116 protein-coding genes and 2 tRNA genes (2 of these 118 only partly in view) are annotated in these 111,697 nt (G+C 65.8%); 61 read left to right on the top strand and 57 right to left on the bottom strand.

The annotated features are described in order from the left end of the window. A protein-coding gene (locus BM337_RS01140; protein ID WP_089813095.1) for a beta-ketoacyl-ACP reductase crosses the window boundary here: on the top strand, positions 1-478 show its 3' portion. The gene continues 263 nt to the left of window position 1, outside the view; the window shows 478 of its 741 coding nt (coding positions 264-741); the start codon falls outside the window, past its left edge; the stop codon is at positions 476-478. A 297-nt stretch (positions 479-775) separates the two neighbouring features. Here the strand turns inward: BM337_RS01140 and BM337_RS01135 are convergent, their stop codons facing one another. Next, complete coding sequence (locus BM337_RS01135) at positions 776-1,627, bottom strand: hypothetical protein (RefSeq protein WP_089813093.1); 852 nt, start codon at positions 1,625-1,627, stop codon at positions 776-778. Between the two features lie 129 nt (positions 1,628-1,756). Here BM337_RS01135 and BM337_RS01130 point away from each other — a divergent pair, with 129 nt between their 5' ends. Continuing rightward, complete coding sequence (locus tag BM337_RS01130) at positions 1,757-2,206, top strand: TIGR00725 family protein (RefSeq protein WP_089813091.1); 450 nt, start codon at positions 1,757-1,759, stop codon at positions 2,204-2,206. A 10-nt stretch (positions 2,207-2,216) separates the two neighbouring features. Here BM337_RS01130 and BM337_RS01125 read toward each other — a convergent pair whose 3' ends face one another. From BM337_RS01125 to BM337_RS01115, 3 genes are all read right to left on the bottom strand, one after another. Further along, positions 2,217-3,731, bottom strand: coding sequence for a glutamate-cysteine ligase family protein (locus tag BM337_RS01125; protein WP_089813089.1), 1,515 nt, complete (start codon positions 3,729-3,731; stop codon positions 2,217-2,219). A gap of 40 nt (positions 3,732-3,771) precedes the next feature. Beyond that, positions 3,772-4,152, bottom strand: coding sequence for a universal stress protein (locus tag BM337_RS01120; protein WP_089813087.1), 381 nt, complete (start codon positions 4,150-4,152; stop codon positions 3,772-3,774). Between the two features lie 299 nt (positions 4,153-4,451). Beyond that, a complete protein-coding gene (locus BM337_RS01115) occupies positions 4,452-5,672 on the bottom strand; it encodes a PQQ-binding-like beta-propeller repeat protein (protein WP_089813085.1) in 1,221 nt (406 codons plus the stop codon). A gap of 221 nt (positions 5,673-5,893) precedes the next feature. On the opposite strand from BM337_RS01115, the gene BM337_RS01110 reads away from it, so the two are divergent. Further along, positions 5,894-6,631 carry a ribonuclease H-like domain-containing protein gene (locus BM337_RS01110; RefSeq protein WP_089813083.1) on the top strand — a complete coding sequence of 246 codons (738 nt, stop codon included), beginning with the start codon at positions 5,894-5,896 and terminating at the stop codon, positions 6,629-6,631. A gap of 271 nt (positions 6,632-6,902) precedes the next feature. On the opposite strand, the gene BM337_RS01105 is transcribed toward BM337_RS01110, so the two are convergent. Next, positions 6,903-7,541 (bottom strand): rhomboid family intramembrane serine protease, encoded by a 639-nt coding sequence (locus tag BM337_RS01105; protein WP_089813081.1) that lies wholly within the window; start codon positions 7,539-7,541, stop codon positions 6,903-6,905. Positions 7,542-7,660: 119 nt separating this feature from the next. Between BM337_RS01105 and BM337_RS01100 the strand changes: the two genes are divergently transcribed. Continuing rightward, positions 7,661-8,083: a GIY-YIG nuclease family protein gene (locus BM337_RS01100; RefSeq protein WP_089813079.1), complete on the top strand. Its 423-nt coding sequence runs from the start codon at positions 7,661-7,663 to the stop codon at positions 8,081-8,083. Positions 8,084-8,086: 3 nt separating this feature from the next. Here the strand turns inward: BM337_RS01100 and BM337_RS01095 are convergent, their stop codons facing one another. From BM337_RS01095 to BM337_RS01075, 5 genes are all read right to left on the bottom strand, one after another. Continuing rightward, positions 8,087-8,524: an acyl-CoA thioesterase gene (locus BM337_RS01095; protein WP_089813077.1), complete on the bottom strand. Its 438-nt coding sequence runs from the start codon at positions 8,522-8,524 to the stop codon at positions 8,087-8,089. A gap of 45 nt (positions 8,525-8,569) precedes the next feature. After that, positions 8,570-8,848, bottom strand: a complete 279-nt coding sequence (locus tag BM337_RS01090; RefSeq protein ID WP_089813076.1) for a flagellar basal body-associated FliL family protein — start codon at positions 8,846-8,848, stop codon at positions 8,570-8,572. A gap of 91 nt (positions 8,849-8,939) precedes the next feature. After that, positions 8,940-11,627 carry a leucine--tRNA ligase gene (gene leuS / locus BM337_RS01085; protein WP_089813074.1) on the bottom strand — a complete coding sequence of 896 codons (2,688 nt, stop codon included), beginning with the start codon at positions 11,625-11,627 and terminating at the stop codon, positions 8,940-8,942. 570 nt (positions 11,628-12,197) lie between these two features. Next, positions 12,198-12,878, bottom strand: coding sequence for a DUF7344 domain-containing protein (locus BM337_RS01080; RefSeq protein ID WP_089813072.1), 681 nt, complete (start codon positions 12,876-12,878; stop codon positions 12,198-12,200). Positions 12,879-13,257: 379 nt separating this feature from the next. After that, entirely contained in the window at positions 13,258-13,800 is a 543-nt protein-coding gene (locus BM337_RS01075) for a helix-hairpin-helix domain-containing protein (RefSeq protein ID WP_143117606.1), read from the bottom strand. A 257-nt stretch (positions 13,801-14,057) separates the two neighbouring features. On the opposite strand from BM337_RS01075, the gene BM337_RS01070 reads away from it, so the two are divergent. After that, complete coding sequence (locus BM337_RS01070; protein WP_089813069.1) at positions 14,058-14,510, top strand: DUF6653 family protein; 453 nt, start codon at positions 14,058-14,060, stop codon at positions 14,508-14,510. A 28-nt stretch (positions 14,511-14,538) separates the two neighbouring features. Here the strand turns inward: BM337_RS01070 and BM337_RS01065 are convergent, their stop codons facing one another. Then, on the bottom strand, positions 14,539-15,450 hold the full coding sequence (locus BM337_RS01065; RefSeq protein ID WP_089813067.1) for an NmrA/HSCARG family protein: 912 nt from the start codon (positions 15,448-15,450) through the stop codon (positions 14,539-14,541). A 216-nt stretch (positions 15,451-15,666) separates the two neighbouring features. Here BM337_RS01065 and BM337_RS01060 point away from each other — a divergent pair, with 216 nt between their 5' ends. After that, positions 15,667-16,860: a mandelate racemase/muconate lactonizing enzyme family protein gene (locus BM337_RS01060; protein ID WP_089813065.1), complete on the top strand. Its 1,194-nt coding sequence runs from the start codon at positions 15,667-15,669 to the stop codon at positions 16,858-16,860. 280 nt (positions 16,861-17,140) lie between these two features. On the opposite strand, the gene BM337_RS01055 is transcribed toward BM337_RS01060, so the two are convergent. After that, positions 17,141-17,473, bottom strand: a complete 333-nt coding sequence (locus BM337_RS01055) for a DUF7344 domain-containing protein (protein WP_089813063.1) — start codon at positions 17,471-17,473, stop codon at positions 17,141-17,143. Between the two features lie 202 nt (positions 17,474-17,675). On the opposite strand from BM337_RS01055, the gene BM337_RS01050 reads away from it, so the two are divergent. Next, positions 17,676-18,881, top strand: a complete 1,206-nt coding sequence (locus tag BM337_RS01050; protein ID WP_089813061.1) for an inorganic phosphate transporter — start codon at positions 17,676-17,678, stop codon at positions 18,879-18,881. A 45-nt stretch (positions 18,882-18,926) separates the two neighbouring features. Here BM337_RS01050 and BM337_RS01045 read toward each other — a convergent pair whose 3' ends face one another. After that, positions 18,927-19,355: a universal stress protein gene (locus tag BM337_RS01045; protein WP_089813059.1), complete on the bottom strand. Its 429-nt coding sequence runs from the start codon at positions 19,353-19,355 to the stop codon at positions 18,927-18,929. Between the two features lie 241 nt (positions 19,356-19,596). Beyond that, positions 19,597-19,669 (bottom strand) — tRNA-Gln (locus tag BM337_RS01040). A gap of 126 nt (positions 19,670-19,795) precedes the next feature. On the opposite strand from BM337_RS01040, the gene BM337_RS01035 reads away from it, so the two are divergent. The 4 genes from BM337_RS01035 to BM337_RS01020 all read left to right on the top strand — a co-directional run bounded on the left by BM337_RS01035 (position 19,796) and on the right by BM337_RS01020 (position 22,141). Then, entirely contained in the window at positions 19,796-20,401 is a 606-nt protein-coding gene (locus BM337_RS01035) for an IMP cyclohydrolase (protein WP_089815479.1), read from the top strand. 100 nt (positions 20,402-20,501) lie between these two features. Further along, on the top strand, positions 20,502-20,684 hold the full coding sequence (locus BM337_RS01030) for a hypothetical protein (RefSeq protein ID WP_089813057.1): 183 nt from the start codon (positions 20,502-20,504) through the stop codon (positions 20,682-20,684). Between the two features lie 259 nt (positions 20,685-20,943). Continuing rightward, positions 20,944-21,603: a metallophosphoesterase family protein gene (locus BM337_RS01025; protein ID WP_089813055.1), complete on the top strand. Its 660-nt coding sequence runs from the start codon at positions 20,944-20,946 to the stop codon at positions 21,601-21,603. A gap of 55 nt (positions 21,604-21,658) precedes the next feature. Then, positions 21,659-22,141: a hypothetical protein gene (locus BM337_RS01020; RefSeq protein WP_089813053.1), complete on the top strand. Its 483-nt coding sequence runs from the start codon at positions 21,659-21,661 to the stop codon at positions 22,139-22,141. A gap of 29 nt (positions 22,142-22,170) precedes the next feature. Here BM337_RS01020 and BM337_RS01015 read toward each other — a convergent pair whose 3' ends face one another. After that, the gene (locus BM337_RS01015; RefSeq protein WP_089813051.1) at positions 22,171-23,349 is read right to left on the bottom strand and encodes an aspartate kinase; all 1,179 of its coding nucleotides are present in this window, start codon (positions 23,347-23,349) and stop codon (positions 22,171-22,173) included. Between the two features lie 230 nt (positions 23,350-23,579). Here BM337_RS01015 and BM337_RS01010 point away from each other — a divergent pair, with 230 nt between their 5' ends. From BM337_RS01010 to BM337_RS00990, 5 genes are all read left to right on the top strand, one after another. Continuing rightward, on the top strand, positions 23,580-23,993 hold the full coding sequence (locus tag BM337_RS01010) for a hypothetical protein (protein ID WP_089813049.1): 414 nt from the start codon (positions 23,580-23,582) through the stop codon (positions 23,991-23,993). 154 nt (positions 23,994-24,147) lie between these two features. After that, a complete protein-coding gene (locus BM337_RS01005) occupies positions 24,148-24,570 on the top strand; it encodes a DUF2178 domain-containing protein (protein WP_089813047.1) in 423 nt (140 codons plus the stop codon). Beyond that, entirely contained in the window at positions 24,567-24,785 is a 219-nt protein-coding gene (locus BM337_RS01000; RefSeq protein ID WP_089813045.1) for a helix-turn-helix transcriptional regulator, read from the top strand. Before BM337_RS01005 ends, BM337_RS01000 begins: the two co-directional genes overlap by 4 nt. A gap of 6 nt (positions 24,786-24,791) precedes the next feature. After that, positions 24,792-25,523: a CPBP family intramembrane glutamic endopeptidase gene (locus BM337_RS00995; RefSeq protein ID WP_089813043.1), complete on the top strand. Its 732-nt coding sequence runs from the start codon at positions 24,792-24,794 to the stop codon at positions 25,521-25,523. 44 nt (positions 25,524-25,567) lie between these two features. Beyond that, positions 25,568-26,245 carry a DNA methyltransferase gene (locus BM337_RS00990; RefSeq protein WP_089813041.1) on the top strand — a complete coding sequence of 226 codons (678 nt, stop codon included), beginning with the start codon at positions 25,568-25,570 and terminating at the stop codon, positions 26,243-26,245. Between the two features lie 35 nt (positions 26,246-26,280). On the opposite strand, the gene BM337_RS00985 is transcribed toward BM337_RS00990, so the two are convergent. The 3 genes from BM337_RS00985 to BM337_RS00975 form a co-directional block, all read right to left on the bottom strand. Then, entirely contained in the window at positions 26,281-27,291 is a 1,011-nt protein-coding gene (locus BM337_RS00985; protein WP_089813039.1) for a WD40/YVTN/BNR-like repeat-containing protein, read from the bottom strand. A 204-nt stretch (positions 27,292-27,495) separates the two neighbouring features. Then, complete coding sequence (locus BM337_RS00980; RefSeq protein WP_089813036.1) at positions 27,496-31,089, bottom strand: DNA polymerase II large subunit; 3,594 nt, start codon at positions 31,087-31,089, stop codon at positions 27,496-27,498. After that, entirely contained in the window at positions 31,090-31,512 is a 423-nt protein-coding gene (locus BM337_RS00975) for a PPC domain-containing DNA-binding protein (protein ID WP_089813034.1), read from the bottom strand. A gap of 160 nt (positions 31,513-31,672) precedes the next feature. On the opposite strand from BM337_RS00975, the gene BM337_RS00970 reads away from it, so the two are divergent. Next, positions 31,673-32,023: a hypothetical protein gene (locus tag BM337_RS00970; RefSeq protein WP_089813032.1), complete on the top strand. Its 351-nt coding sequence runs from the start codon at positions 31,673-31,675 to the stop codon at positions 32,021-32,023. 45 nt (positions 32,024-32,068) lie between these two features. On the opposite strand, the gene BM337_RS00965 is transcribed toward BM337_RS00970, so the two are convergent. Next, the gene (locus BM337_RS00965) at positions 32,069-32,578 is read right to left on the bottom strand and encodes a 2'-5' RNA ligase family protein (protein WP_089813030.1); all 510 of its coding nucleotides are present in this window, start codon (positions 32,576-32,578) and stop codon (positions 32,069-32,071) included. Between the two features lie 88 nt (positions 32,579-32,666). After that, positions 32,667-32,837 carry a DUF7554 family protein gene (locus tag BM337_RS20865; RefSeq protein WP_177227101.1) on the bottom strand — a complete coding sequence of 57 codons (171 nt, stop codon included), beginning with the start codon at positions 32,835-32,837 and terminating at the stop codon, positions 32,667-32,669. 333 nt (positions 32,838-33,170) lie between these two features. On the opposite strand from BM337_RS20865, the gene BM337_RS00960 reads away from it, so the two are divergent. From BM337_RS00960 to BM337_RS00880, 17 genes are all read left to right on the top strand, one after another. Continuing rightward, the gene (locus BM337_RS00960; RefSeq protein ID WP_089813027.1) at positions 33,171-34,502 is read left to right on the top strand and encodes an argininosuccinate synthase; all 1,332 of its coding nucleotides are present in this window, start codon (positions 33,171-33,173) and stop codon (positions 34,500-34,502) included. 4 nt (positions 34,503-34,506) lie between these two features. After that, positions 34,507-36,000, top strand: a complete 1,494-nt coding sequence (gene argH / locus BM337_RS00955) for an argininosuccinate lyase (RefSeq protein WP_089813025.1) — start codon at positions 34,507-34,509, stop codon at positions 35,998-36,000. A 190-nt stretch (positions 36,001-36,190) separates the two neighbouring features. Then, a complete protein-coding gene (lysW, locus tag BM337_RS00950; protein ID WP_089813023.1) occupies positions 36,191-36,355 on the top strand; it encodes a lysine biosynthesis protein LysW in 165 nt (54 codons plus the stop codon). 36 nt (positions 36,356-36,391) lie between these two features. Continuing rightward, positions 36,392-37,288: a lysine biosynthesis protein LysX gene (lysX, locus tag BM337_RS00945; protein WP_089813020.1), complete on the top strand. Its 897-nt coding sequence runs from the start codon at positions 36,392-36,394 to the stop codon at positions 37,286-37,288. Then, entirely contained in the window at positions 37,285-38,322 is a 1,038-nt protein-coding gene (gene argC / locus BM337_RS00940) for an N-acetyl-gamma-glutamyl-phosphate reductase (protein ID WP_089813019.1), read from the top strand. Before lysX ends, argC begins: the two co-directional genes overlap by 4 nt. Before the next feature lie 18 nt (positions 38,323-38,340). After that, complete coding sequence (locus BM337_RS00935; protein ID WP_089813017.1) at positions 38,341-39,189, top strand: acetylglutamate/acetylaminoadipate kinase; 849 nt, start codon at positions 38,341-38,343, stop codon at positions 39,187-39,189. Further along, on the top strand, positions 39,186-40,313 hold the full coding sequence (locus tag BM337_RS00930) for an aspartate aminotransferase family protein (RefSeq protein WP_089813015.1): 1,128 nt from the start codon (positions 39,186-39,188) through the stop codon (positions 40,311-40,313). The genes BM337_RS00935 and BM337_RS00930 overlap by 4 nt, the downstream gene beginning before the upstream one ends. Then, a complete protein-coding gene (locus tag BM337_RS00925; protein WP_089813013.1) occupies positions 40,310-41,386 on the top strand; it encodes a [LysW]-lysine hydrolase in 1,077 nt (358 codons plus the stop codon). The genes BM337_RS00930 and BM337_RS00925 overlap by 4 nt, the downstream gene beginning before the upstream one ends. A 2-nt stretch (positions 41,387-41,388) precedes the next feature. Further along, entirely contained in the window at positions 41,389-42,276 is an 888-nt protein-coding gene (gene argF / locus BM337_RS00920) for an ornithine carbamoyltransferase (RefSeq protein WP_089813011.1), read from the top strand. A 328-nt stretch (positions 42,277-42,604) separates the two neighbouring features. Next, positions 42,605-43,570, top strand: coding sequence for a hypothetical protein (locus BM337_RS00915; protein WP_218155500.1), 966 nt, complete (start codon positions 42,605-42,607; stop codon positions 43,568-43,570). A 170-nt stretch (positions 43,571-43,740) separates the two neighbouring features. Continuing rightward, on the top strand, positions 43,741-44,016 hold the full coding sequence (locus BM337_RS00910; protein ID WP_089813009.1) for a hypothetical protein: 276 nt from the start codon (positions 43,741-43,743) through the stop codon (positions 44,014-44,016). A gap of 158 nt (positions 44,017-44,174) precedes the next feature. Beyond that, positions 44,175-44,552, top strand: coding sequence for a helix-turn-helix domain-containing protein (locus BM337_RS00905; RefSeq protein ID WP_089813007.1), 378 nt, complete (start codon positions 44,175-44,177; stop codon positions 44,550-44,552). 48 nt (positions 44,553-44,600) lie between these two features. Next, positions 44,601-45,590 carry a CapA family protein gene (locus tag BM337_RS00900; RefSeq protein ID WP_089813005.1) on the top strand — a complete coding sequence of 330 codons (990 nt, stop codon included), beginning with the start codon at positions 44,601-44,603 and terminating at the stop codon, positions 45,588-45,590. A gap of 51 nt (positions 45,591-45,641) precedes the next feature. Then, the gene (locus BM337_RS00895) at positions 45,642-46,142 is read left to right on the top strand and encodes a hypothetical protein (protein ID WP_089813003.1); all 501 of its coding nucleotides are present in this window, start codon (positions 45,642-45,644) and stop codon (positions 46,140-46,142) included. Positions 46,143-46,181: 39 nt separating this feature from the next. Next, positions 46,182-47,438, top strand: a complete 1,257-nt coding sequence (thrC, locus tag BM337_RS00890) for a threonine synthase (protein WP_089813001.1) — start codon at positions 46,182-46,184, stop codon at positions 47,436-47,438. 92 nt (positions 47,439-47,530) lie between these two features. Further along, on the top strand, positions 47,531-47,947 hold the full coding sequence (locus BM337_RS00885; RefSeq protein WP_089813000.1) for a hypothetical protein: 417 nt from the start codon (positions 47,531-47,533) through the stop codon (positions 47,945-47,947). Positions 47,948-48,400: 453 nt separating this feature from the next. Then, entirely contained in the window at positions 48,401-48,670 is a 270-nt protein-coding gene (locus BM337_RS00880) for a hypothetical protein (RefSeq protein WP_089812998.1), read from the top strand. Positions 48,671-48,718: 48 nt separating this feature from the next. Here BM337_RS00880 and BM337_RS20860 read toward each other — a convergent pair whose 3' ends face one another. The 3 genes from BM337_RS20860 to BM337_RS20855 all read right to left on the bottom strand — a co-directional run bounded on the left by BM337_RS20860 (position 48,719) and on the right by BM337_RS20855 (position 51,170). Beyond that, complete coding sequence (locus BM337_RS20860) at positions 48,719-48,880, bottom strand: hypothetical protein (protein WP_177227088.1); 162 nt, start codon at positions 48,878-48,880, stop codon at positions 48,719-48,721. 75 nt (positions 48,881-48,955) lie between these two features. Beyond that, positions 48,956-50,542 (bottom strand): phosphoglycerate dehydrogenase, encoded by a 1,587-nt coding sequence (gene serA, locus BM337_RS00875; RefSeq protein ID WP_089812996.1) that lies wholly within the window; start codon positions 50,540-50,542, stop codon positions 48,956-48,958. A 460-nt stretch (positions 50,543-51,002) separates the two neighbouring features. Further along, complete coding sequence (locus tag BM337_RS20855) at positions 51,003-51,170, bottom strand: DUF7556 family protein (protein WP_177227100.1); 168 nt, start codon at positions 51,168-51,170, stop codon at positions 51,003-51,005. Between the two features lie 466 nt (positions 51,171-51,636). Between BM337_RS20855 and BM337_RS00870 the strand changes: the two genes are divergently transcribed. From BM337_RS00870 to BM337_RS00860, 3 genes are read left to right on the top strand one after another with little or no spacing between them, the layout of a single operon-like run. Then, entirely contained in the window at positions 51,637-52,482 is an 846-nt protein-coding gene (locus BM337_RS00870) for a CBS domain-containing protein (protein WP_089812994.1), read from the top strand. Then, a complete protein-coding gene (gene glyS / locus BM337_RS00865; protein WP_089812992.1) occupies positions 52,479-54,275 on the top strand; it encodes a glycine--tRNA ligase in 1,797 nt (598 codons plus the stop codon). The genes BM337_RS00870 and glyS overlap by 4 nt, the downstream gene beginning before the upstream one ends. Before the next feature lie 4 nt (positions 54,276-54,279). Further along, positions 54,280-54,858 (top strand): diacylglycerol/polyprenol kinase family protein, encoded by a 579-nt coding sequence (locus BM337_RS00860; RefSeq protein ID WP_089812991.1) that lies wholly within the window; start codon positions 54,280-54,282, stop codon positions 54,856-54,858. An 11-nt stretch (positions 54,859-54,869) separates the two neighbouring features. Here BM337_RS00860 and BM337_RS00855 read toward each other — a convergent pair whose 3' ends face one another. Beyond that, positions 54,870-56,072 (bottom strand): cation:proton antiporter, encoded by a 1,203-nt coding sequence (locus BM337_RS00855; protein WP_089812988.1) that lies wholly within the window; start codon positions 56,070-56,072, stop codon positions 54,870-54,872. After that, positions 56,072-56,551: a cation:proton antiporter regulatory subunit gene (locus tag BM337_RS00850; protein ID WP_089812986.1), complete on the bottom strand. Its 480-nt coding sequence runs from the start codon at positions 56,549-56,551 to the stop codon at positions 56,072-56,074. The genes BM337_RS00855 and BM337_RS00850 overlap by 1 nt, the downstream gene beginning before the upstream one ends. A gap of 99 nt (positions 56,552-56,650) precedes the next feature. Here BM337_RS00850 and BM337_RS20850 point away from each other — a divergent pair, with 99 nt between their 5' ends. The 3 genes from BM337_RS20850 (at position 56,651) to BM337_RS00840 (ending at position 60,830) form a co-directional block, all read left to right on the top strand. Further along, positions 56,651-56,788 (top strand): hypothetical protein, encoded by a 138-nt coding sequence (locus BM337_RS20850; protein WP_177227099.1) that lies wholly within the window; start codon positions 56,651-56,653, stop codon positions 56,786-56,788. Positions 56,789-57,581: 793 nt separating this feature from the next. Next, positions 57,582-60,209: a DEAD/DEAH box helicase gene (locus tag BM337_RS00845; protein WP_089812982.1), complete on the top strand. Its 2,628-nt coding sequence runs from the start codon at positions 57,582-57,584 to the stop codon at positions 60,207-60,209. 84 nt (positions 60,210-60,293) lie between these two features. Next, a complete protein-coding gene (locus BM337_RS00840) occupies positions 60,294-60,830 on the top strand; it encodes a peroxiredoxin family protein (protein ID WP_177227098.1) in 537 nt (178 codons plus the stop codon). A gap of 67 nt (positions 60,831-60,897) precedes the next feature. Here the strand turns inward: BM337_RS00840 and BM337_RS00835 are convergent, their stop codons facing one another. Continuing rightward, positions 60,898-61,704 carry an Sjogren's syndrome/scleroderma autoantigen 1 family protein gene (locus BM337_RS00835; RefSeq protein ID WP_089812978.1) on the bottom strand — a complete coding sequence of 269 codons (807 nt, stop codon included), beginning with the start codon at positions 61,702-61,704 and terminating at the stop codon, positions 60,898-60,900. Positions 61,705-61,779: 75 nt separating this feature from the next. On the opposite strand from BM337_RS00835, the gene BM337_RS00830 reads away from it, so the two are divergent. After that, a complete protein-coding gene (locus BM337_RS00830) occupies positions 61,780-62,025 on the top strand; it encodes a hypothetical protein (RefSeq protein ID WP_089812976.1) in 246 nt (81 codons plus the stop codon). 108 nt (positions 62,026-62,133) lie between these two features. Continuing rightward, on the top strand, positions 62,134-63,051 hold the full coding sequence (mdh, locus tag BM337_RS00825) for a malate dehydrogenase (protein WP_089812974.1): 918 nt from the start codon (positions 62,134-62,136) through the stop codon (positions 63,049-63,051). A gap of 51 nt (positions 63,052-63,102) precedes the next feature. Here the strand turns inward: mdh and BM337_RS00820 are convergent, their stop codons facing one another. From BM337_RS00820 to BM337_RS00800, 5 genes are all read right to left on the bottom strand, one after another. After that, entirely contained in the window at positions 63,103-63,555 is a 453-nt protein-coding gene (locus BM337_RS00820) for a hypothetical protein (RefSeq protein ID WP_089812972.1), read from the bottom strand. Between the two features lie 307 nt (positions 63,556-63,862). Continuing rightward, a complete protein-coding gene (locus BM337_RS00815) occupies positions 63,863-64,279 on the bottom strand; it encodes a hypothetical protein (RefSeq protein ID WP_089812970.1) in 417 nt (138 codons plus the stop codon). A gap of 76 nt (positions 64,280-64,355) precedes the next feature. Next, positions 64,356-65,120, bottom strand: a complete 765-nt coding sequence (locus BM337_RS00810; RefSeq protein ID WP_089812968.1) for an OapC/ArvC family zinc-ribbon domain-containing protein — start codon at positions 65,118-65,120, stop codon at positions 64,356-64,358. Beyond that, a complete protein-coding gene (locus BM337_RS00805; protein ID WP_089812966.1) occupies positions 65,120-65,503 on the bottom strand; it encodes a DUF2073 domain-containing protein in 384 nt (127 codons plus the stop codon). The genes BM337_RS00810 and BM337_RS00805 overlap by 1 nt, the downstream gene beginning before the upstream one ends. 3 nt (positions 65,504-65,506) lie before the next feature. Further along, complete coding sequence (locus BM337_RS00800; RefSeq protein ID WP_089812963.1) at positions 65,507-66,151, bottom strand: GTP-binding protein; 645 nt, start codon at positions 66,149-66,151, stop codon at positions 65,507-65,509. Between the two features lie 1,198 nt (positions 66,152-67,349). Here BM337_RS00800 and BM337_RS00795 point away from each other — a divergent pair. Further along, positions 67,350-68,930 carry a Cdc6/Cdc18 family protein gene (locus tag BM337_RS00795; RefSeq protein ID WP_089812961.1) on the top strand — a complete coding sequence of 527 codons (1,581 nt, stop codon included), beginning with the start codon at positions 67,350-67,352 and terminating at the stop codon, positions 68,928-68,930. Between the two features lie 172 nt (positions 68,931-69,102). On the opposite strand, the gene BM337_RS00790 is transcribed toward BM337_RS00795, so the two are convergent. Together BM337_RS00790 and BM337_RS00785 are read right to left on the bottom strand one after the other, a co-directional pair. Continuing rightward, complete coding sequence (locus BM337_RS00790) at positions 69,103-69,759, bottom strand: S24/S26 family peptidase (RefSeq protein ID WP_089812959.1); 657 nt, start codon at positions 69,757-69,759, stop codon at positions 69,103-69,105. A gap of 118 nt (positions 69,760-69,877) precedes the next feature. Further along, positions 69,878-70,549, bottom strand: a complete 672-nt coding sequence (locus tag BM337_RS00785) for a S26 family signal peptidase (protein ID WP_089812957.1) — start codon at positions 70,547-70,549, stop codon at positions 69,878-69,880. 93 nt (positions 70,550-70,642) lie between these two features. Here BM337_RS00785 and BM337_RS00780 point away from each other — a divergent pair, with 93 nt between their 5' ends. From BM337_RS00780 to BM337_RS00770, 3 genes are all read left to right on the top strand, one after another. Next, positions 70,643-72,283 (top strand): DNA-directed DNA polymerase II small subunit, encoded by a 1,641-nt coding sequence (locus BM337_RS00780; RefSeq protein WP_089812956.1) that lies wholly within the window; start codon positions 70,643-70,645, stop codon positions 72,281-72,283. A 126-nt stretch (positions 72,284-72,409) separates the two neighbouring features. Beyond that, positions 72,410-73,705: an O-acetylhomoserine aminocarboxypropyltransferase/cysteine synthase family protein gene (locus BM337_RS00775; protein WP_089812954.1), complete on the top strand. Its 1,296-nt coding sequence runs from the start codon at positions 72,410-72,412 to the stop codon at positions 73,703-73,705. A gap of 99 nt (positions 73,706-73,804) precedes the next feature. After that, a complete protein-coding gene (locus BM337_RS00770) occupies positions 73,805-74,143 on the top strand; it encodes a hypothetical protein (RefSeq protein WP_089812952.1) in 339 nt (112 codons plus the stop codon). A gap of 36 nt (positions 74,144-74,179) precedes the next feature. On the opposite strand, the gene serB is transcribed toward BM337_RS00770, so the two are convergent. The 4 genes from serB to BM337_RS00745 form a co-directional block, all read right to left on the bottom strand. After that, a complete protein-coding gene (serB, locus tag BM337_RS00765) occupies positions 74,180-74,812 on the bottom strand; it encodes a phosphoserine phosphatase SerB (RefSeq protein ID WP_089812950.1) in 633 nt (210 codons plus the stop codon). Between the two features lie 299 nt (positions 74,813-75,111). Beyond that, the gene (locus tag BM337_RS00755) at positions 75,112-76,527 is read right to left on the bottom strand and encodes an erythromycin esterase family protein (protein ID WP_089812946.1); all 1,416 of its coding nucleotides are present in this window, start codon (positions 76,525-76,527) and stop codon (positions 75,112-75,114) included. Positions 76,528-76,734: 207 nt separating this feature from the next. Beyond that, a complete protein-coding gene (locus BM337_RS00750; protein WP_089812945.1) occupies positions 76,735-78,915 on the bottom strand; it encodes an ATP-dependent DNA helicase in 2,181 nt (726 codons plus the stop codon). Positions 78,916-78,989: 74 nt separating this feature from the next. Further along, positions 78,990-79,964, bottom strand: coding sequence for a cation diffusion facilitator family transporter (locus BM337_RS00745; RefSeq protein WP_089812943.1), 975 nt, complete (start codon positions 79,962-79,964; stop codon positions 78,990-78,992). A 67-nt stretch (positions 79,965-80,031) separates the two neighbouring features. Here BM337_RS00745 and BM337_RS00740 point away from each other — a divergent pair, with 67 nt between their 5' ends. Next, a complete protein-coding gene (locus tag BM337_RS00740) occupies positions 80,032-80,541 on the top strand; it encodes a metallophosphoesterase (protein WP_089812941.1) in 510 nt (169 codons plus the stop codon). A 233-nt stretch (positions 80,542-80,774) separates the two neighbouring features. Here BM337_RS00740 and BM337_RS00735 read toward each other — a convergent pair whose 3' ends face one another. Next, entirely contained in the window at positions 80,775-81,464 is a 690-nt protein-coding gene (locus tag BM337_RS00735) for an ArsR/SmtB family transcription factor (protein WP_089812939.1), read from the bottom strand. Positions 81,465-81,655: 191 nt separating this feature from the next. On the opposite strand from BM337_RS00735, the gene BM337_RS21690 reads away from it, so the two are divergent. From BM337_RS21690 to BM337_RS00715, 5 genes are all read left to right on the top strand, one after another. Then, entirely contained in the window at positions 81,656-81,778 is a 123-nt protein-coding gene (locus BM337_RS21690) for a DUF7859 family protein (protein WP_281244858.1), read from the top strand. A 38-nt stretch (positions 81,779-81,816) separates the two neighbouring features. Beyond that, on the top strand, positions 81,817-82,905 hold the full coding sequence (locus BM337_RS00730) for an aminopeptidase (RefSeq protein ID WP_089812937.1): 1,089 nt from the start codon (positions 81,817-81,819) through the stop codon (positions 82,903-82,905). Positions 82,906-83,040: 135 nt separating this feature from the next. Further along, complete coding sequence (locus tag BM337_RS00725) at positions 83,041-83,355, top strand: DUF7577 domain-containing protein (protein ID WP_089812935.1); 315 nt, start codon at positions 83,041-83,043, stop codon at positions 83,353-83,355. A 791-nt stretch (positions 83,356-84,146) separates the two neighbouring features. Beyond that, complete coding sequence (locus BM337_RS00720) at positions 84,147-85,340, top strand: MFS transporter (protein ID WP_089812933.1); 1,194 nt, start codon at positions 84,147-84,149, stop codon at positions 85,338-85,340. A gap of 202 nt (positions 85,341-85,542) precedes the next feature. Next, positions 85,543-85,911 (top strand): hypothetical protein, encoded by a 369-nt coding sequence (locus BM337_RS00715; protein ID WP_089812931.1) that lies wholly within the window; start codon positions 85,543-85,545, stop codon positions 85,909-85,911. Positions 85,912-86,021: 110 nt separating this feature from the next. On the opposite strand, the gene BM337_RS00710 is transcribed toward BM337_RS00715, so the two are convergent. The 3 genes from BM337_RS00710 to BM337_RS00700 form a co-directional block, all read right to left on the bottom strand. Further along, the gene (locus BM337_RS00710; RefSeq protein ID WP_143117605.1) at positions 86,022-87,026 is read right to left on the bottom strand and encodes a hypothetical protein; all 1,005 of its coding nucleotides are present in this window, start codon (positions 87,024-87,026) and stop codon (positions 86,022-86,024) included. A gap of 213 nt (positions 87,027-87,239) precedes the next feature. Further along, the gene (locus BM337_RS00705) at positions 87,240-87,440 is read right to left on the bottom strand and encodes a hypothetical protein (protein WP_143117604.1); all 201 of its coding nucleotides are present in this window, start codon (positions 87,438-87,440) and stop codon (positions 87,240-87,242) included. A gap of 310 nt (positions 87,441-87,750) precedes the next feature. Beyond that, positions 87,751-88,800, bottom strand: coding sequence for a tyrosine-type recombinase/integrase (locus BM337_RS00700; RefSeq protein ID WP_089812925.1), 1,050 nt, complete (start codon positions 88,798-88,800; stop codon positions 87,751-87,753). Between the two features lie 687 nt (positions 88,801-89,487). Here BM337_RS00700 and BM337_RS21800 point away from each other — a divergent pair. The 4 genes from BM337_RS21800 to BM337_RS20350 all read left to right on the top strand — a co-directional run bounded on the left by BM337_RS21800 (position 89,488) and on the right by BM337_RS20350 (position 92,004). Beyond that, positions 89,488-89,664, top strand: a complete 177-nt coding sequence (locus BM337_RS21800) for a phage repressor protein (RefSeq protein WP_342713938.1) — start codon at positions 89,488-89,490, stop codon at positions 89,662-89,664. A gap of 48 nt (positions 89,665-89,712) precedes the next feature. Beyond that, positions 89,713-89,970: a hypothetical protein gene (locus BM337_RS00690; protein ID WP_245778576.1), complete on the top strand. Its 258-nt coding sequence runs from the start codon at positions 89,713-89,715 to the stop codon at positions 89,968-89,970. Positions 89,971-90,625: 655 nt separating this feature from the next. Next, on the top strand, positions 90,626-91,282 hold the full coding sequence (locus BM337_RS20355; RefSeq protein ID WP_143117603.1) for a hypothetical protein: 657 nt from the start codon (positions 90,626-90,628) through the stop codon (positions 91,280-91,282). After that, positions 91,282-92,004, top strand: a complete 723-nt coding sequence (locus BM337_RS20350; RefSeq protein WP_143117602.1) for a hypothetical protein — start codon at positions 91,282-91,284, stop codon at positions 92,002-92,004. Before BM337_RS20355 ends, BM337_RS20350 begins: the two co-directional genes overlap by 1 nt. 545 nt (positions 92,005-92,549) lie before the next feature. Here BM337_RS20350 and BM337_RS00680 read toward each other — a convergent pair. The 15 genes from BM337_RS00680 to BM337_RS00615 all read right to left on the bottom strand — a co-directional run bounded on the left by BM337_RS00680 (position 92,550) and on the right by BM337_RS00615 (position 106,163). Then, entirely contained in the window at positions 92,550-93,494 is a 945-nt protein-coding gene (locus BM337_RS00680; protein WP_089812917.1) for a hypothetical protein, read from the bottom strand. After that, the gene (locus BM337_RS00675; RefSeq protein ID WP_089812915.1) at positions 93,487-94,329 is read right to left on the bottom strand and encodes a hypothetical protein; all 843 of its coding nucleotides are present in this window, start codon (positions 94,327-94,329) and stop codon (positions 93,487-93,489) included. The genes BM337_RS00680 and BM337_RS00675 overlap by 8 nt, the downstream gene beginning before the upstream one ends. Further along, positions 94,319-94,867 (bottom strand): DUF8063 family protein, encoded by a 549-nt coding sequence (locus tag BM337_RS00670; RefSeq protein WP_089812913.1) that lies wholly within the window; start codon positions 94,865-94,867, stop codon positions 94,319-94,321. The genes BM337_RS00675 and BM337_RS00670 overlap by 11 nt, the downstream gene beginning before the upstream one ends. Positions 94,868-94,870: 3 nt before the next feature. Further along, a complete protein-coding gene (locus tag BM337_RS00665; protein WP_143117601.1) occupies positions 94,871-96,376 on the bottom strand; it encodes an Env/VP5 family phage fusion protein in 1,506 nt (501 codons plus the stop codon). Then, a complete protein-coding gene (locus BM337_RS00660; RefSeq protein ID WP_089812909.1) occupies positions 96,373-96,600 on the bottom strand; it encodes a hypothetical protein in 228 nt (75 codons plus the stop codon). The genes BM337_RS00665 and BM337_RS00660 overlap by 4 nt, the downstream gene beginning before the upstream one ends. A 2-nt stretch (positions 96,601-96,602) precedes the next feature. Beyond that, a complete protein-coding gene (locus tag BM337_RS00655) occupies positions 96,603-96,986 on the bottom strand; it encodes a DUF8023 family protein (RefSeq protein ID WP_089812907.1) in 384 nt (127 codons plus the stop codon). Further along, positions 96,986-97,354 carry a hypothetical protein gene (locus tag BM337_RS00650; protein WP_089812905.1) on the bottom strand — a complete coding sequence of 123 codons (369 nt, stop codon included), beginning with the start codon at positions 97,352-97,354 and terminating at the stop codon, positions 96,986-96,988. Before BM337_RS00650 ends, BM337_RS00655 begins: the two co-directional genes overlap by 1 nt. Positions 97,355-97,452: 98 nt before the next feature. Then, positions 97,453-97,782, bottom strand: a complete 330-nt coding sequence (locus BM337_RS20345; protein WP_143117600.1) for a hypothetical protein — start codon at positions 97,780-97,782, stop codon at positions 97,453-97,455. Positions 97,783-97,890: 108 nt separating this feature from the next. After that, positions 97,891-100,050 carry a hypothetical protein gene (locus BM337_RS00645; RefSeq protein ID WP_143117599.1) on the bottom strand — a complete coding sequence of 720 codons (2,160 nt, stop codon included), beginning with the start codon at positions 100,048-100,050 and terminating at the stop codon, positions 97,891-97,893. Between the two features lie 440 nt (positions 100,051-100,490). Continuing rightward, positions 100,491-100,637, bottom strand: a complete 147-nt coding sequence (locus BM337_RS20845) for a hypothetical protein (protein ID WP_177227097.1) — start codon at positions 100,635-100,637, stop codon at positions 100,491-100,493. 188 nt (positions 100,638-100,825) lie between these two features. Beyond that, positions 100,826-100,900: transfer RNA gene (locus BM337_RS00635), tRNA-Arg, on the bottom strand. Positions 100,901-100,966: 66 nt separating this feature from the next. Then, positions 100,967-102,025: an alpha/beta hydrolase gene (locus BM337_RS00630; protein WP_089812900.1), complete on the bottom strand. Its 1,059-nt coding sequence runs from the start codon at positions 102,023-102,025 to the stop codon at positions 100,967-100,969. A gap of 84 nt (positions 102,026-102,109) precedes the next feature. Next, complete coding sequence (locus BM337_RS00625) at positions 102,110-102,409, bottom strand: hypothetical protein (protein ID WP_089812898.1); 300 nt, start codon at positions 102,407-102,409, stop codon at positions 102,110-102,112. Positions 102,410-103,161: 752 nt separating this feature from the next. Continuing rightward, positions 103,162-104,232 carry a DUF373 family protein gene (locus BM337_RS00620; RefSeq protein ID WP_089812896.1) on the bottom strand — a complete coding sequence of 357 codons (1,071 nt, stop codon included), beginning with the start codon at positions 104,230-104,232 and terminating at the stop codon, positions 103,162-103,164. Positions 104,233-104,354: 122 nt separating this feature from the next. Continuing rightward, a complete protein-coding gene (locus BM337_RS00615; protein ID WP_245778575.1) occupies positions 104,355-106,163 on the bottom strand; it encodes a vWA domain-containing protein in 1,809 nt (602 codons plus the stop codon). A 171-nt stretch (positions 106,164-106,334) separates the two neighbouring features. Here BM337_RS00615 and BM337_RS00610 point away from each other — a divergent pair, with 171 nt between their 5' ends. Then, the gene (locus tag BM337_RS00610) at positions 106,335-107,369 is read left to right on the top strand and encodes a radical SAM protein (RefSeq protein WP_089812894.1); all 1,035 of its coding nucleotides are present in this window, start codon (positions 106,335-106,337) and stop codon (positions 107,367-107,369) included. Between the two features lie 67 nt (positions 107,370-107,436). Here the strand turns inward: BM337_RS00610 and BM337_RS00605 are convergent, their stop codons facing one another. Next, the gene (locus BM337_RS00605; protein ID WP_177227096.1) at positions 107,437-108,654 is read right to left on the bottom strand and encodes an LGFP repeat-containing protein; all 1,218 of its coding nucleotides are present in this window, start codon (positions 108,652-108,654) and stop codon (positions 107,437-107,439) included. A 762-nt stretch (positions 108,655-109,416) separates the two neighbouring features. Between BM337_RS00605 and BM337_RS00600 the strand changes: the two genes are divergently transcribed. From BM337_RS00600 to BM337_RS00580, 4 genes are all read left to right on the top strand, one after another. After that, entirely contained in the window at positions 109,417-109,596 is a 180-nt protein-coding gene (locus tag BM337_RS00600) for a hypothetical protein (protein ID WP_089812890.1), read from the top strand. A 524-nt stretch (positions 109,597-110,120) separates the two neighbouring features. After that, the gene (locus tag BM337_RS00590) at positions 110,121-110,567 is read left to right on the top strand and encodes a hypothetical protein (protein ID WP_089812886.1); all 447 of its coding nucleotides are present in this window, start codon (positions 110,121-110,123) and stop codon (positions 110,565-110,567) included. 118 nt (positions 110,568-110,685) lie between these two features. Continuing rightward, the gene (locus tag BM337_RS00585) at positions 110,686-111,528 is read left to right on the top strand and encodes a hypothetical protein (protein ID WP_089812884.1); all 843 of its coding nucleotides are present in this window, start codon (positions 110,686-110,688) and stop codon (positions 111,526-111,528) included. A 100-nt stretch (positions 111,529-111,628) separates the two neighbouring features. Then, positions 111,629-111,697, top strand: the 5' portion of a protein-coding gene (locus tag BM337_RS00580) for a TRAM domain-containing protein (protein ID WP_089812882.1). Its footprint extends 402 nt past the window's final position; the window shows 69 of its 471 coding nt (coding positions 1-69); the start codon lies at positions 111,629-111,631; the stop codon falls past the right edge of the window.

Genomic DNA, 111,697 nt, shown 5'->3' with positions numbered 1-111,697 from the left:
CAACGCCGGCATCACCGTCGACAAGAAGTTCGACAACATGACCAAGGAGGACTGGGACGCCGTCATCGACGTCAATTTGGGGGGCGTGTTCAACGTCACCCACTGCTTCTGGGACGACATCAAACGCTCCGAGACGGGCCGGCTGATCAACGTCTCCTCCGTCGTCGGCCAGCAGGGCAACTACGGCCAGGCCAACTACGCCACCACGAAATCGGGGCTATTCGGCTTCACCCGGACGCTCGCGCTGGAACTCGCGAGCACCGGGTCGACCGCAAACTGCGTCGCCCCCGGGTTCGTCGCGACGGATATGCTGGAGGAAGTGCCCAAGCGCGTCCAGGAGAAGATCCTCCGCCGCATTCCCCTCGATCGGTTCGCCACCATCGACGACATCGCGCCGGTGATCCGCTTTATGGCCAGCGAAGATTCGAGTTACATGACTGGTCAGATCATCGGGGTGAATGGGGGGATGGAGTGGTAGGCTGGTCGCGAACAAAGTGAGCGACCAGCTTACGTGCGAACGGCGAACGGAGTGAGCCGTGAGTAGGGTGGTTCCGAGCGAAGCGAGGAACCACCTCGATTGCGAGCGGGAGCGACCGCAGGGAGCGACACGCGAGCAGGCTGGGGCCGAGCGCAGCGAGGGCCCAGCTTACGTGCGAACGGCGAACGCAGTGAGCCGTGAGGTCGGTCGGGCCGTTCACTCCGTTCGCGCCCCGACGGATTGCGAACGGGGAGCGGAGCAACCCGTGAGGCAGGCAGAGTCTGACCTGAGACCGTTCTACAGCGCGTATCCGTAGTATCGGTCGTCGTCCGACGCTTCGAACATGGCGACGTAGGGCTCGCCGTCGTCCGCCGTCGGGCACTCGTCGGTCCGCTCGACGGGGAACCGCTCGCCGGTCAGGTTCGCGCCGTCGATGCGGAGCGTCGCGGGGTAGGTCTTCGACCCGAAGCCGAGGACGTGCTCGTTGTAGCCGTCGTCGACGTAGAGGTTCACGTGGACCTCACGTTCGGGTTCGCCCTGGGGCGACGGCGGGGCGTAGGCGCTCCAGTTGCCGGCCGGACAGGCCTCGTAGCGGGGTACCTCGACGCGTTCGGGGAGCGGCGTCGGGTTCGTGGCGGTGACCGAGCCGAGTTCGATCGGCTGGCGGTCGGCGCCGTCGACCTCGACCGTCGCGTCGTGCTGGAGTTCGTACGCGAGCCCGCCGGTGACGACGTCGACGGTGAGGACGACGACCGCGAGGGCGACGAGGGCGCCGAACGCGTAGGTCGCCAGCCGGCCGGAGACGAAGTGGCTCTCGTCGTCGAGGCGGCTCCGGAGCCCGAAGAGGAGGCCGGCCAGAACCAGCAACCCGAGGACGGTCGGTTCGGTGTCGACCTCGAAGGTCCCCGTCAGGTCGAAGAACAGCGCGAGGACGGACGTGACGACGACGGCGTAGCCGAGCAGGATCAGCTGGTAGTCGTCGCTCCGCTGGGTGATGGCGAACACGCCGCCGAGGAAGGCCGCGACCAGCGCCACTTTCGTGACCGGGGAGTACTCGAAGTCCATGCTCGTGACGAACATGAGGACGGCGATGGTCGCGACGAGGGCCGCCGCGCCGTTGAACAGCGTCTCGGAGTCGATGTCGACCATACTGGTCACTCCCCGACCGGCGTAAAAAAGCCGCGGGTGGGTGAAACGGCTGTTTGACCGTGGCGAGCCGCAGCGAGGGGCGCCGCGGCCGGCGGTGGATTCACGGCGGCGTCGTACGCACTGGCAGGCATGCGCGTTGCAGTCATCGGCGGCGGCACCTGTACGGACGAGGAGGACGATCTGGCCCGCGAGGTCGGTGAACTGCTCGGCCGGCGCGACCACACCGTGGTCTGCGGCGGCCTCGGCGGCGTGATGGAGGGGGTCTGCGAGGGCGCGAAGCGAGAGGGTGGCGAGACGATCGGTATCCTCCCGACGGAGCGCCGGGCTGACGCAAACGAGTTCGTCGACACCGCCGTCGCGACCGGCCTGGGCCACGGCCGGAACCACCTCGTCGTGCTCAACGGCGACGCGGTGATCGCCGTCGACGGCGGCCCGGGGACGCTCTCGGAGATCGGCTTCGCCGGCGTCTACGACCGCCCGATAGCGGGGCTCGGGACCCACCGGATCGACGGCGTCGACTACATCCGGGAGGTCGAGAATCCCACCGAGGCCGTCGACTACGTGGAATCGGAGGAGTGAGAGAACGGGATCACAGCCAGTCGACGAAACTGCCCTCCAGCAGGGTCCCCTTCTGGCGGTCGACGTAGCGCGATTGCATCCCCCAGATGGCCTCGGCAAGGGGGACGTTCTCGTCGACGGCCTCGCGGACCTGGTCGTGTTTCCAGCGGGCGGGGGTCAGCCGGCGGTCGACGCGCTCGCGGAGCGGGCGGACGTAGGAGTGAGCCGCCTCCGTCGAGAGGCCGCGCTGTTCCAGGCCCTCACGGGCGATCTCGAACAGTTCGCCGTAGAGCTGGTCGGTGTCGGTGGTGTGGGTCCCGTCGACGGTGATCCACTCCATGTCGGCCCGGAGGCCGTCGTCGGCGGCGGCGTAGAAGTTTGCCTTCGCGGTCTCCCAGTCCAGGCCCTGGATGGGGTGTTCGACGCGGGGGAGCGCCTCCATCAGGCCGCCGAAGACGGCCTGGAAGGCGACGGCGTCGGAGAGCGTGGGCTGGCCGGGCAGCGGCCGGAACTCGATGCGGGCGTTGGCGGCCGAGCGGGAGGCGCCGTCGAAGACGGGGCGGATCCACCGCCAGTACGAACCGTGTTTGTGCCGGAAGTGGGCGAAGGCGTCGTCGAAGCGGTCGCCCTCGGGGACGTCCATCGGGACGATGGTGTGGTCCTCCAGGACGTCGTCGATGGCATCCTCCACGGTGTCGAAGTCGGGCGGGAAGCGGACCTTGTCCTCGTAGGCGTCGGTACTCGAATTCAGGACCGTCTCGAAGACGCCGATGCGGTTCTCCATGCGGGCGTCGGCGACGATTTCGGGGTCGGGCGCGTCGTCGTACAGGTCCGGCGGGAAGAAGGGCGCGTTGACCCCCAGGGCGAGCAGTGGGCCGGCGATCCTGAGCGCGTAGCTGAAGTACTCCGGGAGGTCCGGTGCGTGGGGGATCTGGTAGTGGGGCTGGATGGAGGTGATGAGGCTCTCGGGCATGACGGTGTCGCAGGAAAGCGAGACGTGCGGGGCGTCGAGGCGCATGCCCGCCGGGTACTCCGCGTTGGCCATCACGTGGTAGCGGACGGCGTCGGACATGTTGGTCGCCAGCCGGACGCCCTGTTCCTCGACGGAGCCCGAGAGGTAGCTCCGGGCGGTCTCGCCCGTCGGCGGCACCGTCCACATGCCGTCGCTGACGAGCCGGATCCCCTGGTGGCCCGTCCGCTCCTGGGCCGGCGCGAGGTTGGCCCTGAGTTCGGCAACCTGCGCGGACAGGCCGTAGGAGTTCAGCGGCTGGGGACTGGTCTGCATCTCGGCGTTGTGCAGCCCCAGTTCCTTCTCGAAACCGATCAGGCCCAGCAGTTCGCGGGGCATCCGCCGGAGCGCGCCGGTCTGGTCGTCGACGCCGTACAGTTCCAGCTCTAGCCCGACGATGGCCTGGGTGTTGTCGAAGGTGCCGGCCCGGACCTCCTCCTTGAGCCGGTCGGCCTCCGCGGCCGCCCGCGCCTGGAACTCCTCGGGGTCGACCTCCAGGGCCGCAGCCACCTGACTCGCCAGTTCCGAGGCAGACATGTCCGCGGCTTGGCGTCCGTCCGTGTTAAGCGCGGGGGAGTCAGGAGAGCGCGGGAGTCGGTACCACGACGACGGGTCGGGCCAGTTCGGCCAGCAACGCCTGCGCCGTCGACCCGACGCCCGCGACCCCTGCCTCGCCGCCGTTTGCCCCGATAATCACCTCTTCGGGGTCGTGTTCGTCGACGGCAGCGAGCAGTTCGTCGACGACCTCGCCCGTCCGGGACTCGACGGTCGGCGTCGACGCAGCCAGTCGAGCGCGTGCGACGTTGGCCGCGTCGGCCACGTCCCGGCCCGAAGCGTCCGGTCCGGTCACGCCGACGACCACCACTTCGTCTGCCCCCGGATCGAGACGGTCTTCGAGGTAGTCCACCGCGGCCGCGGTCACGTGGACCGAGTTCGTCGCCACCAGAAAACGCGTCATGCGCGGGTGTGGATCCCGGAGCCGCAAACCAGTTTTGGCGATTCTCCACCGGAAAGGAAGGGGTCTGGCCGGCGGTCCACGCTTCACATCTGCCCGCCTCGTCGGCAGTCTAGATGGCATCACGCCGGAACGGACGTCGCGTCGCGCACTTCGTACCGGCGGCGAGCAAAAAAACGTACAGTCCTGTCAGAGATGTCGGAAAACGCCGAGATACCCTCAGAGAAGCGGGTTTAACGAGATATTATTCAGCTAACGCCGTATTATGCCCGGAATCGGCCGCTGAAAACACCGCTGTCGGGTTACTCCGTGACGAGGACAGTCAACGCCTCGCCCCCGAACAGCAACGCACCGCCGGTAACGGCGGGTGACTGGACCGGGAACGGCGACTCCGGTTCGAACTCCCAGCGGGTTTCGCCGTCGGCCGAGTCGAGCGCGTAGACGGCGACCTGCCGGCTTTCGGGGTCGGAGACGGCGGCGTAGACAGTCTGACCGCCACCGACGACCGAGACGTCACCGAGACGGTCGGACCGCCACTCGGTCGACCCGTCCGCCGTCGAGAGCGCCGCGACGTGCTCCTCGTCCACGGGGACGTACAGGCGGTCGGGGCCGACCGCCGGCGCGCCGGAGGGGTCGACGGACCCGTCGGACGGCGACCCGCTCGCGTGCCATCGTTCGGATCCGTCGGCGAGGTCGATCGCGACGACGCCGTGTCTGGTGGTCGCGTACACGCTGCCGTCTGCGATAGACGGACGTCCCGCGTCGGGGACGTCGAGGCGCCACGCCTCGGAACCATCGGCCTGATCCACTGCGACGACGCCGTCGTCGTCCGCCGTGACCACGAGATCGTCCGCGACAGTCGGGACGAGCGTGCGGTCGGCGGCCGTGCCGTCCGCCAGATCCGTTCGCCACGCGACGGCCCCGCCGTCGTCGATAGCGACGAGCGAGTCGTCCGCCACCACGAACGTCCGGCCGTCGGCGACTGTCGGCCAGGTGACCGTGACGGGGTCGAACTCGTGGTCCCACTCGACGGTCCCGTCGGCGGCGTCGACCGCCGCCAGCGTGGGCGGGACCGGGACGCACTCGGGCGACTGCTGGGACCCGCCGACGACGTAGACCGTGTCGTCAGCGAGGGTCACGCCGGCCGCCGATCCCGGCGTGACGTCCGTCTCCCAGACCGTCGTCTCCTGGTCCAGGTCGAACGCGGCCAGGCTCGGTCGCGCCCGGTTCCGGACGAAGTAGGCCACGCCGTCCGCGACGGCCAGGTTGCTGTCGATAGACGGTCCCGACTCCGCGAAGCGACGCGACGCCGGCGCCTCGACCGGCCCCGCCGCCGACGTGAATCCGGCCCTCGCGGCGGTGCCGCGATACGTCGGCCAGTCCGACGTCGCGTCGGCCAGCGACCACTCGACCCCCGTCGTCGATTCGGCAGCCCCCGCGCCAGGTCCGACACCGAGCCCGAGTAACACGGTACCCCCCAGTCCAGCGTTGCGAAGGAACGAACGCCTTGTTTTCCTCTTCATCTTCGGAAAAATAATCTAACGATGGAAAGATTATTAATCGGGTCGTAAATTCCACTAGCCACCTGCTATCCGCCCGTTCGAAAGCGGGAAAAACGGCGGCGTCGCTCCAGCCGGCGGACGACGCGGCGTGGATGTGGGATCCAGGTCGCGTTGGGGCAGACCCGCCGACTGCGGACGGCCGATCCACGAGTTTAACTGCGACCACGACCCCACCTAGTGTCGTGCGGGTCGAGAATTCGTTCATCGGGGTCGACGGCGTCGGCGAGAAGACCGAGCGCGGGCTGTGGGAGGCGGGCGTCACTCACTGGGACGACTTCCACCCCGAACCGGTCGGACCGAAGACGGGCGAGCGCATCGAGGCGTTCATCGACGAGGGGCGGTCCCACCTCGACGACGAGAACGTCGCATTCTTCGACGAGCGATTCCCGTCCGGGGAGCGCTGGCGCCTCTACGAGTCGTTCGCCGACCAGGCGTGTTTCTTCGACATCGAGACCACCGGCCTCGAACCCCAGTGGTGCGACGTCACCACGGTGAGTCTCCACCAGAACGGCGAGACGACGACGCTGGTCCGGGGCGACGACCTGTCCGCCGAGTCGCTCCGCGCGGCCTTCGCCGACGCGGGCCTGCTGGTCTCCTTCAACGGGAAACGCTTCGACGTCCCCTTCCTCGAGGCCTGCTACGACGTCGACCTCGGTATCCCCCACCTCGACCTGATGTACACCTGTAAACAGATCGGTCTCTCCGGCGGTCTCAAGCCCATCGAGCAGGCCATCGGCATCGAGCGCGACCGGCCCGACATCTCCGGCGAGGACGCCGTCCGGCTCTGGCGCGAACACGAGCGCGGGCAGGACGGCTCGCTGGAGACGCTGATCTCCTACAACCGCGAGGACACGAAGAACCTGGAGACCCTCGCCGAGGAGGTTACTGGGCGGTTGCACGAGGACGTTTTTGTGGAGTAGGGCGGGGCGCGAACGGAGTGAGCGGCCCGCCGTAATTGCGAGCAGGGAGCGGAGCGACCCGCGAGCAGTAGGCTGGCGCGGCCGAAGGCCGGGCCAGCTAAAGGACGAACGGCGCCAGCCCACCCCACCACCCCTTCGTTTCATGTGGAGAATCGCCCGATAGAGCGCTTGCTCCGCGGGAACCAGCCGCGAAACCGGGAGACGGGAGAGGGGCCGGTTCGTTTCGAGTGGAAGTGAAGGGGTGTGAGCGGCGTTTCGGGTCCCGACCCGGTCAGGCGACCCCTGGCGCGGGGTGGTTCGACCGGCGCCGGAGGACGTGCAGCCGACCCGCGAGCAGCCCGAGTAACAGTCCAGTGAAGTGGGCGACGAGGGCGACCTGCTGGCTCGCCGTCGCGACGGTGATAGCCGCGGCGACGACGGCGAACAGGGCGAGCTGGGCCCGTGAGCTCACCTCGAAATCGCCGACGACGCGGTCGGTGAGTCGGTTGCTCGTCAGCAGGTAGCCGAAGAGGGCGAAGATGGCGCCGCTGGCGCCGAGGACGTTCACCTGGGCGACGATGCCGGGGAGCATCGACCCGACGACCGCGGCGAACCACACCTCGGCGAGGCCGGCGAGTGCGCCCGTGAGGAGGAAGAAGGCGTGGAAGCGCACCGGCGTCGTCTCCCGTTCGAGCGGGAAGCCGACGAGGACGAGCGCCACGGCGTTGGCGGCGAGGTGGGAGATGCCGCCGTGGGCGTAGACGCTGGTGATCACCGTCCAGGGCTCGACGGCGACGGGCGTCGAGAGGGCGAACAGGGAACGGGACGCGAGCGGACCGGCGACGACTCCGAGGAGCGACTGGACGGCGAACACGACGACGAACACCCCGAGGAGGGTGAGCGTCGGGCTCTCCAGCAGGCGGCGGCGCATACGGACACTATGTAGTGCAGCATACATGAAACGTGGGGACCGGGTCGGGAACAGCGGCCTCCGTCACGGACGGAGCCGGAACGCATAGACTGGCCGCGAGCGAAGGTTGGACAGAACCGATGGCGGCCGGAACGTACACGCTCGTCGTCGAACGAACCGCGAGCGACGCCGTCGAGGTCGGTGCGCTCGGCGCCGTCTCCCTTCCCGTGGGCTGGTACGCCTACGTCGGGAGCGCGTTCGGCCCGGGCGGGTTCAGTCGGGTCGACCGCCACCGCGAGGTGGCCAGCGGCGAGCGCGACGTCCGGCACTGGCACGTCGACTACCTGCTCGGCGACCCGGCCACGCGACTGGACGCCGCGGTGAAGACGGCAGACGTCGACGCGGAGTGTGCCATCGCCGCCCGGATCGACGGCGAGCGGGTGGCCGCCTTCGGGGCCTCGGACTGTGGCTGTGAATCGCACCTCGTCTACCGCGAGAAACGGGACCTGCTCGTCGAGTCCGTCGAGCGTGCCCACCGTGACGCGCGCGAGCAACGAGATTGAGGACTACTGAGAGCCCTCCAGGGCTTCGGCACGGAGGCGCTCTCCCGCCTCGGTTTCGACGGTGAGTTCCTCGGGGACCGGCGTCGGTTTCCCGTCCCGGATGGCGACGAAGACGAAGTGCGAGTCGGTCGTGGACTCGGTCTCACCGGTGTGGGGGTTCTCCCGGGCGGCGCGGACGCGGACGTTCACGCTCGTCCGGCCGGCGTCGTAGACGTACGCCTCGACGAGGGCGGTGTCGCCGACGGGGATCGGTCGCTTGAACTCCAGGCCGTCCGTGGCCGCGGTGACGCAGGCCTCGCCGGCGAAGCGCATCGCCGACATCGCGCCGATCTCGTCCATCCACTTCATCACGATTCCGCCGTGGGCCGACTCGTAGTTGTTGGCGTGGTTGGGCTGGACGCGGTGGCGGTTGACGATGTGGGTGTCCTCGAGCGCGGGCATGTGCGAGGTTGGGGAGAGACGCGAAAAAAGGCAGCGGCTGGCCGGTCAGGGCTCGGTGCGCTCGACTTCGACGCCGGGTTCCTCGTAGGCCATCTCGATCTCCTCGTCGTCGTCGCCGCCGGAACGGAATCGCTGGACTGCGACGGCGACACCGGCGAGCACGAGCGCGACGAGGAACAGTTTCCCCTTGGAGCCCCCGGACTGGTCCGAATCGTCGTCCGCTTCGACGTCGACGTGCTCGACGTCGGTTTCGCCGGTACGATCGCTGCTGAACACTTCGTTGGGCAGGTTGACCTCGAAGAACGTGACGTTGTCGAATGCCATGGTAGCGATATGGGTCGCAAGCCACTTATAACCACAGTGACAGCTGCTGGCACCCGTCCGGTCACGGGGTTTTCCGGGAGCGATGGGCCCGTCAGCTGATGTGGATCGCGGGCTTGTTCGGTCGGGCCTTCGGCGCGAGGTCGTCGCCGTCCGCGGCGCGGCGGACCTCGACGGCGGCGTCGAACTCCTCCGCGAACAGCCAGGCGGCCTCCTCGATGATCCGGTGTTCCCGCTCGGCGTCGAGCACCGGTTCGAGGCCGGCCTGCTCCGCGGCGAGCCAGTTCGCGAAGTCGGCCGCCGCGTCGCCGTGCTGCTGGATCGAATCCTCCTCCATGATCGTCCCGACGATGGCGTCGTCGGGGTCGGCGGCGCGCGCGATCTCGTAGGCGTCGTACTTCCAGGGCTGGGCGACGACGAGTTCGATCCGGTCGGGGTCGGTGATGTCGACGACGTCGGTGATGTCGCGGACGTCGGCCAGCGTCGTCCGGACCAGGTCGCGTTCCAGGGCGTACTCGTCCACCTCCTGCAGGGGAGTGGGCCAGTCGGCCGCGGCGATCAGTCCATCACCGTCGAGTTTCGTCCACAGCTCCTCGGCGAGGTAGGGAGCGATCGGAGCGATCAGCTTCGCGAGCGTCCGCAGACCGCGACTGTAGGCGAAGCGGTAGGGCTCGTCGTAGGAACGGTAGCGACGGAGCAGGCGAGCGAACGACTGGAGTTCGCCGACGACCTGGTGGAAACGGAATCGCTCGTACTCGTCGGTGACGGCGGCGACGGTGCGGTCGATTTCGCGTTCGAGGTAGGCGTCGTGGGGCGCTTTCTCGGTCCGTCCCCTCGCACCGTCGGCGTACTCCGCGACCATCCCGTAGATCTCCTGCTGGAAGTCGTAGGCCGACCGCACGTCCTTGACCGTCCACTCGAAGTCCTGCTGGGGGTGGGCCGCCGAGAGGACGAACAGTCGCGTCGTCTCGGCGCCGTACTCGTGGGGCGCGACGGCGTTGCCCTTCGACTTGGACATCTTCTCGCCGCCGTGGAGCACCGTCCCCTGGTTGATGAGCCGGTCGACGGGTTCCCGGCGGTCGAGGAGACCCGCGTCGGCCAGCGCCCGGGCGAAAAAGCGGATGTACAGCAGGTGGAGCACGGCGTGTTCCTCGCCGCCGACGTAGACGTCGACGGGGAGCCACTCGTCGGCTTTCCCCTGGTCGAAGGGAGCCGAATCGAGGTGTGGACTCAGATACCGGAGGTAGTACCACGAGGAGTCGACGAAGGTGTCCATCGTGTCCGTCTCGCGCTCGGCCGGGCCGCCGCAGTCGGGGCAGTCGACCCGCTTCCACTCCTCGACCGCCTCGAGCGGGTTCCCGGTCGTCTGGACGAACTCGGGGAGTTCGACCGGGAGGTCGTCCTCCGGGACCAGCACAGGCCCGCACTCCTCGCAGTGGACCACCGGAATCGGCGTCCCCCAGTAGCGCTGCCGGGAGATGAGCCAGTCCCGGAGGCGGTAGGTCGTCGCTTCCTCGAACGCGTCCTCGTCGAGAAGTCGCTCGGTCGCAGCGGCGCTGGCCAGGCCGTCGTAGTCGCCGCTGTCGGTCAGCATCCCTTCCCCCGTGAACGGCTCGTCGGGACGTGCCGTTTCGGCCTCGCTCCCGACAGGTTCGACCACCTGCTCGATGGGCAGGTCGTGGGCCGTCGCGAAGGCGTGGTCGCGCTGGTTGTGGGCCGGCACGCCCATGACCGCGCCCGTCCCCACGTCGTCGAGGACGTAGTCGGCGACGTAGACGGGGAGTTCCTCGCCCGTGAGTGGGTGGACGGCGACAGCGTCGGTCTCGATACCGGAGGTGTCGTCGGTGGCGCCCTCCGCACCGTCCGGCCCGTTTCGCACCCGGTCTACGTATTCAGCGACGGCAGAATCGTCACTCGCGAGTTCGTCGGCCAGTTCGTGGCCCGGGGAGACCGCCAGGTACGTCGCGCCGAAGACGGTGTCCGGCCGGGTGGTGAACACGTCGACCGCGCCGTGGCCGGCAATCTCGAAGGAAATTTCGGCGCCCTCCCGTCGGCCGATCCAGTTGCGCTGGCTGTCCCGGACGCCCTCGGGCCAGCCGCCGAGGTCGTCGAGGCCGTCGACGAGTTCGTCGGCGTAGTCCGTGATCGCGAAGAACCACTGGTCGAGTTCGCGCCGTTCGACGGGCGTCTCGCAACGCCAGCACGTTCCCTCGACGTGCGCGTGGGATTCGCCGCCGCTGCCGCCGTGGCTGCCGTCTTCGCCGTCGGTCACGACCTGCGCGTCGGCCAGCACCGTCTCGCAGTCGGGACACCAGTTCACGGCGGCGCCCTCGTACTCGACCAGTCCCTCGTCGTACAGTTGCCCGAACAGCCACTGGTTCCAGCGGTAGTACTCGGGGTCGCAGGTGGTGATCTCCCGGGACCAGTCGTAGCCGAAGCCCATCGTCTCCAGTTCCTCGCGCATCCGCTCGATACAGCTCCGGGTCCAGGACTCGGGGTCGGTGTCGCGCTCGTAGGCGGCGTTCTCCGCCGGCAGGCCGAAGGCGTCCCACCCCATCGGGTGGAGGACGTCGTCGCCCTGCATCCGGCGGTAGCGGGCGTAGGCGTCCGTGATGGCGTAGTTGCGGACGTGGCCCATGTGGAGCGCCCCCGACGTGTAGGGGAACATCCCCAGGACGTACGTCGGATCCGCGGCCTCCTCGTCGAGTTCGTACACCCCCTCCCGTTCCCAGACGTGTTGCCAGTACTCCCGGACCTGTGCGTGGTTGTAGCGATCCGTCATCGGAAATTCGTCGTTGGTGAGGGTGGGAGTGCTGGATACAAGATTGTTCGGGGGAAGGACGGGGCGCGAACGCAGTGAGCGGCCCGTCTTACTGCGAGCGGGAGCGAACGAAGTGAGCGACACGCGAGCAGGATGGTTCCGAGCGGAGCGAGGAACCATCTCACGAGCGAACGGGGAACGGAGTGACCCGTGAGCAGCGGCAGGCGCCGAGCGGAGCGAGGGGCCTGCGTATTGCGAGCGGGAGCGAACGAAGTGAGCGACACGCGAGCAGGATGGTTCCGAGCGGAGCGAGGAACCATCTCACGAGCGAACGGGGAACGGAGTGACCCGTGAGCAGCGGCAGGCGCCGAGCGGAGCGAGGGGCCTGCGTATTGCGAGCGGGAGCGAACGAAGTGAGCGACACGCGAGCAGGACGTCGCCGAGCGAAGCGATGGGACGTCAAACAAGCGAGCGGCGAGCAACGCGAGCCGTGAGCAGCGGCAGGCGCCGGCCGAAGCGAAGACTCTGTGAGCAGAGAGTCGAGAAGGCGGATCAGGGCGCTCCGTCTCGGAAAGTCTAGTCGGCCCTGAGTTACTGTGAGACGAGCGCCGTCGGTGCGGCGCCCTGGCTGGCGTCGAGCGTCAGCGACTCCTCGTCCAGGTCCGGGTGGTCGGCGTACCGGACCGTCTCGAGGCCGTCGTCGACGACGAGTCCGGCGTCGCGGAGTTTCGGCAGGTGAACGTGGTACAGCGACGCGAGCACCTCGTCGACGTCGTTCGCCGAGAGCGACGACGTCGGGGCGTCCCGCTCGCGGGCGAGGGTCCGCCGTGCGAGGTTCCGGCGGCCGATGGCGCCGCCGTGGTCGACGACGATGGAGAGGGCTGTCCGGCGGCGGTCGTGGGCCAGACACTCCAGGACGTCGTCCCACTCCGCCTCGGGCGCCGCCAGGACGCGACGGACCTGCGGACTATCGAGCGCGGGGTGGTCGGCGGCCGCGACGGTGTCGGCGTCGCGGTCCCACTCGACGAGGCCGGTCGCGTCGAGTTTCGGCAGTTCGTGGTGGACGAGGGCGACGTGTTCGCGTCGGTCGTCGGTCACGTCGGTCGACGCGGCGTCCCGGTCGTCGGCGACGCGCTTCGCGAGGACCCCGACGGAGACGGGGCCTGGTTCGTCGACGAGTGCGGCGAGTGCGATCCGGCGGCGTGCGGAGGCCAGGGCGACGAGGACCGGATTCGTCCGGTTCGAACGTGCGTGAACGCTCTCTGATTCCATACTCCACTGAACGGCGCTTTCGGGGTTAAGGGGTCCTCCTAATTCTTTATCGTCGTACGTATGCCGCGACCAGTCGGTAGGAATCCAGAGAGGACTGGTATCCAGATTGGAGTAACCTGGTACCGGCCCGGCGTAACCGCGGCGTATTCCCGGAGGATGAATCGCTTCACCGGAAAGGGCGAGACATTCGCGAGCGGCGAATCTGGTCGCGTCGGCACCAGGAGTGCGTTCCGTCGCCCGGGCGGAGAATCGGCGGAGGCGGCACCGCTCGACCGTCGCGCCGAGAACGGAACGGGCGATCGAACACCGTAACCGGGGGTTACTCGACGTCCGTCTGCAGGTCACGAAAAAACGGTGGATTACCGCCGTCGGTGGTACCTCAGTCGACGAACTCGCGTATCGCGGTCAGGTTCGCCGGACCGACGCCGGCCACGCCGAGCAGGGCGTCGTCCGAGGCCGTCCTGACGTCCGCTTCGGTGACGAACCCCCGGGACCGGAGCTTCGCCGCCGTCGAGGGACCGATGCCGTCGACGGCTTCGAAGGGGACCTCCGGGGAGACCGGTTCGTCGTCGTCGGGATTTTCGACCCGACCGAGTGCCTCGCGAAGGGCGTCGGCCTTGTGCTCGGCTTTACGGCCGTCCTGGCGCTCGTACTCGGCGAGCAGGTCCTGCAACCGTTCGAACGGCCCGCCGGCGACGTCGGGGTCCGCCGCCGGACGCCGGCGGTAGCGGGCGTCGAGCTCGGCGACGAACGCCTCGCGTGGAACGAGCGTCGAGTGGGCCGTCTCGTCCCGGACGAGCACCACGCGGTCGTCGGCGTAGACGACCTTCCGGAGGTCGCCGGTGCGCTGGTCCGCGAAGACGAGGCCGATGTCGAAGTCAGTTCTGTTGGATTTCGGGTGGGCGAACTGCGTCTGTGTCATTGTCGGACGGGGAGCGGGTGCCGTGTTCGTTTTCCGCGACCGGCACGTCGTCCCTCGGTTCGACGGAGTCTCCGGGCGCTATAGAGGGCGTCGCTTACGCAGGCTATTTGGATTCGACGGGTACGTATCTGGTTCGTACTGGCGGGCAGGTGAGCGGTTCGGTCATCGTGCAGGGCGACGTCGCAATCCCCGTCGGAGAGAAAGCGAGAGACGCCGCGTCGCGCAGGTTTTTGACCTCTGCGCGCACAGGTACGGGTATGACGAGGACTGCCGAGGGCGACCTGCGGGACTGCCTCGAAGACGCGTTCTGGTCGCGACACTCGAATCCGAAGAGCGGCTGGTCGCGGACGCTCACTGGACCGCTGCTCCTCCTCGCGCTCTACCGGCGGAGCTGGCGGCTGTTCGTCTTCGCCGTGGCGTTCACGGCCCTCAATCCGGTACTGTTCGGCCGCCCCGACCCGGAGGCCGAGAGCTGGATGAAACGCGCCGTGGAGGCCGAGCGGTGGTGGCTCGCGGAGGGGAACGCGACGATGAACCTCGGCTGGCCCAACGTGCTCAACGTCGCCAACGTGCCGACGTTTTGCTACGCGCTGCTGGCCGCCTACAGGCGACAGCCGGTCCGGGCGACGGTCGCGCTGGCGGCCTCGATGGGGCTGAAGTTCGGCTGGATCGAACTGATCGCGCGCCAGTACGACGAATCGCAGGCCTAGTGCGGTCGAGTGGGAGTGGGCGCGGCGCTTACTGCATCGCCTTGACCCAGCCGGGCACCGACGCCATCCCCTGCTTGTCCGCCCAGCCGTTCTCGCGGAGGTACGTCTCCAGGTCGGTGAAGGCGAAGCCGAAACGGTCCTCGAGGGCGTCGACGTCCGCGTCGTAGCCGACCTCGTTGAACCACTCGCACATGACGGTGAACTCCTCGCCGAAGGAGTCGTAGGCGTCCTCGATGGGGACGTGGACCGCCTCGACGTCGACGCCGGTGACCTCGGAGAGCACGTCGGCCGTCTCGTCCAGTGTCAGCTCGTCGCCGGCGAGTTCGAATCGCTCGCCCACGAACTCGTCGGGGTTCGCGAAGGCGACTGCGGCGGCGTGACCGAGGTCGTCGACGCCGACCATCTGCAGGGAGACGCCCTCGGCGAGCGGGAGCGCGACCTGACCGTCCTCGACGACGTCCTCCGCGAACGCCTCGAAGTTCTCGAAGAAGAAGACGGGCTGGAGCACCGTCATCGGGAAGTCCAGGTCCTGGGCGTACTGCTCGATGTCCCAGGCCGAGTCGAAGTGTGGGACGCCGGTGTCGCGCTCGTGGCTCCCGACGCCGCTGAAGACGAACTGGTCGACGCCCTCCTCGGCGGCGACGTCGGCGAGGTTCTGTCCCTGCTGGACCTGAGCGTCGTACCCCTGGGTCCAGAAGTTGGTGACGGCGAACACCGCGTCCGCGTCGGCGACGTGGGCCCGGAAGGAGTCCGGGTCGTCGAGGTCGCCCTCGACCATCGTCACGCCGCGATCTTCGAGCGCCGCGGCGGCGTCGCTGCCCGCGTCCCTGGTCAAACCGCGGACGTCGAAGGACTGCTCGGCCGCGAGCAGGTGGTCGACGACCGCACCGCCCTGGTTCCCCGTCGCACCGGTGACGAGAATTCGCTGGGTGTCTGTCATCGACTGCTACTCCGGCGCCCCCGTATGTGTCTTTTCTGCTACACGATTGTGACCACGTGACGTCGATGTCACCGGTCCCCGGTCCGCAGTCACCGACGGCCGAGAATATCGCGGGTTTAGGCACCAGCTAGACCACGGTTCGGCGCCGTCGGTGTTCCTGCGATCGATCCGGCAGTAGCCATGGGCTTCATTAGCGTACCCCGAAAACCCGAAGTCATGGAAGACGTCGAGATCACGGACGTGCAGGCGACGCAAGTCGACGCTGACTGGTCGTGGACGTTCGTCCGCGTGTATACGGACGCAGGCGTGACGGGCACGGGCGAGGCCTACTGGGGCGGCGGCGTCGGCGACATCGTCGAGGGCGAGTGCCGCGACCGCCTGCTCGGCGAGGACCCGCGCGACATCGGGCCGCTGGTCCACGAACTGTTCGAGTACACCTCGGCGACCGGGTCGCTCGCGGGGACGACGGTGTCGGCCATCGCCGGCATCGACGTCGCGCTCCACGACCTGGCGGGCAAGCTCGAAGACCAGCCGGCCTACCAGCTACTCGGCGGGAAGTTCCGCGACGCGCCGCGGGTGTACGTCGACTGCCACGCCGGTGCTCACCTCGGCGGCGCCCACGACCCGGCCGACCGGGACGCCCACGACGTCGACATCTACGCGCCCGAGAGCTACGCCGACGCCGCCGAGGTGGTCGTCGACGAAGGGTTCGACGCGATCAAGTTCGACCTCGACGCGAGCAAACGCTACGAGAAGGACCGGCACAACCGCCACCTCAACGCCGAGGCCATCGACTACAAGGCGAGCGTCGTCGAGGCCGTCACCGAGCGCGTCGGCCACGACGCCGACGTCGCCTTCGACTGCCACTGGAACTACGCCGGCGAGAGCGCGACCAAGCTCGCCCACGCCGTCGAGGAGTACGACGTCTGGTGGCTCGAGGACGTCGTCCCGCCGGAGAACCTCGACGTCCAGCGCGAGGTCACCAGGGCGTCGGAGACGTCCATCTGTGCCGGCGAGAACCTCTACCGCACCCACGGCGTCCGCCAGCTCATCGAGGAGCAGGCCGTCGACATCCTCCAGCCCGACATGCCCAAGTTCGGCGGGATGTTCGAGACGGCGCGGACGGCGTGGAGCGCCTCGGACTACTACATCCCCGTCGCGCTCCACAACGTCTCCTCGCCGCTCGGGACGGTCGCCGGCGCCCACGTCGGCGCCGCCATCCCGAACTTCCTCGCCCTGGAGTGGCACGGCCGCGACGACCCGGACTGGCCCGAGTTCGTCGAGGAGGACTCGGTCATCGAGGACGGCGCCGTCCCACTGTCCGACGACCCCGGCCTCGGCGTGACGCTGGATCTGGACACCGTCGCCGAGTTCGTGGCCGACGGCGAGACGCTGCTGGACGAGGCGTAGGCTGGTCGCTCTGCGAGCGACCTGCTAGATAACGAACGGTGAACGCAGTGAACCGTGAGTAGGGTGGTTCCGAGCGGAGTGAGGAACCACCGATATGCGAGCGGCGTCAGCCGCGAGCAGTAGGCTGGCGCAGCCGAAGCCCGGGCCGGCTTTTCGTCGAGCGTGGAGGAACGACCCGCGAGACGGCGAGCCTGTGATTGGCCCGGCCAGAAGATGGGGAGCGCTGCGAACAGCGGAGAAAGCAGAGACTGCGTAGCGTGACGATCGAGAGTGGCCGCGTTCAGTTCGGCCCACGAATGGCCGCCAGGATCGAGCGTTCGGCGGCGGCGTCGTCGAGTTCGGCCACGCGTGCCTCGGCGTCGTAGGTGATCACGTCGGCCTCGGCGAGCCGTGGAAGGTGGTTGTGGACGAGCGCCGTGCGAACGTCACTGGCCGCCGCGGAGTCGTCGCTGTCGGTTATCAGGGTGACGAGGTCCTCGAGCGTCGCCGGTTCGCCCCACTCCATGACCTCGATGATCGCTCGTCGATAGCGGTGGGCGAGCGCGTCGAACACCTCGTCCAGATCCTCGGCCGAATGCGAACGGGCGACGACAGTGGTGTTGTCAGCGGTCATCGATCCCCACCTGTCGAAGTACGTCGGACATAGTAAACTAAAGGAACAACCGTGTAAAAACAACGCGGCCTAATTGGATAGGTAAGGCCGGGCAGGCGACGTCGGTGGGTGCGTCACTACTTTCCACGTTCGGGGCGACGGTACCGACGATGATCGAAATCAGGTGCCGCGTTCCCGGACCCCGGGGACGGAGCCACTGACCGTGGTAGACGCCATCTTCTGGGGCCTCGTGGCCCTCGCGACGATCACCGGCCTGGTCACGGCGTGGACCCTCGGTGCCAACAGTAACTCGCCGCCGTTCGCACCCGCCATCGGCGCCAACGCCATCTCGACGATGCGGGCGGCGTTCCTCATCGGCATCCTCGCAGCGCTCGGCGCGCTCACCCAGGGCGGCGCCATCTCCGAGACCGTCGGCGCCGGCCTGATCGACGGCGTCGCCATCACCTCGCTCGCCGCGACGGCGGGGCTGTTGACCGCGACGCTGTTCATGGGGTTCGGCGTCTACACCGGCTATCCCGTGCCGGCGGCGTTCGCGACGACGGGGGCGATGGTCGGCGTCGGCCTCTCGCTCGGCGGCGACCCCGTCTTCGACACCTATCGGCGAATCGCGACGTTCTGGGTCCTCGTCCCGCCCGTCTCCGGTGGCCTCGCGTACCTGACGGCGACCGTTCTCCGGCGCGACGACATCCCGGAGACGGTGGGCGTCCCGCTGCTGGCCGCCCTCGTCGGCGGCATCGTCGCCAACGTCCAGCTCGGCGTCATCCCGTCCCCGCCCGGCCAGGCACAGAACTCCATCGCCGGTTTCGTCGCCGGCTTCGTCGAGACGCCGGCCGTCGTCGGCCTCGACGTCGCTGTCGTTTTCGTCACCCTCCTCGCCGCCGCCGTGAGCTTCCAGTTCATCCGCCGTCGGACCCAGCAGTCCGTCGACCAGGGCGTCCGGACCTTCCTCGTCGTCCTCGGGAGCGTCGTCGCCTTCTCCAGCGGCGGGAGCCAGGTCGGGCTGGCGACCGGCCCGCTGGAGAACCTCTACACCGCCGAACTGGGCCTCCCGGGAATCGTGCTCCTCGCGCTGGGTGCGACGGGCATCCTCGGCGGCGCATGGATGGGCGCCCCGCGGCTCCTGCAGGCTACCTCCCGCGAGTACGCCCAGCTCGGCATCCGGCGGTCCATCGCCGCGCTCGTGCCGGGGTTCGTCATCGCGCAGGCGGCGATCTCGCTCGGCATCCCCATCTCGTTCAACAACATCATCATCTCCGGCGTCATCGGTGGCGGTCTCGCCGGCGGGTCGGCCGGCGTCTCGCGCCGGAAGATCGGCGTCACGCTGGCGTTCTGGCTGATCACGCTCGTCAGTTCGATCCTCGTCGGCTTCGGCCTCTACCGCGCGCTTGCCTTCGTCCTGGGTGGATGACGAAATCGACCCGGCGTGGCCGACAGGCCGGCCGGGGAAGGGACGTCACCGGACCACGGTGACCGTCACTGGCGTCTCGCCGACCACCTTCGTCGCCACGGTCCCGAGCAACCGCCGGGCCACGGCGTTTCGCTCGCCCCCGTGGCCCCCCATGACGACCTGGTCGACGTCGGTGACCGCGACGTGGTCGACGATGGTCTCGGCGGGCGCCCCCGTCTCGACCACGACGTCGACCGTCCGCCCTCGTGGGTCGTCGTCAGCGAGGCGCTCGACGATGGATTCGGCGCGATCACGGGCCTCGTCCAGTCTGTCCCCCTCCGGGGACAGTGCACCGCTCTCGCTCATCGACGCGTCGACCGGACTGACGACGTTGAGGACGGTCACCGGGCAGTCGAACACGTCGAACGCGTACTCGAGGGCGTCCTCTGCCAGCGGCGACCCGTCCAGCGGGACGAGGACGTGCGAGGGTGTCATGACTGTCCGTCCGGCGCGTAGACCCAAAAGACGGGTGGTGGTCCTCGTCGACTGGGGCGTGGCGATCGGCTTCGTTCGTCCCAGATGAGCTCGTCCTGGATCCGAACCGGAGGAAGACGTGCTCACTCGCGCCGCTCGTTGCGCGCGACTTCCAGGGTTCGAATCCACTCGGACGTATTCGTCGCTCACGCTGAGAGCCGAGCACACGCTACGCGGTGCTCGGCGGTCGTTCGCGACAGAATAGTCCATCCTGGATTCGAACCAGGGTCGAAGCCCCCAGAAGGCTTCAGGATTGGCCACTACCCTAATGGACTGCGTGCAATGTCGTGTAAACCGTAGGGCATTGTAAGCGTTGCGCGATGGAATTTGTCGTGGTACTGGATAGCAACCCCCTCGAAGACATCGACATCTACTTTCCGGCGACGGCCGCAGGCAGTGACATGTACGTCGGACGATTCGTCGTCGTCAGTCCCGAAGTCGGCGCGTACCGCGTCTCCTCGCGCTCGTTCCCCAACCGCAAGGCCGTCGACCGCGACGGCACCGTCACCGTGGGCCCGACCGAGGACGCCCCGGAGACGGACAACCCCTACATCTCCTACAACGCGGTGCAGGTGACCGACCGGGGCGCCGTCGTCGGCAACGGCTCCCACGTCGACCCCATCGCCGAGAAACTCGAACTCGGCTATCCCGCTCGGGACGCGCTGGCCGAACCGCTACTGGCGCTGGACTTCGAGAAGGACGACTACGACACGCCACGCGTCGCGGGGATCGTCGGCGTCGACCCCGAGGACCCCAGCACGAACGCCGACGGGCCGGGCGCAGTCATCGGCACCGTCCGTCGGGACGCGCTACTCGTCGAGGAAGTCACCGAACCGACGCTCGTGGCGACCTACGAGAAGGACAGCCCCGAGTCGTTCGCCCTGGACGCTCGCGACGCCGAGAGCGCCGCACGCCAGGTGTACGACCTCGAGTTCGAACACGCGGTCTGCTCGGCCGGCGTGGCCGTCGAGGGCGAGGCGTTCGGGGTCGCCGTCCACAACGGCTGAACAGGAGGTTCCGTACACCGAGAAGCCCCCCTCTTCACTCTTTTCGACGCGTGGTAACGTTTATCATCATAGAACATCATGGTGTTAGTGACGATCACCCATGGGTACCCTCGAGAAACTGGGACGCTGGTTCGAACCCCCCGTCGTCGAGCGGGCGGTCTACCGGTGTCTGGAGTGTGAGTCGGAACTCGGGCGGAACGAACCGTCCTGTTCCGAGTGTGGTGGGGAGGTAACGGAAGCGACCGAACCGGTCGAGTACATCTACTGGGGGCCGTACCACTGATACTGGTGGCTGTAATTCGGTACCGGTGTCTCTTCGCAACCGGCCTGTTCAGCTCCGGTGCACCACAGTTAGTCTCTGGCTCCTGAAAACCGTTACAACCACCACTGTGAGAGGGGCCGTTGTCGTTCTGTAGCGGCCACGGAACTGCGTCCGGGACCAGCAGGCGTCGAGTCACAACCAGAGACCGGACCGTGAGGCGGTCTCGGGAGGTGAGGCAGGGTTCGATACTATAAGGACGGAGCAGAAGTAGTCGCTAGTAATGAAGCTGGGCGTCATCTCCGACATCCACGGGAACCGGGTCGCGCTCGATGCGGTGCTCGCCGACATGCCGCCCGTCGACCGCCTGGTGTGTGCCGGCGACGTCGTCGGGTACAACCCCTGGCACGCCGACTGCGTCGACGAGATCCGCGAGCGCGAGATCCCGACAGTGCAGGGCAACCACGACCGCGCGGTGGCGGCGGGGTCGGCCCCGCACTTCAACGGGATGGCCCAGGCCGGCGTCGAACACGCCCGCGAGCAGCTCTCCGACGACCAGATCCAGTGGCTCCGAGAGCTCCCCGTCGAGCGCCACGTCGCCGACGGGCGCGTGAAGGTGGTCCACGGCCACCCCGACGACCCCGACCACTACACCCGGCCCCACGAGTTCGGGCCGGACCTTCTCGACGACGAGGACGTCCTCGTCATGGGCCACACCCACGTCCAGGCCCACGAGGTGTACGACGAGGGCATCGTCATGAACCCGGGAAGCGTCGGCCAGCCGCGCGACGGCGACCCGAAGGCCGCCTACGCCGTCGTCGACCTCGAGGAGATGACCGTCGACGAGCGCCGCGTCGACTACGACACCGGCGCGGTGATCCGGGCCGTCGAGGACGAGGGGCTTCCCCGCCAGATCGGGTTCCGGCTTGCCCAGGGCCGGTAGAGGAAGGGCTTTTTCGCCGGCCCGAGGAGGCCGACACGCCCCGCCCGCTCGACACATGACCGACGAGACACCCCTCCCCCGCCGCGACACGGCCGAACGGCTCGCGCTGGTAGCGGTGCCGACGCTCCTCGGCGTGATCCTCGCCGCGACGAGCAGTGCGTTCGATCACGCGCTCACTGGCCTGGTCCTCGGTGGCGCGGTCGGATTGCGCCTGTCCCGGGCCCGGAACCACTACCGCGCGGTCCGGACGAGTGAGGGGATCGAGCGACGACGGCGCCCCCCGGAGGAGTTCTGGATGTACCGCGTCGCACAGATCGACTACGACGAGCGCTGGGACAGGGTCATAATCGTCGTGGCCCTGCTCGTCGGCGTCGGCGCGTTCGCGGCCGTCCCGGTCGTCGACGTCGAACCGATGGACAGGGCCCGCCTGACGATTGTGGGACTCGGTGGGATCGTCGTCGCTGCGATGACCTACGGCTCGCTGTTCGTCGACAAAGCGGGATCCGAGACCGGAGCCGGAAACGAGAGAACGAACTGAAGCGGCGGATCGCGCGAGTGAACTGCAGATTAGAAGACTCCCTGGACGAGCTGGAGGGCCTGTTCGCGGTCGTCCCAGGGGACGAACACGGACACGGAGGTCGCCGAGGTGATCACGTCGTACAGGGTGATGTGGGCGTTCGAGATGGGGTCGACGACGCGCTTGACGGTGTCGGGCTGGTTCGGCAGTTCGCCGCCGGTGACGCGGACGACGGCGATGTCGTCCTCGACGGTGACCGAAGACAGGGCGTCCTCTTCGACGACGCGGTCGTGGAGCAGGGCCTCGACGTCGTCGGAGTCCTCGCTGTTGACGTAGAAAGTCAGCGAGTCCATCCCGGAGGAGTTGGCGTCGATGTTGATCCCTTCCTCGCCGATGGCGCTGGCGAGGTCCCCGAGGATGCCGGGGCTGTTGCGGATGGCACGGCCGGCGACGGTGACACAGGAGAGCCGGTCCTCCTGGAGGTCGATGAGGTTCTGGAACTCGCCCTCGATGGAGGTACCGCCGGCGAGCAGGTCGCCGTGCTGGTAGTGGACGACGCGGACGGCGAGATCCTTGTCCTTGTACGAGAGGGCCGAGGGGGCGACCACCTCGGCGCCGCGGAACGACAGCGAGCGCAGTTCGTCGACGGAGATCTTCCCGACGTTGCGGGCGCCCTCGACGACGCGGGGGTCGCCCGTCATGACGCCCTCGACGTCGGTGACGATGACGACCTCGTCGGCGTCCATGTAGTTGCCCAGCATGACGGCCGTGGTGTCGCTCCCGCCGCGACCCAGCGTGGTGACGTTGCCCTGCAGGTCCTGGGCGAGGAAGCCGGTGATGACGGGGACGACGTTCTGGAGCTGTCCCGCGAGGGCGTTCGCGCGCCGCATCGTCTCGTCGACGTCGACCTCGCCGTAGGCGTCAGTGATTATCGGCCACTCCTCGCTGCCTGGTTCGAGGAACATCGCGTCGATGCCCCGGGAGGCGAGTGCGCCCTTGAGCATCCGGACGGAGGTTCGTTCGCCCATACTGACGATCTCGGCGCGGTCAGAATCCTCGGCCTCGTACTCGATGTCCTCGAGCAGTTCGTCCGTGGTGTTGCCCATCGCCGAGGCGACGACGGCGACTTCGTGACCTTTCTCGACGGCGGTGGCGATGGAGTCGGCGGCCCGGTTGATCCGGTCGCCGCTCCCGAGGCTCGTCCCGCCGAACTTCGCGACTACCCGCATGCCATCACCCGGCGCGTGCGTGCGTGACTCATATACCCCCCGTTGCCCGGCGCCCGGGATAACTGTGTCCATCTTTTTCGGCAGGGGGAGGCGGGTATCGCGCGCTTCCCGGATCTAGCCACCGTCTAAGTCGTGGAAGCAGAACGGCGTTCAGCGGAATCGAAGCGCAGCGAGGGGGGCGGTTCCCGGACGGCCAACCGTTTATTTGCCTCGCCACCGACCGACACGACATGGAGATTCGGGACGCCGTGGAAGCCGACGCCGAGCGGATGGCCGACATCGCGGACAGCCCGCCGGACGTGATGCGGAACCTCGTCCACGACCGGACGGTGCGAGTCGCAGTCGAGACGACCGACGACGAGAACGAGGAGACGCTCGGCCTCGTCAGCTTCGACGCCCGCGACGCCACCGTCCACGTGACCCAGCTCGGCGGGACGGGCGAGGCCTGCGGCCGCTTGCTCGACGAGCCAGTCCGGTTCGCCCGGCGCGAGGGGATGGCCGTCGAGCTACTGGTCGCCGAAACGGACGACGACGTCCGCGAGGCCGTGGAGGACGCCGGCTTCGAACGGAGCGGCCCAGGCCCGCGCTTCGAGGGCGAACAGACCACCCGGTACCGGCTCGAACCGAGCAAGGCCGAACAGTAGCGCCGTCCGCTCGCCACCGCGTCGGACGACCGCCCGGTTCTGACCGCACGATACCGCCCAACCAGCGCACACGTCGCCTCACCGACAGAACCAAGTAGGTGTAAAGCTCCCTTTACTGTAAAGTCCGCTTTACGCGGCGGACCCAACGCCACCCATGTCGACGACACCGACCGGACGGAACCGGCACGAACTGCTCGCAAAGCGCCGTCGCTACCGCTGGCTGATGGTCGGCTCCATCGCCGCCGGCGTCGCGCTAAGCCTCCTGCTCAGAGCGCTCGAGTACCCGCTCGTCGGCGAAGTCGTCTACTGGGCCGGCATCGCCGGCTTCGTCGCCGTCTGGCTGGCGACGCCAGTACAGCTGTTCGACGAACGCGACGTCGCCCTGGAGCAGCGGGCGGCCCACCTCACGCTGAACGTCTTCGCACCGGTGCTGGTCCTCGGCGCGTCTGCAGCGCGCATCCTGACCTACGTCGGTGCCTACGAGGTGCCCGCCGTCGTCTGGGGCGCGCTGTGGGGGTACTTCGCGCTGTTCGTCACCTTCGCCGTCGCCTACGGCTGGCTCCGCTACCGGTCATGAACAACGACCTCCCGGCGCGCCGCGAGGCCGCCGGCCTGAGCCAGGCCGACCTGGCCGCGGCCGTCGGCGTCAGTCGCCAGACGGTCAACGCCATCGAACGGGACCGCTACGACCCGTCGCTGGAACTGGCGTTCAAACTGGCCGCCTTCTTCGAGTGCGCCGTCGAGGACCTGTTCGACCCCGCCTTCGAGCCCGACGAGTTCCGTCCCCGCTGAGAACCCATGCCCGACATCACAACACCCACGACCGACCGACTCGCCGCATCGTCCGACAGGACCCTCGTCGCGTTCGGTAGCGCTGCGATACTCGTCTGGGTCGCGCTCGAATTCGCCTTCCGCCGGGGGCTCGGTCCCGTCGTCGCGGAGGCGCTCGGAACCCCTGGCGCCGGGGACCCGCTGATGCTCGCGCTGGCGTTCCCCCTGATCGCCGGGTTCATCGCCTGGTGGGGAACCCGGGTCGGGATTCACCGCCCGAACTGGGCGTACGAGACGTCCCTCCGGACGGTCGGTGCCGGCGTCGGCGGTCTGGTCGTCTACTTCGTGCTCTACCTGGCCGCTCTGCTCGCCCTCGTCGCCGTCGGCAGCGTCGCGATACCACCCGAAGCGGCCCAGAGTACCGGCTTCCGCACCGGCCTCCCGACGTGGGTCCTCGTCGCCTTTCTCCTGGGCAACGGTATCGTCGTCCCGATCACCGAAGAACTCGCGTGGCGCGGCGTCATCCAGACCGCGCTCACTGAATCCTACGGCACGTACGCCGCCGTCGTCGTCACCGCACTGGCGTTCGCGGGAAAGCACCTCGTCGTCGACCTCGCCGCGCCACCTGCCCGGGTAGCTTCACTCGTCGTCCTCGCGTTCGTCCTCTGCGGTCTGCGTGCCCGCTGGGGAACGACGGCCAGCACCGTCACCCACCTCCTCGCGAACTTCCTCGCGACAGCGTCGCTCGTTGCGCTGTGACAGGGTACCACGAGACATTTACCGACGCCCGCGGACCACCGCCCATGCGAACGGTCGTCCACGTCGACTACGACTTCCCCGCCGACCTCCCGGAGTGGGCCGACGACGAGGTCAGATCGCCACCGGCGGTCGTCGACCGGTTCCTCGCGGAGTTCACCGAACCGGGCGACGTCGTCCTCGACCCCTTCGCCGGGTTCGGGACGACGCTCCGGGTCGCCAGCGAGATGGACCGCGAGGCCCACGGCGTCGAGTACGAGCGGAAGCGAGTAGAGTATATCCGCGAACGCGGCGGTCACGGCGGGAACCTCGTCCACGGCGACACCCGCGAACTCGGCGAGCTCGACCTGCCGCCAGTCGACTGCGTTCTCACCTCCCCGCCGTGGATGGTCGAGGGAATGGAGACCAACCCGCTCCAGAATTACGACGGCGAGAGCGACTACGGACAGTATCTCGACGATATGGTCGACGTGTTCGTCGATATCGCGGACTGTCTCGCCCCGGACGGCGTCGCGCTCGTCGACGCGACGACCTTCGACGTCGACGGGCAGGTGACGACGCTCGCCTGGGACTTCGCGGACGCCATCGGCGAGCCCCTCGACTTCGACGGGGAAGTCGTCGTCGCGTGGGAGACGGAGGGGGAACCCGGACCTGACGGTGTCGACGGGACCGGGTTCGACCACAACTACGTGCTGCGGTTCTCGAAGCCGGGCGCGGCTACCTGAGTGGGTTCACCGCGCCATCTCACTCAACTAGTCGCTCACTCCGGCAACCACGCCACGGGCGTGTAGCTACCGGTCGCGTCGTCGGGTACCGGAAACGCGCCGAACCGCTGTACCTCGTTTCCGCGCACAGCGAACAGCGACCCGCGGTGGGTGGCCGCGACGAGATCGCCGTCGACGGCCGCCATCCCGGTCACTGTCCCGGCCTCGTCCGGGATACCGACCTGCGTCAACGCGTCGTCTCGCACCGCGAACAACGCCGGGTCGGCGTCTGGGTCGTCCCACGACGCCGAACTGGCGAGCGCACCGGCCGCGTAGACCGTCTCCCCCAGCGAAAACACCCGTCGGAAGTACCGCTGGTCGACCGCCTCGTCCAGCCGCGTCCAGGATTGGCCGGCGTCGCGCGTCCGGAAGAGTCCGAAGCCCGTCGCCGCGACGTACTCCCCGGGGCCGACCACGTGGAGTTCGTGCACGTCGTCGTTCACGTCGCTCCTGCGCTCTGTCCAGGTTTCCCCGCGGTCGTCGCTAACGTGGACGCCGCCAACCTCGACGCCGGCGACGACCCGGTCCGGGTCCGCGGGGTCGGCCGTCACGTCCCGGACCTGTGCCAGGTCTTCGTGGCGCGGCAGTCGCCACTCCTCCCGTGACGGCAGGTCCTGAAACCCATCGAGTTCCCGCCAGTCGACAGTGGGGGCTCTATCGCCGGGGACGAAGACGTCTGTCGCGTAGACGGCGGCCGGCCGCGTCCCCGCGTAGAGACGCTCGCCGTCGAGCGTCGCTCCGACGGCGTACACCTTTGGCTCGGGCACGCCCAGACCGATCCAATTGTCGCCGTCGGGCGAGTGTATCAGCCCGCTCGCCGTCGCCGCGAAGACGCCCGGGAGCCCGTCGAACTGCCGGAGGCGCATCGCGCGACCCGACGAGAGGGTCTTGACGACGCCGCTCGATCCGTCGGCTTCACCCGCCGAGGTGAGTCGATCCGTGACGTCCGCTGATTCGTCCGGCCCGGGCAGTGCGTACACGCCGTCGTCGCTACCGACGAGGAGCATGCGAGATTCTGCGGCCAGCAGCCACAAAAGTGATCGCTGAACCAATTCCAGTTTGGAGAGCGGAAAAATGTACCGCGCGAGCGAAGCGAGCGCGGTTTCCCCGGCCCGAACGCGGTGAGGGCCGCTTTTTTCATCGACGTTTTTTGTGGGGGGTTGAGCGCTCGCCGGAGGCGAGCGCGATGCCCCCCACGAAAAAAGGTCGTTTCACATGAAATCGGCAATCCCGCTCTGCTTGTTGTGGTCGTTCTCGAAGACGCGCTCGATGGAACGCTCCAGAATCTCCAGGCGCTGCTTGGTGTACTCGCGGCAGCCGAACTCGTGGGCCACCTCCGTCGCGGTGTCGATGTACTTCGTCACGGACCCCTCGTGGACGGTGAGGTTGACGCGGCCGCCACACTCCCGGCACTCGCCCGACAGCGGCATCCGGCGGTACTTCTCGCCGCAGTCCAGGCAGCGAGTCTCCTGGCGCGAGAACGCCCGGAGGTTGCCGATGATGTCCGGCATGAAGTGGTACTCGATGATCCGCTCGGCGACGTCAGTCTCGTCGACGGCCCGGAGCTTCCGGGAGAGCGCGAGCTGGGCGTCCATCTTGTCGGTCATCGACCCCAGCGTCTTGTAGGCCGACAGATCCGGTCCGGCGGCGAGGTTCGAGGTGTCGTGCGTGTGCGCGAAGTCGGTGTATTCGCGGTCGGTCCCGAGCGTCTCCTCGGCGATCTTCATGACGTCCTCGACCTCGCCGGGGTCGGCCATCTCGCGGGTGGCCTCGTAGAACTCCTTCGGGTACTCCCACATGATGTCCATGTTGTGGGCCTCGTCGTCGATCTCCGAGGGGTCGATGCGGGAGGACATGACGAGGGGTGCGTCCATCTTCCCGCCACGCTTGTCAGGAAGGAATGATTTACTGAAATTCAACAATCCGTCCATTAGAAGCATCACACAATCCTCGTCACCGTCGCAATTTCGGCGTTTCGCGGCGTGAAAGTACGGATGCGCGTACCCGACCGCTGCTGTCGTAAATCCGATAACTCGCCCAACTGTCGCCGCGCTGGTGTGTGGCGCCATCCCGAAGACGAGTTCGCCGACGAGTTCCTCGCGGTCGTCGAGGTCGTAGAAGGGTTCGAGGCCGTAGTACTGTGCCAGCAGGTCGTCGACGAAGTCGGCGGTCTTGAGCATGTGCTCGGCCGCGCCGTCGGAGAGGACGACGTCCTGGACCTTGAGTTCGACCAGCTGGTCGTCGTGTCGGAGCGGGTCGCCGTGGACGTCGGTCTCGTAGCCGAGCGACTGGAGCTGGTCGACGGTGACGTCGAGTTCCGTCGCACGGACCGCCGTCACGGGCAGGTCCGTCATGTCGTAGCGGACGGTGCCGTCCTTGAACGCCGTGACGTCGTGTTTGGCCCGGAGGATCCCCTTCTCCATCGGCTCGGGGACCTTCTCCGCGGACATCAGCCCCTCGACGCCTTTGACGATGTCGAAGGCCGTCTCGCGCTCGCCGACCGACTCCAGCGCGTTCCGGAACTCCTCGCCGACGTCGATCTCCGTGTACTGGGTGGGGTACGCGCCCGTCTCGCAGGAGGGACACTCCGCCATGCCGGCCTCGTCGGGTTCGACCTCGCGGTCGCAGTCGGGGCACTCGTAGACGGCGTCGGTGAGCCCGTTGCAGTCGGGACAGCGCGCGCGGAACGTCTCCTCGCCGCAGTCAGTACAGCGCTGGCGAGCGATCTCGACGTCGACGATGCCCTGGCGGTCGTTCATCTCCTCGGCGTGGGAGGCCGCGTCGCTGACCGAGCGCTGGGCGCCGCCGGCCTCGTCGATGGGGAAGAGTGTGTGGACCGCCGGCGAGAGGTCGCGGCTCTCGGACTTCTCCGGCCGGCCCATCCGGTTGCCGATGCGGGTCGGCGCTCGCTCGCGAACCTCGAAGGGGGCGACCTCGTTGATCGCCTCGATGGCGTTGTCGCCGCCGTCGTAGTTGCGAGCGCGTTCGGAGAGGTCGCCGACGGTCCAGTCGCGGTCCAGCGAGTCCAGGTCGAATCCCAGCGTCGCGACGAGCGGACGCCAGTCCGGGACGACGAGGTCGTCCTCGCGCTGGGTGTGCTCGGCGAGCAGGTGTTCGAGGGCTTTCCGGACCGTCTCGGAGCGCGGGAGGACGAGGTCGCCGCCCTGCGTCGACGCCGGGTCCGCGGCCACGGCACCATCCGTTTGCGCGACCCTGGCGTTCTCGACGGCCGTCGCGAGCGCGTTCACCTCGCCGACGCTCACGTCGTGCCAGCAGTAGGTGTACTCGGGGTGGATCGGCGCGTCGTACTCCCGGGCCCACTCCATGGCTTCGTCGGCAGAGGGGTCCGCCAGGTCGACGTGGACGTCGTCGGCCATGGCCTGGACGTCGGCGCCGGCCGCCTCGAACTCCTGGCGCCACCACTCGACGGTGTAGGAGGCGGGCGCGAGCGGGTGGTTGTTCTCGACGAACTCGCCGTAGTTGACGAGGTACTCGCCGAGGTCCAGGATCTTCTCGACGCCGTTCCTGACCTCGAGTGCCTCCTCGGGGTCGTCTATCCTGCGGACGTCGCCGTTGGCCAGGCGGACGGTCGGCCCCTCGATGGAGTCGACCGGGACCACGCCGGCCGCTTTGCCCGGCCGTTCGGTCTTGATCTGCGTGCCGGTGGCGAGGAAGTCGTCGACGAGGTGCATCGTCGCCGGGTGGACCCCCGCCGTCGCGAAGCCGTGGTTGCGCGAGCGGCCATAGCGCAGGCGGAACCCCCCGGCGTTCGAGGGGTGTGAGAAGACGGGGCGGCCAGCGATCAGGTCCCGGAGGTACTTCTTGGCGGGGTCGACGCGGGGCGAAGTGGGGTAGTCGTCGGCGTCGTCCTCCGTTTCGTCGCCCGCTTCCCCGCCCTCGGCTTCCTCCCCGTCCGCTGCGTCGCCGTCCTCACCGTCCGCCTCGTCGTCGCCGTCGTCGTCCTTGCCGATGGTCCCGTCGATGAGGTCCTGGAGCCACGGCCAGTCGACCTCGTCGAGGTTCCGGGTGTAGCGCTGGATCTTTGGCGCTTTCAGCGCGATCCCCTCCGCGGCGACGAGACACATCCCGCCGCGGGCGGAGTTGGTGTCGACGCGGTCCAGGTCGCGGAAGCCAGAGACCTCCTCGTCGCCCGTGGCCTCGCCGTCGAGCATGATCGGCATGTTCTCGGCGATGAACTTGCTCTCCTTCTCCTTGGGCGAGTACTGGAGGCCCGTCTCCTTGTCGTAGAGGTCGATCTCCTCGGCGTAGCGGTTGATCTCCTCGTCGCGGGCCTTGTACTGGTCGATGCCGAGCAGGGCGCGGGCGTAGTCGGCGACCAGGACAGAGAGGGCCTGGGCGGTCCCGCCGGCAGAGCGAATAGGACCGGCGTAGTAGACGTTGACGAACTGCGTGCCGTCGTCGTTGTCGAGCACCTCGACGCGGTCGATCCCCTCGATGGGGGCGGCGACGACACCCTCGGTGAGCAGGGCGACTGCGGTCCTGACTGCCCCCTCGATCTTGCCGGCGTCGGAGTCGTAGTCACCGACCTCGCCCTCGACGAAGTCCTCGACGAGTTCCAGGGCGGCCTCCTCCCGGGACATCTCGCCTTCGAGTTCGCGCACGCGCGCTGCGACCCCCTCGATGCCGAGGATGTTCTCGACGCGGTCGGCCATGTCGCGGGCGGTCGGAATCTCGACGTCCTTCGTGGGGTCGCCGCCGCGTTCGCGGGCGGCCTTCGCGACCTCGAAGGCGTCGTCGAGGTCGGATTCGAGCCGTTCGAAGTACTGCTCGTCGGCCTCCCGCATCTATAGTTCCCAGAGGTCCAGGTCGGTCGCCTCGTCGTGTTCCCGAACGAGCGAGTCCTCGAACGCGCGGACGTGCAACTCGCCGGCCCAGACGGTGCCGCTGTTGAGGTGGCCCGCGATGGCCTCGCCGTCAGGGCGCGAGAGGACCGCGTGCGTGTGGGCGAACGGCTCTCCATCCAGCATCGATACGTTGCCGACGCAGGCGGCCACCTCCAGCGGTTCGGGGAACACCATGGAGTCGTACTCCATCGTCTCCTGGTCGTAGAACATGATCTCCGCGTCCTGCACCGCGCCGAGGCCGGTGAAGAAGGCCGCGTCGATCCCCTCGTCGGCGGCGAAGGTCTCGATCTGGGCGCGCCAGTCGCCCCCGTGGTCGAGCGTGCAGACGAACTCTCGAGTCGCCTCGACCTCGCGGTAATCCATACGCGAATGAGACGGAGTCGGTTATCAAAAGGCTACCGCCACGGACCCGGGGACCGTCGTCGCGTCCGACGGATAGACGGGGCCCGTCGACGGGTCGGACGCCGGTCCTGGCCCCTCCCCGTCGGCAAGAGGTATAGCGCTTCGCGTCCTATGGTGACGTATGCCAGACACCACGTCGCTGGACTCGACCTCGGTGACCGAGCGGCTCGTCCTGCACGAACTCGCCGAACTGGATCGGGCGGACCGGACGCCGGCCCAGGCGACGGACGTCCTCCAGGCGTGTCGCGGCCGGCTCGAAGAACTCGAAACCGTGGTCGGCAGCCGGCTCACGGAGGGGGATCTCGTCAGGGCCTGCCGGACTCTGGAGGACCGGGGGCTGGTGACCGGCAACCGTCCGGAGCGGACCTCACCCGTCGGCAAGGGTCGGCCGGCCTACGAACTCGACGTCGAGGTCGAGACGGTCCGGGAGTTCGTCAGCGACGACGACCGGCTCTCCGAGTTACCGGCCTGAGAGTGACGACGGGAGAGAACGGGCACAGTTCAGCGCCGAGCGCGGTCAGGCCGGGAGCGAGATGCGACTGGCCTCGTGGCCGCGCTGGGCGTCGAGGAAGGAGAGTGCCTCCACGCGCCACTCCACCGGCTCTATCTCCCTGTCGCACATCCGCCTCGCGGCGTCCATCGGCCCGCCCCGGGCGATGGTGACGTGGGGGTCGTAGTCCGCGCCCTCCAGCCCGTCGAGCGCGCCGAACTCCGCGCACAGGCGCTCGTGGAGGTCCCACAGCCCGGGACTCTCGACAGTGAGGTAGATCACCGGCGAGGAGCCGTTCGTGGCCTCCTGGAAGATGTCGATGCCGTCCACCCTGGCGGCGAAGGCGGGCTGGCCGGAAAGCAGCTCCCGGACGCGGGCCTCCATCGCGTGGTAAGACTCGTAGCCGCCCGTGCCGAGGCGCTTGACCACGAGCGTGTGGCGCCCGCGCGAGCGCTCCTCGGCGCCCGGAATCTCCAGGGCGAGGTCGCTCGCCAGACGTGCCACCTCGCTCGGAACCGGGACGTTGAGGCTGAACACGTCTGTCGGGAGGGTATCAGTCGGCAAAAGCGACGCGATTACGCGTCGGGAATCGTCGCCCGAAATCCGGACACGCCCGCCGCGATCCTCAGTCCAGCCACCAGACGACGACCAGGGCGATGATGAGCAGTCCCACGAGCGGGCGGAACGGCCCGAGCAGTTCGAACACCAGTTCGGAGACGATGTCGAGTGCGATCCAGACGATCACGAGGACCAGTACCACCTTCAGGAGCGTCTCTACCGGGACGTCGTCGAGCATGTCCGCCGGTCGGTGGTGGGCCACGACAAGCTTTGTGGCCGGCGAGTGAGGAGTGTCATACCACCGCATGCCGGGCTGATCTCGCAAGCTATTAGTACGAATCCGTGATACCCCGAGGTACATGAGTCAGACCCGCGTTGCTGGCGTCCGATCGGTCGCCACCAGCGGGTCTGCGCGTCTTCTTCCGCGACCACGGCGACGGGCCCTCTTCTAGGCCCACCACTACTTCACCCCTCGTCCTCCGGTTCGTCTCGCTTCCAAGCACCGCTCGTCGTCTGTCGAGCGGACAGCTGAATCGACAGACACACCACACGCTACACCCACACACCAATCATGACAGACGGAAACGGCACCGTCGCGCTCGCCTTCTCCGGCGGGCTCGACACCACGGTCTGCGTCCCGCTGCTGAAAGAAGAGTACGGCTACGACGACGTCATCGGCGTCACCGTCGACGTCGGCCAGCCGAGCTACGAGTTCGACGAGGCCGAGGAGACGGCCGAGGCGCTCGGCCTCGACCACTACGTCGTCGACGCCACCGAGGAGTTCGCCGACCTCTGCCTCCAGGCGGTCAAGGCCAACGCCGACTACCAGGGCTACCCACTGGGCACCGCGCTCGCGCGCCCGGTCATCGCCAAGGCCATCCTCGACGTCGCCGAGCAACAGGGCTGTGCCGCCATCGCCCACGGCTGCACCGGCAAGGGGAACGACCAGCTCCGCTTCGAGGCGGTGTGGCGCGACTCCGACCTGGAGGTCATCGCCCCCGTCCGCGAACTCGGCCTCACCCGCGAGTGGGAGAACGAGTACGCCCAGGAGAAGGGCCTGCCCGTCGAGGGCGGCGACGGCGGCCGCTACTCCATCGACACGAACCTCTGGAGCCGCTCTATCGAGGGCTCCGAACTCGAAGACCCCGCCACGATTCCGGAGGACGACATCTACCTCTGGACCGAAAATCCGTCGGGCAAGGACGCGGAACTCGTCGACATCGAGTTCGAGGACGGCGAGGCCGTCGCCGTCGACGGCGAGGAACTCGGCTCCGTCGAACTCATCGAACGGCTCAACGAGCAGGCCGGCGCCCACGGCGTCGGTCGCACGGACATGATGGAAGATCGCATGCTCGGCCTCAAGGTGCGCGAGAACTACGAGCACCCCGCCGCGACGGTGCTGCTGACGGCTCACGAAGCGCTCGAAGGGCTCGTCCTCACCGCCGAGGAGCGCGAGTTCAAACAGCAGGTCGACCAACAGTGGTCCCAGAAGGGGTACCAGGGCCTCGTCGACGCACCCCTCACGGGCGCGCTGGAGGCGTTCATCGACGAGACCAACGAGCGCGTCACGGGCTCCGTCACGGTGAAGCTCGAAGGCGGCCACTGTCGCGCCGTCTCCCGCGAGTCGGCGTACTCCGTCTACAGCGAGTCGGCGGCCTCGTTCAACGAGGAGGCCGTCACCGGCTCCATCACCCAGGAAGACGCCACGGGCGTCGCCAAGTACCACGGCTTCCAGTCCCGCCTGGCGAACAAGGTGCTAGAGAAGGCAAAGGGCAAGAGCGAGGCCGTGACGGACGGATCGGGGATTAGCGCGGTCGGAGCGACCGACGGGAGCGAGACCGCGGAAAACGCGAACGGCGAAGCCGTGAGCGAGAGCGCGGTCGACCACGACTCGGAGGAATAGACAGATGAGCGACGGAGAGGACCAGACCGGCGCGAACGACGCGGGACGGGAGACGGCCGTCCGCCGCGACCGCTTCAGCGGCGGCCCCGCCCGCGCGTTCCTCTCCTCGCTCGAGGCCGACGAGCGCATCTTCCACGCCGACCTGGCCGTCGACCGCGCCCACGTCGTCATGCTCGCCGAACAGGGCATCGTCGAAGACGACACCGTCGGCGAGATTCTGCGCGCGCTGGACGACATCGAGGCCGACGGCCACGGCGCGCTCCCCGACGGCGAAGACGTCCAGGAGGCCATCGAGTCGGCGGTCATCGACCGCGTCGGTTCGGATGGCGGAAAGATGCACACCGCGCGCTCGCGCAACGACGAGGTAGCCGCGGACATCCGCTACCGCCTCCGCGAGGACCTGCTCGATACCATCGAGACGGTCGTGGAGGCCCGCGAGGAGCTGGTGGCCGTCGCGGCGGACCACACGGACACCGTGATGCCCGGCTACACCCACCTCCAGCCCGCCCAGCCGACGACGGTGGGCCACTGGGTCGCCTCCTACGAGCAGGCGCTGGCCCGCGACACCGAACGCCTGCTGGACGCCTACGGGCGAGTGAATCAGAATCCGCTGGGCGCCGGCGCGTTCGGCGGCGTCCCCTACGACGTCGACCGGGAGCGCACGGCAGAGTTGCTGGGATTCGACGGCGTGGTCGAGAACTCGATGGACGCCGTCTCGACGCGCGATTTCCTGGTCGAGACCAACGCCGCGCTCGCCACCCTCGCGACGACGCTGTCGGGAATGGCGGAGGACGTCATCGGCTTCGCCAGCAAGGGCCACGTCGAGGTGGCCGACGAGTACGCCTCGACGTCGTCGATCATGCCCCAGAAGAAGAACCCCGACACGATGGAACTCGTGCGCGGGCGCACCGGCGACGCGACGGCCGGGCTGAACGGCCTGCTCACGACGCTGAAGGGGCTGCCCCGCGCGTACAACCGCGACCTGCAGCGCGCGACCACCCACGTCTGGGGCGCGGTCGACGCCGTCACCGAGAGCGTCGAGGTGGCGACCGGCGCGGTGGCGACCGCCGAGTGGCCCGAGGACGTGCTGGCCGCAGCGGCCGGCGAGGGGTTCTCCACGGCCACGGGCGTCGCCGACCTGCTGGCGAAAGCGGGCATTCCGTTCCGCACCGCCCACGAGGTCGTCGCGACCGTCGCGGGCCGGGAGTTCGAGGGGCATGCGCCGTCCTACGAGGATCTCGACGCCGTCGCCCAGGACGTTCTGGGCGAGCCCCTCGACGTCCACGTCGATCGGTCGGCCGTCGAGGAGGCGCTGGACCCCGAAGCCAGCGTCGCGATGCGCGACTCCCGTGGCGGACCCGCCGCCGACGCCGTGACCGAACAACTGTCGGCGGCCGAACAGGCGCTGGACGACCACCGCGACGCCGTCGTCGCCGAACGGGAAGCGGTCGAATCCGCCGCCGAGACGCTCCAGACGGAGGTGGAGAGCCATGTGTGAGAAGGGGCTCCTCCGGCGACCACCGATCCGACCATCCCCGCGAGGGGAGATACTACCATATTCCTGATATAGGATGTCGCCGTGTTGCTGTAAAGTCCACTTTCTGACCGTTAGACGGTAGTACGCGTTACTAATCCATTCTGATAAGTTCGAAGGCTTTAAGTGGGTCGCTGATCGAATTGCGAGTACAATGCCAGAATGCGTCGAGTGTGGGGCCGAAGTCTCCCTGCACGAGGACCTCGAAGTCGGAGAGATCGTCGACTGTTCCACCTGCGGCGCCGAGCTCGAAGTGATCGGCGTCGACCCCGTCGAGCTCGACTCCGCGCCCGAGCTCGAGGAAGACTGGGGAGAGTAAGTCCGTCGTGACTACTCTCGCCGCACAGAGACAAAAATGAACGTAGGAATACTCTATTCGCGCATCCGCCAGGACGAGAAGCTCCTGCTCAACGAGCTTCGCGAGCGTGACCACGAGGTCACCAAGATCGACGTCCGGAAACAGCAGTTCAACATCGAGGACCCGCCCGAGATTTTCGACGGCGTGGACGTCGTCGTCGACCGCTGTCTCGCGACGAGTCGCTCCGTCTACGCGACGAAGTTCGTCGAGGCCTACGGCATTCCCGTGGTCAACGGACCCGAGACCGCCGAGATATGCGCCGACAAGGTCAAGAACAGTCTCGCGCTCGTGGAGGCCGGCGTCCCGACGCCCAACACCGACGTGGCGTTCACGAAGGACGCCGCCATGGCGTCCATCGAAGAGTTCGGCTACCCCTGCGTCCTCAAGCCCGTCGTGGGCTCGTGGGGTCGCCTGATGGCCAAGATCGACTCGAAGGACGCCGCCGAGGCCATCCTCGAACACAAGGAGACCCTGGGCCACTACGAGCACAAGATCTTCTACGTCCAGGAGTTCGTCGACAAGCCCGGCCGCGACATCCGCGTGCTGGCCACCGACGGCGAGCCCGTCGCCGCGATGGTGCGCGAGTCCGAACACTGGCTCACCAACGCCGCGAAGGGCGCCGACACGGACACCTTCGAACTCGACGACCGCGCGCTGGAACTCGTCGAGAAGGCCAGCGACTCCGTCGGCGGCGGCCTCCTGGGTATCGACCTGATGGAGACCGGCGTCGACGAGGACGGGAACCCCGAGGACTACACCGTCCACGAGGTCAACCACACGGTCGAGTTCAAGGCCCTCTCCGAGGTCACCGACGTCGACGTGCCCGCGAAGGTCGTCGACTGGCTGGAGACCAAGGTCGAGGAAGAAGCAGAAGCGGGCGAGGTGAGCGCATGACGTACACCGCCTCTGTCGTCGGCGGCTCCGGCTTCACCGGCGGCGAACTCCTCCGCATCCTCGACGGTCACCCCGAGTTCGAGATCGCACAGGCCACGAGTCGTTCGAAGGAGAACAAGACGGTGGGCCACTCCCACCCCAACCTCCGCCACCTGGATCTCCGCTTCACCAGCCCGGAGGACCTGGAGAGCGTGGACGTGCTGTTCGCCGGGACGCCCCACGGCGTCTCGATGGAGCACGTCGACGCCTTCCAGGACGCCGCGGACACCGTCGTCGACCTCTCGGCGGACTTCCGCCTCGACTCGGAAGAGCAGTACGACGAGTGGTACGACGGGCACACGCGCCCGGAACTGCTGGCGGAGTCTGAGTACGCGCTCCCCGAACTGAACCGCGAGAACCTGCCCGGCGCGGACCTGATCGCCTCCGGCGGCTGCAACGCCACGGCGACGATCATGGGCCTGTTGCCCCTGTTCGAACACGACATCCTCTCCGGCGACGAACAGATCGTCGTCGACGTGAAGGTCGGCTCCTCGGAGGGCGGCGCCGGCGGCGGCGAAGCCTCGAGCCATCCCGAGCGCTCGGGCGTCGTCCGCCCGTACGCGCCCACGGGCCACCGCCACGAGGCCGAGATCGAGCAGTTCCTCGGCGTCGACGTCTCCTTCACCGTCCACGCGGTGGACATGATCCGCGGCGCCGCGGCGACGTGCCATATCTTCCCCGACGGGCCCGTCTCGAAGGGCGACATGTGGGGGGCCTACCGCGGGAGCTACGAGGACGAACCGTTCGTCCGCATGGCCTCGGGCGGCGGTGGCGTCTACCGCTACCCCGAGCCCAAGGCCGTCGCGGGCACCAACTTCGCCGAGGTCGGCTTCGAGGTCGACGCCGCGAACAGGCGCCTCGTCGTCTTCTCGGCCATCGACAACATGATGAAGGGGTCGGCCGGCCAGGCTGTCCACGCCGCCAACGTCGCGCTCGGTCTCGAGGAGACGGCGGGCCTGGACTTTACCGGCTTCCACCCTGTCGGCGCGCCGTAAGCTGGAGGTGATTTTCGCATGACAATCGTTATCAAAGTCGGTGGCGCTCGTGCGGTCGACCCCGCTGGAGCGCTCGCTGACGTCAGTTCGCTCGTTGAGGACGGAGAAGACGTGGTCGTGGTCCACGGCGGTTCGACCGCCGTCGACGACACGCTCGAACGGCTCGGCATCGAGCCGACCTACGTCGAGACGCCGTCGGGCGTCGTCGGTCGATTCACGGACGAGGAGACGATGGAGGTGTTCGAGATGGTGTTCGGCCACCTGAACACCCAGCTCGTCGCCGGTCTACAGAGCCAGGGCGTCGACGCGGTCGGCCTCAGCGGCGTGGACGGGAAGCTGCTGCACGGCCCCCGCAAGTCCGCCGTCCGCGTCGTCGAGGACGGCAAGAAGAAGATCAAGCGCGGCGACCACTCCGGAACCATCCGCGAGGTCAACGTCGACCTGCTCGAATCGCTGTTCGACGGCGGGTACACGCCGGTGGCCTCGCCGCCGATGGCCGGGAAAGACGACGACGAAATCCTGCCAGTCAACACCGACGCCGACCGTTCCGCCGCGGCCATCGCCGCCGCGCTGGACGCGACGCTCGTCCTGCTGACCGACGTCGAGGGCATCTACGCGGACCCCGACGATTCCGAGACGCTCATCGAGTCGGTCGAGACGGGCGAGGAGTGGGAAGACCTTGAGGACGCCGCCGAGGGGTTCATGGGCCGCAAGGTCATGGCCGCCGAGGAGGCCCTCGACGGCGGTTCGCCGGAGGTCGTCGTCGCGGACGCGAACGCCGACGAACCCATCCTCTCGGCGCTCGACGGTGACGGGACGCACCTGTTGCAGGATGCACTCGCAGACCGCGAGGAGGCCGAACAATGACTGGATTCGTCTTCAACGAGAAACCCATTCAGATCGAGGAGGGCGACGGCGCCTACCTCTACGACGACAGCGGTACCGAGTACCTGGACATGGGCGCGAGCTACGCCTGCGTCCCGCTGGGGCACCGTCACGACGCCGTCGACGCCGCTGCGAAAGCACAGATTGACAAGCTGACCTACGTCCAGGCGTCGTATCCCAACTCCGCCCGCACCGAACTGTACGAGACGCTGGCAGAGTCGGCGCCCGATCCGATCGGCAAGGTGTGGCTCTGCAACTCGGGCACCGAGGCCAACGAGGCCGCGCTCAAGTTCGCCCGCAGCGCGACGGGCAACTCGAAGATAATCGCCGCGATGCAGAGCTTCCACGGGCGCACCATGGGCTCGCTCGCGGCCACCTGGAAGAGCAAGTACAAGAAGCCCTACGAGCCCCTGGCTGGCGACTTCGAGTTCGTTCCCTACGACGACCCCGAGGCAATGGCCGAGGCCGTCGACGACGAGACGGCCGCCGTCATCGTCGAGCCCGTCCAGGGCGAGGGCGGGATCAACCCCGCCTCCGCCGAGTACCTCGAAGCGGCCCGGGAGGCAACCGAAGAAGCGGGCGCGGCGCTGATATTCGACGAGGTCCAGACCGGGATGGGCCGCACGGGCTCGCTGTGGGCCTGCGAGCAGACCGGCGTCGTCCCGGACATGATCACGAGCGCCAAGGGACTCGCCAACGGGTTCCCCATGGGCGCGACGCTGTGTCGCGACTGGATCGCCGAGGAGTACGGGAGCCACGCCTCGACGTTCTCGGGCGGCCCCGTCGTTTCCGCTGCAGCCAACGCCACCGTCCAGACCATCGTCGAGGAGGACGTCCCCGCCCACGCCGAATCGGTCGGGAACTACCTGCAGGAGCGCCTGGAGGCGGAACTCGGCGACGACGTGCGCGAGGTCCGCGGCGAGGGGCTGATGGTCGGTGTCGAGGTGAAACGGGGGGCGATGCGCTACCTCAAACAGCTCGCGATGAGCCACCAGATTCTCGCGCTACCCGCCGGCCGGACCGTCGTTCGCCTGCTCCCGCCGCTGACCGTCACGCAGGACCAGGCCGACGAGGTCGTCGAGGCCCTCGTCGAGGTGATAGGATGAGCAGCGAGGCGGCCGAGAGTACCGCCACCGTCAGCGACGAGGAGGCCCGCGACCTCCTGGAGGCGGTCGTCCGCATCCCCTCGGTCACGCCCGACGAACGGGAGGCCGCCGAGCGCCTCGTCGAGTTCTTCGAGGACCACGGCCGCGAGGCCTGGCTCGACGACGTCGGCAACGTCCGCGCGCCCGCGGACGACGGCGTCCTCCTCACGTCCCATATCGACACCGTCCCCGGCGACATCCCCGTCCGCGTCGAGGAGAACGACGAGGGCGAGGCGGAGCTGTGGGGCCGCGGGTCGGTCGACGCCAAGGGGCCGCTGTGTGCGATGGCGGTCGCCGCCGTCCGCACCGGCGCCAGCTTTGTCGGCGTCGTCGGCGAGGAGGTCGACTCCCGCGGCGGGCGCTTCCTCGTCGAGGACCGCGAGGCCGAGCCCGACGCCGTGATCAACGGGGAGCCCTCCGGCTGGGAGGGGATCACGCTGGGGTACCGCGGCCTGCTCGCGGGCACCTACGTCGCCACTTCGGAGTCGGGCCACTCCTCGCGCCCCGAGAACAACGCCATTCAGGACGCCATCGACTGGTGGGCCGCCGTCGACGAGGAGTTCGAGCCCGACGACTGGATCCCCGTCTTCGAGCGCGTCACGACCAAGCCCGTCTCGATGGACGGAGGCATCTCCGACGACGGCCTCTCCGTCGAGGCGACGATGGACGTCCAGCTTCGGGTCCCCCCGGAGTACACCACCGAGGAAATCCGCGAGATCGCCGACGGCCACCTGACCAACGGTACCGTCCACTGGGACGACAAGGTCGAACCCGTCATGCAGAGCCCGCGGACCAGCGTCGCCCGTGCCTTCCGCGCGGCCATCCGCCAGCAGGGCGGCGACCCCACCCTGCTGCGCAAGACCGGGACCAGCGACATGAACGTCTTCGCCCAGTCCTGGGACTGCCCGATGGTCACGTACGGCCCCGGCGACTCCGACCTCGACCACGCGCCGAACGAACACATCGTCCTCGACGAGTACGACCGCTCGGTCGCCGTCCTCGAGGACGTCACCGACCGCCTGCTGGAGGACTGACCATGCAGCACTACCTCGACGTCGACGACCTGACGACCGACGAACTGACCGACGTGCTGGACCGCGCGGCGACTATCAAGTCGCTTGGCGGGGAGAACCGTCTCACCGGCCAGACGCTGGGGATGGTCTTCGAGAAGCCCTCGACGCGGACCCGGGTCTCCTTCGAGACCGGCATGACCCAGCTGGGCGGCCACGCCGTCTTCCTCGGCCCGGACGACATCCACCTGGGCCACGGCGAGCCCGTCAAGGACACCTCCCGGGCGCTCTCCCGGTACGTCGACTTCCTGATGGCGCGCGTCTTCGACCACGCGGACGTCGAAGAACTGGCCGAGTACGCCGACGTCCCAGTCGTCAACGGGCTCACCGACGACGCCCACCCCTGCCAGACGCTGGCCGACCTGCTCACCATCCGCGAGCACTTCGGCGACTTCGACGAGGTCAGGGTCGCCTGGGTCGGCGACGGCAACAACGTCTGCCAGTCCTTTGCCCTCGGCGCGGCGATGACCGGCCTCGACCTGACCGTCGCGACGCCGGAGGGCTACGGCGTCGACGAGAGCGTCCTCGACCGGGCCGAATCGGTCGGCGACGCCCCCGCCACGACCCACGACCCCGACGCCGCCATCGCCGACGCGGACGTCGTCTACACCGACGTCTGGGTCAGCATGGGCCAGGAAGACGAGCGCAGCGAGAAGCTGGAGGCCTTCGACGGCTTCCAGATATCCCCCGACGTGCTCGGTGACCGCACGCTGATGCACTGCCTGCCCGCCCACCGCGGCGAGGAGGTCACCGACGCCGCCATCGAGAGCGACAACGCCATCGTCTGGGACCAGGCGGAGAATCGGCTGCACGCCCAGAAAGGGTTGCTGGCCTGGCTGGCGGCGCAAGGGTAGGAACGGACCGAACGAAGTGAGGTCCGCCTTTTTCGCCCACGTTTTTCGAGGAGAGGTTCCCGCAGCGAACGCAGTGAGCGAGGAAACCCGACGAAGAAAAAGGTGGCTCGGGAGGGGTTGCTTGCGTGGCTGGCGGCGCAGAGCTAGTCTACTGGCCGAACGGAGTGAGGCCAGCTTTTCCGGTCCAGATTTTTCGAGGAGTGGTTTTTCGAGGAGTGGTAGAGTTATTAATTTCCAAATAGTTCTGTTTCCGTAACAGGAATGGTGGCCGTGGGAGTCGGTGTCACTGGCGCGGCCGACGACGAATCGGCCGGCGTCGCGGGAAATTATGGTCCGAGAATCCACGGCTACGGACGGCGAGCGGATCGAGCATCGAACGAACTGGCGGGTCGGCCGGCGACGGTTCGTCCGGACGGCCTTCGCGACCGCACCGCTCGGGACGGTCGGACTCGCGAGTGCCAGTGGAAGCGAGCGGGACGCAGCGGCGGGCGACGACTGTGGCGCCTTCCCACCCAGGTCGCGCACCGAGTGGGGTCCCTCGGTGAATCTGGGGGGCGGTGAGGCGCGGACGTTCACGACGGAGACTGCGTCGGGGACGCGCGTCCTGGGCGTCCTGATCGACCGCGCAGCACTCGACGACTTACCGTCGGCGGCGGCCCTCGCGGACTGCGACCGGTACGACGACAAGTACGGGCCCGACGGACTGGCGACGACGATACACGGGAAGCGCTCGCTGGAGTTCTTCGTCCCCTTCCCGGACGTCGAGGAGACGTCTATCAGGTTTCTCGGGCTGAACTGGAACCCCGGCGGGCATCCGCCGCCGGACGTCTACGGTGTTCCTCACTTCGACGTCCACTTCCACGCGCTGCCGATGGCCACCGTCGACGCCATCGAGGGCTTGCGACGGGCGACCCACGACGTGCCCACGACCCGGATACCGGAGGGCTTCTCGCGGGCGCCGGACCCGAAGGTCGGTGGTCCCGCCGTCGTCACCGACATGGGCGAACACCTGGTGAACCCCGATGCGCCGGAGTTTCACGGCGACCCGTTCGCGAATACGCTCATCTGGGGCGTCCACGACGCGGACGGCGACGGCGTCGCCGAACTCTCTTTCGTCGAGCCGATGGTCACGAGGGCGTATCTGACGGGCCTCTCCGCTACCCACGAGCGGCCGGTCCCACAGCCAGAAGACGCCCACGGGACCGGTCCGTGGCCGAGGACCTACGGCGTCCGGGACGTTCCGGGTCGGGACGCCGTCGCGATAACGGTCCGGGGATTCGACGGGGGCTGCTAGTCGTCGCGAGGCGACGCCACCTCCCGGTATCTCGCCCGGGGCCCCGTTCTCTTCCAGGGAACAGCGTCCCCGATCCCGGGACCAGAGGGGACGAGAACGTTAATTACGAACCGAGAAGTGTCGGGCGATACCCTAAACTTAAATATACTGGGAAAGAGGGTCTCTCTGGTATGGCAGAGGCACAAGCAGACGCGACAGGCGGCAGCGGCAACGAACAGCTGATAGCGCTCGTCCTCTCCTTCGTCATCCCCGGCGTCGGACAGCTCTATCAGGGCCGAAAGAAGGAAGGGATCGCGTTTTTCGGAGGTTTCGTGCTCGCGATCGTCCTCAGTATGGTACTGACGGTCGTCACGCTCGGTCTCGGTGCGATCCTCGTTCCCATCATCGTCGGCTCCGTCTGGGCGCTGGGCCTCTACGACACGTACGCCGAGTGGCTCGAACTGTAATCGAGGGGGCCTGACGACGGTTCGGTCAGTCCGACCGACTGTGATCTTTCTCGACCGACCAGCTACTGGAATCGGGCTCACGGCGAGTACCCGACGTGGACTCTGGTGACCTTCGGGTAACTGCGACGTTTACCACGCTGGAGACGGAACGTCGAGCCATGGCCGTCGATCCGTCCCCGGAGCGATTCCGCGACCTGATGCTCGACGACGAACCCGGGCTGTCCGAGGTGATGGCCTGCGTGTTCGGCATCCAGGAGCACGAAGTCAGGACCTACCGGACGCTGCTCGACAGCCCCGCGAGCACCGTCGAGGAACTCGCCGAGGAACTGGACCGCGACCGGAGCAACGTGAACCGGTCGCTGTCGACGCTGCGCGAGAAGGGGCTGGCCGACCGGGAGCGGCGCCTCCTCGACGGCGGCGGGCACGTCTACCAGTACTCCGCCACGCCCCTGGACGAGGCCCGGGAACTGATGCACGCGACCCTCGACGAGTGGGCCGCCTCCGTCCACGAGCGCATCGACGAGTTCGGCGACTGAGGGCCGGCCCACCGCGGACTTTTCTTTCCCCTGATCGTACGACAGCACATGGCACAGACGCTCGGCTTCACGGGTGACGTGATGCTCGGGCGGAACGTCGACGAGCGACAACGGAACCGTCCGGTGACGGCGGTGTGGGGCGACGTGCTGGAGCGGCTCCGGGGACTGGACGGGCTGTTCGTCAACCTGGAGTGTTGCCTGTCGACGCGGGGCCGGCCCTGGCGCCGGACCCACCGTCCGTTTCACTTCCGCGCGGATCCAGCGTGGGCCGTGCCCGCGCTCCGACAGGCCGACGTCGACTGGGCGAACCTCGCCAACAACCACCTGCTCGATTTCCAGGAAGAGGCCCTGCTCGACACCCTCGGCGCGCTTGACGAGGGTGACATCGCGCACTCGGGCGCCGGTCGAAACGAACGCGACGCGCGAGCGCCCGCCGTGGTCGACGTCGGCGAGGTGACGGTGGCGTTCGTCTCCCTCACCGACAACACGCCGGAGTACGCCGCCGGCCCCGAATCGCCGGGGGTCGCGCGGCTGGAACTGGACGTGGACGACGAAGCCAACCGGGCGGTCGCTCGATCGATGCTCGACCGGGCCAGAGAGTACGACCCGGACCTCCTCGTGGCGTCGCTGCACTGGGGTCCGAACATGGTCGAAGAACCGTTCGAGAGTCACGTGCGCTGGGGCCGATGGCTGCTTTCCGAGGGCGTCGACGTCGTCCACGGCCACAGCGCCCACGTGTTCGAGGCCGTCGAGGCGAGGGACGACGGCCTGCTACTGTACGACTGCGGGGACTTCGTCGACGACTACCGGGTCGACGAAGAGTTGCGCAACGACCGGAGCTTCCTGTTCGAACTGACCGTCGACGACCGCGCCACGCCGGTGAGATTACGGCTGGTTCCAGTCGAAATAAGGGGGTGTCAGGTTCACCTGGCGACCGGGGACGCGGCCCGGTGGTGTCGCGAGACGATGCACGAGCGGTCCCGCGGGTACGACACCGAGTTCGAACGCGAGGGGGAGTCGCTGGCGGTCGAACTGTAGCCCGGACGGTCTATCGGTCGGCTTTATTGTCGTCGCACTTGCAGGTCGTCCATGGCGCCCTCCATCCGAACCCTGGCGCGGGGGTTCGCGGCGGTGTTTAGCTCGCTCGTCCTGCTCGGTCCGCTGGCGTTCGTCGCGCTCGTCGGCGCGCCGGCGATACTGCTGGAAGCGACTGGACTCGTCGTTCCCGACCCCGTTACGCTCGCTTGGACCGGGACGAGCGCCGTAGCGGCGCTGTGGCTGGCTGCCGAGGGAGCCGCGGTACAGTTGTACGGCCTCGACGTCGTCGACCGCGGCGGTCCCCAACAGCGGGCGGCCCGGTACTGCCTCGTCGGGGTGACGACCGTCGCCGCGCTCGTCGTCGCCGTCCGGTTCCTGCTCCTGGCGATTCCGTGGGCCGTCGAGGAGGGCGGCGTTTTCGCTCAGCTCCTGGGCATCGCCATCGTCCTCGCGCTACTGGCCGCCCTCTATCGGACCGCCAGCGCGGCACGGCGTGGCTACGTGAGCGTTCGCAGACACGGAAATGGAGAGTCAGACGCTCCGCAGCGCTAACCGCCCCACTTTTTGCCGCAGGGGGTCTGGCCCAACGTAATGGCCGAACTGGAACTCACGGACGACGTGCCGTCGGTCGCCGACGACGGCGTCTGGCTGACCTGCATCGAGTGCGGCGAGGACTTCGCACCCTTCGACGCCATCCGGTACACCTGCGACGAGTGCGACGGACTGCTCGAGGCGCGCTACGCCGACCTGCCAACCTGGGACGACTTCGAGGGCGAGGGCGTCTGGCGGTACAACGCCGCGCTACCGTTCGAGGAGGGCGTGACCCTGCCGGAGGGACACACGCCGCTCCATCGCGTTCCCCGCCTCGAAGACGACGTCGGCGTGAGCGCGCTGCGGATCAAACACGAGGGGATGAACCCCACCGGGTCGTTCAAGGACCGCGGGATGACCGTCGGGGTCCGGGTCGCTCAGGAACTGGGCGTGGGTCGGCTGGCCTGCGCGTCGACGGGGAACACCTCCGCCGCGCTGGCGGCCTACGGCGCCCGTGCGGACCTGGAGACGCTCGTTCTCCTGCCCGCCGGGAAGGTCGCCGCCGGCAAGGTCGCCCAGGCGTCGCTCCACGGCGCCCGCATCCTGGAGGTCGACGGCAACTTCGACCAGTGCCTCGACATCGTTCAGGACCTCGCCTCCCGCGGCGAGGCGTACCTCCTGAACTCGCTGAACCCCTTCCGACTGGAGGGCCAGAAGACCATCGGCCTGGAGTTCATGGAACAGTTCTTCGCCGACTACGAGACCTATCCCGACCGCATCGTCCTGCCCGTCGGCAACGCCGGCAACACCGCGGCGCTGTACAAGTGCTTCCGCGAACTCCGCAAGGCCGGCGCTATCGAGGAGGGAGACGTCCCCAAGATCACCGGCGTCCAGGCCGAGGGCTCGGCGCCGATGGTCGAGGCCGTCCAGGAGGGCAACGACGAGGTCCGGCGCTGGGACGAGGTCGAGACCATCGCGACGGCTATCCGCATCGGCAACCCCGTCAACGCGCCCAAGGCGCTCCCGGGCATCCGCGAGACGGGCGGCACCGCCGTCGCCGTCAGCGACGAGGAGATAACGTCGGCCCAGCGCGACCTCGCCGAGGAAGGCGTCGGCGTCGAACCCGCCTCCGCCGCCAGCGTCGCCGGCCTCCGAAAACTCCGCGAACAGGGCGTCGTCGATTCCGACGAGAACGTCGTCTGCCTGACCACGGGCCACCTGCTCAAGGACCCCGACGCCGCCGCCAAGGCCGGCGTCGACCCCGAACCCGTCCCCAACGACACCGACGCCGTGCTGGACCACCTGGCTGGAAACTGACCGGCAGCCCGAATCACGCCAGCCGGCGTTTCGACCCCAAATTTCCGCCGCGCTCGCGAAGGATTTTACGTACCGGCGCAGATACGAACGTCATGAGCGCGTTGTACAGCGCTGTCGAATGGTCACTGTTTCTGCTCGGGCTCACCTCCCTACTCACGTGGACGGCCATGGACTCGGCGGTACGAGATGGTGTCAGCACTCACTTCTGGACTGCATCCGCCCTCTTCCTCCCCGCTGTGATTTTCTACGCCGTATTCGTTCGGACGCGCCATCCACGTCGTCGGACGCCGACGAGACTCGAACGTGCGGCTCTCAGTCTTGCTATTGCCATCCTGGGCTGGAGACTTCTGGAACTATGGTACGCTGCCGCCGTTCCGAGGAATACAACCATCGCTGTAATCACCCTGTTTTCGATTCTGTCGTTTGCAGCGACGGTGTACGTCTCGCTGGGAGCCTTCTGGCCACGGAATCCGGAGTCATCGGCGAAGGGGAACCCAGACAGCCAGTAGAGAACTCTGGTGGAATTTCCATCTGGCGCGCGCTGTCGCGGCCTCCGGGCCGCGACGAAGCCGTGCGAGGGATGAGCATCGCAGCCTGCGAGAAGCGCAATCGGTTGGGGAGGCGTGTGGCGGTCCGCTGTGCCGTGCTGTCCTGGTGTCCTCGTGAGCGAAGCGAACGAGGGCGCAGGAGAGCTTGCTCTCCTGGTGGAATGAAAGGGCGAGGGCCGGTGGCCGAAGCACGGCGATGTAAGCACCGCAGCCGACAGGCGAGGAGCGCAGCGAGCCGCGCGAGGCGAGCGGGCCGAGGGCTTTCGACGTCGTTGTCGGAGTGCCGTTGACTTCGACTGGGCGGGCAGAGGTTTTCCGCAAACATCCCGAGAATCGCCACACGTAACGCAGATTACGTACCATGTGACGCGCGTCCGACGCGGTTTTTTGTAGTCACCTGTGGTACACACTAGCGTGTCCTCGAACGCTTCGACCGCCGAGAATGGGGTCTCGGACGAATCAGCCACCATCCCAGTCGCTACCGGCCGAATAGATACCACCGACACCCGGACCAAGTTCGACGTCGAGCGGGAAATCCTCTGTAACTACATCGAGGAACTGGAGCGAGAACTCGTTCGCGAACGCCAGCGCAGAGACCAGGTCATCGACCACTACGAGCAGTTGCTGGACGCCGAGCGGCAGACGGAGAACGAATCGACGGGCTTGCTTCGCGGCCTCTTCTGAGTCGCGAGGAACGGCCCCAGTCGGACCATTTTCGACGTTTCCCGGTCGCTACTCGCTGCGGTACTGACTGATGGCTATCAACCCGACGAGCACCAGAACACCGATCGTCTCGGTCCTGGCAGTCCGCACGGCAACGACGAGGACCAACAGGAATGTCGCGAGCAGTAACAACAAGGCCGCGTCGAGGCGGTGACGGAGGGCGTCGTCCATGCGGGCGCGTCGAACAGCGCGGAAAAATCGGTTCCGGTGCGGACCGACCCCTGTGGCCGGCTAAATCCTCGTCTCTCAGGCGCCGTTGAGCGAGATGTGCTTCGTCTCGATGATGCGCTCGTCGTCGTTGAGCCGTGCGAGCACGTCGTCGGTGGGTTCCTCGTCGAGGTTGTACACCGAGAGGGCCTCGCCGCCGATGGTGCCGCGGCCGTTGAACATCCCGGCGATGTTGATGCCGGCCTCGCCCAGCACCGTCCCGATAAAGCCGATGACGCCGGGGGCGTCCTCGTTGCGGGCGACGAGCATGTGGCCGTGGGGGATGGCGTCGACGCGGTAGCCGTCGATGCGGACGATGCGTTCGTCGTCGCCGGCGAACTGGGTGCCGCTGACCTGGACGCTGTCCTCGCCGTCGCCGACTTCGACGGTGATCAGGCTCTGGAAGTCCTCGGCCTGGTTGGTCTTGGTCTCGGTGACTTCGATGCCGCGGTTCTCGGCGATGCCCTGGGCGTTGACGCCGTTGACGCTGCCGACGAGGGGTTCGAGGACGCCCTTGAGTGCGCTGGCGGTGACGAGTTCGACGTCCTCCTCGGCGATGTCGCCGGCGTAGGTGACGTCGACGTTCTCGACGCGGCCGTCGAACAGCTGGACGGCGACCTTGCCGGCGGTCTCCGTGAGGCCGATGTAGGGCCGGATGCGGCTGAAGACGGCCTCGTCGACGGAGGGGGCGTTGAGTGCGTTGACGACCGGTTCGTCCTCGAACGCGGCGAGGATCTGGTCGGCGGTCGAGGTGGCGACGCCCACCTGGGCGGCCTCCGTCGAGGCGCCGAGGTGCGGGGTCACGATGACGTCGTCGACGTCCAGCAGCGGGCTGTCCTCGGGGAGCGGTTCCTCGGCGAAGACGTCGATGGCGGCGCCCTTGAGGATGCCGTCCGCGACGGCCTCGGCGAGGGCGGGCTCGTCGATGATGCCGCCGCGGGCGCAGTTGACGACGTAGCCGTCCTCGAGCTGGGCGAGTTCCTCCTCGCCGATCATGTCCTCCGTCTCCGGCGTCAGCGGCGTGTGGATGGTGAGGAAGTCCGCCGCTTCGAGGCAGTCGTCGAGGTCCTCGACGAGTTCGGCGTTGAACTGCTCGGCGCGCTCCTCGCTGATGTAGGGGTCGAAGGTGACGACGTCCATCCCCAGATTACCGAGGCGCTTGGCGACCTCCTGGCCGACGCGGCCGAAGCCGACGACGCCCAGCGTCTTGTTGTTGACCTCGGTGCCGAGGTAGTCGCCCTTGGCCCACTCGCCGTCCTTGAGTCGGTCGTGGGCCTGCGGGATCGAGCGGGCGGTGGCGAAGGCCATCGCGACGGAGTGTTCCGCGGCGGCGCGGACGTTGCCCTCCGGCGCGTTGGCGACGATGACGCCGTGGTCGGTGGCGGCGTCGATGTCGATGTTGTCGACGCCGATGCCGGCCCGGCCGACGATGACCAGATCCGGCGCGGCGGCCAGCACTTCCTCGGTGACTTCGGTGCCCGAGCGGACGATCAGTGCGTTCGCGTCGGCGACCGCGTCCAGCAGTGCCTCCCCTTCCACGTCGTAGGCGGTCTCGACGTCGTGGCCCGCCTCTCGCAGGCGGTCGAGACCCGCGTCAGCGATCGGATCTGTAACGAGTACGTTCATGTGCGTGGAATCTGTGGGGGAAGGGATAACGCTTGTTTTTTGAGAGGCGTCGAGCGTAGCGAGGGGCCTCGACAATGCGAGCGGGAGCGAACGCAGTGAGCGACACGCGAGCCGGCTGGGGCCGACCGAAGGGAGGGCCCAGCGAATGTGCGAACGGTGAGCGAAGCGAGCCGTGAGCCGGCCGGGGCTGAGCGGTGGACGGCGCCGACCGGAGGGAGGGGCCGCCGAAGAACGAGCGGCGCTAGCCGCGAGTAGCGAAGGCCCGGCGAACGAGCGAGCGGGAGCGCTAGCGACACGCGAGCAGCGAGCCGTGAACGCCGGCCCACGACGTACTCGGTCCCGAGTACCTCTGGACCACCAGGGTCCCGGCGTCGCGTCGCTCGGCGATAGACGTCACTGCCGAAGTCGGACACCGAAAAAACGGACAGCGACGGGAGTGACCCGTCCGAAGAACGGTAGGTTACCGCCAGGCCGGCAGCGAGGCGGCGTCGGCGAGTGGCGCCGTCAGATACGCGCCGTCGGTGCTTACGTCGGCGATGATGAGCGTATTCTCCTGGCCGGTTTCGACGGAAGCCATGACGTCTGCATCGGTTGCCGCCTCGGTCTTTGCTACCGTGTTCGACTCCATGTATGACAATGTGTAACACCCATATATAAGAATGTCGAAATCCGGGGACGGGCGTAAGTTTTGCGTCGGACGAACGGCTGACTCAACGGGATATTGCGGTAATATATGCCCACAACAGGGTTCAGTACCCTCGTGTGAAGTGGTAACGAACCAGTCCTCAGCCCGCGCACGCTCGGTGATCACCTGAGCGACCCACAGACCGGGGTGGCCGTGTAGTCCGCAGTTGCGGTTGCGGTGAAGTGGCGGTACGGTCGGCACCAGCGCAGCACCCGGTCGCGAGGCGGAGCCGAGCGACCGGTCTTTTTCGCCCACGTTTTTCGAGGAGTGGTTCGCGCGGAGCGCGAACCCGACGTTCACGAGAGCGGAGCTCTCGTGCAGCCCGTCAGAAATCTTCGATTTCTGAGGACGACGAAAAAGGTGGGGTCGGAAGGTTAGGACTTTGTACGTGGGGGCGGTGAATCGCAACATGAACGTCGCAGACGCCATGACGCCCCGCTCGGAGGTCGTGACTGTCGAGATTCCGGGCACCCGCGCCGACGTGCTGGAGTACCTCCAGGAGCGCAAGTTCTCATCGGTTCCGATCATCAAGCAGACTGACGACGGCGAACAGTTCCGCGGACTGGTCTCCCGCGAGTCGCTGATCGAACAGCCCGACGAGGACCAGCTGGCGCTACTCATCGAGGAGACGCCCACCGTCACCGCCGACGCGAGCATCGAACACGTCGCGGCCGTGATGGCCGCCGAGGAAGCACGTCGGGTCCCCGTCGTCGACGGGAAGCTCGAGGGGATCGTCACCGTCACCGACGTCATCCGCGCCATCGCCACCGGGAACGCCGACGGCGACACGGACGTCGGCGAACTCGCTCGCCGGTACGTCAACTGCGTCTACGCCGGGACGCCCCTGCCCGTCGCCGAGCAGGAGCTGTTCCACGCCGACGTCCCCTACGGCGTCGTCCTGGACGACGACGGGGAGACCTGCGGGATGATCACCGAGGTCGACATCATCGACGTCGCTCGGGTCGTCGAAGGCGAGGCCCAGACGGGCGACTCGATGGCCGGTGACGACGACGACTGGAAGTGGGAGTCGATCAAGGCCGTCGGCAGCCGGTACATGCCGACGCGGAACGTCGAGATCCCGGCCAAACCGGTCCGGGAGTTCATGACCGCGGATCTCGTCACCATCGGCGAGCGCCGGACCGCACGCGAGGCCGCACAGATGATGATCGAAGAGGACGTCGAACAGATTCCGCTCGTCTCGGGCGACCAGCTCGTCGGCATCGTCCGTGACATGGATCTCCTGGAGGGTCTATGACGGACGACGCCGAACGAGACGCGGACGGCCGACGGCTCGTCGAACTGGCCAAGCGCCGCGGCTTCTTCCTCCAGTCGGCGGGCGCCTACGGCGGCGTCTCGGGCTTTTACACTTTCGGTCCCCAGGGCGCGGCGCTGAAACAGGCCATCGAGGACACCTGGCGCGACCGGTTCACCATCCAGGAGGGCAACATGGAGGTCGACGCGCCGACCGTCATGCCCGAACCAGTCTTCGAGGCGTCGGGCCACCTCGACGGCTTCGACGACATGCTCGTCGAGTGCCCGGAGTGCGGCGAGAGCCACCGGGCAGACCACGTCGTCGAGGACAACACCGACCTGGAGGACGCCGAGGCCCTGCCCGTCGAAGAGGTCGAGGAGCTCATCGCCGAGTACGAACTCGTCTGTCCCAACTGCGGGGCGGGCCTCGCCGGCCAGGCCGTCGAGGACTTCAATCTCATGTTCGAGACGAACATCGGACCGGGCTCCTCGGACCCGGGCTACCTGCGCCCGGAGACGGCGCAGGGCATCTTCATCGAATTTCCCCAGCTGGCCGAGTACGCCCGCAACCAGCTCCCCTTCGGCGTCACCCAGATCGGGCGGGCCTACCGGAACGAGATTTCCCCCCGCAAGTCGCTCCTGCGGGTCCGGGAGTTCACCCAGGCCGAACTGGAGCTGTTCATCGACCCCGAGGAGGATGAACCGGACCTCGGTCCCGTCGAAGACGTCACCGCACCGTTCTACCCGGCGACCGAACAGGAAGCCGACGACGGCGATCCCTACGAAGCGACGATCCGCGAGGTCGTCGAGGAGGGCGTCGTCGGCAACCCCTGGATCGCCTACTACCTCGGCCTCGCGAAGCAGTGGTACGACCGGATCGGCGTGGACATGGACCGGTTCCGGTTCCGCCAGCACCTCCCCGGCGAACTCGCCCACTACTCGGCGGACTGCTGGGACGCCGAGGGCGAGGTGGACGGCGACTGGATCGAACTCGGCGGCTTCTCCTACCGGTCGGACTACGACCTCTCGAAGCACGACGAACACTCCGACGAGGACTTCACGGTGTTCAAGCAGTACGACGAACCGATTACCACCGAGAAGGCCCTCGTCGACCCGGACATGAGCTACCTCGGGCCGGAGTTCGGCGGCGCGGCACAGGACGTCGCCGACGCGCTGGCTGCCCTGGCCGAACGGAACCCCGCGGCGTTCGAGGAAGCGGGAGAAGACGGGGACGTGACGGTCGAAGTGGACGGCGAGGAGCACGACGTCCCCGTCTCCCAGACCGACTTCAGCGTCGAGGAGGTCACCGAGTCGGGCGAGCACGTCACGCCCCACGTCGTCGAGCCCTCGCTCGGTATCGACCGGGCGCTGTACACCGTCCTCGACCACACGTACCGCGCGGACGAGATCGACGGCGAGGAGCGGACGTTCCTCGAACTGCCCCCGGAGGTCGCCCCGACGACCGTCGGCGTCTTCCCGCTGATGGACAGAGATGGCCTCGGGGAGAAAGCGCGAGCCATCGCCCGCGAACTGCGGGAGGCGGGCCTCTCGGTCACCTACGACGACGCCGGCGCCATCGGCCGCCGGTATCGCCGGCAGGACGAAGTCGGCACGCCGTTCTGCGTCACCGTCGACTACACCACTATCGGGGAGGGCCGGGACGACGACGAGGGGGAACCAGGGACCGTCACCGTCCGCGAGCGCGACACCACCGCACAGCGGCGGATTCCGGTCGAAGATCTCGCCGAGACGCTGACCGCGCTGCGGGACGGCGACCTGTCGTTCGACGACCTCTGAGGCGATGGCCGACGAACTGAAGCGCCGGCTGGTCCACGCCAGCGGCACCCTGGTCCCGCTCATCGCCGTCGTCGACCCCTCCCGGTGGGAACTCGTCCAGGGGGTGCTCGTCGCCGGTGCGGTCGCGGCCATCGTTCTGGAGATCGTCCGGCTCTACGTCGGCCTCGACTGGGTCGTCTACGACCGCCTCACGCGCGAGTACGAACAGGACAACCTGGCGGGCTACGCGCTGGCGCTGATCAGCATGGGCGTCGTCGCCGTCGCCTTCGACCAGTCAGTCGCCATCCCGGCCATCCTGATGCTCACCATCGGTGACCCGATCAGCGGCCTGCTGGGCTCTGGCGAACTGCGGACCGCCAAGCAGGCCTACGTCCTGCTGACGATGTTCGGCGTCTGTCTGCTCATCGCGGCGGGGCTGGGCGTCCCGACCGTGCCCGCGGTGCTGGGCGCGCTGGCCGCGACGGCCGCAGACGGACTCAAACCCGTCGTCGCGGGCTACGTCGTCGACGACAACCTCACCATCCCGCTGGCGGCGGCCGTCGCGATCGCGGCGGGGATCCGGTATCTCCCGTCGGTCGCCTGATCGCCCGGTCCTCACTCGCCGGTCACGTCGCCCACGAGCGGTGCGAGCGAGTCCGTCAGCCGGTCTGCGTGCTGGATCATGACGGTCCCGAGGACGCTCATCGCGAGGACGTAGCCGACGGTGAACGCCGGGACGACGTCCGCGAGGCTACCGCCCGCGCCTGCGGCAAGCGTCGCGATGACCAGCGAGAACTCCGCTCGCGGAACGAGGCCGATACCGGTCCGGAGCGACCGCGTGGGCGAGAGGTCGTAGACGCGCCCGCCGATGGTACCGCTGACGAGCTTGGTTCCGGTGGTGAGGACGACGGCGACCGCGAGCAGGGCGGCGACGCCGGCCAGCACGGTGACGTCCGTCGTCAGCCCGATGGCGAAGAAGAAGACGGCGGCAAAGAGGTCCCGGACCGGGGCGACGACGTCCTCGATGCGCTCGGTGTGGGGCGTCTGGCTGAACGCGGTCCCGACGAAGAAGGCGGCGACGGCCTCGCTGACGCCGGTCGCGAGCGCCGCCCCGGCGACGAGCGTCGTCGCGCCGAGCACGTGCAACAGGAACAGCTCGTCGTTGGGCAGGTCGAAGGCCCGCTCGACGTAGTCGGTTCCGTACCAGGCGACGGCAGCGACGGCCCCGAGGAAGGCGAAGGCCCGGACGACGTCCGTCGCCGCCCCGGTCAGGTCGCCCGCGCCGGTCAGCAGCGCGGCGACGAGGGCGAGGTACACCGCGATGACGATGTCCTCGAAGACGAGCGTCCCGAGGATCGGTTCGGCCTCCGGGTTCGCGACCCAGCCCCGGTCGATGATCGACTTCGTGACGACGGCCGACGAGGAGATGTAGACGACGCCGGCGATCAGCAGCGTCTCCAGGGGCGTCCGGCCGAAGAGGACGCCCAGCCCGACGCCGGCCCCGAAGTTGAGCAGGAAGTCCACGGATCCCGCCGTGGTGATCCGCTTTCTGTCGGCAAGCAACTGGCCGACGCTGAACTCCAGGCCGAGGAAGAAGAGGAGAAAGACGATGCCGAGTTCGGCGGCGACCTCGACGAACTCGCCGTACGCGACGAGCTGGAGCGAGACCCCCAGCACCTCCGTTGGCCACTCCGGCCCGACGAGGATGCCCGCGACGATGTAGGCGGGGATCACCGACAGCCCGACGCGGTTGGCCGCCAGCCCGGCGAGCGCCACGGCTGCCAGTGCGATCCCGATCTCGACGAGTGACGCCGCCATCAGTCCTCGACCAGCTCCTCCAGTGACGACTGCTCCTCGCGCGAGCCCAGGGTGACGAGCACGTCGCCGGTCTCGATAGTCTCGTCCGGACCGGGATTGGGGATGGTGTCCCCGCCCCGCTGGATCGCCATCACGGACACCCCCGTCCGCTTGCGGATGTTCGCGTCCGCCAGCGTCTCGCCCGCGACGGGCGCGTCGGCGCCCACCTCGGTCCACTCGATGATAGCCTCCCCCAGCGGCACCTCCACCTCGTCGAGTTCCACCGGCTGGAAGTACGCCCCCTCCAGGATAGAGCCGAGCTGGCGGGCCTGCTTGCCGGTCAGCGAGAACAGCTGTTCGCTGTCGGCGTCCGGGTCCGGCCGTCTGTAGACGTCCCGCTTCCCGTCGTGGTGGATGATCACCACCAGCCGCTCGCCCCCGTCGACCTCGAGTTCGAACTTGTGTCCGACCCCGGGGACCTCCGTCTCGTAGATAGTCATGCGTCGAGCTTTGTGCCTCCCGTTATTAAGCGATGAGGTCCCACGGTAGACCTCGCAGTCCCCGGCAAACTTATGCCCGCGAATCACGACTCGCCCACTATGCTCGTCGAGGTGGTGGTCGGTGCCGTCGTCAGTCTCCTGCTTCTCGTCGCCATCGTCGGGTACGTCATCCGCCGGAACCCGCAGCTGTTCGTCGCCGAACGACTGGCCGAGAAGGTCTACGAGGACGACGAGTAGGTGGGGTTGGTGGTGGATGGCGTTCGAAACGAAACGGACCGGTTCTTCGGTGACTCTCGGTCCTGAAACTGGTCAGTACAAATCAAGGAGTGAGTGATCAGTGGATTTCGACGTTTCAGCAGTGAGTACGAGTTCAAACAACTCGAAAGCCCTCGGCACGCTCGACTCGCGCGGACCCCCTGCGCGCCTCACGCCGTTCGGTGCTTGCGGGTCCGTGCTTCGTCGACCGCACCTCGCCCTTTCAGTCCACCAGGAGAGCAAGCTCTCCTGAGCCTTGCGCTCACTCCGTTCGCCCAAGACACCAGGACAGCATTGCTCGCGCACGGAGGCGCTCGCGCTTAACTCCACCAAACCTCCCCGGTCGCGCCTGGCGGCGCGACACGCTTCCTGACCACTCAGCAACCGCCCGGCGGTCGGCCGGGAGCGCGTTTCATCGCGCGACCAGGGGAAGGGCAGGGCTGCGGTGCGGGCCTGGAGGACTGAAAGGGCGAGGCGGGCTCCGGGAACCCCGGCCCACTAAGCACCGGAGCGAAGTCGTTCGAAAGGCGCGCAGCGCCTTTCGTGATGACGAGAGAGCTTCGCTCTCTCGAACCACGAGGAGCGCAAGTGGGCCGCGGGACTGGAGCCCGCCGAGGGCTTTCTGGGTGTTGGCGGTGGGAGTCCTTTCAGCGAAATTCCGACGAGCTAACCGGTCAACTCACACCCGTTCAAACACACAGAACCCGTCCCCCTAGCTCCACTTTCGCCACGCTACGCGAACTCTTAAACTGAGAGAGGGCGAACGACCGACCGGATGGCCCAGTCCGACGCCGAGTACGAGGGCGAGTACGTCGAGCACCCGCGCATCACGCCGAATATGCTCGAGAAGCGCCGCTACCAGACGGAACTGGCCGAGGCGGCGCTGCGCGACCACACCCTCGTCTGTCTCCCGACCGGACTGGGCAAGACGACCGTGAGCCTGCGGGTGACCGCGGAGCGACTCGAAGACGCGGCCTGGAAGTCGCTCCTGCTTGCACCGACCAAGCCGCTCGTCCAGCAACACGCCGAGTTCTACCGCGAGGCGCTGACGATTCCCGACGACGAGATCGTCGTGTTCACCGGCGACGTCCGCCCGGCCTCACGCGCCGACCTCTGGGAGGACGCCCGCGTCGTCATCGCGACGCCGCAGGTCGTCGAGAACGACCTGGTGGGCAACCGCATCTCCCTCTCCGACGTCGTCCACTGCACCTTCGACGAGTGTCACCGGGCGTCGGGCGACTACGCGTACAACTACATCGCCGAGCGCTACCACGCGGACGCCGACGACCCGCTCGTCACGGGGATGTCCGCCTCGCCCGGCGGCGACGAGGAGGAGATCCTGGAGGTCTGTGAGAACCTCGGGCTGAACGAGGTGACGGTGATGACCGAGGCCGACGCCGACGTCGACGAGTTCACCCACGACACCGACGTCCAGTGGGAGCGCGTCCAGCTGCCCGACGAGGTCATCGAGATCCGCGACGCGCTCAACGAGGTCGTGAAGGACCGTCTGACCAAGCTGAAGGAGCTGGGCGTCGCCTCCTCGACGTCCCCGGACGTCTCCGAGCGAGACATCCAGGGGATGCAGGCAGAGTTGCGCAAATTGATGGACAACGACCAGTCCGAGGGGTACAGCGGGATGAGCCTGCTGGCCGAGATCCGCAAGCTCCGGACCGCCGTCACCTACGTCGAGACCCAGAGCGTCGAGGCGCTGAATCGCTACTTCGACCGCCAGCGCGAGGCCGCCCGCTCCTCGGGGGCGTCGAAGGCCGACCAGCGCCTCGTCAGCGAGCCGAAGGTCAAGGAGGCGATGCGGAAGGCCGACTCCTACGACGACCTCCACCCGAAGTTCCGCCAGACGCGCATGCTGCTGGCCCAGACGCTGGGCATCGAGAACGGGGAGCGCGTCATCGTCTTCACCGAGTCCCGGGACACCGCCGAGACGCTCGTCGAGTTCCTCGGGAACCACTTCGCGGTCCAGAAGTTCGTCGGCCAGAGCGACACCGACGGGAGCGAGGGGATGACCCAGACCGAGCAACAGGAGACCCTCGACCGGTTCCGCGCCGGCGAGTTCGAAGTCTTGGTCTCGACCTCCGTCGCCGAGGAGGGCCTGGACGTCCCCGAGGTCGACCTCGTCCTGTTCTACGAACCCGTCCCGACTGCCATCCGCTCCATCCAGCGCAAGGGGCGGACCGGTCGGCAGACGTCGGGGAAGGTCCACGTCCTGCTGGCCGAGGACACCCGCGACGAGGCGTACTTCTGGAAGTCCCGGCAGGACGAGAAACGGATGGAACGGGAGCTCCGGGAGCTGAAGTCCGCCGCCGACGAGATCAAGTCGGAACTCGTCGACGACCAGGCCGGACTGGAGGAGTACGAATCCCAGAGCGATGGCGGCGGATCGCCGAGTGAAGCCAGCAGTGACGGGGCCGATGGCGGTAGTAAGGAGGGTCCTACCGACGCCGAAAACACCACCGCTTCGAGTGGAACCGAAGAGACTCCAGAGCGGCCTATCGACACCCACACGGGCCGGAACGCAGACGAAGGAAAGGGGATGGAGAAAGCGGACTCCGATGAGGGCGACGGACAGGCCGGGCTGGACGCGTTCGCCGGGACCGACCAGGCGACCGGGGACAGTGACCGGGGCGAGGCGGACGACCCGGACGACGGGGATAGTGACGCGGACGACGGGGGCGCGAGCGACGGCGACGCTGACCCCGAGGGAACCTACCCCGAACCACACGCCGACGGCGAAGAGACGGTCGAGATCGTCGCCGACCAGCGCGAACTCGACTCGACCATCGCGCGGGACCTCTCGACGCGCGAGGGAATCGAGACCAGGCTCGAGACGCTGGCCGTCGGCGACTACATCCTCTCCGACAGGGTCTCGGTCGAGCGCAAGACCGTCAGCGACTTCCTCGACACGCTCACGGGCGGTGACCGCTCGATGTTCGAGCAGGTCGGCGACGCCGCCCGGAACTACGCCCGCCCCGTCGTCGTCATCGAGGGCGGTGACCTCTACGGTGCCCGGAACGTCCACCACAAGGCCATCCAGGGGGCGCTGGCCTCGCTGGCCGTCGACTTCGGCGCGAGCATCCTCCGGACGACCGACGAGACGGAGACGGCGGACCTGCTGGAGACCATCGCCCGGCGCGAGCAGGAGACCGGCGACCGGGAGGTGGACGTCCACGGCGAGAAGCAGTCGCGGACCCTGCCCGAACAACAGGAGTACGTCGTCTCCTCCGTCGCGGAGGTCGGCCCGGTCACCGCCCGGACGCTGCTCGAGCACTTCGGTAGCGTCGAGGCGGTGATGACCGCCGGCGAGGACGACCTGATGGACGTCGACGGCGTCGGCGAGGTGACCGCCACGCGCATCCGCGAAGTCGTCGCTAGCGGCTACAAAGAGTAAATTAGGCTACTGTTGTGGCAAGTTTAATGGTCGTTCGGTATAGACAAATATCGGGGGTCAGGTGTGAGTACACCGACGTATCAAGTGGGGGAATCGTTCGAATTCGCACTGCCGGATACAGGTGCGGGTGGAGAAACGCGTACGGCGACGGAACTGGCGGGGAGTCACGACTACGTCGTCGCCGTACTGTTACGTGATCACTACTGTCCGCGGTCCCGCCAGCTAGTGCAGTCGCTGGCCGCGGCCTACGAGGAGCTCGCCGGCCGTTCGACGGCCGTCGTGCCCGTCCTGCCGGACTGCCCGGAACGGGCGTCCCTCTGGCAGCGCCGGTACGACCTGCCGTTCGGCCTGCTGACCGATCCGAAGTCGGTGGCGGACGACGGCAACGCGTTCGACACGTTCGAGCCGTTCCAGCGGCTCCTCCCGGAGTGTCCCGGGACGGTGCTGTTTGAGTCCGACGGCGACCAGCTCCGGTTCGCCCGGACGGTCCAGACCGACAGGGCGAGCGACGCGTCCGCGGTGGACGCCGTGCTCGCAGCCATCGACGACCACGCGACCGACAGCGTCGTCGGCCCGGTCGGCACCGGTCCGGACGCGGAAGCGGCCGGCGACGGTTTCTGAAGCCGGTGACGACGCCGACCGACCGCGGTCCCGGACCGCCGTCGGTGCGTCGACTCTCTTCGTATCGCTAGTACCCAGTCGCCTCGAGTGTCTCGGCCGCCTCGCGCGCGGTTTCGAGGTGCTCGCGCGTCTGGCGTGGCGTCTCAGCCGCCGCCGCGAGCCGCGCGTGACGCTCGACGGTCTGGGCGAGGACGACCTGTGCCTGACCGAGGTGCTGCCCGACGGCGTCGCTCGACGGCGTCCCGGTCGGTTCGTCCACGCCGACGTCGACCGACTGCGACCCCGACATCGACGGCTCCTGGTCGGTGTTCACTGACGCCGAGGGGGCGGCTGACGGGATCTGCTGGACGGTCTCGTCAGCGCCGCGGTCCTGGTCGGGAGCCCCCTGCGGTTCGTCTGCAGACTGATCCGCGATGGCCTCGCGCGCCTGATCCGCCGCCGACTGGTCCGGTGCAGACTGCTCCGCCGCCGACTGGTCGGGGCCCCGCCGGTCCGATCCAGTCGCCTCGTCGCTCCCGAACTGGACGGTAGCGTCGTCGCTCGGACTGGTTACCTCGATGTCCTCGGGCCGGGCGTCGCCGTTCGCCGCGGGACGGTCGCCCGATTCGGCCGTCTCCGAATCGCCGTCGGTCCCTCCCTCGGCGTCTGCCTCACCGCGCCCACCGCGGTCGACCGGCTTCTGGCAGGTCGGACAGAACTCCTGGCCGTCGTAGCGGAAGATGGGGTCGCCGCAGTCCCCGCAGTGGGCGTTGGTCATCGTCGCGCCCTTCAGGAGGAGTTCGCTCATCTGTTCGGTCGTCTTCCGACGCTCTTCGTCCTGTTCGTACTTCTCGCGTAACTTCTCGCGTTCGGCTTCCTTGTCGAAGTCGCTCATACGGGACGTGTGGCCGCGCGGCAGAAAAGGGTTTGCGGGAGAAGGTTCATCGGCCCGTTCGCCGTAGTACCGACCATGTCACTCCTCGGCGCCGTCGTCGTCTTCCTCGTCGGCTACGTCTCCGGCCGGGTCACCCTGTGGGTCGCCGGCCTCGCCGCCGTCGTCGCGCTCGTCCTCGCTGTCCTCGGACTGGCCGCCCCGGCGGCCGTGACGAACGTCGTCGACGACGTCCTCGCGGCCTACTACGTCGGGAACGAACTGCTCTTCCTCTCCGGGTTCCTGTTCGGCGTCGCTCACGACCAGCACGAATCCGGGGAGTAGGTGGGCGGTCGCGACCCACTCGCGGACGGAGCGAACCCCGCCAGCGATCGTGTGGAGTGGTGACACTCCGACAGTCTTTTCGTCCATCCGGGCGCCAGTAGACACGTTATGACGAAGGTAACAGTCGTCGGCGCGGCGGGAACCGTCGGTGCCGCTGCGGGGTACAACATCGCCCTGCGCGACATCGCGGACGAGCTCGTCTACGTCGACATCCCGGACCAGGAGGACGTCACGGTCGGACAGGCCGCGGACACGAACCACGGGGTCGCCTACGACTCCAACACGCGGATTCGGCAGGGCACCTACGAGGACACCGCCGGCTCCGACGTCGTCGTCATCACCGCGGGCATCCCGCGCCAGCCCGGCCAGACCCGCATCGACCTGGCGGGCGACAACGCTCCCATCATGGACGACATCGGTTCGTCCATCGCCGAGCACAACGACGGCGACTACGTCACCATCACGACGTCGAACCCCGTCGACCTGCTCAACCGCCACCTCTACGAGACGGGCGACCGCTCGCGCGAGCAGGTGATCGGCTTCGGCGGCCGCCTCGACTCGGCGCGATTCCGCTACGTCCTCTCAGAGCGCTTTGACGTCCCGGTCCGGAACGTCGAGGCGACCATCCTGGGCGAGCACGGCGACGCCCAGGTCCCCGTCTTCTCGAAGGTCCGCATCGACGGCCGCGACCCCGAGTTCGACCAGGACGAGCGCGAGGAGATCCTCGAAGACCTCCAGGAGTCGGCGATGAACGTCATCGAACGCAAGGGCGCCACCGAGTGGGGCCCGGCGACGGGCGTCGCGCACATGGTCGAGGCCGTCGTCCGCGACACGGGCGAGGTGCTCCCCGGCTCGGTCGTCCTCGACGGCGAGTACGGCCACGAGGGCACCGCCTTCGGCGTCCCGGTCAAGCTCGGCTCGAACGGCGTCGAGGAGGTCGTCGACTGGGAGCTCGACGACTACGAGCAAGAGCTGATGGCCGAAGCGGCCGACAAGCTCGCCGACCAGTACGAGAAGATCAGCTGAGCGCGTCGCGGCGGGCGGTAACCGTCGCCGGGCGACATCGAGCGGCCGGTTTTACTCGGACGAGCCGACGTCGTAACGGCGTGAGATTTCTTCGCCGGTGCGCCACAGCACGCCGACCGCGAGCGCGCCGACTCCGAGAACCAGTGACCCCATGGTACCGAAGTACGGAATCCGGGAGGAGCCGGCGCCCATCACCAGACTGGCGACTGGAACGACGACGATCCCGAGCGTGCCGATCGTCGATGTGAGAAAGCAGTACCGCTGTCCCCGAGAGAACGCGATACCCCACCGCTCACCGGCCGGAATACGCAACCCGATACCGGTGACGAGCAAGCCGAGCCAGCCGACGAGGGCGGCGAGTGTGACTGCGAATCCGGCCGTGTGACTCTCCGGGCCCGAATCGGTTCCGACTAGCCAGAAGAGTAAGGCGGCGACGCCGAGGGCGACGGCCCCGAATCCGGCCACCGTAAGCTGGGTCCCGCTACTCGCCTCTCTCGTGCCCATAATTCGCAACTAGCCGGCGATGTAACAATCTTTCCGGTGCGGAGGCAACTTTCGATAGACGCCGTATCGGCGGCTACAGCGTGCGCAAACCGGCAGACCGGCCTGCGGATCAACCAGCGCCGTCCTCGGTGACCAGCGAGTCCGCGTCGTCACCGTCAACAAGGTCGTCGGACAGGTCGTCACCGAGGAGCGCGGCCCACTCTTCGAGATGTCGTGGCTCTCGGTGCATGGTGGTTGTGTCGAACGAATGGATCGAATATAACGATTGTGCCCGCAGGGGAAAGGCCGCGTCCGAGACGGCGAGCCGCTATCGGTCAGCGAGCAGTCGACCCGTGACAGCCCGGAGAGCGTATTCGACGACGCCGAGGACAATCATCGCTACGAATGCGTACAACAGACTGAACAGGTTCCGCACATACGGGTTCCCGAGAGACAGCGAGTCGGGCTGGACAATATCGATCGAGAGAAGCGCTATGACGACGACAGGGGTCACGAGGCTGTACCTCGCCCACGTGTAGCCGACGAGACTCGCAATTCCGGTCACGAAACCGATGTGGAACAGATATAGCACACTCATCCCGAGTGGCGATTCCACGAAGGCTGCAACTGGGTCCTGTATCGCCTGAGCCGCCATCACGATGCCGCCGACGGCGCCATACAACACTCCGAAACGGAGCGCCGATCTGGTACTACTAGAATTGATCCTGGAGAGGTGGAGGGTCACTACGGGCTCCGCTTCGCAAGTGCTACGAATAAAAATTAGCGTCGGTGGCGCACACGAAACGGGGGCCGTCGAATCGTCAGTCCCGGAAGTTCTCGGGGACCTGGATGGAGTACCGGCCGTCTTCCTGGAGCGCGACGATGTACTCCTCGCGGTCGTACAGCTCCATCAGGTTGAGCTCGTACTGGCCGGGGCTGAGCACCTTGATGCTCTCGAACTGGTCGTTCAGTTCGGCCCGTAGCTCTTCGAGGTCCGGACGGTCGCGGGATTCTGCCGACTGGTCGTCGGCTGGTTCCTCGGCTGCCGACGGACTGGAAGTGGTGGCGGCCTGGCCTGCCTGGCCGGCGGGCACCGACGCCTCGGCCGCGGATTCGCGCTCGGTGGTCGTCGACGCCGTGGCGCCATCGTCGGATTCGTCGTCGGTCCGAACGGGCCGGAACCGGTGTTCCGTGTCGCCGGTGGTTCCGGAGGGGAGTTCGTCGGGTGAGACGATGTCGCTCCGGGCGCTGGCCTGGGCGGTGTCCTCCTGCGTGGTCGGGACGCCGTCGTTCCCGCCAATCGGATCCGTGTCGGGCGCGCCGACCGACGGTTCCTCGTCGTCGGAGCCGCTCATCAGGTCGCGGACGGTGGCGGCGGTCTTGCCGACCGTGCGGGCGACGGAGGAGGAACCCGCCGGGTCCGGTGGATCCGCGGGCTCCGGTGGTTCAGCGGTCGTGTCGACGGACGCGTCCGATCCCGCGGGTTTGAACTGGAACTTGTTGCCGCCGCAGTTCGGACAGCCCGAGAGCATCTCCTTGGACCCGTCGTCGAACACGCGCGAACAGTCCGTACACTGGTGTGGCATTATTTCCGGGAGACGAGCGCGCTGATGAGGGTTTCGTCCTTGTGCAACGTCTCGATCTGGTTGGCCGGGCCGATGACGGTGAGCTTCTTGGTGGACTCGTCGTTCCCCATCAGCCGCTCGAAGATGCCGCTCTTCGAGGAGCTGGACTTGGGGTAGGTCTCGATCTCGATGCCGTTGAACTCGTCGGGGCTGATCTCCGTCATCGTCACCTCGATGAGCCGGGACTCCTCGTCGGGCGAGAGTCCCTCCTCGAGGACGACGATGTTGCCGTCGCGGACGCCGTCGAGGATCATCCGTATCTTCTCCATGGACGTCAGTCCGTCCATACGTTCACCGCTGATGAGGTCGATCTGGACGCCCTCTTTTGATTTCATTTCTGCCATGTGCTATCCTCCGAAGTACTCCGCGATCTTGTCGTAGACCTCGTCCATGTTGTCGCCCTCCAGCGCCGAGAGCGGGATCGTCTCGTGCTGGGGGAACGCGTTCGAGATGCGCTGGACGCTGGAGTCCTCGAGATCCGTCTTGTTCGCGAGAATCAGGACCGGGAGGTCCTGGCTCTCGATGATACCGATGAGCATCGTGTTCACCTGCGTGAACGGATCCGTCGAGGAGTCGAGGACGTAGATGACGCCGTCGACGTCCTCGCGGAGCCAGTGCATCGCTTCGGCGACGCCCTCGGTGGCCTCGCGGGAGCGACGCACGGCGTCGTCCTTCTCCATGTCGTGGTCGAGGAACTCCTCGTAGTCGACCTTCGTCGTCACGCCGGGCGTGTCGACGATGTCGATGGTGACGGTCTTGCCGTCACGCTCGATCTCCACGTCCTCCTTCCGGCGGGCGCGCCGGGTCTCGTGGGGAACGTGGCTCTCCGGACCGACGGCGTCGCCGGTCCAGTCGCGAGCGATGCGATTGGCCAGGGTCGTTTTCCCAGCGTTCGGCGGGCCGTAGATGCCGATCCGCTTGGGGTCCTCTTCCGAGAACAGGCTCGATGCAGCCCGTGATATACTGTCTCTGAGGTTTGTTAGCAGTCCCATCCTCTATCCTCCCGCCGAACGTGCGTATTCGGTGGTGTAAGCGTTGTACACAGTCGTACTCACTTAAGCCTACGTCAGACAACTGTAACAATTCTTATTCTATCGCCGATCCCGGTCCGCTCTGATTCCCGCCCTACCGGCCGTTCTCACGGGATAGGAGTATTTTCCTGTCAGGAACTCGTCCCAAGAAAGATGGGGTCTGATCGCCATGGAGGCCGAACGACTCGTTAGTTCTGTTCGTCTGCGTTCAGCTTGGGAACAGATACCACTATCTGGAACGTGATGTGAGAGTGGACAGGGAAGAACGCTGTTGAAGCGGAGGGACGCTGTTGAAACGGAGGGACACTGTTGAAACAGAGGAACGCTGTTGAAATGGAAGATGCAGTGAAAATGGGCGGTGAGGGTGGTTCAGGAACGAGTCTGTGAGTAGTGTGGAAACGAAGGTGTGACGGAGCGAGCCGTGGCGGGGAACGACTGACGCCTCTCGTCGGCATCGAAGCGAGACCTCGAGGGATCGTTCGTCCCGCATTCGGGACAGGAACGGGACAACGAGTGCCCCCAACCCCTTCGTTTCGACTGGAGTGGAACAACCCCACGAATCCGTGAGGGACGGAATAACCGGACAGAGAGCGGTAGAAACGACGTTTTCGACGACAGAGCGGCCCAGCACCGTCTATTTCGACTCTAGCTAGTATCTAGGCACCGACGCCTCCACCAACTTTTCCTTTTTCTCTAGTACGGGTTTGGTTTTTCATGGGTTATAATAAATCTTTCCTAGCTATCGGCAGCATCTCTCTGAGAGCCGTCCCCGTCGATATCTCGTTCCAGTCGAAACGAAGGGGTTGGGGGGTCGGTTCACGTGGAACCGACCACCCTTCCTTCTCCGGTGACGGAACTGTAGGATACCTATCACCACTGGTTGGTCATTCCAGTCGAAATGTGACGCTGCAGAAACCGGTCTCGAACACCAGCTGCCGATCGGTGGACTGACTCACGACGAGACGGGGGAAGTGCACGGACCGAAAACAGCCCGGACCGAAATATTTAATATTCCTTCACCCACCGTTTCTGCTGGTTCAACTGGACGGGCCTCGCACGTCGAAATCCGGCAGAGCCGGTCAATCATGGCCTCTCTGGCCCGTCCTGGTATTGCGCACGAGAATTTCCACTTGAAACGAAGGGGTCTGCGTTCCACACCATGACAGATACGGGCGACCAATCGGATCCGGACGATGGCGATAGCGACGGTCCATCGAACGGTCCGGACGGAACCGAAGTCGACGACGCGGACAGCGCCAGTGAAGACGAGCTGACCGGGGCGTCCGTCGGGACCGACCTCGACGACGTCGTCCTGGACGAACTCGACGCCGACGGCGACGGCGAGTCTGGTGAGGCCTCCCGGGGCCTGTTCGACGATCTCCTCTCGGGGGAACCGATCTTCGAGAACAAGGAAGTGTTGCGACCCTCCTACACGCCGCACAAGCTCCCCCACCGCGAGGAGCAGATCAACAAGATGGCGACCATCCTGGTCACCGCTCTCCGGGGAGATTCACCGTCGAACATCCTCATCTACGGGAAGACCGGCACCGGAAAGACGGCCAGTGCCAAGTTCGTCAGCGAAGAACTTGAGACGACCTCCCAGAAGTACGAGGTTCCCTGCGAGGTCGAGTACATCAACTGCGAGGTGACCGACACCCAGTACCGCGTCCTCGCACAGCTCGCGAACAAGTTCATCGAGAAGAACGAGGCGGTCATCGACGACCGCGTCGCGGAACTCGAATCGCTTCGCGAGCGCGCACGCGAAGACGATGCGGAACTGGCCGACTCCGAGTTCGACGGCGTCGAGGCCGTCACCGAGGAGATAGACGACCTCGAGTCAGACAGGGAGGGCTTCGAGGAGGTACCGATGACCGGGTGGCCCACCGACCGGGTGTACAGTTCGTTCTTCGACGCCGTCGACTACCACGAGCGCGTCGTCGTCATCATGCTCGACGAGATCGACAAGCTCGTCGAGAAGTCGGGCGACGACACGCTGTACAACCTCTCGCGGATGAACTCCCAGCTCGAGAACTCCCGGGTCTCGATCATGGGCATCTCGAACGACCTGAAGTTCACCGACTTCCTGGACCCCCGCGTCAAGTCCAGCCTCGGCGAGGAGGAGATCGTCTTCCCGCCCTACGACGCCAACCAGCTCCGGGACATCCTCGACCACCGGTCTGACGTCTCGTTCAAGGACGACGCGCTGTCGGACGACGTCATCCCGCTGTGTGCGGCCTTCGCCGCCCAGGAACACGGTGACGCCCGCCGCGCTCTCGACCTGCTCCGGACCGCCGGCGAACTCGCCGAGCGCGACCAGACGGACCTCGTCCAGGAGGCCCACGTTCGCAAGGCCCAGGAGAAGATCGAACTCGACCGGGTCGTCGAGGTCGTCCGGACCCTCCCGACGCAGTCGAAGATCGTCCTCTTCGCGATCATGCTGCTGGAGAAGAACGGCGTCCGCAACATCAACACGGGCGAGGTGTACAACATCTACAAACGGCTCTGCGAGGAGATCGACGCCGACATCCTCACACAGCGCCGGGTCACCGACCTCATCTCCGAACTCGACATGCTCGGTATCGTCAACGCCGTCGTCGTCTCGAAGGGCCGGTACGGCCGGACCAAGGAGATCAGCCTCTCGGTTCCACTCGAAGAGACGGAGGCCGTGTTGCTCTCTGACTCCAGGCTCGGTGACATCGACGACGCCGAACCGTTCGTCCAGGCCCGCTTCGACAACTGAGAGTGGTGGTTGTACTCCGTTCCTGGTGATGGTCGGCCCGGGCACGACCAGTACCGATACGAAGTTGTGACCATCGCCACGAATCGCTCCGTTCGAGCCAGTGTCGACGACAGAACCCCTTCGTTTCACGTCGAGAATTCGATCCGGTACCCGTTTCCAGGGCGGAGGCGCGTTACAGCAGTTCGCAGGCGCCGGGCTGTGTCGCGGCACCGGTCGCACTCAGTCGGATACAGCCGAGCCACGGCACTCGCACCTCCGCGGTGCCGATGACCCAGCTGGCTTTGACGGGTCCCGAGAGGTTCGTCACCTGGTCGTACTGGCCGTTGTAGTCGCCCTTGGTGATGAAACCAGATCCGTTCGCCGGGCAGTTGTTGAGCTCGTCGCAACTGTCGGCCGCGCCGACGTACTCGGGATCCGCCTCGTCGTACCAGTTCTCGCCGTCCTCCACCCAGAACATCGCCCGGTGGATTATCGGCGTGGTCTGGTTGTTCCCGTCCGGCGCGTAGACGATGACGTCACCCGGCTTCTGGAACTTCGAGTAGCCGGCCGATTCCGCGGCGTGGGCCGTGACGACGCCCGTCTCGCCCTGCTGGACCTCGCCGGGGAACCGCTCTTCCTCCATCACGAAGACGAGGTCGCCGACGTGGATGTTGGGGCTCATGCTCTTGGACTCGATGGCGACCAGCGGCGGCCAGACGCCGCTGACGGCGAAGAGCAACAGCCCCACGAGGACGACGGCGGAGACACTGCTCAGGAGGTCGGTTGCGTAGGCTTTCCAGGACGGATCGTCGGGCTGGTCCGGCGGGTTCGGACCGCGCGCCTCGCTCATCGTCGAAAAGTGGGTCGGAAGTCCGTATCAACCTTCTGTCTCGTCGTGCGCACGTCGCCGTGACGTCGGACCCGGCGTGTCGGCTCTGAACGTCGGTAAAAAGGTACAACTACCACTATCAGCCGACGGGCAGCTCGCAGGCGTCGGGTCGCCTCTCCGGCCCGCTCGCGCGCAATCGAAGACACCCGAGCCACGGCAGCCGAGCCTCTGCGGTCCCGACGATCCACTCGGGCCGTACGGGTGCGAACATTCCCTGGGCCTGGTCGTAGCCGGGGTTCGTCCGGGCGTTGTCGCCCTTGGTGACGAAGCCGGCGTGGGGCGCCGGACAGTTGCGGAGTTCCACGCAGCTGTCGGCGTCGCCGACGAATTCGGGATTCGCCTCGTCGTACCAGTTCTCGCCGTCCGCCACCCAGAACATCGCCCGGTGGATCACCGGCGTCGCGTCGTCGTTCCCGTCCGGTGCGAACACGACGACGTCGCCCGAGCCGCCGAACGTGGCGTATCCCGTCTCTGCCCCGCTCCTCGCGGTGACGACGCCCGTCTCGCCGTGAGCGCCGTCTCCCGGGAACCTCGCCTCGTCCATCACGAAGACGAGGTCGCCGACGGCCATGTGCGGTGCCATGCTCTCGCTCTCGACGGCGACCATCGGCGGCCAGACGCCGCTGATCGCGAAAAGAAAGCAGACGACCAGCCCGACGGAGAGGACGCTGCTCGCCAGGTCCGCCAGGTAGACCCTCCAGGAAGGGTCTTCGGGCCGGTCCGGTGGGTTCGGCCCGCGCGAGTCGCTCATCGTCGAAATACTCGACGGACTGATTGTTCAGTGTTCTGTCTCCTGGTTCGTCGGTCCGCTACGTTTTTTGGGCCGTCCCGCGGACCAGTAGCTGTGCCACTGGAGACGCCGGCGCGGATCGTGAAGCAACTCGCCCGCCGGGGCTACAACGCCGAGCGGGAAGCGGTGACGTTGCTGGCGGACGAGCCGGACTCCGACGCCGCGCTGGAACGCGCACTGGAAACGCTGCCCGACGACGCGCTGAAGCTCACGACGGATCACGTCCGGGAGTCGATCGAGACCGAGGGACGTGACGGGGATGGGTCGGAAATCCCCGATGGAGACCGCTCGACCCGAGACGGTCACCGTCCCGTCGACGAAAACCCCCCTACTTCGACTGGAGACGACGACGGATCACCGGCAGACGCCGGGAGTGGTTCTCCACCTGAAACGAAGGGGTCTGGAGAGGGGGTCGCGGCCGCGACTCCGACCGCGACTGCGGCCGCGGACGGGGCGGCCGAGCCAATCAGTCGGAACACGGACCCGTCGAAGCGGTCGATCACCGTCGAGAACGACATGACCGGCCAGTCGACCGGCACCGGGGAGTACGGCGACTTCGTCAAGGTGTTCCGGGACCGGTACGAGAAGCTCTCGAAGCAGTTGCGCGGCCGCGTCAACCACCGGCCGACGGACGCCCTGGAGTCGATGGGCGGGGGAAGCGACGCCGCCATCGTCGGGATGGTGTCGGACGTCCGCTCGACGGCCAGCGGCCACTGGCTGGTCGAACTCGAAGACACCAACGGCACCTTCCCGTGCCTGATCATGAAAGACCGGAAGTGGGCCGACCAGGTCCAGGAGTTGCTGTTCGACGAGGTCATCGCGGTCGAGGGAACGCTGGCCGACGACGCCGGCATCCTCTTCGTCGACTCGATGCACTTCCCCGACGTCCCCCGGACGTTCAAACCCTCGACGGCGGACCGGCACGTCCAGGCGGCGCTCATCTCCGACGTCCACGTCGGCAGCCAGGAGTTCATGGAGGACGCCTGGCACCGCTTCGCCGACTGGCTCCACACCGAGGAGGCCGCCCGCATCGAGTACCTCCTCATCGCCGGCGACATGGTCGAAGGCGTCGGCGTCTATCCCGACCAGGACGAGGAACTCGACGTCGTCGACATCTTCGACCAGTACCGGGCGTTCAGCGAGTACCTGAAGGAGGTCCCCGGCGACATCGAGATCCGCATGATCCCCGGCAACCACGACGCCGTCCGCCTCGCCGAGCCCCAGCCGGCCTTCGACGAGGAGCTCCGGGACATCATGACCGCTCACGACGCACAGGTCCACTCGAACCCCGCGATGGTCACCGTCGAGGGCGTCACCATCCTGATGTACCACGGCGTCTCGCTGGACGAGGTCATCGCCGAACTCCCCGACGACAAGGCCAGCTACGACGAGCCCCACAAGGCGATGTACCAGCTCCTCAAGAAGCGCCACGTCGCCCCGCAGTACGGGGGCCACACCCGCCTCGCGCCCGAGGACCGGGACTACCTCGTGATAGAGGACGTCCCCGACGTGTTCCACACCGGCCACGTCCACAAGCTGGGCTGGGGGAAGTACCACAACGTGCTCGCGCTCAACTCCGGGTGCTGGCAGTCCCAGACCGACTTCCAGAAGAGCGTGAACATCGACCCCGACTCGGGCTACGCGCCGATCCTAGACCTGGACACGCTGGACATGACGGTGCGGAAGTTCAGTTGACGCCTCCTTTTCCGGTCGAACCCGTTCGCAACTCACCCGAATACTGGCCGGTATCGGCGACACGGGGCACGGTCGGCCGGCGTCGCGGGTAGTTAAGGGAACTGCGCCCATGTACTGGCCTGTACAATGAGCGACCCAGAGCGCGGTTTCGAGACGAACGCCTTGCACGTCGGCCAGGAGACGCCGGAGTCCCACGCGAACGCCCGTGCGCCGCCGATCTACCAGACCACCTCGTACGTCTTCGATGACGCCGAGGACGCCGCTTCGCAGTTCGCCCTGGAGAAGCCGGGCCACATCTACTCGCGGCTGATGAACCCGACGAACAACGTCCTCCAGGAGCGCATCGCCGCGCTAGAGGGCGGCGTCGGCGCCGTCGCGACGTCCTCGGGGATGGCCGCGCTCAACCTCGCGACGTTCCTGCTGGCCGACGCAGGAGACAACATCGTGACGGCGTCGTCGCTGTACGGCGGCACGTACACCTACTTCACCCACACCGCGCCCAGGAACGGCGTCGAGGCGCGCTTCGTCGACACGCTGGACTACGAGGCCTACGAGGAGGCCATCGACGACGACACCGCCTACGTTCACTTCGAGACCATCGGCAACCCGTCGCTCGTCACGCCGGACATCGAACGACTGGCCGACATCGCCCACGACCACGGCGTGCCGCTGTTCGTCGACAACACCTTCGCGACGCCCTATCTGTGCAACCCGCTCGAACACGGCGCGGACATCGTCTGGAACTCCACGACGAAGTGGATCCACGGCCACGGGACGACGGTGGGCGGCGTCCTCGTCGACGGCGGGAGCTTCCCCTGGGGCGAGCACGCCGAGCAGTTCCCCGAGATCGCCCAGGAGAACCCGGCCTACCACGGCGTCAACTTCCACGAGACGTTCGGCCCCGCGGGGCTCACCTACGCCGCCATCGCCCGCGGGCTGCGCGACATGGGGAACCAGCAGGCCCCCTTCGACGCCTGGCAGACCATCCAGGGCCTGGAGACGCTCCCGGTTCGGATGGAACGCCACTCCGAGAACGCGATGGCCGTCGCGGAGTTCCTCGAGGACCACGACGACGTCTCCTGGGTCAGCTACCCCGGGCTCGAATCCCACGAGACCCACGACACCGCCAGCGAGTACCTCGACGGCGGCTACGGCGGCATGATCACCTTCGGCCTGGAAGCGGGCTACGACGCCGCCCGGACGACGGTCGAGTCCACTGAAGTCGCCTCGCTGCTGGCGAACGTCGGCGACGCCAAGACGCTCATCATCCACCCCGCGTCGACGACGCACCAGCAACTCACCGACGAGGAGAAGCAGGCCGCCGGCGTCACCGACGACCTGGTGCGCCTCTCCGTCGGGCTGGAGTCGGCGGACGACATCGTCGCCGACCTCGACCAGGCCATCGAACAGGCGACGAGCTAACCGTCACGACTCCGTCCGTTTCCGACCAGTTATCCGTGCGGTAATTTTCCGGCAGCGTGGAACAGATTTAACACCAGTTGCCGGAGAACTACGTGCGAAATGGCCCCCGCGACGTACTCCGCCAGCCAGCCCTCCCCACCGCTCGGCGTCAAGATAATTTACGTTCTCGCCGCCATCGGCTGTGTCCTCGGGGTAGTGGGTTCGCTAATTCTGCTCTCCGCCGCGCCGCTTCTCGGACTGGTTACGCTCGCTCTCACAGCCGCCCAGTTCGTCACGGTCTACGGACTCTGGCACCTCCGGTCGTGGGCCTGGGCGGCGGGACTGATCGTGTACGGTCTGAGCGGTCTGTCGCAGCTCCTCGATCTGAACCTGATCGGCGCCCTCGTGAGCTTCCTGGTCATCGGGTATCTACTCACCAACCGCCGCCTGTTCAGATAGCGAGACGCGGCGCCGCCCCAGACCGGCCGAACGCCGCTACAGAATGCCTTCGGCTTCCAGCAGGTCTCCCAGTTCTTCCATCGTCTCGACGGTCTCGTGACAGGCCGGCTCCACGGCCGGTTTCGGGTCGAAGCCGATGGCGAGGCTCGCCACCTGGAGCATCGGGAGGTCGTTGGCGCCATCGCCGACGGCCACGGTGTCGTTCGGGTCCGCGTCGACGACGCTCGTCACCACTTCCAGCGAGTTGTCCTTCGTCCCCGTGATGTGCGGGCCGCGGACGTCGCCGGTCAGCTGGCCGTCGTCGACGAGCAGTCGGTTCGCGACGATGGAGTCGACGGTGACGCCCTCGTGTTCCAGTGCGGCCGCGACGCCCCGCTCGAACCCGCCGGTGAGGATGGTGACGTAGTGGCCGGCCTCGCGGAGCGCCGCGATGACCTCCGCGGCGCCGGGTCGCAGGCGGACCTCGTCGAAGGACGCCTGGGCCAGGTCGTCGTCGAGGTCCGCCAGCAGCGCACACCGCTGGCGGAGGCTCTCGGCGTACTCGAGCTCGTCGTTCATCGCCCGCTCGGTGATGTCGGCCATGTCGTCGGCCGTGCCGTTCTGGCTCCCCAGCAACACCGTCATCTCGGAGTCCGAGAGCGTCCCGTCGAAGTCGAACGCGACTAGCATTGCCGCGGAGTTGACCGCCGGGGGTCACAAAGCCCCCGGTTTCGGGTGGAGCGACGCGACCCGGGCGCTCGGTAGTCGTCGGACTCCGCGGTCTCGTCGTCGACGGGGACGTAGCACCCGTATCCTTCGGTCCGGGCGGTGGGTTGGTAGCCGGCTTCGTCGTGTTCGAACATCAGCCCGTCGACGGGGGGCCCTCGGTGGGCGCGACCGGCGATCACGAATTCGTCGAGCGATACGACCGCTGGTTCCTCGAGTTCGACCACCGTGGCTCGTATCGGCGGTGAGCGCGGGCCGTCTGCTCACTCGGTGTAGGGGAACGACGCCGCAGAGACGTCGCGAACGAAGACGAGCCCGTCGAGTACTTCGCCGGGCGGATCCGGCAGTGGTCGGGCGCCGTTCTCCGGAGCGCTGGGTGTCGTGACCTGTATCGTCGAGGCCCCTGCTATCCACTCGTCGAGTACGGACCGCTCGCGCGCCGCCTCGAAGTCGAGAAACAGCGGCGACGAGGCGGCGTCAGCGAGCGTCGATTCGAGCGTCCCGTCCAGGAGACCGCCCGTCTCGAACGTCTCGAACTCGGTCTTCGCGTGGTTGGCCGGCACCGCGAACGACCCCGACCCGAACAGCAGTCCCAGCGAGTAGTAGTCCGAGCTGAACTCGTCGGCCAGGTGCTGGCCCATCCGCGTTCCCGGCTTACTCGCCGGCGCGGCGTTCCCCATCGTGTGGTTCGCGCTCCCCATCACGACGGCCCGGTCCGCGCCCGTCCACTCCCGGAGCCACGCCACGTTGTCGGCCATCGCCTCGTCGCGTATCTCTTTGCCAGCCGGAAACTCCTCGGCGGCGAACTTCTCCATGAACCGGAGCCCCTGCTCCAGCGTCCAGACGTGTCGCTGTGCGAGTTCCACCGCGGACTCGGAGCCCTGTTCGACGTACTCGCTCTCTTTCGTCTCCAGTCGGGTCCGGAGGTCCTCGATCAGGGCGACCTGCGAGTCGGTCATGTACGCAGACGCGGACCCGTGGGACCGCGTGGTGAGCGGCTCCAGCGAGTCGGCTATCTCGGTCAGGAAGTCCGGGTCGACGCGCTCGAGGTAGGTGCGGAGCGCCCTCGCATTCACGTCGTAGAACTGGGCGTCGTATCCTCGCACGGCGACGCGGTCGTCCCGCGGTCGACCCTCGTTGAACGCGCGGAGCCACGCCAGCATCTCCCGGACCTGGTCCGACCCCCAGAAGTGGAACTCGAGGGCGGACAGCGCCGATTCGAGGTCGCCCTCGCCCTCGGTGACGTACGCGTTCACGGGCGCGAACTCGCCGAGGGTACCCTCCATCGCGATCAGGCGATAGCTGTGGTCGCTCACGAGTCTTCGGACGAGCAGGCGGGGAATCGACTTGAACTCGCTGACGCCGTGGGAGGCCTCACCGATGCCCACGATGGCAGATTCCGCGAGCCGATTTGCGACGGCGTCGAGGTTCTCGGCCGAGGCGGTCAGTTCGAACGAGACCGCTTCCCGCTCGATGGCGTCGAGGAGTTCGCTCGACGCCGCCGTTTCGGTCGTCGGTGCGTCCGACGTGGTCGCGTCAGTGCTGGTGGTGGACGTCGAGTTCAGTGCCGTTTCTCCCGCACCGTCGTCACCGCCGATGCATCCCGAGAGCGCACTGGCTCCGAGTGTCCCGGCCAGCGCCGCGAACTCGCGCCGCGAAACATCGCTTTCCCGTCTCATGAGTGATCGCCTCACGCTTCGGCGAGCGAGCGAAAGAAGCCCTTCGCAGGTTTCCACGTCGTGGAAACGATGGCACGGATCACCGCGTTTATCCGCCCACTGTCCGAAGCCAGGCGCCGCGCCGTCCCGGAGTTGCGCGCCACTTCCATCGGTTTTCGTGGTGGACCGTCCGGCGGTAGACCGTCCGGCGGTAGACCGTCCGGAACCCTACGGTGTCGGCGGGTCGCCGTCGTAGCCGTCGACGTCGCTGTAGAAGTTCAGCATCGCGAACTTCAGCTTGTCCGGGGCGATGTCGATCATCTCCCGACGTTCCTCTGGGGGGAAGGTTCCGCGGACCGCGTAGTCGCGCATCTCCATCTCCGCCTCCTGCGTGTAGCGCTTGTCGAGCAGGATGCGGGCGCCGAAGTCCTCCGGCGAGCGGACGACGCGCCCGAGGGCCTGCCGAGTCTTGCGGACCGTCGGGATCTCGACGGCGTAGCGCCAGCCGGCCTCTTCGGTGTCTGCTCCATCGAAGGCGGTCTCGTAGGCCTCCTGGACGGCGTCCATCCGGTCGTCGAGGTGGGGGTAGGGGACGCCGACGACGACGACTGTGCGGGCGTCGTCGCCGTCGTAGCTGACGCCCTCGCCGAGCGTGCCCCACAGCGAGGTAAAGAGGACCGCGTCGTCGTCCGCGACGAACGACTCCCGGAGGTCGTTGGCCGACTCGCCCGGCCGGTCCAGGTAGGTCGTCCCGTCGACGTCGACGCGCTCGTGGTAGCGCTCGGCCTCGGCGTAGCTCGGGAAGAAGGCGAGGGTGTTGCCGGGCGTCATCCGGGCGGCGTCCTCTAGCACGCCGCCGATGGTGTCCTGGGTCGCCGGGTCGTCGCGCTCGCTGGCGAACAGCGCCGGGCCGGAGACGGCGTAGGTGCGTCGGCGTTCCTCGGGGAACTGCGCGCCGTAGGCCATCGTCTCCACCTCGTCGAGGCCCAGGACGTCTGCGGTCACGTCGAAGGGGCGCAGCGTCGCGCTCATCAGCACGGCGGCGTGGAGCTCCTCGAAGAGGTCCGTCGTCACGTTCGAGGGGATGCAGGTGTACAGTTCGGCGCGGCCGTACACCTCGCCGGTGCCCTCGTCACGCCGAACCGAGACCACCGGATACTGACCGAGGTCGTCGCTCTCGGCGAGCCAGTCCGTCAGGAACTGTGCGGCCTGGAGCGTCTGGCACTCTTCTCTCGTAGCGGTCTCGCCGTTCTTGAACGCCTCCTCGTACTCCTCGTCCAGGTCGCGACCGAGTTCGACGGCCTGGTCGAGTTCCTCGTGGAACCCCGGGCCGGAGTACGCCTGGAGGAACGCCAGCGTCAGGTCGTCGCGGCGGTCCTCGTTCGCGATGGGCAGGTCCTCCCAGTGTTCGTCGACGTTCTCGCGCTGGCCGAAGCCGAAGGCGTCGTCGTAGGCCTGGCGGAGCGCCCGGAGAAAGGTCGCGACGACGTTGTGAGCGGCCTCCGAGCGGGCGTCGTCCGTGTCGGCGAGTTCGTCGACGGCGCTCTCCAGGGTCGTCTCGGTGAGCGTCCGCCTGGCGTGTTCCCGGGCCGCGTCCTCGACGTTGTGGGCCTCGTCGAAGACGGCGATGACGTCCTCCGGGTCCCGGCCGAGCCAGCGGAAGAACTGCTCGCGGATGCCCGGGTTCAGGAGGTGGTGGTAGTTGCAGACCACGAGGTCGACGCCCTCCATCCCCTCCTTGAGCAGTTCGTAGCCACAGAGGCCGCGCTCGTGGGCGTACTCGTAGACGTCGTCGGGCGTCCGGACGTCGTCGTTGAGCCAGGCGTAGAAGTCCGTCGTGTCGGTCGTGAGGTTGCGGTAGTAGTGGTCGCAGGTCGACCGCTCGGTCTCCAGTTCCTCGATTTCCTCCTGGAGGTGCTGGAGTTCGTCGACGACGGAGCTGCGGGCCTCGGCGGCCTCGTCGCTACCCTCCTGCATCTCCTCGAGGAGGTCGGCCTGGCGCTGTTCGAGTTCGGCGGCGTCCTGTTCGGCCTCGGCCAGGTCCCGGGTCGTGTCCCGCAGCGCCTGGCACTCCTCGTAGTCGACGTCGATGTGGCACATCGACCCCTTGCCGCGGAAGACGACGGCGCGCAGGCGCTCTCTCTCGGTGATGGCCCTGGCGTCCTCGACGAACTGGCGCATCTGCTGGTGGACGTTCGTCGTGATGACGACGGTCTTGTTGGCGTGTCTGGCGTACTCCAGGGCCGGGACGAGCGACGCCAGCGTCTTCCCGGTGCCACAGGCCCCCTCGAAGAGCACGTCGCGACCGTCGGTCAGCGCGTCGTGGATGGTGGCCATCGCCTCGCGCTGGTGGTCGTACGGCTCCTCGTAGGGGAAAAACCGCAGGTAGTCGTCGTCGGTCGTCGCCACGGGGGAGTGATTGGCCGCTATCGGTCAAAAGGGTTCGGCACGGGGCGGAGGTGATAGCGTCCCAGCGGGGGCCCCTACAGGGTCTCCGTCTCGAGGTAGACCCGGTCGATCCCCTCCTGTGCCCCCCGGAGGGCCTCCTGGATGTCCGTGATCCGGGCGTCGATGTCAGCGGCGTCGAGGTCGGGTTCGAAGGCGACGTCGCCGGTGATAAGGATCTGTCCGGGACCGAAGTAGACGGTCCGGAAGTCGAGGATGTCGGTCACGCCGGGGTGGGTGCTGACGATCTCTCGAAGCTTCGCCTCCTCGTCCTTCGGGAGGCTCTCGCCCAGCAAGAGGCGCTTGTTCTCCCAGGCGAGCGCGACGGCGAAGCTCATCAGCATGATCCCGATCAGCAGCGCCGAGACCCGGTCGAAGAAGGGGTTTCCGGTCTGCTGTTCGAGGAAGAGGCCGACCAGCGCGATGACGATGCCGAGCAGGGCGATGGTGTCCTCCGTCAGGGCGGTTAGCGTGGTCGTGTCGCTGGTCTTGCGGAACGCTTCGCGGTAACCGCCCCAGTCGTTGGCGTTCATCTGCCGTTTCATCTCGGCCCGTGCCTTGTAGAGCGCCCACGTCTCGAAGACGAACGCGCCGAGCAGCACGGTGTAGTTCACCCAGACCGGGTCGAGCCAGGCTGGCGGCGTGAAGCTGATCCAGAGGAACTCGACGGCCTCCCCCGGGTGGGGGCCACCGCCGTGACCGCCGCCCGTGAGCTGGCTGTAGCCGTGCTTGAGGCTCTCCCAGCCGGCGATACCGAACAGGAACACGGACACGAGGAAGCTATAGAAGAACTGTGACTTCCCGTAGCCGAAGGGGTGCTGGCGGTCGCGGGCCCGGTCGCTGTATCGGATCCCTATCAGCAGGAACACCTGGTTGCCCGTGTCGGAGAGGCTGTGGTACGTCTCCGACAGCATCGCGGCGCTGCCGGTGAGGAGGAATCCGAAGAACTTGAGGACGGCGATGGCCCCGTTGGCCACGAGCGCCGCCAGGACGACCGATTTACTTCCTGCCATCGCCGGGACGACACGCGGCCGGACCAAAAGGGGTTCGGGATTTAACGCCAGAGCAACAAACCCGATTGTGCTCGCCATCGTCTCCGACACCCACGGTACCGACGGCCATCGACTCGAGGGTCGCACCCTCGAAGCCGTTCGCGAGGCCGACACCGTCGTCCACGCCGGCGACTTCACCACCGAGGCCGTCTACGACGCGTTCGCGGCCGAGGCCGCGGACCTCGTTGCGGTCCACGGGAACAACGACGTCCCGTCGCTCGTCGAGCGTCTGCCGTCGGTCGCGACGCTGGAGTGGCAGGGCTGGCGGTTCGTGGTCGTCCACGGCCACGAACACACGGAGACGTCACTGTCGATGCTCGCGCGACAGGAAGCGGCTGACGTCGTCGTGGTCGGTCACTCGCACCGCCCGGAACTGGGAGAACTGTCCGGTCGCGTGCTGGTCAATCCGGGGAGTCACGCCGACCCGCGTCAGTTTCGGCCGGGACACGCCGAGGCCACTGCCACTGCCGAGAGACTGGTGGTTCGGGCGCATCGGCCGGGTGAGGGGGTCGTTGGGGAGGTGAGCCGTCCGTCGTGAGCGCGACAGCACAGGCGCGTACTGTCAGTCCCGGAGCGCGGTCCAACGCCCGGGGCGGCGGGCGGTCGTGTCTGGTCGGGTGTGTGTGTCCGGTCGAGTCGTGTCCGGCCGGGAGGGCCGAAGCGGGTCGGCGCATTCTCCTCTAGGTAACCGAGTCCAAAATACCTCTCGTAAGCTCAAATAGTCGTTTTACAGAACCCGCCCCGGCCGGATCGATACGTCAAGTCGCCGTTTCACCGATCGACGTACCAGATCGCGAAGACGAACGCCAGCACGACGGCGCCGCCCGCGAAGAAGGCGAGTCCAGGCGGGAGAATCGTCCCAACGGCGGACTGAGCCGGCCCGGCCGCGCTCGCGGCCGTCTCCGTCACCAGTTCCGTCGCCTGTGCGGAGGCACCGCCGGCAGAGGTCCCGTTGGTGAGGTAGCTCGGGTCCGGCGTCGTCCCGCCGGCGCTCCCGCGCTCGACCGACGGCCCAAAGAACGTCTCGAGTCCGCGGCCGAACAGTTGCTGGACGAGTAAACTGGCGACCGCGAGCGCGCCGACGCCGCCCAGCAGGCTCGTCAGTGCGCTCCGCACGCCGGAGGTCTCCTGTTCCCCGCCGGCACAGATGACCAGCGGCTGGTTCGCGGGCGCGTAGACGTCCATCTCGCGTCCCTTCTCGGAATAGGCCGTGTCGACGACTTCGACGGCGCCGGCGGTTTCGAGCTTCTCGAGGTGGTACTGGGCGTTCTGGAGCGAGGTGTCGACGCGGTCGGCGAGTTCGCCCGGCGGCGCGGGCGTCTCGTTGAGTTCGGCGAGCAGTTTCCGCGCAGTCCCCGCCGAGAGCGCCGCGAGCACGTCGTCGGCGTCCTCGCTGTCGACACCGATCACCCGGGGCTCCGCGTCGGGCGTCGCCGGGTCCCTGGAGGGAAGGAGTGACATGGTTAAAGCATATGTTCTACTCCGGTATTAGTCTTGGTGCCGATCACTCAAAGAGCCGTTTGACTAACTCTATTCCGGGCGCAGTTAGTTCATCGCGGCGGATTTCGGGAATTCGCCGCCATCTCACGGTTCCAGCCAGCGCGTCCACTCACCCCGTAACGACTTTGAACGCCGCCGGTGAAAGACGGGGTATGCAGGAGTGGATCACCTACGGCATCCTCGCCGCCCTACTGATGCTGTTTTTCTTCTTCTACCTCATGATCCGCCGGACCGTCCAGGGGTTCAAGGAAGGGATGCGCGGGAACCGCAAGTAGACGAAACTGGTTTGTGAGCGACGGCGGTCACCTCACGTATGGACCCCCGGATACGCAACCACGCCGAAATCGTCGTGAACCACTCCGTCTCGCTCGAACCCGGTGACGACGTGCTCGTGGTCGCGCCCCCCATCGCCGAGGATCTGGTCGTCGCCATCCACGAACTGATCGGCGACGTCGGTGCGAACCCCGTCACCATGTTCGACAGCGATCGTGCAGAACGGGCCTTCCTCCGCGCTGGCGACGACGAGTACGAGACGCCGGCCCACGAACTCGCCCTCATCGAGGAGACAGATGCGTACATCTCGGTCCGCGCGGACGACAACGTCACGGAGACCAGTGACGTCGACCCGGCGACGAACGCCGCGTACCGGCAGGCCAACCAGCCAGTCCTCGAAGAGCGCCTCTCGAAGCGCTGGTGTGGTACCCAGTTCCCCGCGCCGGCCAACGCCCAGCTGGCCGAGATGAGCACCGAGGGCTACGAGAACTTCGTCTGGGACGCCATCAACAAGGACTGGGACGCCGTCCGGGAACACCAGGCCCAGATGGTCGAGATCCTGGACCCCGCCGACGAGGTGCGGATCGTCTCCGGCGACACGACGGACGTCACCATGAGTATCGACGGCAACCCGACGCTCAACGACTACGGCGAGAAGAACCTCCCCGGCGGCGAGGTGTTCACCGCCCCCGTCGCCGACAGCGTCGAGGGCGAGGTGCTGTTCGACAAGCCCCTCTACCACCAGGGCCGGGAAGTAACGGACGCGTACCTCCGCTTCGAGGACGGCGAAGTCGTCGAGCACTCCGCCGCCAAGAACGAGGACGTCCTGACGCAGGTGCTGGAGACCGACGAGGGCGCCCGCTACCTCGGCGAACTCGGTATCGGGATGAACCGCGACATCGACCGGTTCACCTACAACATGCTGTTCGACGAGAAGATGGGCGACACCGTCCACATGGCCGTCGGCCGCGCCTACGAGGACACCGTCGGCGAGGACAACGAGCGCAACGATTCGGCCGTCCACGTCGACATGATCGTCGACATGAGTGCGGACTCCTCCATCGAGGTGGACGGAGAAGTGGTGCAGCGGGACGGGACGTTCAAATTTGAAGACGGGTTCGAGGAGTAGGGAGATTCCGACCGCCGGGGGGAATCTCCGTAAAGACGAACGGCGAGTGGAGCGAGCCGTGAGGACGGCTTCGAAGCGTAGCTCCGGGAGGGAATTCACCGCCAGCTACTCCCATCCCCATGCCCTACGTCGATTATGGCCATCGGTCAGTTCGAACTCGCGTTTCGAGTGCTGGCGGGACTGTTCGTCGTCGTCGCACCGACGCTGCTGTTTCTCGGCCTCTGGAAGGGGCTCACCTACCTGCGGGACGACGAACTGATCGAGCGGGCACGGCGGATGGACGGTCGCTCCAGCCCGTCGCCGGATCCGACCGGCATCTCAGCGTTCCCGTCGTCGGCGTTCGACGCGAGCGAGGGGGTGGAAGTCGTCGTCTGCGATGCCTGTGGGACGGCGAACAGGGCCGGTGTGACGTTCTGCCGGGAGTGTTTCGGGCGGCTGCCGGACGACTAGCGGGGCTACTGGGGGGTCGTGACTCCCCGTTAGCGGACCCTGATCGGAATCGACCGTCGGCGGGCTCGTTTCGGTGAGTACAGCTCAAGGACGTAGCGATTGGTAGGTTTCGGGATTGTCGCTCTTCGCACGAAGTCAAACAACTCGAAAGCCCTCGGCGTGCTCGACTCGTGCGAACCCGTTGCGCGCGCTCGTTCCTCGCGTGCTTACGGGTTCGGACTTCGTCGACCGCACCTCGCCCTTTCAGTCCTCCAGGCGCCGCGTTGCTCGCGCGATGAAACGCGCTCGCGATTGGACCGCCACCCCTCCCCGAACCCGCCGCGTCCGCGGCGGGTCACGCTTCCTTCCGTAACCGCGCGGCGGTCGGCCGGGAGCGCGTCCCCGAGCAAACGCGAGGGGCGCGCGACCAGGGGAAGGGCAGGGCTGCGGTGCTGGGCCGTCCTGGAGGACTGAAAGGGCGAGCGGCGGTCGAACCCTCCCGGGCGAAGCAAGCACCCGCTGGAGCGCAGCGAGCCCCGGAGTGGTCGAGCGCGCCGAGGGCTTTCTGGGTCGTGCTGTCTGTGTTCGTTTCAATAGCGTGATCGTGAATCACCCGCTCACTACGGACTCAGGATCACCCGTCGCGACGTGACAGCGAATTTTAGATCGGTATAGGCCGGAAGCGAGGGGTTCAAGCACGCGACGCGGCGATCCGTAGGCGTGCATCTGACGTTCGTCGTCGGCGTCCGTCCCCCTGCGGACGGATCTGTCGATGAGACCGGTGGCCGGCCAGCACCGCTTCCCCGTCGCCCATGACGGAGTCGGCGACGGCGAAGCCCCCGGGCCGCCTGGGCGTCTTCGTCTCTATCTGTACGTTCTCGTTCCTGGTGAACTTCGGTCGGATCGCCTTCGCGCCGCTGGTGGACTTCTTCATCAGCAACGGCATCAGTCCCGCGGCGGCGGGCCTGGCGGCGACGGCGGTGTGGGTCGGCAGCGCGCTCCCTCGCCTCCCGACGGGGTACCTGCTCACCTTCGTCAGCCGGCACCGGACACTCCTGGGGATGGGACTGGGGCTCTCCGCGGCGGCGGCCTTTACCGCACTCGCGCCGGGCATCTGGCTGACGGTCGTCGGCGCGCTGTTCGTCGGCCTCGCGACGGGGGTGTTCTTCATCGCGGCCAACCCGCTGGTGAGCGAACTCTACCCCGAGAAGGTGGGCATCGCGGTCGGGTTGCGCGGGATGTCCTCCCAGATAGCCGCCGTCAGCGCGCCGTTCCTCGTCGCCGTCGCCATCGGCATGGGGTCGTGGCGCATCGCCTTCGGCGCGCTCGCCGTGCTGGCGCTCGCTGGAACGGCGGCCTTCGCCCTCGCCGTCCGCCGGGCCGAGTTACCCACCGCCGGCGTCGACGACCGCGACCTCATCGCGGGGATTCGCGCCCAGTGGCCGCTGGTGGCCGCCGGCGTCGTCTTCGTCGGCTTCACGGGCTTCGTCTGGCAGGGCGTGTTCAACTTCTACGTCACCTACCTCGGCGCCGCCAAGGACATCCCCCCGGGGACGGCCAACAACTTGCTGACGCTCACTTTCGCCGCCGGCGTCCCGTCGTTCATCGTCGCCGGCCGACTCGCCGACCGCTTCTCCTACCTCTCGATGCTCCTCTCGGTGCTCGGCGGCTTCGTCGTCACGCTGGTCGCGTTCACGATGGTCGAGGGCGTCCTCGCCATCGCCGCCGTCTCCGTCGTGATGGGCCTCGTCGTCCACGGCCTCTTTCCGGTGGGCGACGCCTACCTGCTGGACAACCTCCCCGACGAGAACCGCGCCAGCGCGTACTCGGGCTTTAGCGCGACGATGATGCTCATCCAGGCGCCCGGGAGCGTCGCTGTTGGTTTGTTGGCGCAGGCTGGGTTGAGCTATTCAGGCGTGTTCTACGGCTACGCTGGGCTTGTGGCTGTGATTGCGATCGGGATGGCCGTGCTGGCGAGGGCCGGGAAGTTGCCGACGGGGTCGTGAATAGCTGGCCCCGCGGCGGCGGCAATCGTACCGGTCGGCCTGGCGAACGTTCCGCTGGTGACTGCCCTGCGGACGGACACGATCGCCGTCTGCCAGTCACCACCCTCCCGTAACCAGGAGCGGCCATTTACCAGTTGCACAGACCCGGGGGGGATATCGAAAGTGAAAAAATTGATATATATTTGACTTCTTTTCTCCGGCTATGGGAACTGAGAATGCCTGGGTGAGGACTGCTCTTACCGCGATTCTATACGTGCTTGCTCTCGCCGTGGGGAGCTATCTCCTGCCGAGCGATCCGACCAGTATCGCGCCGGTGATACCGATCATAGCGGGCGGGATCTTGATCGGGCATGCGCTCTTCACGAGTCAACTGGACCGGATGGGATACGCGCTCATCGGATTCTTCGCCGTTGAGTTGCTCCTCGTGTTACTGTTGGGTGCTGTCGCTGTACTCGGCGTATCGATACCGGTCCCTGCAGGAACTGACTACGTGATTGCTGGATGTCTCGTGGTAGCCCTTGCAGTTTCGTATTTCCGATTCGGTGGGCGGAGCGACGTATCCGCAGCCTGAGCTGGCCTCCTGGACATGGAATGAGATGTGCGTTCACCGATATCGAAGTACCAAATGAAACAGTGGGGTATGGGGCGAACAGAGGGCCTCCGACTTGATCTATCCCCAACTCAGCCGTCTTCGGAAATTCTGAGCGTCTTCGCCTCGAGATGGCGGTACGGAGAGTCACCCGGGAGGATCTCGCTGGGTCCGTTGATGGTGTGGAAGTCTGCGGCGGCTTTTCCAAGCCCGGAGGCGACGCACTTGAGCCGGATGCCTACGTTGTACACCGTGTCGTCGGCGAAATTGTATCGAGTGCCGATACTACCGCTCCCATTCACTGACGAGTTAACGCTTTTCAGGTCGTGCCAGGTCTTGTGGGAGTCACCTTCCTCCATGACCCACACGTCGTACGAAGCGCTGGCACCGATGACTCCTCCGTTCTCGAAATACTCCAGTACGATATCGTGAGGGCCACCGTTCTGGACGTAGATATTCCCTTCCAGCCAGACTTCCTGTCTCACGTCACCCGCTCCGGGCGTGGCAGTGATACAGAGGAGATGGTTCTTGCCCGTGTCGTAATCGGACTTCCGGAACCCGACGACACCGCTTCCGTTCTCCTGTCCATCTATCAGCAAAATATCCTGGTTGTCCTGTGTGGAGACGCCTCCGATTACGCTTACACTTTCGTCGTCCGGATCGACGTTTCCATCGGCGACGCTCTGCTGTAGCGGTGACAGCTGTTCACGCTCCGACTGCTTTTCCTGATTCTCCAGTGCGCGTCTGAATTCTGGTGAGTAATCTGCGAGTTGCTGTTTGAATCTGGCAAATGCCTTCGAGTGAGAGAGACGGTCTTCTAAAACGGCATTCGCGTATTCCACCCAGAGACTCTTTGCCTTGCGGGCGACATCTTTGCCGTACGTTTCTCTGTAAAGCTCGTACACCTCTTTCGCCGACGTTTGTCGGATAGACTCCTTACTGGAACCGTTGGCACCGTCGCCGGTTTCCTCCCTCTCTCGGCTCCTGTCTCGGGTTGGCGACGCTGAAGTGATTCCCGAGGCTGTGATACCGGCGACCGAGCAGGCTCCTACTCGTTTGATGAGCGCGCGCCGACTGAAATTAGTGTCACCAGACATCAAATATAGATCGAAATGACTCTGTATTAATGCTTTTGAAACAGAATTTACTGTAACACACCGTCACGGCACTCGGGCCCTGATCCGCCAAAATGAACGAGAGGAGACGAGGAACGGCAGGGTTGTAAGACGAGACTTCCGTCGACATATCCGGTCTCCAGTTGCGAAAAGAAGAACGCCAAACGGTTAGCGACGCGGTCGCCTGGACGGACATCACGCTGTCTCGTCGCTGCTAAACTCCGCCACCTGGCGATACGCGAACAGCACGACGTAATAGACAACGACCATCGTCGCTGCAGCGACTGCCATCTCGCCGAACCGACCCAGGACGAACTGATCGGTAACCGCCACGCTGAGCGCGCCGCCGAGCGCAAGCGTGAACAACCACATCGCTTTCCCGTCCCCGTCGCTCATACTCTGCGGACTCAGGCAAAACATTTAGCGATTGTCATTACTATCAAAAATTCTCGATTCAAGGTCTAAGAAGGCGTTTTTCGAGCGGCACGATGGGGCTGAGCGAAACCTTCGGTTTCGCGAAGGTCGGAGGACGCTCCGCGTCCTCTAGGATTCTCACTCGATGCCAGACCTCGCTTCGCTCGGTCTGCCGTAGTTCGAATCCCACCTGCGTCGTTCAGCACGCTTCGCTATCGCTCAGCGGCTTCACGGGCACGATGGGACGTGACTTTTCGGGACTGTGTGACTTCGATTATCGGCGACATTGTTTCTAAATATCTGGGAGGAAGTCGCTGCGCTGTTCTGCCTGTTCACGGTCCGAACGGCGGTCGTAGTGGCGATTTAGAATATCCTCACTCGCATTAAGGCGGTCTTGCACTACTCGACGGGGAACGTCCTCCCGTCGGTAGTAGGTCACTCGACCACTACGCACGTCGTGAGGGGATCGAGCAGACGGGCACCTGCTAGCTTTGTCCAGGTGCGTCGCTTCGCACTCGTCGATATCCCGATCGTGCGGGCAGGGTTCCCCGCGCCAGCACGGTCGGGTGACCCTATACAACGTCGTCCGGAACGTGTTCCCAGCTGGACGGCCGTACTCAGTCGTGATCAGTGGGTTCCGCCCGTAGTCGTCAGTAACGTCGTTGCGGTGATAGTCGATGTAATCCTGGATGTAGCGAGCCGCTTTCTCGCTGATTCGGTTCCAGCGAGTTCCTTTCTGCTTGTTCTTCAGCGGCGTTCCCTGGTCTGGCCGGTGAACGAACTGAATAGCCGGACCTGAAAACCGAGGGTGTTTGCCATCGAGATCGACGTCCTCGAGGTCGAGGCCGCGAATCGCCCCAGTCCGAGCGCCGGTTTGCCAGAGAAGTAGCAGTATGATGTGATCACGGGAGCCGGGCTGGGCTTTCTCCAAGTAGTCCAGAATCTCGATTGCTCGATCTACCTCCAGCGTGCTATCAGACACGTCCTCGCCGTTCTTCATTACGGGGAGCGTGACCTGTTCGTACATCTCCGGAGGGACGGCGTCGATGTTAGCGCAGAACCGGAGAAATCGGCGGAGCGATGCCAACTGGCCCTTTAGGGTGACCAGCTTTATCGCTTCGCGGCCGTCGCCCTGACCTTCCCGACGCCAGATGCGGTATTTGTATAGGTCACGGCCGGTCAGCTCGTTCAGGTTCTCGATTCCTTCCTCGTCGCAGAACTGGGTGAAAGCGCGTAGCCTGTGGCGCTCTCCTTTCCGCGTGGACTCCGCATGCTCGTCCCGCATCGCGTCAAGGAACATCTCGACGGCGTCGACGGGAGAAATCGGGTCGAGATCAGTCATCGAAATCGACCTCGGCGAACTCCAGATTTCGATCGCACTTGTTGCACCGCCAGGTGAGGTAGCCCCGAACCATCCCGACGAACTTAACGAACGAACCGCAGGTTTCGCACTGATGTCCCATCAGTTTCCACCTCTACTGACTGCCATCATGCGGTCGCATTCCGGACACGGGAGATTCCGTTGCCGGGAAGCTGCAGACGGGTGTAAAAAACAATCTACTTCCAGACCGCAATCGGGACACCGTAGGAGATATTTCGCGGGTTGGGGAACCGGAGTCTTTTCTGCTGGCGCTGCCTCTCTGTCGGTACGGGGCGCACGCCCCGTGGTTGTTCCGTCTTGCATGGTTGCAGCCGGGACACCTGCTTTGGGCCGTGTTCCAGCACGGCCCGGCTTTCAATCGCCGAGAGCCTTCTGCGAGCAGGCTACCCGCAACATACCATTTACTTGGGGTGTGCATAAATGTAACGACGATACTGTTAATAATGTATTAACCGCATATGCACCAAAAGAGTGAATTAGGTACGTGGCGTGAAATACACAATTCCAATGCGTCGGTCTGGATCGTGGCAGAGTGTATGGGACGATAGGATTCTGGAGTGGATACGCGAGAACGAAGGTACGGGAACGCCGAAAGAACTGGACGACAGCGGCTTGATTCGTGTATCCCGAACTCAGGTCAGTCGTCGCATGAAGAAGCTTTCCGAGAACGGATTACTACGCCACGTCGGTAATGGTGCGTACCTCCTGACCGACGAAGGTGAAGCGTATCTCGACGAGGAGTACGACGCTGAGGAAGGTGTCTACCTCGATACCGGAGATACGTCGAGCAATGGAGCACCGGACGAAGGAACGAACGACGTGTAATGGCCCTCCATCATGACAATAAGACGGACGGCAAGTTGGCAGCAGAGCATGGACGACCGGATCCTGGAACATCTTCGAGATGAGTCGTGGGCGACTCCGAGCTATATGGCCCGACTCCGGGGAATTCACGCGACAGAAGCTCAAGTGAGAGAGCGCTGCCGTGTGCTCGCTGATGCTGACCTGGTCGCATTCCTGACCGAGCACCAGGATCTCGTTGAACTCACGACTAAGGGAATGGGTTATCTAAAAGGCGAGGTTGATATCGATCTCTATCCACGGCCGCGCCATCCACGTGCCATAGAATGACAGTTTGCATCTCCTGAACATTCAATTAGGACTGTTGGAATATTTCGGTAGCTAAGAGTGCTAACAAAGCCGAATACTTGGTGCCATAGCTATTTTAATTCAAACCTTCCCATTTGGTAGCGGACGGCTTAAGCTGTTCCGTGATTTGTTTCGATTTCACTTTCTTTGACATCAAATTGTACGCTGTGTCCTAATCCGTAATCAGATTTCCACTTGTACTCAGTTTCGAGACCCCCCTCCGTCTCGACTAGTATCATACACTCTGTCCCTTCCGGAATTGGATCTTTATAGATATGGTGCCCATCCGGCGAAACAGACACTGTGTCAGAGAAAATTGTCTTATTTGTATTCACTTTACTGACCTCTATCTGCACCGAGACTGTTGAGGATGTGCTATTGAAGATGTGTATGTCCGGTTCATTATTGCTTCCAATGCAGCCACTAAGTCCCATGGGAATTGTTAGGATTGCTTTCAAAGACTTGCGACGGGATAGGTGGGCCATCCTAGTTGGCTATCGGTACCATTTACATATATACTTTCTTTGAGCGCTCGGTATAGAAACATACGCCCATATGAATTAAAATTTAACAGAGCCGAAAGCACTAATAACAGTGACGCTGTCAATTCCATTTACACCGAAAGGTGTAGAAAACAATGGCTTGTTACGAAACGTTATACGAAGGCGGAGATTATTCCGAAGCATCGGATCCGATGTATATCCGCCTATATCCAAATCAGTATAGTGATGATGGCGCCATCGATCCAATTTCCACCCGAATGGACACGGCTTGTCAGCAATTGCTCTCATACGGGTCGGTAAATTATTATAGTATACTCGAATGCGATTGGCATCCTTACGCCTCTGGGTCAGGAAAGTTGGAGCTTCTCAGAGACTTTGAATCATATCTGGACAGTAATGAGTGCAATGGGATTGCATTGAATAACCTCCGTGGATGCCACCTCTTGGTGACGGATAAAGCATCAGAAGGGTATTGTAGGCATGATAATGCCTTTAATACGAGTACGTCTGCCATAGTGGGAACTGATTACAAGGCCAAGGAATTTTTCTCAAACTTGGCTATCCATGAGGCCTTCCACGCATTCATGGTGGTGAGCGATTCTGACGAGCATAGAAAGGGTGCTGTAACTCGGGATGGAGAAGTCACACCGATGGCAACGAGTTACGAGTACGAATATGGCCCCGAAGGGGAATGTACGAATCAAAACCTTTTCCAACAGCTGTATGAAGTGAGGCCCACAACTTGCACCGGTGACGGAATAAAATACGGCCGAATTAGGGACGAGATATAATGAATAACAACAATAGTGCTAACTCTAGTCGACGAAAAGTACTTCAAATTGCTGGCTCATCATTAGCTCTGGGTCAGGGCGTAATTGGCACGGCGAGTGCCCAATTCTCAACGATAAACAGCGTCAAGTATTTTGCAGCAAATGACGTCTATTCCACATCTTCAGATCCGACTGGGGATTGGGAGTTGAACTCAGCCCACATTGATGAGGTTGGAGTACCCGCCGTCAGAGAGGATGAAGGGCAAATAGTTCTTAATCGACGAGTGCCACAGAATGAGATCAATCTCTTCAAAAATCATTCTGCAGTCATTTATTCAGATACCTTCTCGACTCTACCGTCACAAATCATCAAAGGAAAGGATATTCCTCGAGTGGTTTTGGAGAGAACTAGGAATGGAAGGCCAACGAAGGTAGCTAATCCAAAATCGAAGTTTGCTCCCAACTCAGCGAAAGCCAGCGCCCGCGGCAAAGATCTGCACCTGAAGATTCCGCAGCAAAAAAAGAGTGTCACAGTTAATCCAGGTGAGGAAAAAGAAATAGTAACCGGTGAAGGGTCCGTAACCCTTGGCATTTCCAAATTAACGGATCAAAAGCCCGATCACCAAGGAATCGATCCAAAGGAGGTAGGATACATAAAGAAACAGAAAGAAGAAACGTTTGATCTCACTGCGAAGATAAAAGCGAAGAATTATGGCGAGTTAGATGTTGTGATGCCGAAGTAAGTAAATAGCCCTCCGAATTTCCCGCCTCATTTTCTAAGACATAACGAGCTTCCGTCGAGGTCGGCTTCCCTCACACCACCCGTGGGTCCGGCCCCTACAGCACCGCTACCGCATTGGGATTCCCTCGCCTTCGGCTCGGGGCCACGGTGGATTGTGGAGTTAGTAAAAGACAGCCAGCCCGCCCTCACCCCGTTGAGGGGATCGGTCGGGCGGGTAAGCTGGAGGGAATAATTTACAATAGTTTGAGTTATCCGGGTCAGAATTGCTTAAACCGGGTCAGAAGGAAATCCTATTTCGAATTGGCCATAGAACTTATTGTCTCCTAAATGAGTACCCGGTTATGGGATTCATCGATTACCTCTTACACTTGGGAATAGATGCTGTATTAGTGATTCTCGGCATCTTCAGTCTCTTCACAGCAGCCTCCTTTTTCTATCAAAGAAATACAATAATGGCGATTGTATTGCTTGGGATTGCTGGTATCTTATTCTTGTTTGTGCGTTATCGGAACGTCCACAGCGACCCTGGATATTGATCTCTTGAAATCACTCGTCGAGCCGGAATATCGCGCTATCATCGTCCGGATCATAGTACGCTTGGACCTCAGGGACGGGCTTTAGCGTAAACGATTCCTCGACGAGCTCGCCATCCTCAATGCTCTCGTAGAACTCTGCCGAGTAGACGTCTTCGCCACGGTCTCGCTCCTCACGGACCTGCCGGACGAAGTACGTGGAGTGCTCACGGATCGGCGGGGCGATGTCGTACCCCGACTCTCGGTGACCGATGATCACCATCCGGAGGCCGTACTTGCTCTTGTGCGTAATCAGCGGGTAGAGGTGTTCGTTCACGTCATAATTCGACGTTTGAGCGTTCGCCTGCGTGCTCATCTCGTCGAGGATGACGAAGAGATCGTCATACCGCTCGATCAACTCTTCGAGTCCGGACCTGGTGGTGACGTTGGTGTGGGTTCGGTCGTTGAGGTCGTGGTCGTGCCACTCGACGGGGTCGATGTTCGTCGCGAGATGCATCTCCGGGTCGTCGCGCATGGCGAGCCCGGCGAGCAACAGCGCCGAGTTTGTCTTTCCACCGTCAGTACTCCCGACGAACGTAGAGAGCCAGCCGTCGCGCCTCATGTCCGCAAGCAGGTGTTGCAGGAGTTGCGCCGTGGAGAAATCGCTCTCGCGGTGCGTGAGGCCCGTCAGGTACGACAGCAGAGGCAACCACCCTTCGCGTACGGCGCGGGAGGCCAGAGATGAACCGTGAGCAGCGACCATCTGTTGACAGTACGCGGACTGTTCGAACGTCGAGGGAAGCCGATCAGTACCGACGATCTCCCGAATTTGGTCGTACCGATTTTTGTAGTAGACGTATCGCTTCAACTGTCGACCTTCGAGGAACGGAGCAAGCGGGTACGTCCGGAGGTTTCCAGACCGCAGCCGTCCCTCCGAGACCTCTCGCCACTCCGCAGCAGCGAGAGCAGCTTCAGTCATCGGCCTCGACCTCCAGGCCGTCAACGTTCTGCATCTCTCGGGAGCCGGGTTCGGGCAGGTCGTCGCGGTCGGGATCGTCGTCGACGGCGCGATCACGTTCGGTCAGCTCGTCCAGGTCGACGCCGCCCGACATGTCCCAGTCAAACGCGTCGCCCGGGTCGTCGAAGAACGTGTCCTCCTCAGCGCCGACCAGGAGGCCGCCCGCGAACCGATCCGTGTTCTTGAGCACGTCGATGTCAGCGCCGGCTTTCGCTTCCAGCGCCTCTTGCGCCAGGGGTACGAGTTCCTCTTTCGCCTTTTTGAACGCGTAAACGGTCTCCATCAGCTCGAACGGCGTGATGAAGCCCTCCCAACTGGACCGCGCCACGCGCTGGGCGTACGTCTCGGTCTCGCCGGTGACCGGGTCGACTCGCTCGCGCTGCTCAACGTCGACCTCCTCGGCGATGTACGCCCTTCCGGAGTTCGTTCGTCGAGTCGCGAGTGAACCCTCCACCTCGAGGGAACTCCACTCCGCCGGGGAGAAGTACTTGAGATGCAGCTCTTTTTGGTCGCGGTCGACAACGACGAGCGGAATCTTGCTTTTCTGGATGGCCCACCAGCAGCAGAGGACTGCGTACGTAGCGACAAACGGGCCAGCGATGCAGACGATCATCACGACCAGCGCGAGCCCGCGGAACGGGAGCGTCACCACGTCGAAATAGATTGCTGCCAGGAGCCCAAAGCACGCGACGGCAAACATGAGCAGAAGGAACGTCTTTCGGACGGCTTTGATCAGCGCGACCGTCCCGTTCTGCGATCCGCCTTCGGCGGGTGCCGTACTCGTTTCAGAGTTCATCCCGGACACCTCCGCGGAACCGCTGGAGGCCGATATAGGAGACCGGGAACGCAACAGCGAACATGCCGAACATCGTCAACGCCGCTATCGCTGGGTCTTCGGGCTGGGGAGAACCGGGTAGAAACGCCTGCTGACGGGTGATGTGCTCGGCGTACAGCGCGTTTTGCGTCCCTATCGAGACGGTGTAACCCTTGTAGTTCACCAGCTGCCACTGGATGCGGTTGCGTCCTTCCTGGAGTCGGAAGTCTCTCGTCGGAACTTGGCCGCCTCGACGGAACGCACCGCCATCCGCGAGGGTCACTTCTTGGTACATGTCCGAGTACAGCACGAGCGTCATCATCCCGTCAGAATCGACGCTGGAGCTACAGACGGTCGTGAGGTTGTCGATGGTCTCGGTACACTCCGCGGCGGAGTTGTTGACGACCTCGACGCCGATCATACTGTCCGTCTCGTTCGTCGTCTGCTGTGCAGCAGCCGCCTGAGCGCCACCGAGCGCCAGTGCTACCAGCACGAGCAGCACGAAAAAAGGCTGTTTCATCGTTTATTCCATCAGCAGCTTCACGGCACCGAACAGCGCGAGGACGCCGATAGCGCCAGCACCGAGTAGTTCAGCGTCACCGAGGTTGAAGTCGAGGCCTCCACCACTGCCAGCTCCCTGGTCGGGCTCGCGGTCCTCGATCTCCTGGCGGAGTTCGATCAGCTGTTTCTGCATCTCCAGCATCTGGGTGGTGTTGGCCGTCTTGTAGACGTACTTCGTCGTCTCGGTCTGCTGGATGGTCGTCCCATCCTTGGCTTTCAGCGCCCGGATTGTGAACTCCTGACCATCGCCGAAGTCGATCTTTTCTCCCGTAGTGGTCAGCATGAAGACCGGGCCGTCGATGTTCGAGGTGTTGTACGTCGTGTTGGCACTCCACGTTCCGTTCGGGGCGTTTCGCGCCATGACGAGGCCGTTGTACTCGACGCCGCGATACTCGATCGTCATCGTCCCGGACGAGTTCAGATTGGGAGTATCGTACCCCATCATGGCGAGGGCGGCCGTAGAGCGGTACAGGCCCTCACTCTCGTTCGCTCCGCGGACTCCGTACTCGAACATCGCCGTGTGGCTACTGATCACGTCGGACGAGTTGATCTGTCCCGAATCGAAGTCCTGCCACGTGGCGTTCACGTAGTTGTTGGCCTCCGCTTGGAGCTGATCGTTCATCGACTGAATCCGGTTCCAGCGCCGGTGGTCGTCGCGGAAGTCGTAGACGTGGGTGTCCTGATAGTTCGAATTCGGGGCCTGGACTTGGAGAGCCCACCAACCGCTATGCGTGTCAGGCTGGTCTGAGTACCGAGCAGCAGCCGGGTCAACGATGGAAATCTTGCCATCGCCGTTACCACTGGAAACGGTCATCGTCGGGGCCTGGTACGTCGAGCCGTTCGGCAACGTCACCTGTGTCGTTCCCGGGTCGGTCGTCACCGGCGAGTCGTAGATGTCGTGGTTGTCGTAGCCGTTGTAACCGGCGTACCGTACGAAGTCGGCACTGATGTTGGTCTCCTGCTGGGCCTGTTCAGCGAGGTATCCGTACTGGTGCAGCGTGGCGTTCTGCTGCTCGATGAGGTTGACCGCCTTGACGCTGTAGTAGTCCGCAATCGCCTGACGCGCGGCAACCTTCGCCTGCGACTTCGTGCTGCCGTTCTCGTACGCCTGGGCGATGGCCGTCTCGGCCTTCATCCAGGCGACGGACTCGGTGTCGTTCAGGTAGTTATCGTACGTCGCCGTGTACGCCTCTCCGTCGGCCTGCTGGCCGACTGCGGCCGAGTAGATATCTACCTTCGTCTGGTTGGCGTCGGACTGCTGCATCTCCTTGATGGCGTCGTTCACGTACGCCTGCCGGGAGCAGCTATCCGAGTTCACGAGACCGAGCGTCACGAACATCACGAAGTCGTCAACGCGGTCGCACTCGCCGGTCTCCGCCGCCGCGGCCGTCCCGGTCGGGCCACCCGGCACGATCGCCGTTGTCAGGAGGAGCACGACGACGAGCACGCTGGAGAAGCTCCTGCTCATTGCGGAGCCTCCCGACGGGTAGTGTCGCCGGTGTCCTCGACGTTGGCCTTGCGCTCCTGGAGCAGGAGGAGAGCGGACAGCATCAACGCAGTAACTGCCGGGGTCAGTACGACGAACTCCGCACTCCCGCTGAAGTTGTTGAAGCCGGTCAACACGTCCAGCAGGGTCGAGAAGCCAACCCCGAGCGTGCAGTACAGACCGACAGCGAACGGTGTTCGCTGCATGGTCACCTCGCGAGCACGGCGGACGCGATTGCCATCAGGAGGAACATCGCGACTGCGCCGAACGGCTGGTACTGCGCGATCAGGTCCTGGAACTCGACGAGGAACGCATGGGCGATCATCGCCACTGCGGTCAGGACGACGATCGCCCACTCCACGGGATGGTAGTACTGCGGGTTCCGCGTGCCGCTCGACGCGAAGATCATCGCCATCGAGCCCATCGAGGCCGCCAGCGGGAGGAACTGATGTTGCTCCAGGAAGGTGATCACATCGCCGGCGATGCCCATCATGATGAGGCCACAGACGGCGAACACCGCGAACGCGAGCGTGGTCAGGATGTTCATGCGCTGGAACGGCTCCAGCACCGAGCTGTTGTTCCGGTACGCCATCAGTCGTCACCACCCAGTGCGCGGACCTCCCAGATATCGAACTCGTACTCTTCGCCGTCCTCGTTCTCCGCGGTCGCAGTGTCTTCGGTGTGCTTGATGCCGACTACGTCGCCCTCGCCGATGTCGTTCACACGGAACGCCCGGTCGATCTGCCCGTTGGACCACATCACCACGACGTCTCCGAGGCCGCGCGCGAGTTCGATGACTGTGTTGTCGTACTGCCCGCAGTTCGGACGCACTGCACGGACTTCACCGACGACCGACTCGCCGGGTTCGAGGTCGAGCCACTCGGCGTCACTATCGTCTTCCTGTTCGTTGATTTCGACGGGTTCGAGGTCGTCGAAATCGGGGGTATCGTTTGCTGCCATACTACGTTAGAAAGTTACTAGCGACTAGACATAAAACGGGGAAAGTGGTCAGGTGAAAGTGAAGATGGCTCTTAGAAAGCTGCTAGTCCGGGAATACGTCAGCCACAATATCCTTGGCTCAGTCCAAAACGATCTGAGTCAATCAATACTTGGAAAGGAATATCAGAGCAATTACCCACCGACAAATCAAAGCTCTTCTTCCCAAACTCCTCTATTTCAACGTTCGCGCTGTATTCACCTCCATTGAACGCATTTTGATATTCTATTCTCTCCTCGCCATCAATGCTAACATCCTCTTGAAAAACTATCTCTCCGTCATCTTTCTTTGAAATTTTGACAGATACTGATCGCTCGACGGCCGAGTAATTACGGATTTTGACGAAGCCTCCCGGTTGCGAGATGAGACTGGAACAACCGCCTACCGTCATTGAAGTACCAAGTCCTATTAGACGTAAAAATGATCGACGTTCCATATACAGTTCCCCTGTCAACACCTCAACTAATTTTCGGTATCTGAGTGAGTAGAAATCCAGAGCTTACGAAACCACGGTATCATTGCAAGAGTCACAGACGAACCGGCCAACCAACGCACCTCGCTGTTCGAATTGCTCAACAAGGTCGTAGACTCCGGAATTACATTCGTTACAACATGGATCATCCCATGGATCCTTTCGCCACTCGGGATCAACTGGTTCGCGGGTCGTATCCCAGGAGTCTGACGCAGTCTTTACCTCGGTCATCGTCACGCCGTTGCCGACTGAGGCAGCGAACTCCTCGCCGTCGACGGTGATTGAATGAACATACCATTCAGGAATCCGCTCTCGATTCCGCCAGTCTGGGAGATCGTCGTCATCGAGATCGTCTAAATCGGGTCGTTCGTAGCCGGCCAGGACACCACCGATTAACGCATCTGCGTGACGGTCAGGCAGCTGACCGTAGAGCATTCCTTTCAGTCCGGCGGTCGAGATTTCCGGATTCCGCTGAAGTTTCTGTTCTATCGTCTGTACGTGGGCTTCCATCTCGTTTTTGAACGCGTCATCGGGGACGTACGCGTCTGGATCAATCGGGACTGAGGCGTCTACCGCGTGTTTATCCTCGATATGTCGGTACTCGTCGCAGAGCGGACACTGATTGCTGGCATCAGGATGGGTACACTCTTTCACTACGGTTCGTTTTCTGCCAGCTCGCCATGCGGCTACCCAATCCATCCAGAGTTCGGTATCGCCTCCGTCGGCGATTACGGCTTCGTCGCCCTGGTCGGCACGGTCAAGCCGGTGTTCAGTCAGCGTTTGGTCCTGGTCTATTCCATGGGGACTACCACAGACAGCGCATTCCAGGGTATTCGTCCCCTTGTCCGAGACGGTGAGACGGTCGCCGTGCTGCCCTTCGAGGTCCGATTTTCCAGACTCGTGGCGCTGTTTGCAGCGGTCAGCGATGGCGGCCCAGCGAGCTGGGTCAGACCGACTCACCGACCGGACGTTCCCGGCGGTCATGGCCGCAGCCCAGGCGATATAGGACGGCTCCCGTTCGAAGAGGTCGAGCGGGTCGATCGATGCGTAGTCAGCAACGTAGGCAGCCAGATTCTCGACGTTTTCCGGGTCGGTCACCGAGATCGGGGAGTCGCAGTCGTCGCACTCGCCAACAGCTGCATCCCACGGGTTACCGCCAGCGTGTTCAGGGCAGGGTGTATTCGTGTGGGCGTCCAGTCCAGCGCCCTCAGTAGCTGAAACGTGGGTTTCCATCACGGGAGCTAAATCGGACTGAGAGAGTTCGCCATCGACGACGAGGATAATATGCTCGTGCGCGTAGCCCCGGTTCAGGCCGTCGCCGGGATGCGGTTCGAGGACACGCCAGTACTGGTAATCGTCTTTCGAAAAACCGCAGGATTCGAGGGTGTACCGCAGCTTTTGATACACCTCTCGCCAAGGGTCTCGGAGGTTTGCCGCATGATCAACGGGACCGATCCGCTCGCCATCTGGCACAGATGACGCCGATCGGGTAATCAGCGCGACGTGTGGGTTATCAAAACTCGCCTCTGTTTCACCGCCGGACGGTCTCGTACCGCCCGTTAGTTCTCGGAGCCAACCGTTGCACTGGCCGTACATCTCTCGCTGGTAATCCGGACTCCAGCGATCCGTTGCACTAAAACTGAATTCGTCAAACTCCGGGTCGCGGGGCCATCCGTATCGGAGGTTAATCGTCGTTTGAAGCGTCCTCTCGTGAGATTCGAGGAGCCTCTGGACGGCGATCACCCAGGGGACGGCATCGACGTCTTTGACTCGCTGGCCGGTCACTCGCTTCTCCCGGATCCATGCGTCCGCGGCGTCAGCTGGGGACAGGCTCGAATTCGCTAAGACGTCTCCATGCTCCAGCGTTACGTGGTCGATTTTCGACCGACTACGGGGGGCCCAGGTGGTTTCACACCGACCGCAGTAGTACAGCGGATCGGACTCCCAGTTTTCCAGAGTCTCGTCGACGTAGTCCTCTCTGATTTTCGTCCCTTCCTCCGTAGCCACTGGCAGATCAGCGAGGTCGTAACACTCCTCGACGAACGACCAGAACGCGTCATCGATCGACGGCAGTTCTGGATCGCCCGAATCGGGTTCGGCTGTGTCTCCCTCTGAGCCGGCGGTTTCACACTTATTCAGATTGGTTTGCCGAGAGGGGTCGGCGGTGTTGGGTTCCTCCGTAGCCACGTTAGATGTCCCAGAAATCCGCACCACTCTCGGACTGGCCACCAGCACCGCCACCGTGCGCACGTTCCGGGGAACCGCCCCCGGGCTTTCGCGCTGAGGAATGCCCCCTGCGCTCCGCTTGGGGGCGTGCGCTCACGTTGGAGGTCGGACCCCCATGTGAGGGGGTCGCTCCCTCCGGCCGCTCGCTCGTAGTGTTTGGTGCGGTCCGGAGATCGGGGACTCGATGACACGCGCGACACTCAGACGCCTGGGTGCGCGACTGGTCGACGTGATTGATGCACTCCTCGCCGCAAACGTGGCAGAAGTATCGGCAGTAGTGCGACCACTCCGTCATGCGGCCGACACCACCGTTTCACAGTCACTGCAGAGAAGACGCAGCTCGCTATCGTCCTCGACGATGCAGAGGTCCGAGTCCGTCCAACCGCAGGCGGAACAGACGTTCATTCGTCCTCCACCTCGCGAACCGCTTTGCGTACCTCTTGGTCGGATGCGCCGCGCTCTGCAAGGTCGAGGGCCGTGACGAAGCGGTCAACCGGATATTCCCAGTTATCTGGGGGCGTGAGTTCATCGGCGAACCCGTCAGACACGGCAACCCCCTCCGTTTCCAGTCGAGTCGACGAGAACTAGTTTCGACAGACAGCGTCGGGGGCCGCTCAGGTGATGAACGAACTCCAGATTTCGAGTTTCAGCAGAAATCTCAGAACCGGGCGCATATCGGCTAAGCCCCTGCTTACCGAGACTTCCGGATACAGGGCCTAAACCGACGGTTTTCGCACGGGCACGATGGGATTCGAACCCACGGCCGTCGGATTAGAAGTCCGACGCTCTGTCCAGACTGAGCTACGTGCCCTCGCCGGTTGCTACCCGGGCCCGCGCAAAAAGCAGTGTGGATCCGTCGGTGGCTCCCTCGGAAAGTCTAGACCCCGATAGTGGCGTCGAGGAACCGCTTGATAGCCACTGGACCGGCCCGCGGCGTCCCCTCGATAAGCGACCGCGGGGCCTCGCCCTCATCGACGTGAACGGTCTCGGAGACGGACTGGGCGGGCGTGGGCTCGTCGGTCAGCAGTTCCATCGCGACGCGTTCGGACTCGATGGACTCGGCGTCGCCGTGGGCGAAGACGTGGTTGAGGCCGTGGAGTTCGTACAGCGCTGCGTCGACGCCGGCGTCGGCCAGCGCGTCGGCCAGGACGCGGCTGTGGTCGACCGAGACCACCTCGTCGGCCCGGCCGTGCATCAGGAGGAAGGGCGGGTCGTCCGGCGTGACGTGGGTCACCGGGCTCGCCGCTTCGTACTTCGCTTCGTTCTCGGCCTTCGACCCGCCGATGAGGAGCGCCTCGGGCGTACCGGGCTCGCCCACCGTCAGCGAGAGGTCGTTGACGCCGTACCAGTCGATCACCGCTTGCACCGCGCCGGACGCCTCCGGCGCGACGTCTTTGGCCAACTCCGACTCAGCGTACGCCTCGCCCGCAAGGTCGGTCACGTCGTCGACGACGCCGGCGAGCGCGGCGAGGTGGCCGCCGGCCGAGGCGCCCCAGGCGGCGACCCGCTCGGCGTCGTAGCCGAACTCGTCGGCGTTGGCGCGGAGCCACCGGATCGACGCCTTCGCGTCGACGAAGTGGTCCGGGAAGACGCCGCGGGGCACGGTGTTGTCCGGGTCGGGAGGGAACTCCAGCTCCACGCCGTCGGGCACCGCGGAGAGCCGGTAGTCCACGCTCGCGATGGCGTAGCCCAGCTCCGCGGCGTAGCGCGCCGGGTGCGGGACGTTGTCGCGCGTCTCCATCACCCAGGCGCCGCCGTGGAAGTAGACGACCAGCGGCGGGTCCTCGCGCTCGGGGACGAACAGGTCGAGTTGCAGGTCGCCGACGTCGCGCTCGGCGTAGGTGATGCCCTCGTGGACGCGGACGTCACCGGAGTCTGCCGGTCTGCCATCGTCCGATTCGAAGCCGTCCAGTCCGTCGTCGCTCGATCGGTCCATGATCCCACGTGACTCGCCGCTGGTACGTAACCTTCGGTGGAAGCGCTCGCGACGCACCGGTCTCCCGTCCGCCGCGTCGCCCTCTCATCCCTCCTCGGCCGGTTCGAAGTCCTCCTCCGCTTCGTCGGGGTGGATCCCGATGGCGTCGGCGGTCTGGACCGCGTCGACGCCCCTGACGTGGCAGACGGCCTCGACGTCCTCGTGACGGACCGTCGCCAGCAAGTCGTCGAACTGGAGGTGGCGGTCGATGGTCGCACCGGCGGCTTCGAGGTGGGTGACGACCGACTCCAGGTCGGCGTCGGGGTCGGTCTCGAACACGAGGTCGATCTCCTCGCCAGGGACGGGGTCGTCGCGTATCGTCGCGACGGCTCTGGAGACGTGCATGCGCGAGGCTACTGGTCGACCCGCTTTGACTGTGGCGACTCTGGAGTATGCGGATGGATTTCGTTTTCTGGAGTCGTCAGTATCTCAAGCAGAACCTGTGTGTTCGCTGGAGTCGAAGCTGCAGTCGAAACCGGGACCGTCAACAGCGGAAAGCCCTCGGCGGGCTCGTGACCCCGCGAGTCGCTGCGCGCCTCACTCCGTTCGGTGCTTACTTCCTCGGGGGGCCGACGAGCCCGCCTCGCCCTTTCATTCCTCCAGGTTCCGCCTCGCTCGCGCGATGAAACGCGCTCACGGGTCGCTACGCTCCCCGTTCGCTCGTTCGGAGGCCCCTCCCTCCGGTCGGCGCCTCCCTGCGCTCGCGATTGTGACCACCGTCAGAGCAAGCTCTGACGAGCCTTGGCTCGCTCCGCTCGCTAAGACACCACTCCTCCCCGGTCGCGCCTTGCTCACGGCTGGCGCCGTTCGCGGTGAGGTGGCGCTGACGCGCCACCCTCGCGGCGCGACACGCTTCGTGACCGCTCCGCAACCGATCGGCCGAGAGCGCGTTTCATCGCGCGACCAGGGGGAGGGCAGGGCTGCGGTGCCGTACCTGGAGGAATGAAAGGGCGATGTCCGGTCGACGAAGCACGGACCCGCAAGCACCGAACGGAGTGAGGCGCGCAGCGTGGTCCGCGCGAGTCGAGCGGGCCGAGGGCTTTCCTTTGTTGGTGACGTCGCCGAACACTGCTAGCGAGCAAACCGGAAAAACTCCTCTAAGCAGGCTCGGCACGCCCAAATCTGGTCTCCGCCACGGCAAACGCGAGCGTACTTCCCAGTCCAAGTAACGTCCCGCCGGTCAGCGTAATCGCCAAATACGAGATGCCCACTCCCTCGAACAGGAAGTAGGCGCTGACGCCGTGCAGGACGACGGCGATGGCGAGGACGTAGAAGGGGGCGTTGAGGAAGCGCCACTCGAAGCGGCCGTCGAGGTACTCGTCGGTGACGTGGCCGAGGCTGCTGGTGACGCCGGCGGCGGCGAACCACTGGATGGAGCCGTAGACGAGCGCGGCCAGCACGTCCAGCACCGAGGACCTGTTGGCCTGTTCGAGGGTCTGGACGCCGCTGACGCCGCCGATCACGAGTAGCGCCGCGGCGACGACGTAGGTGATGAGCGTGACGCGGCCCCCGAAGAGGCCCGAGCGGACGCGCTCGACGGCGGCGTCGAGGGTCTGTTCGGCGCCCAGGCCGCGGGCGAGGATGTAGAGGCCGAGCAGGCCGGAGATGATACCGAGCGACGACCCGGGGAGTTCGAGGCTGTCGGCGACGATCGCGAGGGGATAGATCAGCAGGAGGATACCGAGGGGAACCAGAATCGTCCCGCGGGTCTCGGGGTCGTCGAGCACCTGTTTGATGGTGTAGTACATCGACTCCAGGTCCTGGGACTGGCGGACGACGACGCGGCGGACGCCGTCGATGTGGATGCGCGAGCGGATGACGGGGACGACGGACTCGTCCTGGGCGCCGTCGGTGACGAGCAGGGCGCGGACGTCCTCGCCGGAGGACAGCGACGCGAGCACCTGGTCGACCTCTTCGCCGACCGCGCGGTTGGCCGCGACGTCGTTGCCGTCGACGCCGGTGACGGCGGCCACCTCCACGGCCTCGTCGTCGACCTCGTCGTAGATGTGGATGCCCTCGAAGAGGACGTTGACGTCGGAGTCCTCCGGGTCGGTCTCCGCCAGTGCGACGGCGGCCGACTCGACGGCGTCCCGGCCGATGACCGGCGTCTCCACGCCCGTCTTCCGGCCGAGGTCGTCGTCGAGGTCGACACAGAGCACTAGCAGCATTAGGTGTGGGTATGCTACCGGTGTTTAACTTCTTTCGGGAGTCCCGGGCGCCCACCGTCTCCCGGTGCGACCATCGTCTCCCGACACACTATCGACTCCCGACGAAACCACCGTCTCCCGGCTCATCCCTGTTCGAGGATCGATTCCATCGTCGCCAGTTCGCGGTCGAGCGAGTCGTCGCCGATGGCCGCGGCCTCTTGCTCGAAGTAGTCGGCGAACGCGCCGATGCGCTCGGTGTAGCGTTCGGAGACGGTGAGCGGCACCGACTGCTGTTCCCACTCGCCCAACCCCTTCCCTTCGGGTGGAACTGTGATGCCCGTCGTCTCTCTGTCCGCTTCCCCGTCTCCGTCCGCTTCCCCGTCTCCGTCCGCTTCCCCGTCTCCCTCGCTCCCGTCGGGAGTGACGGCCTCGTCGTCCGCCCGTTCGGCCACCATCCAGTTCTTCAGGAGGTCGGCGTATCGCGAGAGGAGGACGGCCTTGCGAACCCCGGTGTTGGCGAACTGCTCGGGCTCGGCGTCGGGGAACGAGATGGTCGTCTCGGTTTCGCTCCGGTTGCCCTGTCGGTCCTCCCAGCTGGCCGAGAGTCGCATGGTCGCGTCGTCAGACTGGCGTTCGACCTGCAGGAGGACGACGCCGCCGCGGGTCTTGCCGTCCTTCGTCGGCGAGGCGAACAGCGTGTTCACCCCCAGCAACTCGTCGGTGGCGTCCTCGGCCGCAGTCGACCCGTACACCTGCTTTATGTCGTACCCCCCGGCATCCACCTGGAGCGAGACGTTGAACGCCAGCGGCGTCACCATGTATTCGAACTCCTCGCTCATCTTCCGCTCGAACTCGTCGGCGGAGTGGACGGCGTAGTAGTTCGCCCCACGGACGGCGGTGAGTTCGTCGACGAGTTCGGCGTTGAAGTCGACGCCGACGCCGACGAAGGTTGCGTGGAGGTTCCGCTCGGCGTTGTCGGCCAGTTTGTCCCGCAGGCTCTCGTCGTCCGTGTCCCCCAGGTTCGGCATCGCGTCGGTGACGACGACCATCCGGTTCTCGTACTCGGTCTGGTCGACGTCCTCGTACTCCGAGAGCAGTTCCGTCGCGTCGGCGAGGCCGGCGTCGAGGTTGGTCCCGCCGTCGGCCCGGACGTCCTCCTGGATGTGGTCGCGGATGGCGTCCATGTCGGTCGCCTCGACGGGCCGGAGCGGCTTGGCGACGGCCGACTCGTCGTCGTAGAGGACGACGCCGAGACGGTCGCCCTCCCGGAGCTGTTCGGTCAGGGCGACCAGCGCGTCGCGGGCGACCTCGATCTTCGGCCGGTCGGTGTCGCCCTCGGGGGTCCGTTCGTTGCCGTACTGGTCGTAGTAGTAGTCGGAAAACGGCGAACCCATCGACCCCGAGATGTCCAGAACCACCACCAGGTTCAGCCGCTTGCGCTCGAACTGGCTCGCGTCGAGCCCGGAGTTCAGCCCCACCGTCAGGTACCGCTCCGTCTCGCCGGAGAGGGGGTCGGCGGTTATCGCCGGGGAGTAGCTGGGACAGAACAGCGACGAACAGCTCTCCTGGTGCCCCGTATCGAAGTAGTAGTTGTAGAAGAGTCCCTCGTAGGCCAGGCTCTCTGGCTGGGGGAGGTACCCCTCCTCGACGTTGCGCCGGAAGGCGGCGATGCGCTTGGCCCCGCCGGTCGAGAGACCGACGCTGCCGCCGTTGCCCCCGTCGGCACTCGCCGACTGGAACGACGCGCCACCGCCGCCGTTCCCGAGAGAGAACAGGCCGCCACCGCCGTCCCCGTGTTCGTCCGGGTCGTACTGCCAGTCGTCGATCTTCGCTGGCTCCTCAGTTTCGGGCCGTGTTCCCGGCACCGCGAGCGAGGAACAGCCCGCCAGCGCGGTCCCGGCACCGGCGGCCAGGAGTTGGAGGTATCGTCTGCGGGGGTTGCTTTCCACCATACGCTCCGGTTCGACGCAATGTCAGTAATAGACGACGTTCGCTCAAACGGCGCTTGTACCCATGGACGAGAGGCGACCGCGCCAGCGAGCGCGACGCGTGGGACCCCATCCCAGGATTCAGCGGCCGTTTCGCACGCTTTTTCCCGCTCGGGTGAAAATAGAAGGTACCGAATGATCTCCGAGGGCTGCGAGCAGTGCGCGAAAGGCGGGAAGATGGTCATGTTCGTCTACGGCTACTGTGACCAGCGGGACTGTTTCTACTGCCCCCTCGGCGAGAACCGCAAGAACGTCGATCAGGTGTACGCCAACGAGCGGCCCGTCGAGTCCGACGAGGACGTCATCGAGGAGGCAAAGCGTATGTCGGCGCTGGGCACCTCCATCACCGGCGGCGAACCGCAGGAGGCCCTCGACCGGACCTGTCACTACCTCTCCCTCCTCAAGGACGAGTTCGGCGAGGACCACCACACGCACCTCTACACCGGCATCACGGGCGGGCGCGAGAACATGCGCCGCCTGTCGGAAGCCGGCCTCGACGAGATTCGCTTCCACCCACCCCTGGAACTGTGGGGCGACATGCACGGCACCGAGTGGGAGGAGATTCTCTACATCGCCCGCGAGGAGGGCCTCACCCCCGCCTTCGAGATTCCCGGCATCCGCGCCGAGGAGGAGTTCCTGGAGTTCCTCGACGAGGGCGCCGCGGACTTCTGCAACATCAACGAGTTCGAGATGTCCGACGGCAACTACCGCCGGATGCAGGAGGAGGGCTTCGAACTCAAGGAAGACCACATGAGCGCCGTCGAGGGGAGCCACGACATCCTGGAGACGATGGGCGACCACGAGCGGGTGTACTTCTGTACGAGCGTCTTCAAGGACGCCGCCCAGCACCGCTCCCGGCTCAAGCGGATGGCCCGCAACATCCGCCGGGAGTTCGACGACGTCACCGACGACGGCACGCTCGTCTACGGCAAGGCCTGGGTCGGCGAGGCCCACCTCCGCGACCTGGGCGTCCCCGAGGAGTTCTACGCCGTCAAGTCCGACCACGTCGAGTTGGCCTGGTGGCTCCTCGAAGAGATGGTCGAGGACGGTGACGTGCCCAAGGGCGAAATCGTCGAGCAGTACCCGACGTACGACGGCACAGTAGTCGAGCGAACGCCGCTGTCCGGCGGTGCGAGCGCGAGCGGCGGCCGCTCGCCGGCCGACGACTGAGCAGTCGTCCCGAACGCGAGCGAAGCGAGCGAGGAACTCCGTCGAAAAAGGTCGATCAGGGACGGCCTCAGGCACCCAGGTAGAGTCGCAACTCACCGTCGTCCTGTAGCTGGGCGGCCAGCAAATTCACCCCCGCTGGAATCGAGATCTCCTGGCCGATCTGGCGCTGGATCTTCTTCTCGAAGCGCTCACTCACGGTGTGGTCGACGATTTCCTGGAAGCCGAGGGTGAGCAACTCCTGCCACCACGCCGAGTCCACGTGGTGGCGCTCCCGGACGATGGTGACGACCACGTCCTCTCCGTCCACCTCGAACGCGAGGAACAGGTCGAGGTCGACGCTGGGATTGAAGCCCGTGACCGCCGCTTCCAGGTCGAAGTCTAGCTCCAGCACCCGGTAGTAGCGGGTGCCCCCGTACTCGTACCAGTGGTGGACCGCGGTTATCTCGGTGGCGCCCGCGTAGAACAGCGCCGTTCCCTCGATGAGCTTCGCCACCTCGTCGTCGACCTGCTGGACGATGCTGGAACCGCGAACGGGCAGGTAGTTCGCCATCTGCGCGCCTTTCTCGGGGTGCCAGTAGACGACGCCGCCCTCGAATATCGAGTACCGGCCGCCACCGGGCGTGCTCAGTTCGTCGCTCATCGGGTACCCCAGTGGCCCCTGTTCCCAGCCCTGCTGAGCCCAGAATCGCCTGATCGCGCCGTGGGTCTCGTGGGCGCCAGTGAACGCGTGGGAGTGGATGTGGCCCCACTGGAACTGCTGAAAGTCGCCCTCGCCGTCGGGGGTGTTCTTCTCGTCCGTCAGTGGGTAGCCGAGGACGCTTCGTTCCCAGCCGAGACTCGCCCACTTCTGTCGGATCCAGCCGTGGAGTTCGTGGGCGCCGGTGTCCGGGTGCCAGTAGATCGACCCGTTCTGGAAGTGATTGTATCGTCCCTCACCGTCCGGGGTCGTTCGCTCGTCCGTGACTGGATAGCCGAGGAAGCTCCGTTCCCACCCGAAGCTCGCCCACTTGGCGCGAATCGCCCCGTGGACCTCGAAGGCGCCGCCGGAGTGAGAGTAGATGGAGCCGCCCTGGAAGTGCTGGAAGTCGCCGTCACCGTCAGGCGTGTTCTTCTCGTCGATGACCGGATAGCCGAGGAAGCTCTGTTCCCAGCCGAGTTCGGACCACTTCTCGCGGATCCAGCCGTGGGTCTCGTGGGCGCCCGCGTCGGGATGCCAGTGGATGGAGCCGTTCTCGTAGTGTCGGTAGCGGCCGACGCCGTCGGGAGTGACTCGCTCGTCGGTCACCGGCTGGCCCAGGAAGCCGTCGGAACCCCCAAGTTCCGCGTACTTGGCGTCGATAGCGCTCGATTCCAGGGGTTGCAGGAGTTGCTGTCCCTGTCCTCCCGCCGGCCGAAACTGCGGACGCGCCGGAGGTGGCTGGAGTGACTGCTCTCCTCGCTGGGGCTGCGTCGGGGGGTGCAGGGAAGGCTGCGCCGGCGCTTGCTGCGGTGCTAGCTGCTCCGGGGAGACTCGTTGTCGTATCTGTTCGCCGGATTGCTGGTCCGATTGGGACTGTTCTCCGTGCTGGGATTGTTCGCCGTGCTGGGACTGTTCTCCGTGCTCTGTCCGTAGATTCTGGTTGCTCATGGATGTACGGGGCCGTGGCCACTCGACGAACTCCGCCGCGAGCGAGCGGTAGTCGGGAACGCTACGGCGGAGTGTGAGGATGGACCGGCTTCGGCACCCGTGTGAACAATTGACAACTGGGAGTAAGGTACTGCCGATAGTTCGGCCGTATAAGGCGTTCTTACCGGAATTCAGGTGTAATTTCCCGCCTTCGAGTGGCCCGCTGGGAACGCGACCGCGACGGCGATGCGCGCCCTGGTGGTACGCCCGTCACCGGACGCACCGCCCTGAAGAACACAATTTCGACCCGACAACACCTATCAATAGTTCTTGAAGAATTAAATTTATATTGGAACAACATCAATTTTCGCGTGCATGTCACACAGGACACGCAGGGCGATCGTCGCCCTCGGTTTGGTCGTACTGGTAGCAGGTAGTTTCATGACTGGGTCCGCAGCCGCGGCGGACGGGGACTGTGACTACGGACTCGACACGAGTCCGTCCGGCACGTACCCGCCGGCGGACTGCTCGGACGACTCCGGAGGCGATTCCGGTGGCTCCGACGACTGTGACTGGGGCCTCGATACGAGTCCGTACGGCACGTACCCGCCGACCTGCTGAGGCAATCGGGATTCTCGCGTTCGCGCACACCGGCGTGGGTCCGGGTCCACGCCGATACGTTCGCCAGTCATCTAGCCGAAAATTTATGCTCCGTTTCCGTCTTGGAGCAGGCATGTCCTGGAGAGGCCGCCGCCGTCGTCGGAGGCGCCCGTAATGCGCCCCTCGTTCGACCGAACGGCCGCCCTGTATGCCGTCGGCGGTCTGGCGGGGCTGGCCGTTCTCGCGTGGTTCGTCCGGACCGTGTTCTTCGACCTGTCGCTCACCGTCCGGGCGGTCCTGCTCGTGCTGATGTCTGTCGCATTCCTCGTCGGCGCCGCTGTCCATCCCTGGCAGGAGGGCTTCGGGCTGGTCGCGGTGGCTACCTTGTTCTTCTCGGTGGGGTATACTTTTCTCGCGTATGACCTCGGGAGGGGGACGATTGCAATGTTGCTGTTCGGTTCGATGTGGGTCGCGATCGGGCTCGCGTACTTCCTGCACGAGGGGTGGCTCTGGTTGTCGCCGCGTGGGGGCGATACGCGCTCCTTATGGTCCTCCTCGTCGCCGTGTCGTTCGTCGGCGCCGACCTGCAGTACGGCGAGGTCACCTACGACGTCGAACTGCGTGACGAGGTCACTGTGACGGTCGCGACGCAGGAGGACGATCCGCTGGGACAGCAAGTGGTGCTGGGGACAGCGACGGCGACGAACACCTTCGCCTTCCGCGAACCGGTCGCGTTCCCCGACCTGCGCGTCTGCGTGTACTCGCCCGGACGGATGGCCGACCGGGGCGTGTTCTACGACGACGGGTCGTCGCCGTTTCATCGAAGCGTCGGCGGGTACGGGACCCTGACGACGAACGTGACGATCGGTCTCTCCGGCGAGGAAGCGACCGTCCTGAGGGGGACGCTCCCGGTCGAACGGGCCGAATCGTGTCCCAGTGAGCGGGAGGAACCGGGCCTGGTGGTCGTCGCGCCGCAGGCGATGGGTGAGTGAGACGATTCGATCGACCGCCCGGACGACTGGACCGCCCGGGCCGTTACGCGTTCTGTCCCGACCGATGGGACGAAAAAGCTCATAACGCTCTCCTGACACTGGCTCCGTAGAACCCGCCATGAAACTCGACGTCGACAGCGAACGGTTCCTGTACACGATCGGCGTGGTCCTCGCGGTCGCCGCGTTCCTGTACTTCGTGCAGGACCTGGTCTTCGGGCTCTCGATCACGGTCAAGGCGGTCCTGCTCTTTCTGGCGTTCGTCGCGTTCCTCGCCGTGGCGACGGCCCTCGAACGGACGCCGCTCCACGGCGTGGCGCTCGCGCTGTCCTCGGGGGCGTATCTCGTCGGTCTCGGATACGTCGTGCTCCGCTACGACGTCGGTGAGGCGGGGATCTTTCTCGGACTCGTCGTCTCTTCGGCGCTCTTCATCGCGCTCGGACGGCTGTACGATCGCCGTGCGCCGGTCCTTCCCTGGCGGACTGCCGGGGCAGTCGTCCTCGCCGTCGTTCTCGTCAGCGTGGCGCTGGTCGCCGTTGACGCGGCCGGCGGTGGGGTGACCTACGACCTCCAGACGAACGACTCGGTGTCTGTCGACCCGCCAGCGGACCGGGACTACCCCGACGAACAGGGCTACACCGCCGCCGAGGTCCGCGTCGGAACGGTGACGGCGACCAACGAGTTCGTCTTTCGGCGGTTGGTCGCCCTCCCAGAGCTCTCCGGCTGCGTCGTCGGGATCGACGCCCCCGACGACCGGTACGGCTACGTGAGCTACGACTACAGCACCGACTGGCCGAGCGCCATCGGCGGCGGCGACTCGATCTCGGTCCCCGTCGTCGCCGACGTCCCGGTGTCGGTCAACGCGACGGAACCGGTCTCGTTCGCCGTCGAACGGCGGGCGTCGTGTCCCGAGAGGGCCGACCGGCCGACGGTCGTGGTGACGACCGACGGCGCGTTCGCGTAGGGCCCGTCCCCTGGCGGTTCGGTCCGGCCGCGACCCCGGGATCCGGCGGCGCCGCTCGCGTGACGCAACTGTTTTGGAGACGCGCCAACTACTTCGCTCCATGTCTGACTGTCCACTCGCGGACGACTGCCCCAGTTTCTCCGAGCGAATGAAAGGCATGGGGTGTACT

It is taken from the genome of Halomicrobium zhouii, assembly GCF_900114435.1.
Taxonomy (GTDB): Archaea; Halobacteriota; Halobacteria; order Halobacteriales; family Haloarculaceae; genus Halomicrobium; species Halomicrobium zhouii.
This window is presented reverse-complemented; position numbering and strand designations above follow the sequence as displayed.

Coding starts and splice junctions, on each gene's coding strand:
- BM337_RS00585 (WP_089812884.1), top strand. CDS start 110,686: ATGAAACTCGACGTCGACAGCGAACGGTTCCTGTACACGATCGGCGTG.
- BM337_RS20350 (WP_143117602.1), top strand. CDS start 91,282: ATGAATAACAACAATAGTGCTAACTCTAGTCGACGAAAAGTACTTCAA.
- BM337_RS00930 (WP_089813015.1), top strand. CDS start 39,186: ATGACTGGATTCGTCTTCAACGAGAAACCCATTCAGATCGAGGAGGGC.
- BM337_RS00910 (WP_089813009.1), top strand. CDS start 43,741: ATGGCAGAGGCACAAGCAGACGCGACAGGCGGCAGCGGCAACGAACAG.
- argF (WP_089813011.1), top strand. CDS start 41,389: ATGCAGCACTACCTCGACGTCGACGACCTGACGACCGACGAACTGACC.
- leuS (WP_089813074.1), bottom strand. CDS start 11,627: ATGACGGATCGCTACAACCACGCACAGGTCCGGGAGTACTGGCAACAC.
- lysW (WP_089813023.1), top strand. CDS start 36,191: ATGCCAGAATGCGTCGAGTGTGGGGCCGAAGTCTCCCTGCACGAGGAC.
- BM337_RS00800 (WP_089812963.1), bottom strand. CDS start 66,151: ATGGGACTGCTAACAAACCTCAGAGACAGTATATCACGGGCTGCATCG.
- BM337_RS00790 (WP_089812959.1), bottom strand. CDS start 69,759: ATGAGCGAGGCGCGCGGTCCGAACCCGCCGGACCAGCCCGACGATCCG.
- BM337_RS00900 (WP_089813005.1), top strand. CDS start 44,601: ATGGCACAGACGCTCGGCTTCACGGGTGACGTGATGCTCGGGCGGAAC.
- BM337_RS00610 (WP_089812894.1), top strand. CDS start 106,335: ATGATCTCCGAGGGCTGCGAGCAGTGCGCGAAAGGCGGGAAGATGGTC.
- BM337_RS00660 (WP_089812909.1), bottom strand. CDS start 96,600: ATGCAGCGAACACCGTTCGCTGTCGGTCTGTACTGCACGCTCGGGGTT.
- BM337_RS20860 (WP_177227088.1), bottom strand. CDS start 48,880: ATGGACGACGCCCTCCGTCACCGCCTCGACGCGGCCTTGTTGTTACTG.
- BM337_RS00735 (WP_089812939.1), bottom strand. CDS start 81,464: ATGTCACTCCTTCCCTCCAGGGACCCGGCGACGCCCGACGCGGAGCCC.
- BM337_RS20855 (WP_177227100.1), bottom strand. CDS start 51,170: ATGGAGTCGAACACGGTAGCAAAGACCGAGGCGGCAACCGATGCAGAC.
- BM337_RS01075 (WP_143117606.1), bottom strand. CDS start 13,800: ATGACACAGACGCAGTTCGCCCACCCGAAATCCAACAGAACTGACTTC.
- BM337_RS00730 (WP_089812937.1), top strand. CDS start 81,817: ATGGACCCCCGGATACGCAACCACGCCGAAATCGTCGTGAACCACTCC.
- BM337_RS00670 (WP_089812913.1), bottom strand. CDS start 94,867: ATGAAACAGCCTTTTTTCGTGCTGCTCGTGCTGGTAGCACTGGCGCTC.
- BM337_RS01080 (WP_089813072.1), bottom strand. CDS start 12,878: ATGGAATCAGAGAGCGTTCACGCACGTTCGAACCGGACGAATCCGGTC.
- glyS (WP_089812992.1), top strand. CDS start 52,479: ATGACGGACGACGCCGAACGAGACGCGGACGGCCGACGGCTCGTCGAA.
- BM337_RS00810 (WP_089812968.1), bottom strand. CDS start 65,120: ATGCCACACCAGTGTACGGACTGTTCGCGCGTGTTCGACGACGGGTCC.
- BM337_RS00980 (WP_089813036.1), bottom strand. CDS start 31,089: ATGCGGGAGGCCGACGAGCAGTACTTCGAACGGCTCGAATCCGACCTC.
- BM337_RS00725 (WP_089812935.1), top strand. CDS start 83,041: ATGGCCATCGGTCAGTTCGAACTCGCGTTTCGAGTGCTGGCGGGACTG.
- BM337_RS00700 (WP_089812925.1), bottom strand. CDS start 88,800: ATGACTGATCTCGACCCGATTTCTCCCGTCGACGCCGTCGAGATGTTC.
- BM337_RS00680 (WP_089812917.1), bottom strand. CDS start 93,494: ATGACTGAAGCTGCTCTCGCTGCTGCGGAGTGGCGAGAGGTCTCGGAG.
- BM337_RS00665 (WP_143117601.1), bottom strand. CDS start 96,376: ATGAGCAGGAGCTTCTCCAGCGTGCTCGTCGTCGTGCTCCTCCTGACA.
- BM337_RS00895 (WP_089813003.1), top strand. CDS start 45,642: ATGGCGCCCTCCATCCGAACCCTGGCGCGGGGGTTCGCGGCGGTGTTT.
- BM337_RS00655 (WP_089812907.1), bottom strand. CDS start 96,986: ATGGCGTACCGGAACAACAGCTCGGTGCTGGAGCCGTTCCAGCGCATG.
- BM337_RS00935 (WP_089813017.1), top strand. CDS start 38,341: ATGACAATCGTTATCAAAGTCGGTGGCGCTCGTGCGGTCGACCCCGCT.
- BM337_RS01035 (WP_089815479.1), top strand. CDS start 19,796: ATGTACGTCGGACGATTCGTCGTCGTCAGTCCCGAAGTCGGCGCGTAC.
- BM337_RS01055 (WP_089813063.1), bottom strand. CDS start 17,473: ATGACCGCTGACAACACCACTGTCGTCGCCCGTTCGCATTCGGCCGAG.
- BM337_RS00820 (WP_089812972.1), bottom strand. CDS start 63,555: ATGGGCACGAGAGAGGCGAGTAGCGGGACCCAGCTTACGGTGGCCGGA.
- BM337_RS00870 (WP_089812994.1), top strand. CDS start 51,637: ATGAACGTCGCAGACGCCATGACGCCCCGCTCGGAGGTCGTGACTGTC.
- BM337_RS01005 (WP_089813047.1), top strand. CDS start 24,148: ATGTCGACGACACCGACCGGACGGAACCGGCACGAACTGCTCGCAAAG.
- BM337_RS01015 (WP_089813051.1), bottom strand. CDS start 23,349: ATGCGGGTAGTCGCGAAGTTCGGCGGGACGAGCCTCGGGAGCGGCGAC.
- BM337_RS00615 (WP_245778575.1), bottom strand. CDS start 106,163: ATGGTGGAAAGCAACCCCCGCAGACGATACCTCCAACTCCTGGCCGCC.
- BM337_RS00845 (WP_089812982.1), top strand. CDS start 57,582: ATGGCCCAGTCCGACGCCGAGTACGAGGGCGAGTACGTCGAGCACCCG.
- BM337_RS00885 (WP_089813000.1), top strand. CDS start 47,531: ATGAGCGCGTTGTACAGCGCTGTCGAATGGTCACTGTTTCTGCTCGGG.
- BM337_RS01125 (WP_089813089.1), bottom strand. CDS start 3,731: ATGTCTGCCTCGGAACTGGCGAGTCAGGTGGCTGCGGCCCTGGAGGTC.
- BM337_RS00710 (WP_143117605.1), bottom strand. CDS start 87,026: ATGTCTGGTGACACTAATTTCAGTCGGCGCGCGCTCATCAAACGAGTA.
- BM337_RS00745 (WP_089812943.1), bottom strand. CDS start 79,964: ATGGCAGGAAGTAAATCGGTCGTCCTGGCGGCGCTCGTGGCCAACGGG.
- BM337_RS01030 (WP_089813057.1), top strand. CDS start 20,502: ATGGGTACCCTCGAGAAACTGGGACGCTGGTTCGAACCCCCCGTCGTC.
- BM337_RS01105 (WP_089813081.1), bottom strand. CDS start 7,541: ATGCGCCGCCGCCTGCTGGAGAGCCCGACGCTCACCCTCCTCGGGGTG.
- BM337_RS00720 (WP_089812933.1), top strand. CDS start 84,147: ATGACGGAGTCGGCGACGGCGAAGCCCCCGGGCCGCCTGGGCGTCTTC.
- BM337_RS01130 (WP_089813091.1), top strand. CDS start 1,757: ATGCGCGTTGCAGTCATCGGCGGCGGCACCTGTACGGACGAGGAGGAC.
- BM337_RS01090 (WP_089813076.1), bottom strand. CDS start 8,848: ATGGCATTCGACAACGTCACGTTCTTCGAGGTCAACCTGCCCAACGAA.
- BM337_RS00755 (WP_089812946.1), bottom strand. CDS start 76,527: ATGAGACGGGAAAGCGATGTTTCGCGGCGCGAGTTCGCGGCGCTGGCC.
- BM337_RS01120 (WP_089813087.1), bottom strand. CDS start 4,152: ATGACGCGTTTTCTGGTGGCGACGAACTCGGTCCACGTGACCGCGGCC.
- BM337_RS00850 (WP_089812986.1), bottom strand. CDS start 56,551: ATGACTATCTACGAGACGGAGGTCCCCGGGGTCGGACACAAGTTCGAA.
- BM337_RS00625 (WP_089812898.1), bottom strand. CDS start 102,409: ATGCACGTCTCCAGAGCCGTCGCGACGATACGCGACGACCCCGTCCCT.
- BM337_RS01065 (WP_089813067.1), bottom strand. CDS start 15,450: ATGACAGACACCCAGCGAATTCTCGTCACCGGTGCGACGGGGAACCAG.
- BM337_RS01095 (WP_089813077.1), bottom strand. CDS start 8,524: ATGCCCGCGCTCGAGGACACCCACATCGTCAACCGCCACCGCGTCCAG.
- BM337_RS00590 (WP_089812886.1), top strand. CDS start 110,121: ATGGTCCTCCTCGTCGCCGTGTCGTTCGTCGGCGCCGACCTGCAGTAC.
- serA (WP_089812996.1), bottom strand. CDS start 50,542: ATGAACGTACTCGTTACAGATCCGATCGCTGACGCGGGTCTCGACCGC.
- BM337_RS00925 (WP_089813013.1), top strand. CDS start 40,310: ATGAGCAGCGAGGCGGCCGAGAGTACCGCCACCGTCAGCGACGAGGAG.
- BM337_RS00835 (WP_089812978.1), bottom strand. CDS start 61,704: ATGAGCGACTTCGACAAGGAAGCCGAACGCGAGAAGTTACGCGAGAAG.
- BM337_RS00690 (WP_245778576.1), top strand. CDS start 89,713: ATGGACGACCGGATCCTGGAACATCTTCGAGATGAGTCGTGGGCGACT.
- BM337_RS01025 (WP_089813055.1), top strand. CDS start 20,944: ATGAAGCTGGGCGTCATCTCCGACATCCACGGGAACCGGGTCGCGCTC.
- BM337_RS00905 (WP_089813007.1), top strand. CDS start 44,175: ATGGCCGTCGATCCGTCCCCGGAGCGATTCCGCGACCTGATGCTCGAC.
- BM337_RS01115 (WP_089813085.1), bottom strand. CDS start 5,672: ATGAAGAGGAAAACAAGGCGTTCGTTCCTTCGCAACGCTGGACTGGGG.
- BM337_RS00855 (WP_089812988.1), bottom strand. CDS start 56,072: ATGGCGGCGTCACTCGTCGAGATCGGGATCGCACTGGCAGCCGTGGCG.
- BM337_RS01010 (WP_089813049.1), top strand. CDS start 23,580: ATGGAGATTCGGGACGCCGTGGAAGCCGACGCCGAGCGGATGGCCGAC.
- BM337_RS00650 (WP_089812905.1), bottom strand. CDS start 97,354: ATGGCAGCAAACGATACCCCCGATTTCGACGACCTCGAACCCGTCGAA.
- BM337_RS01045 (WP_089813059.1), bottom strand. CDS start 19,355: ATGACACCCTCGCACGTCCTCGTCCCGCTGGACGGGTCGCCGCTGGCA.
- BM337_RS00860 (WP_089812991.1), top strand. CDS start 54,280: ATGGCCGACGAACTGAAGCGCCGGCTGGTCCACGCCAGCGGCACCCTG.
- BM337_RS00715 (WP_089812931.1), top strand. CDS start 85,543: ATGGGAACTGAGAATGCCTGGGTGAGGACTGCTCTTACCGCGATTCTA.
- BM337_RS00915 (WP_218155500.1), top strand. CDS start 42,605: ATGGTCCGAGAATCCACGGCTACGGACGGCGAGCGGATCGAGCATCGA.
- BM337_RS21800 (WP_342713938.1), top strand. CDS start 89,488: ATGAAGAAGCTTTCCGAGAACGGATTACTACGCCACGTCGGTAATGGT.
- argC (WP_089813019.1), top strand. CDS start 37,285: ATGACGTACACCGCCTCTGTCGTCGGCGGCTCCGGCTTCACCGGCGGC.
- BM337_RS00960 (WP_089813027.1), top strand. CDS start 33,171: ATGACAGACGGAAACGGCACCGTCGCGCTCGCCTTCTCCGGCGGGCTC.
- BM337_RS00990 (WP_089813041.1), top strand. CDS start 25,568: ATGCGAACGGTCGTCCACGTCGACTACGACTTCCCCGCCGACCTCCCG.
- BM337_RS20345 (WP_143117600.1), bottom strand. CDS start 97,782: ATGACGGTAGGCGGTTGTTCCAGTCTCATCTCGCAACCGGGAGGCTTC.
- BM337_RS21690 (WP_281244858.1), top strand. CDS start 81,656: ATGCAGGAGTGGATCACCTACGGCATCCTCGCCGCCCTACTGATGCTG.
- argH (WP_089813025.1), top strand. CDS start 34,507: ATGAGCGACGGAGAGGACCAGACCGGCGCGAACGACGCGGGACGGGAG.
- BM337_RS00620 (WP_089812896.1), bottom strand. CDS start 104,232: ATGCTGCTAGTGCTCTGTGTCGACCTCGACGACGACCTCGGCCGGAAG.
- BM337_RS01135 (WP_089813093.1), bottom strand. CDS start 1,627: ATGGTCGACATCGACTCCGAGACGCTGTTCAACGGCGCGGCGGCCCTC.
- BM337_RS01100 (WP_089813079.1), top strand. CDS start 7,661: ATGGCGGCCGGAACGTACACGCTCGTCGTCGAACGAACCGCGAGCGAC.
- BM337_RS00600 (WP_089812890.1), top strand. CDS start 109,417: ATGACTGGGTCCGCAGCCGCGGCGGACGGGGACTGTGACTACGGACTC.
- BM337_RS01000 (WP_089813045.1), top strand. CDS start 24,567: ATGAACAACGACCTCCCGGCGCGCCGCGAGGCCGCCGGCCTGAGCCAG.
- BM337_RS01060 (WP_089813065.1), top strand. CDS start 15,667: ATGGAAGACGTCGAGATCACGGACGTGCAGGCGACGCAAGTCGACGCT.
- BM337_RS00985 (WP_089813039.1), bottom strand. CDS start 27,291: ATGCTCCTCGTCGGTAGCGACGACGGCGTGTACGCACTGCCCGGGCCG.
- BM337_RS00970 (WP_089813032.1), top strand. CDS start 31,673: ATGCCAGACACCACGTCGCTGGACTCGACCTCGGTGACCGAGCGGCTC.
- BM337_RS00830 (WP_089812976.1), top strand. CDS start 61,780: ATGTCACTCCTCGGCGCCGTCGTCGTCTTCCTCGTCGGCTACGTCTCC.
- BM337_RS00705 (WP_143117604.1), bottom strand. CDS start 87,440: ATGAGCGACGGGGACGGGAAAGCGATGTGGTTGTTCACGCTTGCGCTC.
- BM337_RS00795 (WP_089812961.1), top strand. CDS start 67,350: ATGACAGATACGGGCGACCAATCGGATCCGGACGATGGCGATAGCGAC.
- BM337_RS20355 (WP_143117603.1), top strand. CDS start 90,626: ATGGCTTGTTACGAAACGTTATACGAAGGCGGAGATTATTCCGAAGCA.
- mdh (WP_089812974.1), top strand. CDS start 62,134: ATGACGAAGGTAACAGTCGTCGGCGCGGCGGGAACCGTCGGTGCCGCT.
- BM337_RS00805 (WP_089812966.1), bottom strand. CDS start 65,503: ATGGCAGAAATGAAATCAAAAGAGGGCGTCCAGATCGACCTCATCAGC.
- BM337_RS00630 (WP_089812900.1), bottom strand. CDS start 102,025: ATGGACCGATCGAGCGACGACGGACTGGACGGCTTCGAATCGGACGAT.
- BM337_RS00975 (WP_089813034.1), bottom strand. CDS start 31,512: ATGGATTACCGCGAGGTCGAGGCGACTCGAGAGTTCGTCTGCACGCTC.
- serB (WP_089812950.1), bottom strand. CDS start 74,812: ATGCTAGTCGCGTTCGACTTCGACGGGACGCTCTCGGACTCCGAGATG.
- BM337_RS00770 (WP_089812952.1), top strand. CDS start 73,805: ATGGCCCCCGCGACGTACTCCGCCAGCCAGCCCTCCCCACCGCTCGGC.
- BM337_RS20865 (WP_177227101.1), bottom strand. CDS start 32,837: ATGCTCGACGACGTCCCGGTAGAGACGCTCCTGAAGGTGGTACTGGTC.
- BM337_RS00995 (WP_089813043.1), top strand. CDS start 24,792: ATGCCCGACATCACAACACCCACGACCGACCGACTCGCCGCATCGTCC.
- thrC (WP_089813001.1), top strand. CDS start 46,182: ATGGCCGAACTGGAACTCACGGACGACGTGCCGTCGGTCGCCGACGAC.
- BM337_RS00785 (WP_089812957.1), bottom strand. CDS start 70,549: ATGAGCGACTCGCGCGGGCCGAACCCACCGGACCGGCCCGAAGACCCT.
- BM337_RS01020 (WP_089813053.1), top strand. CDS start 21,659: ATGACCGACGAGACACCCCTCCCCCGCCGCGACACGGCCGAACGGCTC.
- lysX (WP_089813020.1), top strand. CDS start 36,392: ATGAACGTAGGAATACTCTATTCGCGCATCCGCCAGGACGAGAAGCTC.
- BM337_RS00675 (WP_089812915.1), bottom strand. CDS start 94,329: ATGAACTCTGAAACGAGTACGGCACCCGCCGAAGGCGGATCGCAGAAC.
- BM337_RS20850 (WP_177227099.1), top strand. CDS start 56,651: ATGCTCGTCGAGGTGGTGGTCGGTGCCGTCGTCAGTCTCCTGCTTCTC.
- BM337_RS01070 (WP_089813069.1), top strand. CDS start 14,058: ATGACGAGGACTGCCGAGGGCGACCTGCGGGACTGCCTCGAAGACGCG.
- BM337_RS00775 (WP_089812954.1), top strand. CDS start 72,410: ATGAGCGACCCAGAGCGCGGTTTCGAGACGAACGCCTTGCACGTCGGC.